Origin of the sequence: Actinoplanes sp. CA-030573, from assembly GCF_050951115.1 — a bacterium.
In the GTDB taxonomy this organism is placed as follows: Bacteria; Actinomycetota; Actinomycetes; order Mycobacteriales; family Micromonosporaceae; genus Actinoplanes.
Genome location: NZ_CP192038.1, coordinates 5146234 through 5255798, shown reverse-complemented (window position 1 = coordinate 5255798; position 109565 = coordinate 5146234). Strand labels below are relative to the sequence as shown.

Sequence of the window (109565 nt, the reverse complement as noted above, 5' to 3'; positions counted from 1 at the left end):
GTGTCGCTGGTGATCACCGCCCTGATGCCGGACACGCCGCCGGGCGCGGCCGAGACCGACCGCGGCACCGATCCCGACCGGCGCCGCTACCGCCTGCTGGTCGTCACCGTCGCGGTCCTGGTCACCGGCGCGTTCACCGCCTTCACCTGCATCAACCCGTTCCTGACCGAGGTGACCGGCGTGGGCGAGGGCGCGATCGGGCCGATCCTGCTGGTGCGCGGCATCGCCGGGCTGGCCGGCGTCTTCGCGGTCGGGTTCATCGCCACCGGGCGCCTGTGGCCGGCGACGGCCGTGCTGGTCGCCGGCCAGGCCGTGGCGCTGGGCGTGCTGTTCGTGGGCGGCGGGTCGCCGGTGGTCGCCGTGCTGGCGTTCTCGGTCGCCGGGTTCGCGCTCTCCGGGATGACCGCCGTGCTGGGCCGCCGGATCCTGGTGGTCGCGCCGGGCGACACCGACATGGCGTCGGCCGGCACCTCGACGGCGTTCAACGTGGGCATCACCGCCGGCGCGTTCCTCGGCAGCCGGCTGCTCGACGGCGGCGACCTGCGGGCCTCGGCGCTGGTGGCCGCGGTGATCTCGGGCCTGGCGCTGGTCAGCGTGTTTTCGGAGCGAAAAGGTTCATCCGATCGGGTCGATGCCGCGTACTCCATGCCGACACGCTGAGGGAGGGGTTCGCATGCACGCCGACGTTCCCGGCCGACTGTGGCGCCGACTCTGGGGCCCGGCGATCGCCACGCTCGCCCTGCTGGTGTTCGACCCGGAGGCGGCCCGGGCCGAGCCGGCCGTGCCGTCGCCGCCGAACGGGCTGCTCGCCGACACCGGCAAGGGCACGCTCTCGGCCGCCGACCGCGACTTCGTGGTGAAGGTGCGCCTGGCCGGGCTGTGGGAGATCCCGGCCGGCGAGATGGCCCAGGAGCGGTCGGCGGACCCGCGGATCCGCGAGATCGGCAAGGCGATCGCCGGCCAGCACGTGGCGCTGGACGCGCTGACCCGCGCCGCGGCCAGGAAGCTGAAGATCCAGCTGCCCGGCAAGCCCAACGCCGACCAGCAGAAGTGGCTGGGCGAGATGCGCGACGCCACCGGCGCCGACTTCGACCAGATCTACATCGACCGGCTCCGGGCGGCGCACGGCAAGATCTTCCCGGCGATCGCGACGATCCGGGCGAGTACCCGCAACGACACCGTGCGTAAGCTGGCCCAGCAGGCGAACCAGTTCGTGATGACCCACCTGACGCTGCTCGAGTCCAGCGGCATCGTCGACTTCCGGGCGCTGCCCACGGCGCCGGCTCCCGATGCGTCGCCGAGCAGGACGGCCGCGGTGGTGCCGGCCGCCGAGTCGACCCGGACGGCCCCCGGCGTGTCGACGCCCCTGCTGGCGCTGGCGCTGGTCGGCGGCCTGGTCGTCGGCGTGCTGGCGACGATGCGCTTCGCGGGCGGCGGCCGCGGCCGGTCGCGAGCACGCTACCGCGGCTGGTGACCGGGACGCTCCGGCTCTGATCGGCGGCGCGGGGAGGGGGACGCGTGAGGCAGGTCGGGGAGCGCTTCGGGCTGGGCGCGCCGGTGGCCGAGCCGGTGCCGGTGGCGGGTGGGCTGTCCAACGAGCTGTGGCGGGTGGCGACCGCGACCGGCGTATACGCGGTGAAGCGGATGATCGTCAACGCCGGCCGGCCGGACTTCCGGGACAACGTCGAGGCCTCCTATGCGATCGAGCGCCGCGCCTGGGCCGCGGGGGTGCCGATGCCGGAGCCGGTGCCCGACCCGGAGACGGGCACCGCGCTGGCCGAAGTGGACGGTTCGCTCTATCGCGTGCATCGGTGGGTCGAGGGCACGCCGGCGGCGGGGTCCGGCGACGAGGCGGCGGCTCTGCTGCGGGCCATCCATGCCGCCGGCCACCCGCGGGTGGAGCCCGCACCCGTGCGCGCATGGGCCGGCGGGAACGGGGCGGGCGGGAACGGGGCGGCCGGGACGTGGGGACTCGGCCGGCTCGGCGGGATCACCGGCGGCGGACCGGCGCGACTGGTCGTCGTGGACAGTCACCGCGACCTCGATCGCAAGAACATGCTGCGGACCGTGGACGGGGTGCTGATGGCGCTCGACTGGGATGCCGCCGGGCCGGTCGCGGCCGTGTACGAGGCGGCGGCGCTGGCCTTCGACTGGTCGGACGGCGATCCGGAGGTCTTCGCCGCGACCGCGCGGGCCTACGGGGACGTCCCGGCCGAGCCGTGGATCTTCGCGGGGCTGGTGGCGGGGGAGGGCGGCTGGCTCGACTACAACCTCGCGCACGGGCGGGCGGACGAGGTGGAACGGTCGGTGGCCACGCTGCGGCGGCTGCTGGCCGGCTGGGAGGAGCTGCTCGCGGCGCTCAGCCGGTGAGGACGGACTTGAGCGCGCCGGTCAGCTCGGCGCTGCTGAACGGCTTGGCCAGGATCGTGCGGCCCGGCTCCAGCGACCGGCCGTCGTCGTCGATCAGCGCCTCGGCGTACCCCGAGATGAAAATGACCTTGGTCTCGGGGCGCATGGTCAGGAACCGGTGCGCGAGCTGGCGGCCGTCCATGCCCGGCATCACCACGTCGGTGACCAGGCAGTGGATCGGGTCGCCGTGCTCCTCGGCGACCTTCAGGGCCTCGGCGCCGCCGGCGGCGGTCAGCACCCGGTAGCCGGCCTTGGCGATGAACCGGGCGGTGACCTCGCGCAGGTCCCGCTCGTCGTCGACCAGCAGCACGGTGAGGTTGCCGCTCGGCTCGGGGGCGGGGCGCGGCGGCGCCTGCTGGGGGGCGATCGGCGTCGCGGCGGCGGGCAGGCTGATCAGCACGGTGGTGCCCGCGCCGGGCGACGAGGTGAGCGTGAGCTCGCCGCCGGCCTGGGTCACCACGCCGTGGGCGGTGGCCAGGCCGAGCCCGGCGGTGCGGCTGCCGGCCTTGGTCGAGAAGAACGGCTCGAACGCGCGGGCCAGGACCTCGGGCGGCATGCCGCGGCCGTCGTCGGTCACGCTGATCGTGGCGCGGCCTTCGGGCGAGCGGCCGGTGGTCACCGTGATCGTTCCGCCGTCGGGCATGGCGTCGCGCGCGTTGCGTACGAGCGTGAGCAGCAACCGTTCGAGCAGGCGCGGGTCGATCGTGACCGCCGGGATCCCGCCCGGCCGCACGTCGAGCTCGATCCCGGGGCCGGCCGCCTCGGTCAGGGCCGCGGCCGCCTCGGTCAGGAAGGCGTCGACGTCGACGGTCGCCGGCTGGCTGATCTCGCGCCGGCCGAAGGCGAGCAGCTGCTCGGTCAGCTTGGTCGCCCGCTCCCCGCCCTTGGTCACCTGGCCCAGGTCGTCCAGCAGCGCCGCCCCGACGCCGGGCGCCAGCCGGCCGGCGTCCATCTCCTCGGTGATCTGCTCGATCGCCAGGGTCAGGAAGCCCAGCATCGCCCCGAGCAGGTTGTTGAAGTCGTGGGCCATGCCGCCGGCCATCCGGCGCAGGCTGTCCAGCCGCTCGGCGTCGCGCCGGCGGGCCTCGGCCTGCCGCTGCCGCACCTCGCGGCCGGCCCGCTTCTCGGCCGCCACCACGTCGGTCACGTCGTCGACCATCACCACCGCGCCGGCCAGCTCGGCCTCGGGATCGCGGATCGGCCGCAGGTGCACACGCAGCCAGCGCTCGTCGCCGCCGGCGCGCATCAGGCAGTGCCGGTACCGGCGCTCGACCGTCTCGTCGGGGCCGGCCCGCACGACGTCCAGGGCCTCGGCGTGCTTCTCCGGGTCGAGGCAGGTGAGCCAGCCGCGCTCGAGGAGCCGGTCGGCGTCCAGGCCGGTGATCTCGGAAAGGCGGGGATTGACGTACGTCGCATAGCCGTCGGCGTCGAGCAGAACGATCCCGACCGGGGAGGACGCCGCCATCGCCTCGAACCGCCGCTCGGTGTGCCGCAGCGCCCGCACCTTCTCGACGAGCTTGGCGTTGATGGCTCGCGCGTGCACGGTGGCGAACTCGTCGGCCGGCCTCGGGGTGATCTCGACCGGCCCGTTGCGCAGCGCCACGTCCACCGCGTCGAGCAGCTCGCGCGGGTCGGCGCTGCGCAGCACGACCTGGGAGACCCCCCACGCCTCGGCGATCGGCCGGGTCTCGGGCTCGAGGTAGTTGGCGGTGTAGAAGATCACCGGGGCGTGCGCGGCCCGCTCGTCGGGCGCCGAGCGCAGCCGGTGGACGAGCTCCAGCCCGTCGATGCCCGGCATCAGCACGTCGGAGACGACCACGTCGGGGTGGCGGCTCTGGGCGAGCGCGAGCGCGTCGGCGCCGTCGCAGGCCTCGATCACCTCATGCCCGCGATAGCCGAGCAGCATGGCCATGAGCTCCCGGTTGGCCGCCACGTCGTCCACGACGAGCACCGTCGCCACCCGCATCCCTCCTCATGCTCGGCCCCTGTCAAAATTACCGCCACGAATACCCGTTGAAGGTGATATTCCGGATATATGTCGTCGTCGCCCGCGGCCGGGGAGCGGCCCGCGTACCGGGTCGTCTCGGTCCTCGCGCAGGTACTCGGGGTGCTGACCGCGGCGGCCGGCGCCGCGCTGCTGCCGACCGCCCTGACGATCACCGCCGCGCTGCTGATCGTGCTCGGCGCCGGGCTCGTCCTGGCCGCCCGGCTGCGACCCCGGCTGCGGCGGCGGATGGCCCTGCTGCCGGGGGTGGCGGCGCCGCTCGCGGTCGCCTCGCTCTTCGGCGCGCGCCTCGGACCGGGGCTGGCGCCGGGCGTCCTGATCGCGTTGCTGGCCGCCGCCGACGCCGGCGCCGTCGTGCTGGTCGGCCTGGCCGCCGGGCGGCAGGCGCTGCGGCACGCGCAGATGGAGACGATCCTCCGGAACACACCGACCGCGTTCTCGATCAAGGGACCGGACGGCCGCTACCGGATGGCGAGCGCGGCCTTCGAGCAGCTGTACGGCATCGAGCCCGGCACCGCCGCCGGCCGGTTCGACCGCGACGTGCACACCCCGGACCGGCTGACCGAGATCGCCCGGCGGGACCGGCTCGTGGTCGCGGCCGGCGAGCCGCTGGTGTTCGAGGACGAGATGACCGGCGAGCACGGTGTCCGGACGTTCGTGACCACGATGTTCGCGCTGCGGGAGGGCGGCGGTGACGCGTACGCCGTCTGCTCGGTGACCAACGAGATCACCCAGTTGCGGATCGCCGAGAGCAAGTTCGAGGCCCTGCTCGACGCCTCGCCGGAGGCGATGCTCGGCGTCGACGCGGACGGCATCATCCGGCTCGCCAACGCCCGCGCCGCGCAGGTCTTCCGCTACGGCCGCGACGAGCTGGTCGGCATGCCGGTGGAGGCGCTGGTGCCGGCGCCGCTGCGGGAGGGGCACGTCCGGCACCGCGCGAACTACCTGGCCGCCCCGGCGCCGCGGCCGATGGGCGAGGGTCTGCAGCTGACCGCGCTGTGCGGGGACGGCACCGAGACCCCGGTCGAGATCAAGCTCTCGGCCGTGGACGGTGAGGGCGGCACGGTCGTCTTCGCCACCGTGCAGGACGTCACCGACCGGCTGGCCCAGGCCCAGTCGGACGCCCAGCTCGCCGGGATCGTGGCCGCCTCCAGCGACGCGATCGTGAGCAAGACGCTCGACGGCACGATCCTGACCTGGAACCCGGGCGCCGCCCGGCTCTACGGCTACACGGCCCCGGAGATGATCGGCCGGGACGTCACCGTGATCCTGCCGCCCGACCGGCCGGACGAGGAGAAGCGGCTGCTGGCCCGGGTCCGCTCGGGCGAGCTGATCAAGCACCACGAGACCCGCCGGGTGCGGCAGGACGGCACCACCATCTACGTCTCGCTGAGCATGGCGCCGATCCGCGACCCGGACGGCACGATCGTGGGCGCCTCGACGATCTCGCACGACATCACGGCCGAGGTCGAGGCCGAGCGGCGGCTGCGCTTCGAGCGCGAGCAGTTCCAGATGATCATGACGGCGGCCAGCGACCCGTTCATCAGCATGGACTACCGGGGGCTGATCACCGAGTGGAACCGGCAGGCGGCGCAGGTCTTCGGCTGGACCCGGGAGCAGGTGCTCGGGCAGCACGTGGTCGACACGATCCTGCCCCGCCGGTACGCGGCCGCGCTCGACCGGGTCCTCGAAGGACGGTGGGACTGGTTGCTGGACCGCCCGACCGAGATGGCGGCGGTCCGCGCCGACGGCACCGAGCTGCCGATCGAGCTGACCATGTGGCGGATCCGGCGCGACGGCCCGTCCACCTTCCACGCCTTCGCGCGCGACATCACCGTACGGCGGCAGACCGAGCAGGCCCTGGCCCAGGCGCGGGACCAGGCGGTCGAGACCGCGCGCCTGAAGTCGCAGTTCCTGGCCTCGATGAGCCACGAGATCCGCACCCCGATGAACGGCGTGATCGGCCTCAGCGGGCTGCTGCTCAACACCGAGATGGGCGAGACGCAGCGGCGGTACGCCCAGGGGATCAACAACGCGGGCGTGGCGCTGCTCGGCGTCATCAACGACGTGCTCGACTTCTCCAAGCTGGAGGCCGGCAAGGTCCTGGTCGAGCGGGCCGACTTCGAGATCTGGCGGCTGCTCGACGAGGTGGTGGGGCTGGTCGCCGACGTGTCCGGGGTCAAGGAGCTGACCGTCTCGTCCCGTTGCGACCCGCGGCTGACCGCCCCGGTCAGCGGCGACCCCGGCAAGCTGCGCCAGGTGCTGCTCAACCTGGCCGGCAACGCGGTCAAGTTCACCGCCCGCGGCACCGTGGCGGTCACCGCCCGGCCGGCGGCCGGCGACTTCCCGCCCGGCAGCGTGCCGGTCCGGTTCGAGGTCTCCGACACCGGCATCGGCATCGAACCCGAGCAGCAGGCCAGCCTGTTCGAGCCGTTCACCCAGGCCGACGCCGGCACCACCCGGCGGTTCGGCGGCACCGGCCTCGGCCTCGCGATCAGCCGGGAGCTGGTCGGCGTGCTCGGCGGCGAGATCGGCCTGACCAGCGCGGCCGGCAAGGGCAGCACGTTCTGGTTCACCGTGCCCCTGTGGCCGGCCGTCGGCGGCGCCGAGTCCGCGCCCCGGAGCCCGCTCGACCGGCTGCGGGTGCTGGTTGTCGCGGGCGACGAGGCCGGGCCGCTCACCGACCAGATGGGATCCTGGGTGGCCGGGGTGACCGTGGCGCCGGACGGGCGAGCCGCGGCCGGGGAGCTGTTCCGCGCCGCGGCGGCCGGCCGGCCGTACGACGTGGCGGTCGTGGACGATGCCGGCCTCGCCGGCATCGGCGGCGACCCCGCTGTCAAGAAGGTCCTGGTCACCGCGCCCGGCCGCCCGAGACCGGCCGGGTTCGACGCGATCCTCACCCGGCCGGTCCGGCAGTCGCAGCTCTACGACGCAATGGTCCGCCTGGTCGCCGGGCCGGCCGAGGACCGCGCCCGCACCGTCCGCGCCGGGACGCCGCCGGCCCGCGGCCACGTGCTGCTGGTCGAGGACAACGACATCAACCAGACGGTGGCGCTGGGCATCCTGGCCAACCTCGGCTACAGCGCCGACGTCGCGGCCAGCGGGCGGGAGGCGGTCGAGCGGGCCGCGGCCCGGACCTACCAGGCGATCTTCATGGACTGCCTGATGCCGGAGATGGACGGGTACGAGGCGACGGCCGCGATCCGCCGTGCCGAACGGGGCGGCCGGCACGTCCCGATCATCGCGATGACCGCCGGGGCGATGCCCGAGGACCGCGAGCGGTGCCTGTCGGCCGGGATGGACGACCACCTGGCCAAGCCGCTGATGCCGGTCGATGTGGGCGCGGCCCTCGACAAGTGGGTGCCGGCCCCGGCGGCGACCGTGCGTGACCAGATCAAGGAGCGTCTCGACCTGCTGCGCGGTGCCGGCCCGGCGCTGAGCCCGGCCGCGCTGGCCGGACTGCTGCGGCGGCTGAGCGCGCACGCGCCCGGCCACGTCGAGCAGATCAGCCAGGCGGTGGCGATGGACGACGCCGACCGGCTGCGCGAGGAGGCCCACCAGCTCAAGGGGGTGGCGGCCAATCTGGGCGTACGCGATCTGGCCGCGCTCTGCGAACGCCTGGAGGACGCGGCCCGGGCCGGCGACATGGACGCCGCCGTCGAGCCGCTGTCCGAGCTCGGGCCCCGCACCCGCGAGATGCTGGCGGCCGTCGACACGATCCTCGGCGGCCTGCCCCTCTCCGTCGGCTAGACGCTTTGTCCTAGACCGTCACGTCCACGAGGTGACGAGGGTAGACGATGTCCCGCCGGCTCTCGCGCAACGCTTCCTTGTCGGCGGCGATCGTCCGTTCGTCGGCGCCGGCCTGGACGTCGGCGGCCAGCCGCCCGGAATCGATCTTCAGGTGGATGCCGGCGATGTGCTTGGCCCACCGGGCGCCGTCCTCCCCACCGATTCGCATGCTCATCGTGGTGCTCCCTTCACTCCTCACCTGCAACCGCCTGAATCGGTTGCGGTCCGGGTGTGGTTGAGAAGAACGGGAGTGACCTGGACCACATGCCCTCTACAACCCGAGGGTATATACGCGGTGTATACCTCGGGCGTAGGGTGTCGGCATGAGTGTTCCGCTGACCCTGCTGGGCCTGCTCGAGCGGCAGCCCAGCCACGGGTACGACCTGAAGCGCGACTACGACCTCTACTTCGGCCACGGCCGCTCGCTGCCGTTCGGCCAGGTGTACGCCACGCTCGCCCGCCTCGCCCGGGACGGCAAGGTGGTGATGGACGAGGTGACCCCGGGCGAGGGGCCGGAGCGCAAGCGCTACGTGATCACTGAGCTCGGCGCCACCGAGGTCGGCGCCTGGATCGCCGAGCCGGTCGCCCCCGAGCCGCACCAGCAGACCGTGCTGTTCGCCAAGGTCGTGCTCGCCCTGATGCTCGACCGCCCGGCCGAGGAGTACCTGGACGCCCAGCGCACCGCCCACCTGGCCCGGATGCGGGAGCTGACCGAGGTCAAGCGCTCCGGTGACCTGGTCGAGGGGCTGCTGGCCGACCACGGCCTGTTCCACCTGGAGGCCGACCTGCGCTGGATCGACACCACGGCGGTGCGGCTCGACCAGCTCCGGGCCAGGGTGAGGTCATGAGCCCGGCACTGGAGGCGCGCGGGGTCGCGCTGTCCTTCGGCGAGACCCCGGCGCTGCGCGGGGCCGACGTCACGATCGACACGGGGGAGATCGTGGCGGTGATGGGACCGAGCGGCTCCGGCAAGTCGACGCTGCTGCACTGCCTGGCAGGCATCCTCACGCCGGACGCCGGTGAGGTCCACGCCCTCGGCCGGCGGATCGACGAGCTGAGCGAGGCCGACCGCAGCGAGCTGCGCCGCGACAAGTTCGGGTTCGTCTTCCAGTTCGGCCAGCTCGTGCCCGAGCTGACCGCCGAGGAGAACGTCGCGCTGCCGCTGCTGCTGGCCGGGGTGCGCCGCGACCCGGCCCTCGCCCGCGCCCGCGCCTGGTTCGAGCGGCTCGGCCTCGACGGGCTCGGCAAGCGGCGCTCGGGCGAGCTGTCCGGCGGGCAGGCCCAGCGGGTCGCCCTCGCCCGGGCGCTGGTCGGCGAGCCGGCCGTGGTCTTCGCCGACGAGCCGACCGGCGCGCTCGACTCGCTCACCGGCGAGCAGGTGATGGACCTGCTGGTCGACGCGGCCCGGCGGCAGGGCACCACGGTCGTCCTGGTCACCCACGAGGCGCGCATCGCCGCGTACGCCGATCGGGAGGTCATGGTCCGCGACGGCCGGGTCACCACCCCCGCGGTGACGTCGTGATCCGCCTCGGCCTGCGCCTGGCCGTGGCCGGCGGCCGGGAGGCGATCGGCCGGCTCGCGATGATCGGCGGCGCGGTCGCGGTCGGCGTCGCGCTGCTGCTCGCGGTGCTGGCCGGCCTCAACGCCGTCCACCAGCAGAACCTGCGCTACTCCTGGCTGAACAGCGGCATCACCGAAGCCGCCACCGGTCCCGAGGCCGCCGACCCGGCCGTCTGGGCGTTCCGCGAGGACTACGCCGGCGGCCGCCGGATGGGCCGGATCGACCTGGCCGCCACCGGCCCGGCCGCGCCGGTACCGCCCGGGCTGCCCCGGCTGCCGGCGCCCGGCGAGTTCTTCGTCTCCCCGGCCCTGGCCGACCTGCTCACCGAGCTGCCGGCGGACGAGCTGGCCGGCCGCTGGCCCGGTCGCCAGGCCGGCATCATCGCCGACGCGGCGCTGCCCTCGCCCGACTCGCTGATCGTCGTGGTCGGTCGTACCCCCGACGAGGTCCGCCGGATCGGGTACTCCACCGAGATCACCCGCTACGTGAGCGCAGACCCGGCCCGATGCGACAAGTGCTACATCGGTATCGGCAGCGACGGCATCACGCTGGTGCTGGCCGTCGTCGGGGCCGCCCTGCTCTTCCCGCTGCTGATGTTCATCGGCACCGCCACCCGGCTCGCCGCCGCCCGGCGCGAGCAGCGGTTCGCCGCCATGCGCCTGGTCGGGGCCACGCCCCGGCAGATCAGCACGCTGGCCACCGTCGAGTCGGCGCTGGCCGCCGCGGCCGGCACGGCGGCCGGCTTCGCGCTGTTCCCGGCGCTGCGGGCGGCACTCGCCGGCATCACCATCACCGGCGAGCGCTTCTTCCCCGCCGACCTGTCCGTCCATGCGTCCCAGGCGCTGCTGGTCGCGCTCGGCGTGCCGCTCGGCGCGGCGGTCGCGGCCCGGCTGGCGCTGCGCCGGGTGCGGATCTCCCCGCTCGGCGTCGCCCGGCGGGTCACGCCACGGCCGCCGCGCGCCTGGCGGCTGCTGCCGGCCGCCGTCGGCCTGGGCGAGCTGGCGTTCTTCGTCGGCAACCGGCCGCACACCACGAACGGTCAGCTCCTGGCGTACCTGGGCGGCATCTTCCTGACCATGATCGGGCTGGTCGTCGCCGGCCCGTACCTGACCATGGCCGGCTCCCGGCTGCTGGCCCGCCGGGCCCGGCGCCCGGCCACCCTGATCGCCGGCCGGCGGCTGGCCGACGACCCCCGCGCCGGGTTCCGGGCGGTCAGCGGCCTGATGCTGGCGCTGTTCGTCACCAGCGTGGCGACCGGGGTGATCACCTCGATCGTGCACTACCGCGGCGAGGGCTCGACCGGCTCGACCGTGCGCACCAACCTCTCGATGGACTGGTTCCCGGACAACTTGCCGGACGGCGCGCACGCCCCGCCGGTCTCGCAGCTGCCCGCCTCGCTGGCGTCCACACCCGGGGTGCGCAAGGTGCTCGTGGTGCGCTACCAGGGCATCCTCGAGGGCTTCCACGAACCGGGCGTGATCGCCTGCGCCGACCTGGCCGGCTTCCCCGAGCTCGGCACCTGCCCGCCGGGCGTGGCCGTGGCCGAGGTGTTCAACGACCTGAGCTCCCGGGACGGCCGGCCGTCGGTCTGGACCGCGGCCCCGGTCACCGCGGCCCGGCTCGCCACCCTGCCGATGCTGTCGGTCGTGGTCGTCACCGACGGCTCCCGGTCGGCCATCGAGCGGTCCCGCACCCAGCTCGAGGCGGCGTTCCCGAACGACCGCTTCCCGGCGACCGAGGCCGAGTGGCGCAGCGACTTCGCCCGTACGCTCGTGCAGTGGCAGCAGCTGGCCGACGTGGTGGTCGTGGCCAGCCTGGTGATCGCCGGCGGCAGCCTCGCGGTCGCCCTGACCAACGGCATCAACGAGCGGAAACGGCCGTTCGCGCTGCTGCGGCTGACCGGGGTGCGGCTGGCCGAGCTGCGCCGGGTGATCACGCTGGAGAGCACGGTGCCGCTGCTGACGGTGGCGGTGGTGGCGGTCGCCTGCGGTTTCCTCGCGGCCGGGCTCTTCCTGCGCTCCCAGCTCGGGTACGACCTGAAGGCGCCACCCGTGTCGTACTACGTGCTCGTGGCGGCCGGGCTGGCCCTGTCGCTGGCGCTGATCGCCTCGACGATGCCGCTGCTGCGGCGCATCACCGGCCCCGAGACGGCTCGCAACGAGTGACAACCACACCGCACCCGGCGGCTTCCACAAGTCGCCGGGTGCGCGGCCGAAAGAGCCGGGGTGCGTACCGACATGCTCCTCGGCCGGGCCGACGACCTGCTGCACAGCGGCCGGGCCGGACAGGCCGCCACGCTGCTCGCCCCCGTCGTCGGCGAGGAGCCCGGCAACGTCGACGCCTGGCTGCTGCTGGCCCGCGCCCACCTCGCGCTGCGCCGCCCGGCGCACGCCCTCGACGCCGCCCGGCAGGCGCTGCGCCTGGAACCGCGCGGCCTCGAGGCGCTGTACTGGGTGAGCGCGTCCTACACCGCCACCGGCCGGCACGACCTGGCGATCGCGGCCGCGGTGACCGCCGGCGCCGAGGACCCCGGCAACCCCCGCCTGATCGAGCGGCACGGCCGCGCGCTGCTGGCCGCCGGCCGGCTGACCGAGGCCGAGCGGGTCCTCGCGGCCGGCGCCGAGTTCGCCCACTACGACGCCGACCTGCAGGTCGCGCACGGCGTCGCCCTGTTCGCCGCGGGCCGGCCGCTGAGCGCCCGCGAGGCGTACGGCCGCGCGCTCGCCCTCGACCCCGGCCACGAGCGGGCGACGATCGAGCTGCGCCGGCTGACCGCCGCCGAGCAGCGCATCGTCGACGCCGAGTCGCTGGTGCGGGTGACCGACGAGTTCGCCGAGGCGCTGCGCATCCCGGCCGGCGGGCGCGGCGTCACCGAGCCGGACGGGCGCGGCGCGCTCGCCCACGTCACGTCGGTCGGATTTGCCGTCTGCCTGGCCGCCCTGCTGATCCTCGGCGTCCTCGACCGGGTGACGCCGCTCGAGGTACCGCCCCTGCTGACCGTCGCGCTGCTGTGCGCGGGCGGTGCGGCCGCCTGCGCCACCGCGATCCTGCGGGGCCGGCGCCCGCGCCCGTGACCGCCCTCAGTCGCCGGCGCCCGTGACCGCTCTCAGTCGCCGGCGGCCGTGCTGAGCTTGCGCAGCAGCCGCGCCAGATCCTCGCGCTCGGCCTCGGTCAGCGCCGCGAAGAACTGCTCGCCCTCGGCCTGACGGGCGCGCCGGATCGCCTGCGCGGTCTCGGTGCCGGCCTCGGTCAGCGACACCAGCGTGGCCCGGCGATCGTCCGGGTCGGGGTGCCGTGCCGCCAGGCCGCGCGCCGTCAGATCGTCGGCGACCTCGGTGGCCGTACGCGCGGCAATGCGCAAGTGATCCGCGAGAGTGCTCAGCCGCACCGCGCCGTGCCGGGACACCACGTTCAGCGCGCGGGCGAGCGAGGGGGAGAGGTCCCACGGCTCGAGCGCCACCCGGGTGCGGTGCCGCAGCGCGCGGGCCGCCGACCAGAACGCCTCCGACAGCGTCTCCTCATCCACCGGAATACCGTAGCAGGGGTTGCGGTTGTTACCTCATGATGAGGTAACCTCAGCTTTCGTTCTGAACACCGGATCGAGGAGTCGCACTTGGAGCGCCATCCGAAGAAACGCACTCAGGCCGAGAAGGCCCAGGCGCGCGAGGTCTCGCTGCGCCGCATCGGCGGACTGTTCAAGGACCACATCGGGTCGCTGTCCGTCGTCGTACTGATCATCGTGGCCTCGTCGATCATCGGCATGGCCAGCCCCTTCCTGCTGCGCGCCGTCATCGACGACGCGCTGCCGCACGCCGACCTGCGCCTGCTGGTCTGGCTGGTGATCGGCATGGTCGCCGTCGCCGCCGTGACCGCCGCGCTCGGCGTCGCCCAGACCTGGATCTCCACCGCCGTCGGCCAGCGGGTCATGCACCGGCTGCGCACCGACGTCTTCACCCACCTGCAGCGCCAGTCGATCGGCTTCTTCACCCGCACCCGTACGGGCGAGGTGCAGTCCCGCATCACCAACGACATCGGCGGTATGGAGGCCGTGGTCACCTCGACCGCGACGTCGATCGCCGCCAACCTCACCACCGCGATCGCCACGATCGTGGCCATGGCCGCCCTCTCCTGGCAGCTCAGCCTGGTCTCGCTGATCGTGCTGCCGCCCGCGGTCCACCTGTCCCGGCGGGTCGCCCGCATGCGCCGCGAGATCACCGCGCAGCGCCAGCGCGAGCTCGCCGACCTCAACGTCACGATCGAGGAGGGCCTGTCGATCAGCGGCGTCCAGCTGGCCAAGACCATGGGCACGGCGCCGGCACTCATCGACCGCTTCGCCGCGTCGTCGAGCCGCCTCATCGACCTCGAGCTGCGCTCGGAGCTGGCCGGCCGCTGGCGGATGGCGTCGATGAGCATCGTGTTCGCGGCCATTCCCGCGATCATCTACCTGGCCGCGGGCCTTCCCTTCACCGCCGGCCGGCTGAGCATCGGCACGCTGGTGGCGTTCACCGCGCTGCAGGCGGGCCTGTTCCGGCCGTTGCTCGGCCTGCTCAACGTCGGGGTCCAGCTGACCAGCTCGCTCGCCCTGTTCGCGCGCATCTTCGAGTACCTCGACCTCCCGGTGGAGATCGAGGAGCCGGCGACGCCCGTGCGCATCAAGGCGCCGCGCGGCCACCTGCGCTTCGAGGAGGTGACTTTCGCGTACGCCGGAAGCCCGTCGGCCGCCGTGGCCGGGGTGACGCTGGACGTGCCCGCCGGGACGTCCCTGGCGCTGGTCGGCGAGACCGGCTCGGGCAAGAGCACGATCGCCGCCCTCATCTCCCGCCTCTACGACCCGACCGCCGGCCGCATCACCATCGACGGCGTCGACCTGCGCGACCTGTCGCTGGCCGACCTGTCCGCCATCGTCGGCGTGGTCAGCCAGGAGACGTACCTGCTGCACACGACCGTCCGCGAGAACCTGCGCTACGCTCGCCCCGACGCCACCGACGAGCAGATCGAGGCCGCGGCCCGAGCCGCCCAGATCCACGACGTGATCGCCGCCCTGCCCGACGGCTACGACACCATGGTCGGCTCCCGGGGCCACCGCTTCTCCGGCGGCGAGAAGCAGCGCATGGCCATCGCCCGCACCCTCCTGCGCGACCCCCGCATCCTCGTCCTGGACGAGGCCACAAGCGCTCTGGACAACGAAACCGAGCGCGCGGTGCAGCGAGCGTTCGACGAGCTGTCCCGCGGCCGCACGACGGTGACGATCGCCCACCGCCTGTCCACGATCCGCGACGCCGACCAGATCGTGGTCGTCGACCACGGCCGGGTCCTGGAGTCCGGCACACACGAGGCCTTGGTCGGCGCCGGCGGCCGCTACGCAGCCCTGTCCGCGTAGCGCCGGCTGCGCCCAGCCCCCCGCCGGCTGCGCTCGGCCTCCCGACGGGCGCGCTCCGGCACCGCCAGCCGCGCTCCGCCCCGCCGGCTGCGCCCGGCCCCCCGTCTGCTGCGCCCGACACCGCCAGCCTCGCTCGGCCGCGCCCGCCGGCTCGCACCGGCTGCGCTTGGCCCCCCGGCCGGCTGGCGCCCCGCGGCGCCGTCGACCGGAGCGCGCCATCCGTATCCGTTGACCGACGCCCGGACGGTCCCGGCATTTGATCCTCGCGTCTGAGCAACTTTCGGCGCCCTTTGCTCTGCTCACCAATACGCGCCACGAGTGGATCAGCCGCTCGACTGCCCGCCGGAATACCCGCTCGACTGCCGGATCGCGGTCACGCGGTCGCCTGGTCGCCTGGTCGCCCGGTCCTCCACCCGGCCCAACCTGCTGCCCTGATGAATTGCCGTGCCCCGGGTCGCTCGACGCCATCAAGATTGACCGGTCGTCGCAGGCGAAACTGACAGACGCCGGGCAGCGTGATGACTTGGCGCGCTGCGGGGACGGCAGATCATCAAGGTCGACGGGTCAGGGCGTGGGCTCACGATGGGCGGGTAGGGTGACGACTTTCTGCGCTGGCAGAACACCCAGTCATCACCATCCGCCGGCGCGCGTGGGCAGCGGCGCGCGCGTGGGCAGCGGCGCGCGTGGGCAGCGGCACCCGGAGGGCAACGGCGCGGACGCCGAGCGCCGGGAGAGCAACGGCGGGGAGGCAGCAGCGCGGCAGGGCAACGGCGCCCAAGCAGCGGGCGAGCAACGCAATCACCGCTGTGGACAACGGCCCGAATTTGTCGTAGGCGAGCCGTAAGGTCACCCCACCCAGTGAACGGGGTGGGGAGGAGCACGGGGAAGAGCAGGGCAAGAGCAGGGCAAGCGAACAGGAAAACGCGCCCGCTTATCTCTCATCCCGGCGCGGCGCCGGCCGATACCGCTGGGCGTCCCCTCCAAGCGAAAGGACGCCACGGATGGCACAGTCCGCGCGTGAAATGCCCGTCCGGGCCGATGGGTGGCGGCCCACCGACCCGGTGCTCGAGGCGATCATCAAGCGCTGCGTGGCCGACGCCGAGGCGGGCGCCGCGCGTGACGGCACCCGCGAGTACATGGCCGGCGCGATGATTCTCGGCGTTCTCGCCGTGGTGCTGCTCATGGCCGGCAAGTCGGCCCAGGTCGCGATCATCGTGCCCGGCCTGCTCTTCGCCGCCGGCGCGCTCTACATGGTGCTGAAGTCCAAGCCGGAGCCGGTCGAGCGGTCCGAGGCCCTCGCGCCGATGGGCGGCGCCGGCGGTCTGCCCGCCGGCTATCTGGTGCATCCGGGCGCGTGGGCCGGCGGCATGCGCGAGCACGTCGCCTTCATCCCCGAGTCGCAGCTGCGCGCGGCCGCCGACATGTGCCGCACGTTCCCCGGCTCGGTCAACGACCTGCTCCAGTTCACCGGCACGATCGCCGCCCAGTTCCCGGTGCCGCGGCACATGACGCCCGCCGACGTCCAGCACCGCAGCCGCGACCTCGTCCGGGTCGGCCTCCCGGTGATCGAGAGCTTCAACCAGAAGTACCCGCGGGCGGCCATCGAGGCGCCGAAGAAAAAGGCAAGAAGAAATAGCGCCCGTACGAGAGGGGCCGGCACCCACCGCGGATGCCGGCCCTTCTCACGTCTCGACGCAGAACTCGTTGCCCTCCGGGTCCTGCATCACCACCAGGTCACCCTGGTCGTCGAAGACCGTCGCCCCGAGCCCCCGCAGCCGCTCGACCTCGGCCGCCACCCCGTCCGGCGCGCGCAGGTCGAAGTGCATCCGCAGTTTGGCGGTCCGCGGCTCGGGCACCCGCTGGAACCACAGGTTGGGGCCGCCCCACCCCGGCGCCTCCACGAACGCCTTGTCGGAGGTCGAGTCCTCCTCGACCTCGCCGCCCAGCGCCGCGGCCCAGAACCGGGCGACCACCAGAGCGTCGGCGCAGTCGAAGGTGACCGATTTGATGTACGTCACCGGGCCAGAATATGGGCGGCGTGTCGATTCCGCCGCCGGGCTGTTCGTCGGTGCGGTGAGAGCCAACGAGGAAAGGTGTACGACATGGCGAAGTACATGCTGCTCATCTACGGCGACGACAAGCAGTGGGAGGCGATGACACCGGAGGAGTGGGCCGCTCACGGCCGGGCCCATGCCGGCTTCAACGAGACCGGCGGCGCCCGCGTCCTCGGCGGGGAGCAGCTCGCCGCGGCCCCCGACGCCACCACGCTGCGGGCCGGCTCCGACGGCGGCGTGGTGCTGACCGACGGACCGTTCCTGGAGACTAAGGAGGTGCTCGGCGGCTTCTACCTGATCGAGGCGGCCGACCTGGACGAGGCCGTCAAGCTCGCGGCCCAGCTCCCCGAGGTCAAGGCCGCCCACAGCGGCGTCGAGATCCGCCCGGTGGTCGAGCACGAATGACCGACCCCGTCGCGGCGGTGCCGCCGGTCGGCCACTCCGCCGATCCGGTCGTCGCGGCGGTGGCGTCGGCCCATCGCCGCGACTGGGCGCAGGTGCTGGCCACCACCGCCCAGCTCACGCGCGACCTCGACCTGGCCGAGGAGTGCGCGCAGGAGGCGTTCGCCGCCGCCCTCCAGACCTGGCCCGGCACCGGCGTGCCGGCGCGGCCCGGCGCCTGGCTCACCCAGGTGGCCCGCAACAAGGCCCGCGACGAGCTGCGCCGCCGCGCCGCCTTCCGGCGCGCGCTGCCGTTGCTGGTCGTCGAGGACGCCCGCGACCCGGCCACGCCCGCCGGCGCCGCCCGCGACGGCGTGCCCGGCGCCCCGGCCGGCCCCGAGGACGACCGCCTTCGCCTGATCTTCACCTGCTGCCACCCCGCCCTGTCCCGCGAGGCGCAGGCCGCGCTCACCCTGCGCCTGGTCTGCGGCCTGACCACGCCCGAGGTGGCCCGCGCCTTCCTGGTGCCCGAGCCGACCATGGCCGCCCGCATCACCCGCGCCAAGAAGAAGATCGCCGCCGCCCGCATCCCGTACCGCGCGCCGGCCCCCGACGAGCTGGGCGAGCGCCTCGGCGCCGTCCTCGAGGTGGTCCAGCTCATCTTCGCGACCGGCCACACCGCGCCGGCCGGCCCCCACCTGGTCCGTCACGACCTGCTCGACCGCGCGCTCGACCTCGGCCGCCTGCTGCACCGCCTGATGCCGGCCGAGCCCGACGTCGCGGCGCAGCTCGCCCTCATGCTGCTCCACGACGCCCGCTCGGCGACCCGCCAGGCCCCCGACGGCCGCCTGCTGCTGCTCGCCGAGCAGGACCGCAGCCGCTGGGACGCCGCCCAGATCCGCGAGGGCGTCGCCCTGCTCACCGCATCGCTGCGCCGCGGGCGCCCCAGCCGCTACGCGCTGCAGGCCGCGATCGCCGCCCAGCACGCGGAGGCGCCCACCTGGGCGGACACCGACTGGCCGGCGGTCGTCGACCTCTACGACCGCCTGCTCGCCCGGTGGCCCACCGCGGTGGTCCGCCTCAACCGCGCCGCCGCCCTCGGCATGCGCGACGGCCCGCAGGCCGGGCTCGACGCGCTCGCGCCGCTGCTGTCCGAGCCGGCCCTGGCGACCTACCCCTATCTGGCCGCCGCCCGCGCCGACTTCCTGCGCCGCCTCGGCCGCCACACCGAGGCCGCGGAGGCCTACGCCGAGGCGATCGCCCTCACCGACAACGACCCCGAGCGCCGCTTCCTCTCCGACCGCCTGGCCGAGGTGGACGCCCGCGGAGACCGGCCCCCCGACCGCCGATGAAGGGCGCGACCGCGACGAAGGCGCGACGGCGACGAAGGCGCGACGGCGACGAAGGGCGCGACGGCGACGAAGGGCGCGACCGCGACGAAGGCGCGACCGCGCTGGAAACGCCGCCTTAAGAGAGCGAGCGGCGCGGCTAGCGGGCCTCGTACCGGTCGAAGAAGACGACCTCGTCGAGCGGCTTCCGCTTCGGCTGGGCCCACCGCCCCCGGCTCAGGTACCCGAGCGGCACCAGCGCCATCGTCAGCGCGTCCTCCGGGAGGCCGAGCAGCTCGCGCACCTCCTCCTCGTGTCCGGAGTAGAGGGTGGTGATGACCGACCCGACGCCGTAGGCCCGGGCCGCCAGCATCAGCTGCTGCACGGCGCCGTAGATCGAGGCGCCCAGCCGCGGGTTCGCCGACTTCGCCGCGCCGAGCAGCACCGGGAACACCCAGACCGGCGCCTCCTCGAGGTGCGCGGCCAGGTGGTCGCCGGCCCGGAAGTTGGCCGGGCCGGTGCCGTCGGCCGACTCGGGCTGGGTCTGCATGAACTCACGGAGCTTGCCGTAGCTGCCCTCCCAGCCCTCGCGGTAGAAGCCGGCAATGCGTTTCTTCACCTCGGGGTCGCGCAGCACGATCCAGGCCCAGCGCTGCGTGTTGCCGCCGTTGGGGCCGCGGATCGCCGCGTCGAGGATGGCGCGGATGACATCGTCGCCGATCGGCTCGGGCGACAGGTAACGCCGGGCGGGCGTGGAGTGCAGAGCCTCCAGCAGCGGGATCTCCAGTTCGGGCATGGGCATCACCCTATGCGAGCCCGCGCAAGATCATTCAAGCCTGTGGACGAAGGACGAAGCAGGGACAGCACGAGGGCGAGCGGCGGCCACCCGGCCCGCCCGCGCCGCGTCACCGCGTACGCCCGCAGCAGCACCGGCGGCGAGGTGAGCGGCAGCAGCGAGATCGACGGGGGAGCCCCCATGTCCGCGGGCAGCAGCGCCACCCCGAGCCCGGCCTCGATCAGATCCTCGACCAGCGTCAGGCTGTCGCACCGGTGCGCCACCCGCACCGAGCCGCCGTTGAGCGCGGCCAGGGTCCGTGCCACGTCCTCGTCGGCGGTGTTGCGGGAGTTGACGATCCAGTCCGCCGCCCACGCCGACGCGAGCGACATGCCGGCGGGCACCGCGAGACTCCACGGCATCGTCCACAGCGCCCGCGTCTCGTACCGGGCCGGGAACGACAGCGGCGCCAGGTTGTAGTCGTAGATCAGCGCGAGGTCCACGTCGTCGGCGTCGAGCAGCGCGAACGACTCGGCCGGTTCGTGCTCGCGGATCGACAGCCGCACCCCGGCCGGCAGCCCGCGCTGCAGCGGCAGCAGCGCCCGCCGGACGGCCGTGGCGAACCCGGCGACCTTCACCGTGCCCGACGGCTCCGCGGTGGGGGAGAGGTCGAGCCGGGCCGCCTCGACCGCGGCCAGGATCGTGACCCCGTGCGCGGCCAGCCGGCGACCGGCCGGGGTCAGCCGTACCCGTCGTCCGTCCGGCTCCACGAGCGCGGCGCCGACGTCCCGGGCCAGGATCGCCAGCTGCTGCGACACCGTCGAGGTGGTGAGCCCCATCTCCTCGGCGACCTGGCGCATCGACCCCAGCCGGTCGAGCTCGACGAGTAACCGCAGCCTGCGCGTCTCCACCTCGGGATTGTTCGTCAATCCTGAACGGTATGTCCAGCATCGGCACGTGGACGCGAACAATCGGCGCGGCTTGAATGGGCGGCATGCAGCAGGCACGCACCGGAACCGCCATGGCCATCGCCGCCATGCTCACCGTCCAGGCCGGCATCGCCGCGTCGGTCGGGCTGATCGGCTCGATCGGCGCCGAGGGCGCGGCCTGGCTGCGCCTGTCCTGGGCCGGCCTGCTGTTGCTCGTCCTGGTCCGGCCCCGCCTGCGGTCCTTCACCGCCCGGTCGCTGGGCGCGACCGCGCTGCTCGGGGTGGCCACCGCCGGCGCCACGATCCTCTTCATGGCCGCGGTCGGCCGGCTGCCGCTGGGCACGGCCAGCGCCATCGAGTTCCTGGGCCCGCTCGCGGTCGCCGCCGCCCGGGTCCGCCGGCCGCTCTGGCCGGTGCTGGCCGGTCTCGGGGTGGTGCTGCTGACCACGCCGTGGGCGGGCACGGTCGACCCGCTCGGCGTCGTCTTCGCGCTCGGCGCGGCGGTCTGCTGGGGCGCCTACATCGTGCTCACCCAGCGGGTCGGCGACGCCGTCTCCGGGCTGCAGGGCCTGGCCGTCTCGATGCCGGTCGCGGCCCTGGTCGCGACGTGCACGGTGTCGCCGCACGTGTTCGCCGCGCTCACCGGCGGCCAGGTCCTGCTGGGCCTGCTGCTCGGGGTGATGATGATGATCGCGTACGGCGGGGAGATGCTCGCCCTGCGCCGCCTGACCACCGGGGCCTTCGGCACCCTGATGGCCCTCGAGCCCGCCTTCGCCCTGCTGATCGGCGCGATCGGCCTGCACCAGATCCCCGACCTGCTCGGCGTGGCCGGCATCGCCCTGGTGGTCACGGCCGGCATCGGGGCGACCCGCACCGGAGCGCGCACCCCGGTAGCATCCCCGGCGTGAGAAGATCGATCGCCGCGATTGTCCTGCTCCTGGCGCTGAGCGCGTGCTCGGACGGGGGCGGCGCGGCGTCGGCGGCCCCGCAGTGGAAGGCGCCGGCCCCGCGGCCGACGGCCACCGTACTGCCGGCCGGCCTGGTCCTGCTCACGACCAAGGGCGAAAGCGCGAGCTTCGGGTGTACGACGTGAGGTCCGGCGCCGAGCTGCGCCGGATCACCCTGCCCGAGGCCCCCCGAGGGGCTCGTCTTCCGCGAGGACTACGCGACCGCCGCCGCGCTCGACCGGTCGCAGGGACGGCTGGTCCTCTACCGGGCGAGCGGCCGGACCTACGAGGCGACCGGCGAGGTCGACGCCGACGCGCTCGGCGCACGCGGGCTCAGCCTCTCCGGCGCCGGCTTCATCCCCGGCACGACGAGGCTGGCGGTGACCGTGGACGGCGGCGACGGCGGCCCGCACCACACGGTCACGCTCGACCCGGCCGACCCCGGCACGCTCGGCCGGTTCTCCGGCGAGGCCGGCTCCTGGGACTCGACCGGCGACCCCGGGGTCGAGGCCGACGTGGTCGAGCTGCCGGACGTCCCCTGCAGGCCTGGCGCTGACCGGCGGGCTCACGGCTGGTAGCGATAGCCCATCCCGGGCTCGGTCAGCAGATGCCGGGGCCGGGTCGGGTCGTCCTCGAGCTTGCGGCGCAGCCGGGCCATGTACTGCCGCAGGTAGTTCGTCTCGGTCCCGTACTGCGGCCCCCACACGTCCTGCAGCAGCTGGCGCTGGGTGATCAGCTTGCCCGGGTTGCGCAGCAGGTGCTCCAGCAGCTGCCACTCGGTCGGGGTGAGCCGCTGCTCGGGCGTGATCGTGTGGCCGGCGAGGTCGATGGTGTAGCGGCCGACGGTCGCGGTGGCCGAGGCGGCGGCGTCCGGCGGCTGCACCCGCCGGGTCACCGCCCGGATGCGGGCCAGCAGCTCGTCGAGCCCGAACGGCTTGGTCACGTAGTCGTCGGCGCCGGCGTCGAGGGCGGCCACCTTGTCGGTGCCCTCGGCCCGCCCGGAGAGCACGATGATCGGCACGGTGGTCCAGCCGCGCAGGCCGCGGATCACCTCGGCGCCGTCCATGTCCGGCAGCCCGAGGTCGAGCACGACCAGGTCGGGCGGGTGGGCGGCGGCCGCGCGCAGTGCTCCGGCGCCGTCGGGGGCGACGTCGACGTCGTACCGCCGCGCCCGCAGGTTGATCCGCAGCGCCCGGACGATCTGCGGGTCGTCGTCGACGACGAGGATGCGGGTCACCTCTGTGCCTCCGTGGGGGCCGCCGGCAACGACAAGATCATCGTAAGGCCTCCGCCCGGGGTGGCGGCGGGCCGCAGCGTACCGCCCATGGCCTCGGCCAGTCCGCGCGAGAGCGCAAGGCCGAGCCCCGCGCCCTGATGCGCGTCCCGGTCGCCGAGGCGCTGGAAGGGCCGGAAGACCAGGTCCCAGTCGCCCTCGGGGATGCCCGGCCCGTGATCGACCACCCGCAGCTCGACGGTCGTGCCGGCCGCCGTCCCGGAGATCGCGGGCGGCCGGCCGGGCGGGCTGAACCGCAGGGCGTTCGCGACGATGTTGACGATCACGCGCTCGAGCAGGCCGGGGTCGGCCCGGACGGCGGGCAGCTCGCCCGGCAGCCGGACCGCGACCTCGCGTCCGGGCGGGCCGAGCTCGTCGAGGGCGCGCGGCACCACGTCCTCGAGGCCGACGTCGGCCGGCGACATCGCGAGCGCGCCGGCCTGCAGGCGGCTCATGTCGAGCAGGTTGGCGATCAGGGCGGCGAGCCGGTCGAGGGACTCCTCGGCGGTGGCCAGCAGCTCGGCGCGGTCCTTGTCGTCGAGCTCGACGTCGGGGCTGCGCAGGCCGGCGACGGCGGCCTTGGCCGAGGCGAGCGGGGTGCGCAGGTCGTGACCCACCGCCCGGAGCAGTTCGGTCCGCACCCGGTCGCCCTCGGCGGCGATCGCCAGGACGCGCGCCTGGCGGGCCCGGCGGGCGGCGAGGTCGACGACCCACGAGACGGCCAGGGCGACCACGACGAACACGCACAGCGCGACCAGGTTCGACCAGGAGCCGATGGCCAGGGTGCGCAGCGGCGGCACGAAGTAGTAGTTGAGCAGGAAGAACCCGCCGACCGCGGCGAGCAGGGCGGGCCAGCGTCCGCCCACCAGGGCGACCGCGACGACCGCGGCCAGGAACAGCGCGAGGTTGCCGGTGAGGGCCGTGCCGGTCGCGTGCCCGACCACGGTGAGCAGCGGCAGCCCGGCCACCGCGAGGGCGAACCCGGCCAGCCGGCGCCGCCGGGACAGCGGCGGGCCCACTAGCGCGGCCCCACTAACGCCGTCCCACTAGTGCGGCCCCACCGCCGTGACCACGACCGCGGCGGCCCCGGCGTCGTCCGAGGCGGCCAGGTCGACGGTGGCGTCGATGCCCCAGTCGTGGTCGCCGTCCGGGTCGTCGAAGACCTGGCGGACGTGCCACGCCGTGCTCGTCGTCTCGATGTGCAGCAGGGCCGGGCCGCGGGCGGCGGGACCGGTGCCGATCTCGTCGTACTCGTCGAAGTACGGTTCCATCGCGTCCTGCCAGCGGCCGGCGGTCCAGCCCGCGTCGCCGTCCAGCTCGCCCAGCTCGTCCCAGCGGCGCAGCGCGGCCAGCTCGACCCGGCGGAACAGGGCGTTGCGTACCAGCACCCGGAAGGCGCGGGCGTTGCGGGTGACGGCGGGCGGCTTGTCGTCCAGGCGTACCTCCTCCGGCTCGGCGCCGGGGTTGCGCAGCCGCTCCCACTCGTCGAGCAGGCTGGAGTCGACCTGCCGCACGAGCTCGCCGAGCCACTCGATGAGGTCGGTGAGCTCCTCGGTGCGCGCGTCCTCGGGGACGGTCTGGCGCAGCGCCCGGTACGCGTCGGCCAGGTACCGCAGGACGAGTCCCTCCGAGCGGGACAGGCCGTAGAACGACACGTACTCGGTGAAGGTCATCGCCCGCTCGTACATGTCGCGGACCACGCTCTTGGGCTTGAGCTCGTAGTCGGCGACCCACGGGTGGCCCCGCCGGTAGGTCTCGTAGGCGCCCTCGAGCAGCTCCAGCAGCGGCCGCGGGTGGGTCACGTCCTCGAGCAGCTCCATCCGCTGCTCGTACTCGATGCCCTCGGCCTTCATCGCGTTGACCGCCTCGCCGCGGGCCTTGGTGCGCTGCGCCGACAGCACCTGCCGCGGGTCCTCGAGCGTGGCCTCGATGACCGAGACGACGTCGAGCGGGTAGTCCGGCGCCTCCCGGTCGAGCAGCTCCAGGCAGGCCAGCGCGAAGGGGGAGAGGGCCTGGTTCAGCGCGAAGTCGAGCTGCAGGTCCTCGACCAGGCGATAGACCCCTTCGTCGGTACGCTCGATGACGCCCCCGGCCATCAGGGCGCGCGCGATCGCGATCGCCCGCCGGATGTGCCGGCGTTGCGCGGCCGGCTCCTCGTGGTTGTCGGTGAGCAGGTGCCGCATCGCCGCGAACGGGTCGCCGCCGCGCGCGATGACGTTCAGCAGCATCGCGTGCGACACCTGGAACGAGCTGGTCAGCGGCTCGGGGTCGGCGCCGACGAGCCGGTCGAAGGTGGGCTGCCCCCAGCCGATGGTGCCCTCGGGCGGCTTCTTGCGGACCACCTTGCGCCGCTTCTTGGGGTCGTCGCCGGCCTTGGCCAGGGCCCGCTCGTTGTCGATGACGTGCTCGGGCGCCTGCACGATGACCGTGCCGAGGGTGTCGAACCCGGCGCGCCCGGCCCGGCCCGCGATCTGGTGGAACTCGCGGGCCTTGAGCAGCCGGGTCTTCACGCCGTCGTACTTGGACAGCCCGGTGAACAGCACGGTGCGGATCGGCACGTTGATGCCGACGCCGAGCGTGTCGGTGCCGCAGATGACCTTCAGCAGGCCGGCCTGGGCCAGGGTCTCGACCAGCCGCCGGTACTTGGGGAGCATGCCCGCGTGGTGCACGCCGATGCCGTGCCGGACCAGCCGGGACAGGGTGCGGCCGAAGCCGGCGGTGAACCGGAAGTTGCCGATGGCGGCGGCGATCGCGTCCTTCTCGGCCCGGGTCGCCATGTTGACGCTCATCAGGGCCTGGGCGCGTTCGAGGGCCGCCGCCTGGGTGAAGTGCACGATGTAGATCGGCGCCTGGTGGGTCTGCAGGAGCTCCTCGATCGTCTCGTGCAGGGGCGTCATCGCGTACGAGAAGATCAGCGGAACCGGGCGCTCGACGCTGCTCACCACCGCGGTTTGCCGTCCGGTCCGGCGGGAGAGGTCGTCGACGAAGCGGGTGGTGTCGCCGAGCGTCGCCGACATCAGCAGGAACTGGGCCTGCGGCAGCTCGATCAGCGGCACCTGCCAGGCCCAGCCGCGGTCGGGCTCGGCGTAGAAGTGGAACTCGTCCATCACGACCTGGCCGACGTCGGCGTCCGCGCCCTCGCGGAGCGCGAGGTTGGCCAGCACCTCGGCGGTGCAGCAGATGATCGGGGCGTCCGGGTTGACGCTGGCGTCGCCGGTGAGCATGCCGACGTTGTGCGCCCCGAAGATCGCGCAGAGGGCGAAGAACTTCTCGCTGACCAGCGCCTTGATCGGCGCGGTGTAGAAGGTGGTGCGCTCGCTCGCCAGCGCGATGAAGTGCGCGCCGGTGGCGACCAGGCTCTTGCCCGAGCCGGTGGGGGTGTTGAGGATGACGTTGGCCCCGGTGGCCAGCTCGATGAGCGCCTCTTCCTGGTGGGTGTAGAGGGCGAGGCCCTGCTCGGTGGCCCACTTCTGGAAGGCATCGAAGACCGCGTCGGGCTCGTTCGTTCCGGGCAGGCGGTCGGTGAGCGTCACGATTGCTGACCTTATCTTTCCGCCGTACGCGGCCACGCGGCGAGTCTGTCCCGTAATTCGGCGATCTCGGGCGCGTCCAGCCCATAGAGGGCGAAGCGGGCGTCGTCGAGGCGGTCGAGATAGCGTCCCGCGTCGGCCACGTCCTCCGGGTCGATGGCCGGATCGGCGGCCCGGGCCAGCTCGAGGACCCGGCCGAGCGGGTAGCGTTCGAGCGCGGCGGCGACGTCGATGTAGTCGCGGACCTCGCGCCGGTTGACCAGCGCGGCGACCTTCGTGGCGACCAGGTCGTCGAGGTGCATGACCGGCCCCAGCTCCATGACCACGGGCGCGCGGTGCCGGTCGAGGCGGCAGAGGGTCAGGCGCAGCGCCCGGCCGTCCTTGGTGATGAGAAACTCGCGCAGGTCCTCGTCCATGCCTTCGAAGAGCTCGTCGCCTTCCTCCCGGACGACCCGGTAGCCGGCCGCGGTGAGCGCGGAGGTGACCTCGTCGGCCGCGGCGGCCACCCCGCCGGCGGTGTCGGTGAACAGGTCGACGTCCTCGGTGGGCCGGTCGACCAGGCCGTTGACCAGCCACGCGACACCGCCGCCGAGAACGAAGCCGTGCTTCTCGGCCACCGCCAGCGCGACCCGGGCGACCTCGCGGAAGATGTCGTCGGCGGTCACCCTTCGCGCGGCGCTTCGCTCTGCTCACGCATACGCGCGAGCGGCGGCGTGGCGCAGGCGCGGGTGGCGGGTCTCCCACGCCGCGCGCACCGCGCGCGGCAGGTTCAGCTGCGGCCAGACGCGGACCAGAGTGGGACCGTCGAGGTACGCCCGCAGCTCGTCGACCCGGATCGCCTCGCGCAGGACGTTCTCGTACATCCACGCCAGCATCGTCGGCTCGCCCAGGTCGAACGTGCCGCGCGGCCCCCACCACAGCCGCAGCGGCAGCTCGACCAGGCCCTCGGTCGGCCCGGCCAGCTCGGCGAGGGTGCCCACGACCAGGACCGGCCGGTGCGGCCGGGCGAGGGGGACGACGGGAGCGTCGCGCGTCGGGGCGGGCATGTGATCAGCGTAAACCGACAACCCGCCCGAACCCTAAAACCTAGGTTCCTAGGATGCTCTACGCACGGTGCCCGAGCCGGTAACCTTTTTGCAGCATCAGTGACATATTCCACCCGTACGACCGTGGATCTTTTGGGGTTCGACGCATCAAGATGTCCCGATGCCTGGCCGACACCGTCATCTTCCCCGGACCGGTCTCGCCGTCGCCGCCGCCGCGGTCGCCGTGGTGGTGGTCGCCGGTGGGGCATGGGCGGGCTATCACGAGTACTCCGGCAAGAACTGCGCGTCGAGCGTACGGCTGCGGGTCGCCGCCGCCCCCGAGATCGCGCCCGCCGTTCAGGCCGTCGCCGACTCCTGGGCCCGGACCGACGCCGCGCGGATCGGCAGCGCCTGCGTCACGGCCGCGGTGACCGCCGCCGACCCGACCGGCATGGTCGCCGCGATCGGCAAGCAGCACGGCGTCAACCTGGTCGGCGCCGGCTCGAAGGTGGTGGACGCGACCGGCGTCGACGCCTGGATCCCCGACTCGGGCACGTGGCTGCTGCGGCTCGCCTCGGAGGCGTCCGGGTTCCAGCCGACGACCCTCGGCTCGGTGGCGTCGAGCCCGATCGTGCTCGCCGTCCCGTCGGCGGCCGCCGCCCCGCTCGGCAACGCGACCATGAAGGACCTGGTCAAGAGGATCGCCGCCGACAAGTCGCTGAAGCCGGGGATCGTGGACCCGGGCCGGGACGCGACCGGCCTGACCGGCCTGCTGGCGGTGGCCGCGGCGGCCGGCAACGACGCGTCGGCGGCCACGCTCAAGGTCGGTGCGATGCGGGCGCTGTCGGCGAACAGCTCGAGCATCCGCTCCGACCTGCTGCAGAAGTTCCCGACCTCGGCCGGCGACGGCGGCGCGGTCGGCGTGGCGCCGCTGTCCGAGGCGGACGTGATCGCCTACAACGCCGGCCGGCCGGGACTGCCGCTGGCCGCGGTGTACCCGCAGTCGGTGGCGCTGGACTATCCGTTCGCGGTGATGCCCGGCGTCGATCCGCAGAAGGAGCAGGCCGCGGCGGAGCTGCGCAAGGCCCTCGGGACGCCGGCCTTCACCGATCAACTGGCCAGGACGGGCGTACGCGGTCCGGACGGCACGCCGGGAGCGGGTTTCGCGGCACCGGCCGGCGCCCCCGCCAAGGTCGCGCCGCCTCCCGCCGCCGATCCGAAGGCGGTGACCGCGGCGATCGGGCAGCTGCTCGGCAGCTGGACGGCGATCACCCAGCCGGGCCGGATGCTGGCCGTGTTCGACGTGTCGTTCTCGATGAACGCGAAGGTGCCGACCGCGGGCGGCCTGACCCGGGCCGAGGTGACCCGGGCGGTGGCGCGGCAGGGCCTGGCGCTGCTGGACGACCGGTGGTCGGTCGGCAACTGGACGTTCTCGACGAACATGGCCGGCACCAGGCCGTGGGTGGAGAACCTGCCGATCCTGTCCTGCGCCACCTACCGCTCCGACATGCTGAAGGCGATCGACAAGATCCAGCCGAAGAAGGGCGGCGACACCGGCTTGTACGACACCGCGCTCGCCGCCTACCAGCGGGTGCAACAGGGCTGGCAGCCTGGCGTCTCGAACTCGGTGGTGATCTACACCGACGGCAAGAACGACAACCCCGGCGGCCTGACCATCGACCAGCTGGTGTCGAAGATGACCAAGGTACGCGACCCGAAGCGCCCGGTCCGCATGATCATCATCGGCATGGGCACCGCGATCGACCGGGCCGAGCTCGAGGCCATCACCAAGGCCGCGGGCTCGGGCGGCGTCTTCATCGCCACCGACCCGGCGAAGATCGGCGACATCTTCCTGGAGGCGATCGCGAGCCGGAAGGGCGCCTGACCTATCCCAGCGGGCGCGCCAGGATCCGGCGGCCCTCGTCGACGAAGCCCTTCTTCCGGTAGATCTCGAACAGGTGCGTCACGTCCTGGCCGTTGGGGGCGATGACGATCTCGAGGCGGGCCGCGCCGATGGCCGCGGCCCACCGGGCGCTGTCCTCGATGAGCTCCGCGGCGAGACCCCGCCGGCGTGCCCCGGGCGCCACGTAGAGGTCCTCGAGCTCGGCGATCAGGCCGTCCTCCAGCCCGTAGGAAGACGTGGAGATGCCGAACGCCACGATGACGCCGTCCTCCTCGACCACGGCGGCGTGCGCCGCGTCGCTGACCAGCAGGTGCGCGAGGTGGTCGGCCAGCCGGTCCTTCGGGGTCGTGAACCCGTCCTCGGCGTAGAAGTCGACGGCAAGGGCGAGGACCTGGTCGAGGTCGTCGGGTGTCGCGATGCGGACGCTCATAGGTCGAGGACGGTTCCGTCGATCTCGTCCAGCTCCTCGGCGGTCAGCACCAGGTTGTCCAGGGCCGCCACGTTGTTCTCCAGCTGCTCCACGCTGCTCGCGCCGATGATCAGGCTGGTCATGCGCTCGTCGCGCAGGGCCCAGGCCAGCGCCATCTGGGCCAGGGTCTGGCCGCGGCGCTTGGCGATGTCGTCGAGCGCGTGGATCCGGCCCATCGTCTTGCTGTCCAGGTCGCTCTCGTTGAGGAAGACGCTGGTGCGCACCCGCGAGTCGTCGGGGATGCCGCCGAGGTAGCGGTCGGTGAGCAGGCCCTGCTGCAGCGGGCTGAACGCGATGCAGCCGGCGCCGGCCTCCTCGAGCGTGCCGAGCAGGTTGTCGCGCTCGATCCAGCGGTTGAGGATCGAGTACGACGGCTGGTGGATCAGCAGCGGCGTGCCCAGGTCGCGCAGGATCGCGGCGGCGCGCGCGGTCTGCTCGCTGGAGTAGTTGCTGATGCCGACGTAGAGGGCCTTGCCCGCGCGGACCACGGCGTCGAGCGCGCTCATCGTCTCTTCCAGCGGCGTGTCGGGGTCGGGCCGGTGGTGGTAGAAGATGTCGACGTAGTCGAGGCCGAGCCGGCGCAGCGACTGGTCGAGGCTGCTCACCAGGTATTTCCGCGAGCCCCACTCGCCGTACGGGCCCTCCCACATGTGGTATCCGGCCTTGGTCGAAATGATCATTTCGTCGCGGACGGATCGGAAGTCGGCGGCGATGAGGCGGCCGAAGTTGCGCTCCGCGCTGCCCGGCGGCGGCCCGTAGTTGTTGGCCAGGTCGAAGTGGGTGACGCCGAGGTCGAAGGCGCGGCGCACGATGTCGCGCTGCCGGTCGAGCGGGCGGCCGTCGCCGAAGTTGTGCCAGAGGCCGAGCGAGATCGCGGGCAGCTTGAGGCCGCTGCGGCCGGCCCGGCGGTAGGTCATCGAGTCGTAGCGGCTCTGCGCGGGGGTGTAGGTCACATACCCACCCTAGGGTTAGCGGTTTCCGCCAAGGTCACTGGTAGTTTGGTCGGCAGCCATGCGGGAGAGTCCGGCTTCCGAACCGGCGCCGAAGGGGCAAATCCTCCCCGGAACCTCTCAGGCAAACGGACCGCGTGGGCAAGCGACTCTGAAGTACTCACCATGGGTATGACAGAGGGGGAGGCCGCCTTGTCGACCTCCGCTTCCGCTTGGAGCCCGCCATGACGTTCGCATCCCGGCACATCGGTCCCGATCCGGACGAGCAGACTCACATGCTCAAGGCCATCGGCTACTCCTCGCTGGAGGCGCTGATGGACGCGGCGATCCCCGAGGTGATCCGCTGGCACGGGCGGCTCGACCTGCCGCCGGCCGCCTCCGAGGAGGAGACGATCGCCGAGCTGCGGTCGATCGCCGCCAAGAACGTGGTCGCCACCCCGATGATCGGGCTCGGGTACTACGGGACCCACACGCCCGCGGTGATCAAGCGGAACGTGCTGGAGAACCCGGCCTGGTACACCGCCTACACGCCGTACCAGCCGGAGATCAGCCAGGGCCGGCTCGAGGCGCTGCTCAACTTCCAGACCATGGTCACCGACCTCACCGGGCTCACCACGGCCAACGCCTCGATGCTCGACGAGGGCACGGCCGTGGCCGAGGCCATGACGCTGGCGCGGCGCGCTTCCAAGAGCAAGTCTCCGGTGTACGTGGTGGACGCCGACACCCTGCCGCAGACGCTCTCGGTGCTGCGCACCCGGGCCGAACCGCTGGGGATCTCCCTGGTGCTCGTGGACCTCGACGCCGGTGATCAGCTCCCCGCCGAGTATTTCGGGCTTCACCTGCAATATCCGGGTGCCTCCGGTGCCGTGCGGGACCATGCCGCGCTCGTGGCCGATGCGCACGCGGCCGGCGCCCTCGTCACCGTCGCCGCCGACCTGCTCGCGCTGACGCTGCTGCGGCCGCCGGGCGAGATCGGCGCCGACATCGCGGCCGGCACCACCCAGCGCTTCGGGGTGCCGCTCGGCTTCGGCGGGCCGCACGCCGGGTATCTCGCGGTGCGGGCCGGGCTCGAGCGGTCGCTGCCGGGCCGGCTCGTGGGCGTGTCCAAGGACGCGGACGGCGCCCCGGCGTACCGGCTCGCCCTGCAGACGCGCGAGCAGCACATCCGCCGGGAGAAGGCGACCAGCAACATCTGCACCGCGCAGGTGCTGCTGGCGGTGATGGCGAGCATGTACGCGGTCTACCACGGGCCGTCCGGGCTGCGGGAGATCGCGCGCCGGGTCCACGGGCACGCGCTGACGCTGGCCGGGTCGCTGACCGCCGCCGGTATCACCGTCGACCACGACGCCTTCTTCGACACGGTGACCGCCGTGGTGCCGGGGCGGGCGGCCGCGGTCGTCGCCACCGCCGCCGAGTCCGGGATCGACCTGCGCCTCGTCTCGGCCGACCGGGTCTCCGTCGCTTGCGACGAGACGACCACCGACGTACAGGTGGCCGCGGTTCTGTCGGCATTCGGGGCCGACCGTGCGGAGCCGGCCACGTGCGGGGCCGAGCCGCTCGGGCGGACCAGCGAGTTCCTCACCCACCCGGTGTTCCACAGCCACCACTCCGAGACCAGCATGCTGCGCTACCTGCGCAAGCTCGCCGACCGCGACTACGCGCTCGACCGCGGCATGATCCCGCTCGGCTCCTGCACGATGAAGCTCAACGCGACCAGCGAGATGGAGGCGGTCACCTGGCCCGCCTTCGCCGACATCCACCCGTACGCGCCGGAGTCGCAGACGGTCGGCTACGAGCACCTGATCTCGCAGCTGGAGACGTGGCTCGCCGAGATCACCGGGTACGACGCGGTCAGCGTGCAGCCCAACGCCGGCTCCCAGGGTGAGCTGGCCGGCCTGCTGGCGATCCGCGGCTACCACCGCTCACGGGGCGAGGAGCACCGCGACGTCTGCCTGATCCCGTCGAGCGCGCACGGCACCAACGCGGCGAGCGCGGTCATGGCCGGGATGCGGGTCGTGGTCGTGGCGTGCGACGACGCCGGCAACGTCGACCTCGGCGACCTGTCCGCCAAGATCGACGCGCACGCGTCCTCGCTCGCCGCGATCATGGTGACCTACCCGTCGACCCACGGCGTCTACGAGCAGTCGATCGCCGACCTGTGCGCCCGGGTGCACGAGGCGGGCGGCCAGGTCTACGTCGACGGCGCCAACCTCAACGCGCTCGTCGGCTACGCCCGGCCCGGCCAGTTCGGCGCCGACGTCTCCCACCTCAACCTGCACAAGACCTTCTGCATCCCGCACGGCGGCGGGGGGCCGGGCGTGGGCCCGGTGGCCGTACGGCAGCACCTCGCCGAGTTCCTGCCGGGCAACCCGGTGCTCGCCGGCGACCACCACGCGGTGTCGGCGGCTCCGCACGGCTCGGCCGGGATCCTCCCGATCTCGTGGGCCTACCTGCGGATGATGGGCCCCGACGGCCTGGCCGCGGCGACCGGCAACGCGGTGCTGACCGCCAACTACGTGGCGGCCCGGCTGCGCGACCACTTCCCGGTGCTGTACGCCGGCAACAACGGCCTGGTCGCCCACGAGTGCATCCTCGACCTGCGCCCGATCACCAAGGCGACCGGCGTCTCGGTCGACGACGTGGCCAAGCGCCTGATCGACTACGGCTTCCACGCGCCGACGATGTCGTTCCCGGTGGCCGGCACGCTCATGGTCGAGCCGACCGAGAGCGAGGACCTGAGCGAGCTCGACCGCTTCTGCGACGCGATGATCGCGATCAAGGCCGAGATCGACCAGGTGGCGGCCGGTGTCTGGCCGGCCGGCGACAACCCGCTGGCGAACGCGCCGCACACCGCGTCCTCGGTCACCACCGACGAGTGGGCGCACCCGTACTCGCGTACGGTGGCCGCCTTCCCGCCCGGCGTGGACCGCACCGCCAAGTACTGGCCGCCGGTCCGCCGCATCGACGGCGCGTACGGCGACCGCAACCTGGTCTGCTCGTGCCCGTCGCCGGAGGCGTTCGAGTCCTGAGCGGGTCTCGCCCCGCCCGGCCCGGTCCGCCTCTATCGGAGGTGGATCAGGCCGGCCGGGGTGGGCCGGAAGCCGCAAGCTTCGAGGTAGAACGACTCCAGGTGCGGCTCGAAGTCGACGTGCAGCCACTCGCAGCCCGCCCGCCGGGCCTCGTCGGTGGCCGCCTCGACGAGCGCCACCCCGATGCCCCGGCGCTGGTGGTCCGGGTCGACCGCGGTGTCGAGCACGAACGCATGGCTCCCGCCGTCCCAGCACACCTGCACAAATCCCACCAACCGGTCACCGTCGAACGCGCCGATCCAGGTCAGCGCATGGCGCTCGAGGCGCTGCGACCAGGCCGTCGCCGGCGCCTTTGCTCTGCTCACCGATACGCGCCCGCGCGTCTCCGGCGTCTTTGCTCCGCTCACCGATGCGTGCCCGAACGCCCGCGCGTGCAGGTCGCTCAGCTCGGCGTCGTCCACGGCGAAGCGGACCACCAGCTCGATCGTCATGCGAGGTGGCCGGTGTCGTTGAAGGCGACCAGCATCGGCGGCCGGTCGCCGGTCCACTCGACGATGGTCAGGGCGGCGTTCTCCTGGTTCAGCCCGAGCCACCGCCACGCCGGCGCGTCCAGGGCGTGCCGGACGAACCAGCCGATCACGAAGTTGTGGGTGATCAGCAGCTCGTGGCGATCACGGCCGGCGACGACCCCGAAGTGGGCCACGGCCGCCCGCAGGGCCGCGGCGTCCTCGTCCCGCTCGTCCGGCGGGGTCTCGTCGAGCCAGGCGTGCCAGCGGGCCGGGTAGTCGTCGCGCGCTTCCGGCGACGGCACCGGGGTCCGGTCGGCCACGTGGTCGCAGGCGTGGCGGGGAATCGAGGGCAGATGGGCGCCGATGAGGGCGGCGGTCTCGGCCGCCCGGGTCAGCGGGCTGTGATGGATCGCGTCGAACGGGACGCCGGCGAGGCGGCGGCCGGCGCGCTCGGCCTGGTCGCGGCCGAGGGCGGAGAGGCCGCCGGTGGGAGCGCGGCTCGTGGCCGGATCCTGCTCGCCGTGACGGACCAGGTACAACCGGGTGCGAGGCAACGGCTCACCCTTCGACGGCTCGGCGGCGGAAACGCCTGGCGATCGTAGGGGACGGCGTTCGTGACGCGCTGCCCGTTTTGGGGCGGCGCCGAATCGGGACGCACCGCATCGGCATCCGCCGCGGGTCGTCGTCGCTCGCGGGGGTTTCGTGGTTTTTCGTGGTTTCCGCTGACGGTTCGCGGCCGGTCGCCCGGTGCTGAGCGTGGCGTCACGCGGCTACGCTCAGTAGCGACGGAGGCTCGCGCCGGCCAGTGGCCGGCCGCCGTGCGTCAGGCCGCGAGAGCGTGCACGGCCGGTCCGCGGTGCGGCTCGATCATGGTGCCGTCGGGCAGGATCTCGCCGGTGTCCTCGAAGACGATCACGCCGTTGCAGAGCAGGCTCCATCCCTGCTCGGGAAACGCGACGAGGATGCGGGCCGCTTCACGATCGACGGCCTCGGAGCTGGGACAGGGCGTTTGGTGCTGGCACATCGGGGGTCTCCGGTCGGGGGGCTTGTGTGTGACGATTCACAACGACGGTGACGGACGTTACCTCAATCCGAACGACGGCGGATGCCACGGGTGACGACGTCCCATCGAAAGAACCCTCGGTTCACATGGTCCACGGAACAGTGCCTGTCGACCACCCTCGGGCACCTCCTTCCGGTCCGTCGCCGGCTCCACCACCGTCCTGCCAGCGCGTCACCGTGCGTGAACGTCCCACGGGTGCCATCGCTGTGACGGTGCTGACCCCCGGAAGCTTGAAGCCGACCGCCGCCCCGGTGACGGACAGTAAGTGCGAAACAATGGCCGAACGGCCACCCAACTTCGCCCAACCGGCGCTGGCTTTTCCGCGACGCCTGTACGGTGCGTATCCGCCACCACCGCTTGCGTAATGATCGACGGGCGCCTCCGGGCGCCGCGGCGGCGACCCGGCACCCCACCCCCGATCACTCCCGGCGACTCACTCGGCGGGCTTCAACCCGTACGTCAGATAGGCGAACTCGCCCCGCCGCTCGACCGCGGAGAGCGACAACCGCGAAGCCGTGAGCCGGCGCGGCAGCAGCGGCTTGCCCGCGCCGAGCGTGGCCGGTGCCACGCCGAGGATGAGCTCGTCGAGCAGGCCGGCGTCGGCGAACGCCCCGGCCAGCTCCCCGCCGCCGACCACCCACAGGTTCTAGCCCGCGGCCGCCGCCGTCATGGCCTCGTGCACCGGCCGCACGTCGCCGGAGACGAACTGCAAGCGCGCCCCCGGGATCGGCGGCAGCTTGCGGTGCGTGAACACCCATGCGGGCACGTCGCCGTAGTACTGCTTCCACTTCGCGGGATTGCCGAGCAGGTCCTCGTGGTCGAGGACCCACTCGTAGGTCGTGGCGCCCATCGCGAAGGCGCCCACGCCGGCGAAGAAGTCGGCGAACGGGCTGCGGTCGCCCTCCGCGTCGGGCACGGCGAACAGCCAGTCGAGCGAGTTGCCGGGATCGGCGATGTAGCCGTCGATCGTCGTGGCGGTGTAGTACTGCGTCTTCGGCACGAGGTGAGGCTGCCACGAGGGTGTGACAAAAACGGATGTCACCTAACGCCTCGTTCAGACCGTCATTCCGATGAGTACTCGGAGAGGGCCACTGGTGACGGAAGACCTGCGTGCGGTCCTGCGCGCCGAGCTGGGCGCGGAACGGCCGCCGCCGCTCGGCGACGTGGTGGGCGCCGCGATGCGCGATGGCCGAAGAATCCGCCTAATGCGGCGAATCCGCACGATCGGCGCGGGGCTGCTCGCCCTGGCGGCCGTCGTGACCGCCTTCGTGCTCGTCGGTGACTGCGGTGTCGCCGACCGTCGGCAAGAACCTATCGAGGCCGTCGCCGCGTTGACTCCCCAAACCGTGCCACCCGTCGCCGCCGCCCCCATCGCCCCGGCCGAAGCGCGTACGTTGACGATCCGCAGCGGCACAGCGAGTGCCGGAGGAACGCGGAAGAAAGCGACAGCAGCGGCGATGCTTCACCTTCTGCTTCAACTAGTCCCACCCGGACGGACGAGTCACCTCGGCGTCGCGGCCGACGATGATCTCCAGGTGCAGTTGTACCTGGACGCCGGTTCGGGCCCGGGCGCGGTGCGGGTCGAGGTCGATCGGGCTCCGTTCGGCGATGAGCCCCGCGGCGGCACCGCCAGCGTGACAATCACCCACATGCCGGACAATTGCGTGCAGAGCACATCGGTCGGCGCTTCATGGCCGGACGGCACGCTCGTCCGGGTCGACGTGGCGAGCTGCCTCACCGACGGCGCCGGCACGCGACCGGCCCGTCCGGCGCTGACCGTCGACCAGGCCGTGCGCGTCGCCGCCGACCCGCGGTGGGGCGTGACCATGGACGAGCGGCTGGTGACCCTCGGTGCCAAGGAGTTCCCCCGCCTCCCGGTGTTCGCCCGATGACGCCCGACGACGAGTTCGCCGAGTTCGCGCACGCCCACGCCGAGCGCCTGCGCAACACCGCGTTCATGCTCTGCCGGGACTGGCACCTCGCCCAGGACCTCACCCAGACGGCGCTGACCAAGCTGTTCCTGAGCTGGCGCCGGGCCGTGCAAGCCGACAATCTCCTCGCGTACGCGCAAAAGATCCTCCTCCGCGCCTACCTGGACCACCGCCGCCGCCGGTCGTCGACCGAGTCCACCCCCGGGGTGCTGCACGAGCCCGCCTATCGGGAGAGCCCGGAGCTGCGCCTGACCATGCTCGACGCGCTCGGCCGCCTGCCCGCCCGCGACCGCGCCATCGTGATCCTGCGCTACTTCGAGGACCTCAGCGTCGAGCAGGTCGCCGACGCGCTGGAGATCCCGGTCAGCGTGGTGAAGAGCCAGACCCGCCGTTCCCTGGCCAAGCTGCGCGAGCTGCTGTCGGCCGACGAGCTGGCGCTGTTCGCGTAACGACCCGCTACGCTGAGAACCCATGACAGTCCGGCCCATTCGGATCTACGGCGACCCGGTCCTGCGCACCGAGGCCGACCCGGTCACCAGCTTCGACGCCGAGCTGCGCGAGCTGGTCGCCGATCTCGAGGAGACGGTACGGGTGCCGGGCCGCGCCGGGGTCGCCGCCCCGCAGATCGGGGTCAGCCTGCGCGTCTTCTCCTACAACGTGGCCGGCCAGGTCGGTCACCTGGTCAACCCGGTGCTGTCGCAGTTCGACGGCGAGCAGGAGGACGACGAGGCCTGCCTGTCGCTGCCGGGCCTGGGCTTCCCGACCAAGCGGGCGATGTCGGTGACCGCGCGGGGCTTCGACCAGTACGGCGAGCCCATCGAGATCCGCGGCACCGGCTTCCTGGCCCGGGCGCTGCAGCACGAGACCGACCACCTCGCGGGCCGGCTCTACATCGACACGCTCACCGGTGACGTGCGGCGGCAGGCGCTGCGGGAGCTGCGGCGGGTGAGCCCGTCCCCGCGCCGATGACGACGCCGAGCTGATCCTCGAGCGCCGCGATGCCCGCCGGGGTCACCCGCACCGCGCGGTCACTGCCGATCCGCACGATCCATCCCACTTCGAGGGCGTACGCGCACAGCGCCGCCGGCGCCGACCCGGCCAGGTGACTGCGGCGCTCCGTCCAGTCGAGGCACTCCCGCAGCACCGGACGCCGCCCCGGCCGGCCGAGCGGGATGCCCAGCGCGCCGAACCAGCCGACGCCGCGCGGGGTGAGCGCGAGCCCGTGCGCCCGGCTGACGAACCCGTTGGCCACCATGGCGTCCGCGATCGCCACCCCGACGAACCCGGCCAGGTGGTCGTAGCAGGTCCGCGCGAACGCCAGGTTCCGCCGCCGGTGCGCCGCCGACAGCGACGCGACCGGCGGCGCGGGCGCCGGCTTCCCGGCCGCGGCCACCGTCTCGATCAGCTCGGCCACCTGCGGTCCGGCCAGCTGCAGGTACCGATGGCGCCCCTGCCGCCGCTGCACCAGCAGCCCGCCGTCGACGAGCCGGTCGGCGTGCTCGCTGGCCGTGGACATCGCGACTCCCGCGTGCCGGGCCAGCTCCCCGACGGTCCAGGCCCGGCCGTCCAGAAGAGCAAGGCAGAATCCGGCGCGCGTACGGTCGGCAAGCAGCGTGGCCCACGAGGCGAGCGATGCGGCGGCGTCCATGCCCCGATCCTCACCCACCGACGATTCGGCGCGCGCCGAGGGACGCCGGATCGACCGCGATGAGGTCGGGGAAGCGGAGGCTTTCCCAGAACGCGCCGGGGCCGGGTTTAGATTCGAGTTCCGCTTCGGGTTCGGCTTCGGCTTGGGCTTGGGGTTCGGCTTCCGCTTCGGGTTCGGCTTCGGCGGAGCCGAGGCCGAGGCCGGCGAGCCAGAGAGTGCAGGCGAGCCCGTGCGTGCCGACGACCAAGGTGCCGGTCGTCGGGCCGAAGGCCGCGCAGTGGCGCCGGACCGCCGCGTCGAAGCGGGCGACGACCTCGACGTGCGGCTCCCACCCGTCGTGTCCGGCCCCCTCGACGTAGGAGCGGGCGGTCGCCCGGTAGCCCGCACCCCACGCGTCCGGCCGCCGCACCTCGGCGAACCCGGCGTCCGTCGCGATCGGCGCGTCCCCGGCGAGCTCCCGCAGCGTCTCGACGGCCTTCGGCTCGGTGCTGGCGACAAACCGGGCGCCGGCCGGGATGAACGGCCGCAGACGCCGGGCAGCATCCCGACCCGCGTCGCCGAGGTGCCAGAGCGCCGCCGGAACGGCCGGGTCGACCACAGGCATGGCGTGGCGGACCAGCAACAGGCGCGGGTTGTGCGGCAGCCGCTCCGGTGGACGCCGCCGCTCGGTCACCACAGCATCCTTCCCCCGTCCAGTCCCCACCCCGTTCACTGGGTGGGGTGACTCTACGGCCGGCGTACGACATTTTCCGCGGCACAATCCACAGCCTTGACTCGCCCCCTGGGGTAGACGGCAGGCTCATCCGTGCACGGCAGCCGGACCGGACGAGACGGGGGAGCAAGCATGAGCGGGCGCGAGGACACCAGACGGCTGGCCGCCGAGTCGCTGGCCGGTGGTGATGCCACCGGTTGGTTCGAGCGGCTCTACGCCGAGGCCGTCGACGGCAGGGCCGAGGTTCCGTGGGACCGGCCCGACCCGAGCGCCAGCCTGGTCGGCGCCGGGCTGCCCCGCGGCGAGGGCCGGCGCGCGCTGGTGGTGGGGTGCGGACCGGGGCGCGACGCCGAGTTCGTCGCCGGGCTGGGCTATGTGACCACGGCGTTCGACATCTCCGCGACCGCCATCGCCGAGGCCCGGCGGCGGCATCCCCGGACGACGGTCGACTACCGGGTCGCCGACCTGCTCGATCCGCCCGCGGCCTGGTGGCAGGCGTTCGACCTGGTCGTGGAGAGCAACAACGTGCAGGCCCTGCCGCGCGCCTACCGCGAGCGGCTGACCGCGACCGTGGCCGGCTTCGTCGCTGCGGGCGGCACGCTGCTGATGCTGGGCGCGGTCGCCGACGAGCCCGACGAGGACGGTCCGCCCTGGCCGCTGGTGCGGGCGGAGGTGGAGGCGTTCGCCACCGGCGGGCTGACCGAGGAAAAGATCGAGCGTGTCCGGGTCGACGACGCCGAGCGCTGGCGGGCGACCTTCCGGCGGCCGAAGTGAGCGGCGACCGCGCCCGCGACGACGGGTGGGCGGGCGGCCGAACGGTCTGCGGCGGGCGCGACGGTGGGCCGGTTGGCGGCCCGGGCCGGCGGCCCCACTGTCCGCCGCGGGCGCTCAGACGATGAGGAAGGTGGGTGGGTCGTGGCGTAGGAAGTCATGGTGGGAGATGTCCCAGCCGTAGGCGCCGGTGCGGGCGAAGACCAGGATGTCGCCGGCGCGCAAGGACCGCACGTGCTGGCCCCGGGTCAGCACGTCCCGGGGCGTGCAGAGCTCCCCGACGGCGTCGACCTCGACGTCGGTGACGGACGGGCGCGGGTAGGGGTGAGGCCAGGAGTCGACGGGGACGATGGTGAAGGGGTGGCTGTAGCCCCAGGCGGCGGGAAGGCGGAAGTGGTGGGTGCCGCCGCGGAGGACGGCGAAGGTGCGGCCGTGCGTGGTCTTCAGGTCGAGCACCGTGGCCGCGTAGAAGCCGGCGTCGGCGGCCAGGAAGCGGCCGGGTTCGAAGATCAGGTCGATGCCGTCGGGCACGACCACCCGGGAGAGCGTTGACAAGTCCATAGAGTCCGCGGAGCGATAGTCGACTCCGAATCCGCCACCCACGTTGACCACCCGCAGGGCGATGCCGAGCGCGCCGGCCGTCCGGACCGACCACGCCAGCGACGAGGTGACGAAGGCGGCGTGGGCCGGGCCGTCCAGGTTGTTCGAGACGGCGTGCAGGTGGAAGCCGACCACCGTGACGCCCGGCACGGCCATGGCCTCGCCCAGCTGGGCCTCCTCGATGCCGAACGGGGTAGGGGCGCCGGTCATCGCGTGGCTGCCGGTCAGACCGCCGCCGGGCCGGTTGACGCGCAGGCACACCGACGGCGTGGCGTCGCCGGAGAGGGCCGCTATCCGGCGCAGCTCGTGCACGCTCTCCACATTGATCAGGGCGTCCGCCGCCAGGGCCGCCGACAGCTCGGCGTCGGTCTTGCCGGGGCCGCCGAAGACGATCCGCCGGGCGCCGGCCTCGCGGGCCAGCGCCAGCTCGCCGCCCGACGCCACCTCGAGGCCGTCACAGACCGAGGCCAGAGCCGAGACGACGGACGGATGCCCGTTGGCTTTCACGGCGTACAGCAAAGTGGCGGAAGCGGGCAACGCTGCCCGGACCATCGCGGCTCGCGCGCGCAGCGCCGCGGTGTCATAGAGATAGGCGCACGCCGGCGCGGGCAGCGATCGCAGCAGCTCAGCGCGCATGCAGCGGGTTCCGCACCGGGATGTAGATGTCGCCCTCGCCGGCCAGGCGCATCCGCACCAGGGCCTTGTGCGGCACGAGCGGCGCGGTGAAGGCCGCATGGTCGTCGCCGGAGCAGCAGGCGTCGAGCACCGAGCGGATGATCTTCCAGCCGTGGTCCTCGTCGATGTCCAGCCGCAGGACGATCTCGCCGAGGTGGGCCTGGAACAGCGTGTATCCGATCTTCGCCCGGAACACGTCGAGATCGTCGGTGCCGACCACCGAGCCGGGCCAGAGCGCGATGTCGTGGCCGGCCGCCGCCAGCCGGGGCCGGTGCAGCCGCAGACCGGCGAAGTCGCGCAGGGCGAGCCGGTGGGGCCGGCCGCCGACGAAGGTGGGCAGGCAGTTCTGCAGGTGCGCCTCGAGCGCGACGCCCTGCGCGGTCAACTTCATCAACGGCGGGAGGAGCAGTTGCGCGTACGCCCGGAGCCACTCCGCCGGATCGCCGGTGACCAGCTCATCGAGCAGAAACGGGAGCGCCCCGCCCGGAATGACCCGCTCGCCGGGTTCCAGCCGGCCGGCCAGTCCGTCCCGGCGGATCGCCGACAGATCCCGCCCCGAGCCGACCGGGACGGCCGCGCCCGCCGTCTCCGCCATGAGCAGCAGCCGGTCGTCCTCGACCAGACGATGCAGCAGCTGCGACACCGCCGGGCCGTTGCGGGTCGACGCCACGCTGATGCTGCGCCGGGTCGAGGTGACCTGGATGTCCAGCGACACCTTCAGGTACTCGCCGAGCGACGGCAGCCACAACGTCCGCAGGGCCGCGGTCGGCACCGCCGGGATCTCCTCGTCGAGGATCCGCAGCGACCCGTCGGCCAGCAGGTCGCCGTAGCGGGCGGGCAGCACCATGTCCCGCTGCCAGACGTGCACCGGCTGGACGCGGTAGCCGGCCGGCGCCGCCATCGCCGGGAACACGTCGTCGCCCAGGTGCAGCTCGTCGCGTACGGCCACGAAGCCGAGCCGGGTCATCGGCGCCTCGAGATCGTGCTCGAGCACGTCGCCGGTGTCCCAGCCGAGCCGGGTACGGCCGCAGGGGTGCAGGTTGTGCCCGGCCACCGCGAGCCGTTCGAGACCGATCGCCTGCCAGTCCGGCCCGTCGCCGACCGCGGCGGCCGGGCGGGCCATCGCGATCGCCAGGTTGAGCACGGCGTTGCGCAGCTCGGCGGCGAACCCCGGGGCGTCGATGCCGTCGAGCAGCTCCACCGGGTCGCCGACGCCCGAGGAGGCGTACTCGATCCGGCCGAACGCGTGCATCGGACCGGGGCCCATGTCGCGGATGCCCTCGCGCACGAGTGCTCCGCGCAGGCGGCGTCCCACGGTGTCGGCGGCCGCCGGCAGCGCGGTGAGGAACCCGTCGACCAGCTCCGGCGCGTGGACGGCGAGGGCGGCCTCGGTGTGGGCGAGGCGTTCCGGCGAGAGACTGCGCGTCATGCGTGTGCCGCCAGCGGGTTGTCCAGGTGGGCCCAGATGTCGTCGAGCGGGTCGGCGGCCAGGCGCATGGCCGTGGTCGCCTTGACCGGCAGCGGGTCACGCAGCAGGTGGGGCACGTCGCGGGCGCCGGTCTCGCGCAGCGCGGCGGCGACGATGCCCCACAGCCGGGCGGGGTCGGCGCCGCGGCGGGTGAGCGCGGCGATCAGCTCGGCGGCGACGGTGCCGAGCGCGGCGGCGGCGAGCTTGGCGCGCAGCTCGGCCGGGTCGTCGCTGGGCAGGTCGCCGCGCAGCCGGGGCGCGTCGACGCTCGCCTCCCGCAGCCGGCGGGCACTGACCCGTACCCCGCCCAGGTCCCGGTAGAGGATCCGGACCGGCCGGTGGTCGCGCAGCACGACCAGCGTGTTCTGCCCGTGCGCCTCCAGCGCGACGCCGCGGTCCAGCACCCGCACGAGGGGCGCGAACAGCAAACCGCCGAGCAGACCCATCAGCTCGTACGGGTCGGGCACCGTCGCCTGGAGCGCCTCGGACACCCCGTACAGGGCCAGCGGCACCGCGATCTCGTTCGCGGCCAGGCGCGGCGCCTCCCGGACGAGGAAGGCCAGATGCCGCTGCGGCTGCCCGTCGACCAGCACCGCGCCCGCCGCCGTCTCGGCCAGCACGTCGATCGGCAGGTCGGCGGTCAGGTGCCGCAGCAGCGCCGACAGCACCGGCCCGTTCTCGACGGCGGCCGGTGACACTGTCCGCACCGCGGAGGTCATCTGCACGTCGACGGCGGTCTTCACGTGCGGTCCGCCGCCGGCCATCGCGACCGTACGCAGCGACATCAGCGGCAGCGCCGGCCCGGTCTCGCCGTCGTCGGCCAGCCACGGGTAGCGGTCGCGCAGCCGTTCGGCCTGCCACGGGTGGGCGAGCAGCACCGGCTCGGCCGTGCCGTGCCACCTGCCGGCCGGCACCTTGAGCCGGCGCAGGCGGATCACCGGCCGGTGCTCGGGACCGTAGGCCAGCACGTCGGCCACGCTCATCCCGCCCCGGGTCCGGCAGCAGGGGTGCAGCGGATGCCCGTCGACGATGGACTGCTCGGCCCACGCAAGCCCGTCCGGGTCGCCCGGCGCCGGCAGCGGTACGGCGATCGGCTCGCCGACAGCCGACGAGCCGGCCGCGGTGGCCGCTGAGCCGGCTCGGGCCAGGGCCAGGTTCGCGACACTGTTGTCGACCTCGGCGGCCAGATCGCTGCCCGGCCACAGCACCCGCACCAGTGTCCCGGGGTCCATGACGACCGCCCCCGGTTGCGGAGACGTCCCCTCGACCGGCTCGATGGGCCCGCCCGGCCCGGTCGCTCCCGCCTCGTAGCTGCCGGCCCGCACGAAGGCCGCCAGCCCCGCCGCAGCCGGAGCGAACGCCGTGGCGGCGCCGGCCGGATACCGCACCGTCACCCCAGGGAAGGACGCCTCACCCGGCCGGCGCCCGTTCAGCCCCGGCAGCGGCTCCCGGTCGAGCGCGCCCAGCAGCCGCGCCAGCACCGCGGCCTTGGCGCCCGGCAGCTTGGCGTCGTAGCGTCCGACCAGGTCGGGACGCAGCCCCGCCAGGTCGGCGCGGGTCTGCGCCGGGTCGGCGGTGTGCCGGAGCGGCGGAGAACTGGACGGGGGACGCGGCACGCGCCCATTGTGCGCCAATGTTCGCAACCAGCCGGTCCCGGCGGCGCCGCACGTGAGCGACAACGCAGTAACCACCGCGAGGACCGGGCACCATCGTCAACCTAGTATCCTAGGATGCCTAGCGGCTGTGCACGGTGCGACGTCACCGAACCGCTCCACGGTGCATACAAGAGGGGGAGCGCTGCCGAGCCTCGCGAACGGGACTCGCCGCGGCCGGGTCTTCGTCGACGCCCTGACGGTGGCCGCGCAGTCCGGCTCGGGCGCTGAGTGAAACAGTGAAACCCGGACGTGGCTCTCCTGGGCGCTCCGAACCCCGCCGGCCCTCGGCCCGCCCCCGAGCCACCGACCGTCGGCTCTCAAACCTCGGCGGTCAGCCCTCGACCTTCGGGGGTTAGTCGTCGCCACTTGACCCCACCGCGGCTGCCGCGGGGCATCAACATATCCGAGCCGACCCCGTACCATCCTAGGATGCCTTACGCGCGGTGCGCCCTCTCACGGCGCACCAAAAGCAAAGGTCAAGAGCAAAAAGGAATCAACGGCAGCCACCAACCAAATTTGGTTGCGGCCGATCACCGTGCGGGGCAGGGTGGGAGCAACCCAGTCCGGCGGAACAGAGGAGCGGCCTTCTCCATGTGATCTCAACTCCGACCTGCTCATCGTGGCCTCGTTCATGCGGCGGGCCACGTCGGTGTTGACCATTGGAGGCCTTCTTGCTGAAAGCTGTTTCGCTCGCTGCGACGTACGACGGTGAGCTGCTCTTCTCCGGCTTCGACCTGGTGCTCGGCGACGGTGACCGGATCGGGGTGGTGGGTCCTAATGGCGCCGGGAAGACCACCCTGCTGCGGGTGCTCGCGGGGGAGCTGCGGCCGGCCGGTGGGGCGGTGACCTACGGTCCGGGCACGCGGGTGGGTTATGTCCCCCAGCAGATGCCCGACCCGGACGGGACGGTGGGCGCGTTCCTGGCCGGCGGCCTGGGTGAGCTCGCCACGGTGACGGCCGAGTTGCGGGTGCTCGAGGCGCGGCTGGCCGGCGATGAGGCCGGGTTCGAGACGCCGCCGGCCGGCGGTGCGGATCTGCTTGCGGAGTTCGGCCGGGTGCAGGAGCGCTGGACGGCTCTGGAGGGCTGGACGGCGGAGACGCGGCTGGCGGAGGTTCGGCAGCGGCTCGATATCGCGGGGCTGCCCGATGATCTGCCGCTCGCAAGTGTGTCGGGCGGGGAGCAGGCGCGGTTGCTGCTGGCGCGGGCTTTGCTGAGCGAGCCGGATCTGTTGCTGCTGGATGAGCCGACGAATCATCTGGATGCGGAGGGCGCGGCCTGGTTGCAGGAGTGGCTGCGGGCGTTTCCGGGTGGGGTGCTGGTGGTGAGCCACGATCGGGCGTTTCTCGATGCGACGGTCGGGCGGGTGGTCGAGCTGGACGGGATTCACGACGAGCCGCAGGATTTTCCGGGGGGCGGCTTCAGCGCGAACCGGACGGAGAAGCAGCGGCGGTGGGAGCGGTTGCTGCTGGATTTCGAGGCGCAGGAGAAGGATCGCCGCCGGTGGGAGGCGGATATCGAGCGGACGAAGCAGCAGGCCCGGGGTGTGGAGACGATGTCGGGTCTGGGGGTGGCGGCGCCGCATCTGAAGCGGGTGGCGCAGTTGGTGGCGCGCAAGGCGAAGGTGCGGGAGCGGCGGTTGCGGCGGCGGATGGAGTCGACGGCGTGGGTCGCGCGGCCGCAGGCGCGGCCGCCGTTGACGCTGGCGTTTCCGGCGGATGAGGCGGAGGCGGGGGAGGTGGTGCTGAAGCTGCGGGGGTTGTCGGTGCGTTTCGGTGACCGGGTGTTGCTGGACGACGTCGATCTGGATGTACGGCGGGGGGATCGCATCCTGGTGACCGGGCGTAACGGGGCGGGGAAGACGACGTTGTTGCGGGCGCTGGCCGAGGTGGGTGGCGATGAGGTGGCGGTGTTGCCGCAGACGTCGGACGGGCTGCGGTCGGATGCGACGGTGATGGAGTTCTTCCGGTCGCGGGTGCCGGTGTATGTGGATGATGCGGAGCGGTTGCTGGCGGGTCATCAGTTCGGGCCGGATCAGTGGGAGGTGCGGACGCGGAGTTTGTCGGCGGGGGAGTTGCGGCGGTTGGTGTTGGCGGTTCTGGTGAACGGTCCGGCGCGGGTTTTGGTGCTGGATGAGCCGACGAACTTTCTGGATTTCGACGCGCTGGAGGTGGTGGAGGAGGCGTTGCGGCGGTTCCGGGGGACGTTGGTGGCGGTGACGCATGACCGGTATTTCGCCGATGCGGTGGGGTTTGGGCGTCGCTGGCATGTCGCGGCGGGTGGTGTGTCGTCGAGCTGAGACGATGGCGGCATGCAGGTGGTGCCGAGGCAGGGTGGCGGCGCGGTCGCGGGGTTGGGTGCGGCGGAGCGGGTGACCGAGGCGTGGCTGGCGAATCGGCGGTTGTCGGAGCACACGCGGGCGGCGTATCGGCGGGATGTGGCGGGGTGGCTGGCGTGGTGTGGGGCGCAGGAGAAGGATCCGCTGCGGGCGTCGTTTCTGGATGTGAACGCGTATGCGCGCGGGTTGGAGGCGCGGAAGCTGGCGGCGACCACGGTCGCGCGTAAGTTGTCGGGTTTGTCGAGCTGGTACGACTTCCTGGTGAAGATTCGCGCGGTGGAGGCGAATCCGGTGGGCGGGGCGGATCGGCCGTACGTGTCCCGGGACCATTCGGCGACGGTGGGTCTGACGCCGGGGGAGGTGGATGCGCTGCTGGTGGCGGCGGCTCGGGCGGGGGAGCGCAGCCGGGCGGTGATCACTGTGCTGGCGGATCTGGGTTTGCGGGTGGGGGAGTTGGTCGGCCTGGATTTGTCCGACGTGGGCTGGGAGCGTGGTCATCGGACGGTCCGGTTCGTCGGGAAGGGTGGCCGGCCGCGGCGGCGGGTGCTGACCGCGGATGCGGCCGAGGCGCTTGACCGTTACCTGGCCGTCCGGACGAGCGGTGATGGCCGGACGAGCGGTGATGGCCGGACGAGCGGTGATGGGCCGTTGTTCGTGACCTCCAGCGGCGGGCGCCTGGATCGGCATGCGGTGTTCCGGCTCGTACGGCGTCTGGCGTCGGAGGCCGGTATTCCCGCGGCCGATCGTCTGTCGCCGCATTCGTTGCGGCATGCTTTTGCCACCGCGGCCCGGTCGGAGGGTGTGCCGTTGGAGGATGTGCAGGATGCGATGGGTCATGCCGATCCGCGGACGACGCGGCGCTATGACCGGGACCGGCACAACCTGGATCGTGATCCGGCGTACATGATCGCGGCGGCGCGTGCCCGCCGCGCCGGGCCGTGACGGGTCCCCCTATGCTCATCCGCGGTCAGCGGTCCGGGACAAGAGGCGGTCGGTTGTGAACATCTTCGAGGCGGTGCTGCTGGGTGCGGTGGAGGGGGTCACCGAGTTCCTGCCGATCTCGAGTACCGGCCATCTGACCATTGCCGAGAAGCTGCTGGGTTATCAGATCGACTCGCCGGACATCACGGCGTTCACGGCGATCATCCAGTCGGGCGCGGTGCTGGCGACGGTGTGGTTCCTGCGCAAGGACATTCTGCGGATCGTGCCGGCGTGGGTGCGGGGGTTGTTGAGCGCGGAGGCGCGCAAGGATCCGGACTGGCGGTTCGGGTGGGCGGTGATCCTGGGGTCGATCCCGATCGGCATCATCGGGCTGGCGTTCCAGGACACGATCGAGACGACGTTGCGGAGTCTGTGGTTCGTGGCGGGTGCGCTGATCCTGTGGTCGGGGGTGATGGCGTTCGCGGATCATGCGGCGACGCAGGTGCGGCACGAGGACGACACGACCTGGAAGGACACGCTGATCATCGGTACGGCGCAGTGTCTGGCGCTGATTCCGGGGGTGTCGCGGTCGGGGGCGACGATGTCGGCCGGCCTGTTGCGGGACTTCGACCGGGTGACGGTGACGAAGCTGTCGTTCTTCCTGTCGATCCCGGCGCTGCTGGGTGCGACGGTGCTGCAGGTGCACGACGAGGCGGGGAACATCGCCGAGGGTGTGGGCTGGGTGAACACGCTGACGGCGACGGCGGTGAGTTTCGTGGTGGCGTTGTTCGCGGTGACGTGGTTGTTGCGGTACATCGCGAAGCACTCGTATGCGATCTTCATCGCGTACCGGGTGGTGGTGGGTCTTTTGTTGATCGTGCTGTTGGCGACGGACACGATCGCGGCGAAGTGAGCGCGGCCGAGCGGGCGCTGGCGCATGTGCGCGGTTTGTGTCCGCAGCCGGGTCCGGTGGTGGCGGCGCCGATCACGGTGAACTTCCATCCGGACCGGTTGCTGGCGGACGGCGCGACGGTGGCCGAGCATCTGGCGGCGGAGGGGATGTACCGGTCGCAGTTCGAGACGGGGATCTCGAACGGTGGGCTGGGTGGTCCGCGCCGGGCGTGGGAGGAGCGGATGTTTCCCGGGGTGTATGCGGGCAGCGCCGGCCGGCCGGTCTACGGTGCGCTGAATCTGGCCGGTTTCCCGGATGGGGCGTCGCCGCGGTTCGGGTCGTGTCATCTGGTGTTGCGGGCGGAGGTGGCGCGGCGGGCGACGTTCAGTCACGGCGACAGTGTCACGTTGCCGTCGGTGGTGGGGACGGCGGAGACGTTCGGTGCGGTGTGGGCGGCGTTGCTGGCGGAGGTGGCGTCGACCGGCCGGGCGCTGAATGTGGCCGCGGGTTCGCCGCGGGAGTGGGTGGATGCGCTGGCGCGGCCGCGGACGGCGGCGGGCCGGGCGATGGATCATTACGTGGAGGCCCAGGTCCACGGTGGTGTCGCGGTGGGTGAGGATGTCGCGGCCGTGGTGGCGGACCCGTCCTTCGCCGGTACGCGGTTCGAGCCGCTCCTGCGGTCGTTGTGCGGGACTTTGACGTGGTCGCCGGGGTTCCGGCTGGCCCCGGCGGGCTTTCCGGTGGAGTTGCGCGGTCCGGAGGTTCCGCCGTTGGCGGCGCGGGTGGCGGCCCGCTACGGGGTGGCGGAGCTGACCGCGGAGGTGGTGGGGCGGGCGGCCCGGGAGCCGGGCGCCGACCCGCAGTTGGTCAAGTATCTGTGGCACGTCCTGGTGCTGCGGGGCCGGCCGGCGTGAACACCGACCGGCTGTCGTTGCGGCCGCCCGGGGAGGCGGACGCGGATGCGATCCTGCGGATCCACGCCGATCCGGTCGCGTGTGAGCACAACCCGTCCGACATGATCACGGTGCGGGCGGAGGCGGTGGACCGGTGCCGGCGGTGGATGGCGCATTGGCAGCGGCACGGCTACGGCTATTACGTGCTGCGGCGGCATGGCAGCGAGCATGTGGTGGGTTTCTGCGGGGTGAAGCTGATGCGTCTGCATGAGCGGCCGGTGCTGAACCTGTTCTACCGGTTGGAGCCGGCCGCGTGGGGTGCCGGTCTGGCGTCGGAGGCGGCGTCGGCGGTGGTCGCGTCGGTGGCCGGGGTCGGGTTGCCGGTGATCGCCCGGGTGCGGCCGGGTAATGCCGCGTCGGCGCGGGTGGCGGTGCGGGCGGGTCTGCGGCGGGCGGAGCATCTGGACACGGCCGGCGCGGACGGCCTGGACTGGATTTTCGCGGACCGGCCGGTTGCGGGCCCGGCCTAGGCTGCCGATCATGCCGGTTCCGGAGTATGTCACCGCCCTGCGCGCCCACATCGGTCACGATCTGCTGCTGTTGCCGGGGGTGTCGGCGATCGTGCGCGACGAGCGGGGCCGGGTGTTGTTCGTGCGGCGCGGGGACAACGGCAGGTGGTCGCTGCCGGCCGGGATGGTGGAGCCGGGGGAGCAGCCGTCGGAGGCGGTGGTGCGGGAGGTGTGGGAGGAGACCGGCGTCCGGGTCGAGATCGAGTCGATGGCGGGGGTCGCCACGCATCCGGTGCAGTATCCGAACGGGGACCGCTGCGAGTACCTGAATGTGTGGTTCCGGTGCCGGGCGGTCGGTGGTGTGCCGGCCGCCGACGGTGACGAGTCGCTGGAGGTCGCCTGGCGGGAGTCGCCGCCGGAGGGTCTGGACGAGTGGGCGAAGCTGCGGCTGTCGACGGCGGCGGGCGAGGGCACCTGGTTCGCGGCGGCGGGCGCCGACCGGCATCCGGGTCTGTCGCGCCCGGACGCTCTTTAGAGGATGACGGCCGGGGCGTCCGGCGCCGCGGTGGTCTCGATGCGCATCAGGTCCCGCTGGTCGAGGCCCGGCGGCAGGGTGTCCGGGGTGAACCAGCCGACCTCCAGGGACTCGTCGCCGTCGGGCCGGGCGGTGCCGCCGACGGCCCGGCACCGGAACCAGACCGACAGGTACTGGCAGCGGTCGCCGTTGGGGTAGAGCGACTGGTGGGTGGCGATGCCGGCGACCCGTTGCACTTCGGCGTCGACGCCGGTCTCCTCCCGGATCTCGCGCACGATCGCGTCGGCGGGCTGCTCGCCGGGCTCGATCATGCCGGCCGGGATCGACCATTTGCCGTTGTCGCCGCGGCGCAGCAGCAGGATCCGGCCGTGGTCGTCGCGGACGACGGCGCTGGCGCCGGGCAGCAGCAGCAGGTCGTGGCCGATGTGGGCGCGCAGCCGGGTCACGTAGGGGGAGGCGGGCATGCCGCCCACCCTAGTGGGGCGCCGCGACCCGGCCGCCGGCCCGGGATGCGGCGCGCGTTGACGGCGGTTACAGGCCGAGCGCGGCGCGCACCAGCGCCAGGGCGGTTTCCGGTGGCACCCCCCACGCCTTGACGTTCTCGGCGTAGGCGGCGGCGGCCTGCTGCGCCCGCGCCGAGGTGCCGGCGGCCCGGGCGGTGATCACGGTGCCGAGCCGGCCGCGGGTCTCGACCAGGCCGGCCTGCTCGAGCTCCCGGTAGGCGCGGGCGACCGTGTTCGCGGCCAGGCCGAGGTCGGCGGCCAGGGTGCGTACCGGCGGCAGCTTCGCCCCGGCGGGGAGCGTGCCGTCGGCGGCGAGCGCGGCGATGCGCAGCCGGACCTGCTCGTACGGGGGGACGGCCGAGCCGGGGTCGACGGTGATGTCCATCAGATCAGTCTGGGGGGTGTGTTGCCGGCGGCGGTGATGGCGCGGCGCATCGGCACCAGGGCGAGCAGGATCCCGCCGACCAGGAAGAAGATCACCAGGGAGATGATGCCGAACCGGTAGCTGTTGGTGATCTGGAAGACCAGGCCGAACAGCAGCGGCCCGAGCCAGCTGGTGCCCTTGTCGCTGATCTCGTAGAAGCCGTAGTACTCGCCTTCGCGGCCGGCCGGGATCAGCTGCGAGAACAGGGACCGGCTCAGTGCCTGGCTGCCGCCCAGCACCAGGCCGATGGCGACGCCGAGCAGCATGAACGGCAGCGGCTCGCCGGCCGGCAGCCAGTAGGCGGCGACCACGACGGCCAGCCATAGCGCCAGCGAGAACAGCACCGTCTTGCGGGCGCCGACCTTCGCGGCCATGGCGCCGAGCAGCAGGGCGCCGCCGAAGGCCAGGAACTGCACGAGCAGGATCGTGATGATCAGGGTGGATTGGCCGAGGTCGAGCTCCTCGGTGCCGTACTGGGAGGCCAGCGCGATGACGGTCTGGATGCCGTCGTTGTAGATCAGGTAGGCGAGCAGGAAGAATAGGGTGAGCGGGTACGCGCGGACGTTGCGGATGGTGCGGCCCAGTTGCCGGAACCCGTCGACGAGCACGTTGCCGCGGGCGGCCGACGCCTCCGCGCCCGGGTGCTCCTTGAGCCAGGCGAGCGGGATGAGGGTGAACAGCGCCCACCACACGCCGGCCGAGACGATGCACCAGCGGGCGATGTCGAGGGTGCGCTGGTCGTCGCCGTCGACCGACAGGATCGTCACGGCGACGAGGTTGAACGCCAGCAGCAGCCCGCCGCCGAGGTAGCCCAGCGCCCAGCCGCGGCTGGAGACCTTGTCGCGTTCGTCGGGGCCGGCCAGCTGGGGCAGGAAGGAGTTGTAGACGACGATCGACGCGCCGCCGGAGATGTTCGCGACCAGGAACAGCAGCCCGCCCAGCAGGTACCGGTCGCCGGTGACGAAGACGAAGCCGATCGTCGCCGCCGACGCCAGGAACGCGGTCACGGCCAGCAGCAGCTTCTTGCGCGGGGTCCGGTCGGCGACCGCGCCCATCACCGGAAGAACGAAAACCGTCAGGAGAACCGAGAGGGAGACGACGTACGGGTAGAAGGAGCCCGGCGCCACCGCGATGCCCAGCGGATGCACCCGGCCGGTGCAGTCGTCGACGTCGGTGCTGAGCTGGCAGCCGGCGGCGACCTTGGTGATGCTGGTCAGGAACGGTCCGAGGAAGACGGTCAGGACCGTGGTGGCAAACGCCGAGTTGGCCCAGTCGTAGAAGTACCAGCCGGTGCGTTCCCGGCGGCCGGCCGCGGGGACGTCGGTGGGGGTGCCGGTGGTTGCGGCCATCGTGGCTCCAGGTCGTCGATCGGTGCGCGGGTCACTATGCCATCCGCGGGCCGCCGTCGAACAGGAGGCGCGTACTCAGTTCCGCGACCACCATTTCGCCAGGGCGGCGGTGGCCGGGTCGTCGGAGTCGGCGAGCACTGCCCACGGTTCGGCGCCGGGCGGCAGGTCGGTGGCGGCGTACTCGGCGAGCTCGGCCGGCGGCGGTGTCTGCTGCTCGCCGTCGGCCGGCGCCGCGGCGATCTCGTGGGTGCCGAGGCTGCCGGTGTCGATCCACGGGAAGCCGTCCACCGGCTCCGGCAGGTCCCCGACGTCCACCGGCGGCGGGAATACCGACTCCTGCGAAACATCCGACATGTCGGGTTGATGGGTGTCGGCCGGCGGTTCGGTGACATCGGCGTGATCGGCCGGCTCGTCGGCCACGGGTTCCTCGTGCACGCCGGCCTCGTGCACGGCGGCCTCGTGCACGCCGGCGTCGTGCACGGCGGCCGGGTCGTGGTGCGGGCCGTCGTCCCAGGCCAGGTGGTCGTCGGGTGGCTCGTAGGGCGGCGTCTCGTGCTCGAGCGGATCGTGCAGCGGGTCGTGCTGCGCGTCGTACCCGAAATCGTGATCGCCGAAATCGTGGTGATCCGTCATCGGTTCTCCTCGTCGTACGGGACGGGCGTCAGGGCCCGCGCCCGGATCAGCACGTCGTCAACAGCGCGGAGCTTCGCCCGTACGGCGTCGAGGTCGCTCTGCGCCGCGGCCCGCCGCTTGGCCCGCCCCGCCGCATCCTCGGCCGCCGCCGCGTCCAGCTCGGCGAGGTGCGCGTCCAGGTCGCGCAGCCGCCGCTCGACCGCGTCGTCCACCGCCACCGACAGCGCGTACTGCAGGTCGGTGAACCGGTTCGCGATCTCGTCGGCCAGCGCCGCGCGGGCCTCGCCGAGCACGTCGCGCAGCCAGACCCGGGCCTGCTGCCGGTCGGTCTGCACCCGGCGCCGCCACAGCACGTACCCGCCGGCCGCCAGCCCGAGGCCGATGCCGGCGACCGGCACCAGCAGGCCGCCCAGCGCGAACACCGACGCGCCCAGGATCGCCCCGCGGCCGGCCATGAAGGCGATGCCGCCGGCCGACAGGGCGATCAGCGCGTTCTCCCCGGACCCGTCGCGCGGCGGGGCGGCGGCCAGCGCGTGCCGGAGGGTGGCGTTGAGCCGGCCGAGCATCGCGGCGCGTTCCTGCTCGTCGAACACCGACGCCAGCACCTTCTCGCCGACCTCGTGGAAGGTGACCTCCAGCTGGGTGGACAGCGTCGCCGCGAGAGCCTGCAGGGCGGTGTCGACGGCGTCGGGCAGCCCGGTCAGCGCCTCGCCGCGGCCGGTGTCGATGCGTTCGGAGAACTGCTGCTGCAGGGTGGCGATGCTGGTGCGCAGCTGCCCGACGGTCTCGATGCGGGCCCGCTGCGTCTCGGTGCTCAGCAGCAGCGTCCACTGCCGGGACTCGGTGCGTTTGCGGGCGGCCAGGGCGGCCCGTTCGGCGCGCAGCTCGGCGTGGCGGGCCGGGTCGGCGCCGGCCGCCTCGACCCGGGCCGCGGCCGCGGCGGCCAGCCGGGTCAGCTCGCCGCGGGCGGCGCGCAGCACGTTGGCCAGCTGCAGCTGGTGGCCGCGGCCGGCCAGGTCGACCAGGGCGTGCTGCAGGCCGGCGATGCGGGAGGCGTCGACGAGGGCGGCCTGCTCGCCGGCCGGGGCGGCCACGGCCAGCTCGGCGAGGGTGGCCGAGACCGGGAACCAGGGTGCGTCGGCGAAGCGGGGCGCGTGCGCGCGCAGCAGGGCCCGGTTGTCGTCGGCGATGCGCCGCCACCCGGCAAACACGTCGATCTTGGTGAGGGCGAAGACGACGACGTCGACGCGTTCGCTGGCCGCGGCCAGGAACTCCAGCTCGGGCGCGGACAGCGGAGCGGACGCGTCGGCGGTGAACAGCAGCGCGGTGGCCTTCTCCACGGCGGCGAGCGCGACGGTGGCGTGCGCCGGGTCGAGGCCGCCGACGCCGGGGGTGTCGAGCAGGCTCAGATAGCGCAGCAGCGGCGCCGGATGCGACACCTCGATGCGGCGGGCCTTCTGCTCGCCGGTCGCCCACCGGCGCAGGTCGTCGATCTCGACCGGGCCGGCGGCGCCCGGCGTCCAGGCCCGCATGCCCGGCTCACCCGGCACGAACTGCAGGTAGGTGGCGGTGGCGACGGCGGCGTCCACCGGGGACAGGCCGGGCACGCCGAGCAGCGCGTTGATCAGCGAGCTCTTGCCGCGTTTCGTCTCGCCGACGACCACGATCGAGGGACGGACGAGCTGGCGGCGGCGCAGCTCGGCGAGGTCGGCGCCGGCATCGGCGTCCACGGTGCGCACGTACGCGAGGGTGTCGCGCACGGCGGCATCCAGGACGGGCGTGAGATCACCGGCGGTCGTCGGCGTGGTCATCGGCGCACCTGCTGGGCCAGGAGGTGGAAGCCGCGGTGGGCGACCTGCGCGACCCGCGACTGGGCCGGCCCGGCGCCGGCGACCGCGTAGACCCGCCACCGGTTGGCGGCCTCGACCGCGGCGGCGGCCAGCTCGTCGGCGCTCGCGCCGGGCCGGCGCAGGATCCACCCCGGGTCGTCGGAGGTGGCCAGGCGGGTCAGCTCCGCCTCCCAGGCGGCCGGCAGCGGCACCGTGCCGGTCGCCACCCGCTGGGCGGCGTCCAGCAGCCGCAGCCGGTGGTAGGCGGGGTCGCGCAGCAGCCGCTCGACCGCGTCGCGCAGCGTCTCCCGGTCGGACTCGTCGCGGGTGTGCCCGGCCATCCGCTCCACCCGGCCCAGCGCCCAGCCGGCCTTGATCGCGTCGGAGCGCCACCGGAACGTCTCCTCGAGCGTCTCCCGCAGTCTCGGGAAACCGGAGGCGGCGACCAGGCGGCGCACCAGCTCGCCGGTGCCCAGCTGCGGTTCGGCCGCCAGCTGGGCCAGGGCGAAGCCGATCCCGTACAGGTCGAGCAGGCTCAGCAGCCGCTCGCGCCGCTCGGCCGGCACCGGCGCGGGCCGGCTGCGGAACAGGTCGACCGAGGCCAGCATCAGCCGCAGCTCGGCCGCCGGCAGCCCGGCCAGCCGGCGCAGGGCCTGCCCGTCGGCGGCGGTCAGCCGGCCTGCCTCCGCCGTCTCGGCCAGCAGGCCGATCACCGGAACCACATCCGACACCGTACGGGCCAGCAGCCCCGCCTGCTGAGCGGCGAGCGGCTCGGCCACCGGCCACGGGTCGCCGGCCCCACCGACCAGGGTGTCGACCTTCGCGAACACGCCCAGCGCGTTGATCGGCGACGACGCCAGCCGGGCCGAGGCGTCCCGGAACGCCTCCAGCGCGCGCACGTCGTCGGCCCGTACCGCCTGGGTGAAGACGTAGACGACGGCCTCGGCCGCGGCGACCTCGTGGGCCGACGCCGCGTCGATGTCGGCGTCGAACGGGGCCGTCGACACGCCGACCGCCTCCTCGGCCCGCGCCGACACCATCGTGTCGGTCGACGCCAGCCCGGGCGTGTCGACCACGGTCAGGTCGCGCAGCTTCTCGCTGGTCAGCGTCACATCCACGTAGGCGACCCGGCCCAGCGGCACGCCCAGCCGCTGCGGGATCATCCCGTCGTCGTCCAGCGGCAGGCTGCGGCGCTGCCCGTCGCGGCACACCACGTCGACCCGGTCGGCCGGCCCGTACCGGAACCGGGTCACCACCCGGGTGCACTCACCGACCGCCGTCGGGGCCACCCGCCGCCCGATCAGGGCGTTGACGAGTGTCGACTTTCCGGCTTTCAGGCGACCCGCGATCGCAACCCGTAACGGCTCGCCGAGCCTGTCGCTGATCTGTCTGAGCTGGCCACCGGCCTCCGGGCCGATCCGCCCGGCGACCTCGTCACACAGCGTCGCTACGCTGGCGCTCAGCGGACCGCTCACAACGACTCGTCAGCCAGGCACACTGTCGGCGAGAATGAGGCGACCACGGCCGTCGGCACCTTGACCCTCCCAGCGCGGGGCGGGCCGGGTGCCCGCCGCAGCACAGCCTACGGACAGCCGCGCGTCACGGGATCCCGTGTTCGTGCCATGAGGACAGGGGAGGGCACCGGTGGCGGATGTGAAGGAGCCGGCCGGCGACGCTGCTGCCCTGCTCCGCCGCCCCGCCCTGGTCGTGCTGGCCGGCCCGCCCGGCTGCGGCCGCACCACCCTGCTGCGCCGCATCACCGAGCAGCTGCCCGGCCCCGTGCACGCCGGCGGCGGCCTGGCCATGCTGCGCACCACCCCCGCCCTCGCCCTGTCCCGGGCGGTGCGGGCCCGGCTGCCCGCCCACGACGTGCACCTGCTCGCCGAGGCCGTCCGGTCCCGGGTCCGCGGTGGCCTGCTGGTCCTCGACGACATCCAGTACGCGGACGCCGCCACCCTGGCCGCGCTGCCGCTGCTGGCCGCGCACTGCCGGGTGCTGGTCGCCGTGCGCACCCCGCACCGGCTGAGCGCCGAGACCACCGCCGCCCTGCACGAGGCGGCCACCCTGTGGGCCGACGTGCCGCCGCTCAGCCGGGAGGCCGCCCTCGACCTGGCCCGCCGCACGGCCGCGCAGCTGGGCGACGCGACCCTGCGGGCGGTGGTCGACCGGGCCGGCGGCAACCCCCTGGCGATCACCGCGCTGGCCCGGCAGGCCGCGGCCGGTCGCGCCCCCGGCCACCAGGGCATCGACCAGGTGGCGTACGCGATCGCCACCGCCCTGGCCGACCTGCCCCGCCCGGCCCGCACCGCCCTGGCCGCGCTCGGGCTGCTCGGCCGCCCCGCCCCCGCCGCGCTGCTCGGCCCCGGCGCCGCCGACCTGCGGGCCGCCGGCCTGATCACCACCGCACCCACCGGCGACCTGATCCCGACCTCCACCTACGTGGCCGAGACCGCCGCCGGCCTGCTCGACGAGACCGGCCGCACCGAGCTGCACACCCGGCTGGCCCAGCTCACCCCGCCCGCCGAGGCCGCACGCCACCTCGCCGCCGCCGGCGACGCGGCCGCCGCCCACCGCATGGCGCTGACCGCCGCCGACCGGTCCACCGGCGGCGACCGTGCCGCCCTGCTGCAGTTCGCCTGCGAGCTGAACACCCCCATCGACCCGCGCGTGCGCCTGGCCGCCGCCGACGCGCTGCTGGCCGCCGGCCGCCCCGCCGCGGCCGCACAGATCCTGACTTTCCCCACCGGTGCTCCCGCCGCCACCTCCTCCTCAGCCGGCGCTCCCGCCGGTGCCACCTCCTCTTCACCCGCCGCTCCCGCCGGCTCCACCTCCTCCCCGGCCACCGCACCCGCCGGCCCGGACGGCATCGCCGCGGGCTCGGCGCTCGCCGCCGAGGCCGACGTCCTGCGCGGCGAAGCCCTCCTGCAAGCCGGCCGGCCCGCCGCCGCCCGCGCCGCGGTCGCGCGCGTCCCCGACGCCGCCCCCGCACCGGTGGTCGCCGCCCGCGACCGGGTCCTGCTGCTCGCCGAGCTGGCCGCCGACCCCGTCGCCGCCCAGGACCTGGCCGGGAAGATCAGCGCCCGCCACCCCAGCCCGCCGCCGGGCGTCGCCGCCGCGCTGGCCGCCGTCCAGGCCCGCCACCGCACCGCCGGCTGGGACACCGCCCTCGCCGCGGCCGCCGCCACCGCCGACCCGCAGATCGCCCGCTGGAGCGCCTGGCTGCTTGTCGAGGAACTGGTCGCCGACGGCCGCCTCACCGAAGCCGCCACCACCGCCCGGCGCGCCGCCCGCGACTGCGCCGACGCGCTGGCCTACGGCTGGCAGACCCGCTTCGCCGCCGCCGCCGACTGGGCCATCGCCCTGCACGGCGCCGCCCTGCCGCCACCCCCGGACGCCGCCCCGACATCCCACGCCGCCGGGCCATCATCGGAGACCGACGGGCCTTCACCACACACCGCGGGGCCATCATCGGAGACCGACGGGCCTTCACCGCACGCCGCTGCACGGTCATCGCAAGCTGACGAGATGGCGTCCCACGCCGCAGCACCGCTATTCCCGCCGGCCGCAACGTCGCCGTCATCGGCCGCCCCCGAAACGCCCTCCACCGGCGCCCTTCCGGCCGGAACCGCGTCCTCCGGGGCCGCTCCTTTCTGGGCCGGCGGCTCCGCTGTGACCGGGCCGGCACCCGACGCCCCCGCACCGACCAGCATCGGCGTTCCCGCATTCGGCGTTCCCGGACTCGGCGGTGCCGCAGCGAGCGCCGCCGCGCCCGGCGGCTTCTCGGCGAGCGCGTCCTCCGCTCCCGACCACGACCGCACCGGCGACCACGGGGACGCCGACGGCGTACTGCTGCGCGCCGGGAATCTCGCCGACCGGGCCATCCCCGACGAAGCCCGCGGCTACGCCACCGCCGCCACCGCCCTCATCGAAGCCGACACCGGCCTGCTCGGCGCCGCCCGCGCCCACCTCGACGCCGCGCCGGCGCACCCGGCCACCGCGTGGGTGGCGCAGGAGACCGCATGGCTCGACGGGCAACCCGACCGGGCCATGACCGGACCCGGCGGCGACACCCACGGACTGCTCGCCGGGTTGCGGGCCATCACCGCCCGGTGGGCGGCCCACGATCTCGGCGCCACCGGCGCCCCGGCCATCCCGGCCGGGCTGCCCGCACCGGCCCGGCGGACCTTGACCGCGTGGGCCACCGGCACCGGATTCACCGCCGCGGCCGACGGGTGGCGGCCCGTCGCGCTGCGGGAACAGGTCCGCTGCCTGCTCGCCGCCGGGCTCACCGACAGTGACCCGGCCCGCGCGGTCGCCGCGCTGCTCGACGCGGAACGGCTCGCCGACGCGGCGGGCCTGACCGTCCTCGCCGGGCGGGCCCGGCGCGGGCTGCGCCGGCACCACGTGCACCGCGACACCCGCAGTCCCCGGTCGGGTGACCAGCTCACCCGCCGGGAGACCGACGTGTTACGTCTGGTCGCCGCGGGGGAACCCACCCGGCGCATCGCCGGGCAGCTCGGCATCTCGGCCGAGACCGTCGACACCCACATCCGCGCCGGCATGCGCAAGCTCGGCGCCCGCACCAGAACGGAAGCCGCCGCCCTCGCCTTCGCCACCTTCCCCTCTGACGCATCCAAGGATGGCCGGTGACCAGACAGCCCGACGCCCCTCGCCACGTCGTCGCCACGCCCGGTGACGCCGACACCGTCCTACGCCGCCTGATCCGTGACGGCTGGGTCGCCCGCGACGGCTTCGCCCTGCCCGATCCGGCCTGGGACGTGACCGGCAACCGGCTGGTGCTGCACGGCCGCATCACCGACCCCGAGTCGCTGCAACTGGCCGTGCTCGCGGCCGCCCGCGGCGCCGGCATCGTGGCCATCTGCGACGCCGACTCGCCGCTGGGCCGGGCGCTGATCGACGACCTGAACCGGCTCGGACCCGTACGGCAAGGTCCCGCGCCGGAACCGGGCGACGGCGGCAACGCGGTCGCCGACCTGGTGCCCGAGCAGCGGGCGCTGCTCGACCGGCTCGCCGCCGGGGACACCATCGCCGCCGCCGCGGCCGCCGAGTTCCTGTCGCTGCGCACCGCCAACCGGCGCATCGCCGAGGCGCGGGCGTTGTTCGGGGTGCGCACCACCCGCGAGGCCGTCCTGGCCTACCTGCGTCAGCGGGGGCCGCAGGCCTGACCTCGATCGACTAGGGTTGCGGGTCTGTCAGCCGACACTCCTACCCGGCCGTAGCCGCTACGGTCGTGGTCGGACGTCGATCGCCGTCACCGGTTCGGGGGGCCGTCGTGACCTATCCCGGGCAGCGCCCGTGACTACCGAGGCGTGGCCGCGCGTGGCCCGCCTCGACGCTCCGCGCGTCCTGGAGCGCATCGCCGAGATCACCGGGGTGCGTCTGATCCTGGAAGGACCGGCGCCCGGCGGTGAGGTCGGCGCCGCGTTCGTGCGCTGGCCGGACGGGCGGCGTTCGGTGCTCACCGCGGGACGCACCCGGAGCGGCGCGCTGGCCGACCGGGCGCGGGAGGCGGGTGTGCCGACGGCCCGGCACGAGTTGACCGCCCGCGTCGACGGGGTGCGGGTCATCGTGCAACAACGGCTTCCCGGCGCGCCGCCGGCCATCGTGGACGCTTCCCTCGTACGGCAGATGCTGCGCGTGAATGACCAGCTTGCCGGGGTGTTGTCCGCCGCGCCCGACCCGCGCCCGGCGGAGCTGTACCTGACCGGCGACGGGCCCGGGTTCTGCCTGCACGACCCGATGCGCGGGCACAGCGAGCGGACCGCCCGGCTGCTCGACTGGGTGCACGAGGTCGGCGCCGACGGCACCCACATGGTCGGCGACGACCTGACCCACATGGACTTCCACCCCGGCAACGTGCTGGTCGACGCCGGCCGGCTCAGCGGCGTCGTCGACTGGGACGGCGCGGTCCGCGGCGACCGCCACTTCGACCTGGTCACCCTGCGGTTCTTCCTCGCCGGCACCGCACCGGCCCTGCTGCCGCTGGTCGACGACCGCCTGGCCCTGGTCTCGGCGCGCCGGCGCCGCGCCTACTGGGCGCACATGAGCCTGCGCATGGTCGACTGGTCGATCCGCCACCACGACGAGGCGACCGTCGACCGGTGGCTGACGGTCGCCGAGCGCGGCCGGGCCGCCCTAAGCGCCGCCCGGTGACCAGGGTCCTGGTCGTCGGCGGCGGCATCGTCGGCGCGTCGATCGCCTACCACCTGGCCGACGCCGGCGCCGCCGTCACCGTCCTGTTCCGCGACGCCGGCGTCACCGCGTCCTCGTTCGCGTGGATCGGCGGCACCGGCACCGGCTGGCCCGGCGGCGCCGCCGACCTGCGCGACTGCGTGCTGCCCGACTGGCGGCGCCTGGCCGAGGCCGTGCCCGGCGTCGGCGTACGCTGGCCGGGTTCGCTGAGCTGGCCCGCTCCCGCCACCGTCGCACCCGGCCAGCACCTGATCGGCGCGGCCGAGACCGCCGCCCGGGAACCCGCCCTGCGCACCGTCCCCGACACGGCCGTGCACATCCCCGGCGACGGCGCGGTCGACGCCGCCGCGGCCGCGAGAGCGTTGCTGCTGGCCGCCCGGGATCGGGGCGCCCGCCTCGTCTCGGGTGCGGAGACTCCCGCGGTGACCACCCCGCCGAATGAGATCACCGTGCTGGCCGCGGGCACCGGGGTGACCGAGCTGAGCGGCGGCCGGGTCACGGTGCCCGCGTCCCCGGCGTTCCTGATCCGGCTGCGCGGCCCGGCGGGCCTGGTGCGCTCGGTGGTGGCGACACCCCATTTCGAGGTACGCGAGGACCACGCCGGTCATCTGCTGGCCACCGCCCCGCTCGGCCGCGACCGCACCTGGCCCGGGCTGCGCGCCCTGGCCGGCGACACGATGCAACGGCTGCGCGCGGCGTTCGGCGCCGACCTGCGCCTGACCGGCTGGTCGGTCGGGGAGCGCCCGATGCCCGAGGGCGGCCCGGTCATCGGCTTCCTCGACCCGTCGACGTATGTGGCCGTCATGCACTCCGCCGTCTGCCTCGCCCCCGCGGTCGGCCGGCTGGCCGCCGGGGAGATCCTCACCGGCCGCCCCGCACCCGAGCTCGCCGGCTGCCGTCGCTAGCCGGCGAGCAGCGCCGCCATCCGCTCGGTGGACAGGCACGACACCAGGCAGCGTTCCTTCGCGTCGCCCAGCAGCTGCGCCGTCCAGGTCGTGAAACCACCGTCCCCGAGCTCCACCGCGCCTCCACCCCGCTCCGCCGCGTCGTTGCCGCCGTGCGGAGCGCCGGCCGCGCCACCCCGCTCGAGCCCGCCGCCGGCCGTCATCAGCAGCGCCGCCCCCGTGTAGTAGCCGCGGCCGCGCTGCCGCCCCGGATCCTCCGGCAGCATGCCGGCCAGCCGCTCCCGCAGCACCGGATCGTCGAAGACGGTGTGCACCACCGTTCCGCCCACCTCCGGCAGGATCTGCCGCCAGAACGCCAGATGCCGGGCCAGCAGCCGCGCCTCGGTGCGCCCCGACCCGGTGTCGCGGGCGCTGGAGACCAGCGAGAACAGCCGGAAATGCGATCCCCGCCCCGGCCCGAAATGCTGCGCCCGCAGGATCTGATGGGTGGCGGCCAGATGCACCTCGCCGCCCGCACCCTGCCGGGAACGCCGGTCCGCCGCCTCCACCGCCAGCGCGTTCGTCGGGTCGCTGAGCACCTCGACCGGCCGGGTGGTGGTGACGATCCGGTTCGGGCTCTGCGGCGCCACCGACGTACACGTGCCCAGCGGCACCACCGGCGACAGGAACACCCCGTCGACGTCGGCGGGCAGCATCGCCCACAGCCGCGCCTCGAGCGCCGCCACCGCCCGCGGATCGGCGGCCGCCGGACGCACCAGCCGATCCTGCCGCCACCGTCGCAACACCTGCGCCGGCCGTACGCGATGCGCCCGCTCCCGCGCGATGCCCATCATCAGCACCTGCAGGTCGCTGCCGGACAGCCCGCCGATCGCCGCCGCCGCACCCGCCGGCAGCCGCGCCCAGACCCGCCGCTCGGCGTCCGTGATCTCGTTCACGGACGTCACCATCGCCGACACCCGGGCCAGCGGTCCACCGCATTTCGGTAGATCATGCTGGCATGCCGTTCCCGATCACCACGCTGCGAACCGCCCGCCTGACCCTGCGCCCCTTCGCCGAGCCGGACGCCCCCGACGTGCACACGGTCTGGAACGACGACGACTACGTACGCTGGGCCCCCGCCGGCTTTGCGCTGGCCGGGGCGACCGCCGAGCAGGCCCGGGCCTGGTGCGCCGAGCCGTCCCCGGCCAGCTTCGCGGTCGTACCGGCCGACGGCGGCCGCCTGCTCGGCCACGTGTCACTGTTCGACGCCGACTGGACCGCGATGACCTGCGAGATCCACTACTGGACGGCGCCGTGGGCGCGCGGCCACGGCTACGCCCCCGAGGCCGCCCGGGCGACTGCCGCGTGGGCGTTGCACGACCAGGACTTCGCCCGCGTGACCCTCAACGCCGTCGTCCCGAACACCGCCTCCCGCAAGGTGGCGACCGCCGCCGGTTTCCAGTTCGAGGGCATCCTGCGCAACGCCGCCCTGACCCGCTCCGGCCGCCACGACCTGGCCGCCTACAGCCTCATCCCCGCCGACGTGCAGGAGGAGCCGGCCCCGCGCGCATAGGTGAGCAGGGCAAAGGGGGCACGCACGCGCACCGCTGTGGACGGCCCGCGGAAAGTGTCATACCCGGGCCCTAACCTGGCCCCACCCAGTCGAGGGTGGGGTGGAGTCACCGTTACCGGCGGACCAGCCGCACACAGCCGGATTAGCGGCGCTCATCGCCGGGCTCACCGGCACACGCCCCCGGGTCAGCCGCGCGCGCACGAAGCCGGCCGTGGCCGCACCCGGGAACGGTCATCGGGACGGGTCACGTCCACAAAACGCGGCATCTCCATCTCACCCACGCGCAGCGGGGCCAGGGCCTGATCGATGCCGTCCATGATGAGCCGCGTCGCCTTCATCGCGCGCGCTCCCGGCGTGCCGGTCACCCCGCTCAGGTCGACCGGAGCGTCACCGAACCGGACGTGCACCACCGGCCGTCGCCACAACGCCCGCAGCAGCGAGCGCACGATGCCCTCCGGCGTCGTGTACGGCAGAACCGCGTGCGTGCCCCACTGCGCGACCGGCAGCACCGGCGCCCCGCTCGCCTCGGCCATCCGCGCCACCCCGGTCTTGCCGCGCTCCGGCCACATCCACGGGTCGAGCCCGATCCGCCCCTCCGGGTAGACCAGCACCATCGACCCCTCGGCCAGCGCCTTCGCGGCGGCAGGCAACGCGTCGGCGACCCGGGCCGTGTTCCGGTCGACCCGGATGTGCCCAGCCGCCCGCATCGCCGCCCCCGCCACCGGCGCGTCGAAGATCCCGCCGGTGGCCAGGAACCGCGGCGTGATCCCGACCCGGTGACAGGCCGCGGTCATCACCACCGGGTCGAACGGGCTGATGTGGTTGGCGGCCAGGATCAGCGGCCCGCGCCGCAGCGACGCCGGCACGGCCCCGCTGACCCGCAGCCGGCACAACGGCCACACCGCCACGCGCGCCAACGCGAGCATGAACCGCCACATCAGCGGCGCCCGCCAGGTGTCACTCCCCATAAGGCCGCCAATGATCGCACGCCGGCCACATCCCCGGTGACCCACGACCCACGCCGTCGCCGCACCACCCGGGCGCACCACCGGGCCGAACCACCCGGCCGCACCACCGGGCCGAACCACCCGGCTGCACCACCCGGCCGCACCACCGGGCCGAACCACCCGGCCGCACCACACGGCTGCGCCCAGGGCGGCGCCGAACCTCAGCTGCCGCCGCCCGCCTCCCCGAGCTCGGCCAGCCGCGCCTCCACCTCGGCCAGCTCGGCCCGCAACCGCTGCGCCTGCCGCTCGGCCTCGGCCCGCTCGGCGGCCAGAATGTGCTCGACCGCCTCCTGCACGCCCGGCACGTCGACCAGCGACACCATCCGCAGCGCCTCGGCCGGGCGCACCACGTACGGCTTGGCCAGCACCTTCGTCCCCTGCGCGGCCGACACCGTCCACTCGCCCTCACCGTACGCCAGCGTCATGGTCAGCGACGGCGCCGGTTTCGCCTTCGCCGGCCGGGCCGCCCTGCGCGGCGCTGCCTCTGCCACGTCGTCCCCACCCTTCCGCGGCGCAGGCGCGCCCGGCCTATCCTCGCGCGCCACCCCGTCGCCGGCCCGCACCGGCGCGGCTTTCGCCGGCTCGGTCTTCGGCGGCGCGTGTTCCACCGGCCCGGCTTCGACCGGCCCGGCTTCGACCGGCCCGGCTTCGACCGGCCCGGCTTCGACCGGCCCGGCTTCGACCGGCCCGGCTTTGACCGGCCCGGCTTTGACCGCCCCCGCCTTGACCGGCCCCGCCTTCGCCGGCACCGGTTTGTCGATCACGAACTCGGGCATCGGCGGCGCCGGCGGCGGGGGAGCGGGCGCCGCTTTCCGGGCGGCCGCGCCCCGCGGCGCGACCCGCAGATCGGCCGGGGCGAACGGCAGCTCGTCGCGGCCGAACCGCACCACCACCCACTCGTCGCCGGCGGCCGGGTCCTGCAGGGCCACCACCTGGCCGATCTGCCCGGCGATCTGCCCGGCCGACTCGGTGAACTGCACCTTGGGCCGGCGGCCCGCCGCGAGGGTGTCGCGGATCGTCGTCAGCTCCTGCGTGCTCAAGCCCGCGGCCGCCATCGCTACCCTCCCACATCGTTCGAACGCTTGTGCTAGATGTTCTACCAGGTGCCTACGACAAAACCGGCGGCCGCCCGGTCACGCAGTACTCGCGCCCGGCCGGATCCCGCAACGTCGTCCATTCCCCGGCCACCCGCCGCACCACAGTGGCACCGAGCGCCACATGACGATCAACTTCCAGGTCGACACCATCACAAGCCAGATCCAGATGTACGCCCGGAGCACCGTCACCGAGCCGTTGCAGGAGCAGCCGCAACGGCATCGCCGGCCCGCCGGACAGGAAACCGAACTCGGGATGGTCCGACCGGACGGGCGCCCACCCGGTCAACGATGCCCAGAACGCGACCTCCCCCTCGTACGCCCGCCCGGGAATGTCGAGGCTCAGCTGGTCGACCGTGCTGCTCTGCCCGCCCGCCCAGGTCACCGGCGCCGGGCGGACCGCCTCACCGTGCCACGGCACCAGGCAGAACGCGATGCCCGCCGGCGAGCGCAGCACCACCAGGTCCGCGGTGTCGACGACGACCGTGGCGCCGAACCGGACCGCCTCGGACGCCGCCGCCGGCACCTGGTCCACATGCAGATCCAGATGCGCGCCCGGCCTACCCGCCCCGGTCACCTGCACCCGCAGGCAGGCGTCACCGGCCGCCGGCACCAGCGTCGCGAACACACCGCCGTCGCGGCGCGCCGACAATGTCGTCCCGGTCACCGCCAGCCAGAACGGCTCGGCCACCCGCGACGGCGTATCCAGGAATCCGGTGATCCAACGAATCCGCACCCGCCGAACCTACCGAGAAACCTCAGATCGAAGCGCCGCCCCGCCGATCAGGCCAGCACTGATGTACGAAAGGCGGGAGTTGGGGTTCATGACGTACGGGATGCTGCGGCGAAACGCGCCCGTCGCCGCCGCAATGGGCGTGGCGGCGTTCGCGGTCGTCGTGTTCGCCGTCAACCTCGCCGCCCCGCACGGACCGGCCGCCCTGCTGTGGATCGCCGCGCCCGTCGCCGCCGCCATCCCCGCTGTCACCGCCACCCGGTTCGCCCGCATGCCGGCCCTGACGCCGGCCAGCCGCCGCTTCTGGCGGCACCTGGCCGCGACCTGCGCCCTGATGTGCCTCGGCGCCACCCTCAACGCCCGCGACGCACTGCTCGCCGACACGCCCACCCAGGACATGTCGCTGCCGACCGTCCTCGCGTACGCCGCCGCGGTCCTGGTGTTGCTCTGGAGTCTGGGCCGCCTGCCACTCGGCGTCACCGGACGGCGCGACCTGCTGCGCGTCAGCCTCGACGCCGGCACCGTGCTGGTCGGCGTCGCCGTGTTCATGTGGCACTTCCAGGCCCACCCCATGCTCGACAAGACCGGCTACCACACCACGCCGCTCCTGATGGTCACCATCACCGGCCTGCTCGAGCAGCTGACCGTCTTCGCCATCGTCAAGGTCACCCTCGCCGGCCGCGCCCACATCGCCCGCCGCTCCCTGCAACTGTTCGCCGTGGGGCTGCTCGCCGGCGGCTGCAGCAGCATCGTCCAGCAGTTCATCATCGGCCGCCCCGACCTGAACATCGCCCAGGTCGTCATCCCGGTCGTGATGATCAGCGCCACCGCCGGCATCGAACACCAGCGCCGCGTCACCGCCGCCGGCGAACCCCCGCGCATCGCCACCAACCGACCGTTCAGCCGCATGCCGTACCTGGCCATCGCCGGCATCGACACCCTGCTGCTGATCTGCATCCGCACCGGCGACCGCGACACCCTCGTCGTCGCCGTCGCCGCCGTCGCCCTCACCGGCCTGGTCGTCTGGCGGCAGGTCGCCGCGTTCCGGGAGAACGCCCACCTGCTCGACCGGCTCGACCACTCCGCCACCCACGACGCGCTCACCGGCCTGCCCAACCGGGCCCTGTTCCACGACCGGCTCGCCGCCGCCCTCGACCCGGCCCGCCCCGGCCGCCCGGTCAGCGTCGCCCTCATCGACCTCGACGACTTCAAGACCGTCAACGACACCCTCGGCCACGGCGCCGGCGACGCGCTGCTCATCGCGGTGGCCGCCCGCCTGTCCGCCGCCGTACGCCCCGGCGACACCGTCGCCCGCCTCGGCGGCGACGAGTTCGTCGTCCTGCTCGACAACGTCACCGGCGCCGACGCCGAGAACACCGCCCGCCGCATGATCGCCGCCCTCGCCGAACCCGTCCTCGCCGACGGCCACGACCTGCTCGTGCGGGCCAGCATCGGCATCGCCACCGGCCGAGGCGGCGACCACGGCGCCGACCTGCTGCGCCGCGCCGACATCGCCATGTACGCCGCCAAGAACGTCAGCGGCAGCGCCTACCAGCACTACCGGGCCGGCATGGCCAACGCCGTCGCCGACACCGCCGCCACCGGCGCCCAGCTGCAACGCGCCCTCGCCGACGAGCAGCTCTACCTGGAATACCAGCCGATCGTGCACCTCGCCGACGGCCGCCTGCGCGGCGTCGAGGCCCTGGTCCGCTGGGCCCACCCCACCCGCGGCGTCATCCCGCCCGCCGACTTCATCCCGGTCGCCGAACGCACCGGCCTGATCGTCCCGCTCGGCGACTGGGTGCTGCGCACCGCCTGCGCCCAGCTGACCGACTGGACCCTGCGGTACGGCACCGACGCACCCGGCATCCTCAACGTCAACGTGACCGCCCGCCAGCTGTCCGACCCCGGCTTCGCCGACCGTGTCGCCGCCACCCTGAGCGAGACCGGCGTCGCGGCCACCCGCCTCACCCTGGAGATCACCGAAACCACCGCCGTCGAGCTCAACGCCGGCTCCGCGGTCGCCACCCTGCACACCCTGCGAGAGATGGGCGTACGGATCGCCCTCGACGACTTCGGCACCGGCCAGTCGACCCTCACCCTGCTGCACGAGCTACCCGTCGACCAGCTCAAGCTCGACCGCTCCTTCACCCAGGGCACCACCAGCGGCCAGCGCGACACCATGCCCGCCGCGGTGATCGCCCTGGCCCGCGCGGTCGACCTCGACATCGTCGCCGAGGGCGTGGAGACCGCCGACCAGGCCACCCGCCTCACCGCGCTCGGTTACCACCACGCCCAGGGCTACCACTTCGCCCGGCCGCTGAGCGCCGACCAGCTCACCGGAATGCTCGCCACCCCCGCCCTGCAGACCTGAACGGGAGCGCCCGCCCGGTCGCCGCCCGGCTCTGCTCACCCATACGCGCCACGGACCGCTCGCCTCGCGAACCCGGGGGAGCGGCCGGCGCGCGGGCTTGACTCTCCTCCTGGGGGAGAGTCAAGCATGGACCCCAGCCGAACGGAGGGGAAGAAGGCAGTGACCGACGTACGCCTGCGAGACGTCGAGGACGGCGACCTCGACGCGTTCTACCGCCACCAGGCCGATCCCGAGGCCGCCCAGATGGCCGCCTTTCCCGCCCGCGACCGCGACACCTTCGACGCCCACTGGTCCAAGATCCGCGCCGACGGCAGCGTCACCATCCGCACCGTCGAAGCCGACGGCCAGGTCGCCGGCAACATCGGCAGCTGGACCGCCGACGGCCGCCGCCTGGTCGGCTACAGCTTCGGCCGCGAGCACTGGGGGAGAGGCATAGCCACCGCGGCCCTGACCCAGCTCCTCACCGAGATCCCGGCCCGCCCGATCTACGCCTACGTCGCCGCCCACAACGCCGGCTCCATCCGCGTGCTCAGCAAATGCGGGTTCCGCCCCGAGACGAAACAGACCGGCCCCGACGGAGTGGAGGAATACGTATACGTCCTCACCTGAACCCGGCGACCGCCCACCACACATGTCCGGCAGCCGACGAGATGATTGCGGTGACCGTCAGCGCAGGGTACGCAGCATCGCCGCCGAGATGCCGCACCGGCGGGCATCCGCGTCGGCGCGCAGCGGAGACAACCCGTCCGGCCCGGCCGTGTCCAGCGCCGTCACCAGTGCCGGATTGTTCGCTACGAGCCGTCGGTACCTGTCGATCACGTCCGTGCACGGCGCACCCACCGGCGACGACGCCGACGAAGCGGCCACCGGTGTGGCGGAGACCGACGCTGCCGGCGCCCGCGCGGCATCGCCCGCGTCCGGCTTCCCGGCGGTCGCGAGCACCCCGAACAGGCCCAGCATCGCCGCCAGCAACTGGGCGATTCCGGCGATCACCCCGACCCGCACCTCGGTGCTCATCTCCCCGCCTCGACCGTTTCCGCCTCGACAACGCTCAGCGCCTCGTCGAGCCGGGCGGCAACCGGGCCGAGATCGTTGTCGAGGGCCACCGACCGCAGCCGCTGCGCCGCCGCGATCAGCTCGGAGCCCGCCGGGGAGCCGCCCTCCGCCCCGCCGTCGTCCAGCCGCTGCGCGATCGACTCGGCGGTGGCCGCGAACGTCCACCGCCGCACCATCAACCGAGCCACGACGATCGTCGCCGCGACCCCGGACACCACGGCGACCCCGGTCGCCACCCACCACCCGGCGGCGGCGTCGCCGACCCTCAGCAGCACCACGATCGCGGTGACGGTGACCGCGATCCCGATCGCATCGAGCGCGGCCACCGTGGCGACCTGTTCGGGCCGGGCCGGGGCCGACGGGGACGAGCGGCGACCGCGCGACGCCGCCTTCCGTACCGTCGCCTGCTGCACGGGCGACTGCCTTTGGGTGGTGTCGCCGTTCACGGGTGAGGAATTACCGGCCATGGCTATCGTCCTCCCACCGCCGAGGATGCGACCAAGCCCGTGACTCCAGAACCCACCAGGCGAAGATCTGACACCGCCTACTTCGACGCCGCCTCCAGAACCGCCAGGTCCCGCTCGGCGAACGTCCGATGCCACCACTCCTCGTTGCACACGATCTCTAGACACTTACGCACCGGGAAACTCTTCGCCGGCGGCCAGCCCGGCCCCGCCACCGGCGTCGTCATCCCGTTCAGCTCGTCGTCGGTCAGCGTCGACAGATAGGCACGCACCCGCTCGAACCGGTCGGACCGCAACGCCAGCGCCTGCGCCAACGACGGCCGCGCCGACCGGTCGCGGGGGACACCCGGCGTGTCCTCCATCTCGTCCCACGGCAGGCTCAGCGCATCCCACGGCGCCGGGTCGCCCTGGATCGCCCGCAACACCCACGACTCCGTCGCGAACGACAGGTGCCGCAACGTCTCGATGAACGACCACTCGCCGTCCACCGACTCGTGCAACAACGCCGGATCCAGCCGCGACGCCCGCTCCACCGTGCCCGCCCACAGCCGGCCGAGCGTCGCCCACGCCTCCCGGAACCCGGCCGCATCCGCCGGTTTCATCTTCACCAGATCGGGATGCCGGCGCTCCAGCTCCGCCCGGATCAGCGGACCCACCTCGATCCCGTTGATCGTCACCCGGCCGACCTCGCCGCTGATGTCGACGTCATCGAGCATCCCGCCGCGCAGCCGCACGCCGACCAGGTCGACGCCGCGCATGTCGGCGTCCTTGAACTCCACGTTGCGGAATTGGGCCCCGGTGATCTCGACCCGCTCGAACACCGGGGCGGACAGTGTGGTCCGCTCGAAGCGGGCCCCGACGATGTCATCAGCCATGCCGGGACCCTAGCGACCACCTACGACAATTTTTCAGTGCCAGTCGCTGATCTGCACGTCCCGCGGATCCGGCGACCCCGCACCCGTCTCGACCAGCTCCTTGAGACTCATCAGATAGGTCGCCCACTTCGTCGAGCAGTGGTACATGAACTCCACCGGCTCCCGCCAGCCCTCATGCCGGAACAGCACGATCGTCCACTCACCCTCGCGACGCAGCTCCCACCGCACGAACGTGCCGATCCACTCCTCGGGACCGTCCACCACCTCCCAGCGCACCAGCCGCCCCGGCTCCAGCTCGACCACCTTCATGTCGAACCCGCCCGGCCGGAACCGGAACTCGATCACCCCGCCCGGCGCGACCGAACCACTGGTCTTCTCCGTCCACCAGCCGGACAACCCGTCCAGCGTCGTCAACGCCTCGTACACACGCTCCGGCTCGGCGACGACACCGATCCGATGAAGAATGTCGGCCATGACCCGTACCCCCTAGGAATTGGTCTTGCGCTCGATCGCCTCGGCGATCCGCCTGATCCGCTGAAGCCGCGCGTCCCACGCCGCCCCCACGTCCGCCATCTGCGTCACCGCCCGCTCCAGTTGTGCGAGATCGACGCGATACTGCTTCTCCCGGCCGGCCGGCGTCGCGTGCACCAGACCCACCCGGTCCAGCACCACCAGATGCTTGGTCACCGCCTGCCGCGTCACCGGCAGATGCTCCGACAGGCTCGTCGCCGTCCCACCGCCGTCGCTCAGCAGCAGGTCGAGCATCCGCCGCCGGGTCGGATCACCGACCGCCGACCACAAGTCGTCGTCGACCATCACGCGTTGCGCACCTTCACCGCATAGGCCGGCAGCCGCGGAATGAACACGTCCCAGCCGGACACGTGGTCCATGTACTCGGCCGCGACCTTCGCCTCGTCCCAGCCGCGCTCCCGGAAACCGGACTCCGTCATCTTCAGCCGCGTCCCCCCGGCGAACGGCTCGAGCTCGAACACCACCAGGAACGAGTTGCCCTCGGCGGCCTGCTCACCCTCCGCGTGCGTCCAGCGAAACGAAAACCGCTCAGGAGGTACGGCATCCACGACCGTGAACCGGACCCAGTTGCCCCCGAACGCGATCCGCCCGTCACCACCGGCCACCACCGGGTACTCGGCCTCGTCGGGCCACCACTCGCGCAGATGCTCCGGACTGCTGACCACATCGAAGACGACCTCGGGGGAGGCCGCGATGTGAATTTCCCGCTCCAGCGTGCCGAACTCCATGCCCTGCCACCTTTCGCAACCATCGGTTGCACATCAAGGTAGTCCGGCACTCAGCAATACGCAACCATTAGTTGCACGACGGTGCGGGGAGGACGCCGGAGTCACCAGTCCAGACCCACCCGCCACTCGCTGCGGGGGATCACCGCATACCGCTCACCGTCCCGCGGTGCCCGGCCCAGCGCATCCTCGACGGCCTGCGCCCGGCCACGGCGAGCGGGCAGACCGGGCCGCCGGGCCACCTCGCCGATAAGTTGCCAGGTGCCGGCGGCCGTCTCCTGGAACACGACGTACGCCGCACGCGAACTCGGCTCGGACATGCCCACATCCTCGCGCGTCCAGCCGAGAATTTCTCAGGTCGATAATTTACATTATGTAAAGTTGCCGGTGGCGTCCGGCCGGAAGAGGAGCGGCAAGCCCGCAGAGGCCCCTGCAGCCATGCGCGAATTCCTGAGAGGTACCCGCTCACCGAATCGGCGTCCCGCAGGAGCCGGCGTCGCACGGGATCACTCGCGAGAGACCCGATCTGCACCGGCGCACGCGACCGGGCGGCAGCGCCGCAGCACGCCTCAGCACGCCTCAGGCGGCCACGATCAACATCTTCGCCCCTGCGGAACCCGCCACCGCCCAACCCGCCCAAAAACCCCTAAATGCTGCATAATATTCCTTATGCAGGACGAACAGGACGTACGCGTGGCGGGGCTGGTCGAGGAGTTCCTGGCGGCGCGGGCGACGCGCAAGCCGTCCGTGCACACGCTGCAGGCCTACCGGCGGGACCTCGGCGCCGTCCTCGCGCTGATCGGCGACGGCGACGGCGACGATGTTGTCACTCTGGGTGACCTCTCCCCTCGCTCGCTGCGGGCGGCGTTCGCGCGGTTCGCGGCAAGCCGGGCCCCGGCGTCGGTGGCGCGGGCCTGGTCGTCGTGGAACGCGTTCTTCACGTTTCTGGTGACCGAGCGGGTGCTGCCGGGCAATCCGATGTCGGGGGTCGACAAGCCGCGGCCGGCGCCGTACTCCCCCAAGCCGTTGCGGGGTGAGGACACGCCGGAGCAGTTGCTGTCGGCGGTGCGCAGCGCCGATGAGCGGCAGCGTGATCCGTGGCCGGAGCGGGATGTGGCGGTGCTGGCGCTGGCGTTGTGTGCGGGGTTGCGGCTGTCGGAGATGCTGGCGCTGCGGGTCGGGGATGTGCAGGGGCGGCCGGGTGAGCGGCGGGTGGAGGTGGCCGGTAAGGGTGGGCGGCCGCGGACGGTGCCGATCGAGCCGGAGCTGGATGGGGTGATCGAGCGGTATCAGGACAGCCGGCGGGTGCGGTTCGGGCGGGCGGGTCCGCGGGATGCGCTGCTGGTGGATCGGCGGGGTGCTCCGCTGCGCCGGGGTGGGCTGCAGTATCTGGTGGAGTCGTGTTACCGGCGGGCGGGGGTGACCGATCGGGTGCCGCGGGGTGCGCAGTTGCATGCGTTGCGGCATACGTTCGCGACGCGGCTGGCGGAGGACGGCGCGAACGCGTCGGAGATCATGCGGTTGCTGGGGCATGCGTCGTTGACGACGTCGCAGGGGTATATCGAGGTGACGGCGGAGCAGCAGCGCGCGGCGGTGCGGGCGAACCGCACCAACCGCGCGTTGCGAGGGCTGTAACTCACGCGAGAGCTCAGGCGAGGGTGAGGGTGACCTCGATGTTGCCGCGGGTGGCGTTGGAGTACGGGCAGAGCTGGTGTGCCTGCTCGAGCAGCCGGCGGGCGGTGGCTTGGTCGACGCTGGGGATCTCGGCTTCGATGGTGGCCTGCAGCTGGTAGCCGCCCTGGTCGTTGGGGCCGACGCCGATGTCGATGGTGACGGCGGTGTCGGTGAGGGTGATCTTGGAGAGCCGGGCGGCGGCCTTGAGGGCGCTGTGGAAGCAGGCGGCGTAGCCGGCGGCGAAGAGCTCTTCGGGGTTGGTGAGGGCTCCCCCGGGTCCGCCCATCTCCTTGGGTACGGCGAGGTCGAAGTCGAGGACGCCGTCGGCGGAGCGGACGTGGCCGTTGCGGCCGTCTCCGGTGGCGGTGGCGGAGGCGGTGTAGAGGGCTTCCATGGTGGCCTTTCAGTCGGAGCCGGCGCGGATGCGGCCGAGCAGGGTGTGCAGCTGGTGGAACTCGTCGAGGGTGAGGCCGGCGGCGCAGGCGATCTGTGCCGGTACGCCGGCGAGGTCTTCTTCGAGGTGGCGGCCGGCGGGGGTCAGGTGGATGACGACGGTGCGCTCGTCGGTGGTGCCGCGTTCGCGGCGCAGGTGGCCGGCCGTTTCGAGGCGTTTGAGCAGGGGTGAGAGGGTGCCGGAGTCGAGCCGGAGCGCGGCGCCGAGGTCACGGACGGTGATGGGGCTGCGGTGCCAGAGGACGCGCATGACGAGGTATTGGGGATAGGTGAGGCCGGCCTCGTCGAGTAACGGCCGGTAAAGGGCGGTCATGGCGCGGCTGGCGGCGTAGAGCTCGAAGCAGATCATCTGTTCGAGTCCGGTGGTGGCCTCCATGCCGTGAATCATTGCGCACAATTGAGTTGTGCACAACCAACGTGGCGATGATCACCACTCTGTGTGATCATGCCTGGCGTGCCGGAGATTCGTTTTGTGAAGCTCTCCCCCGCGGCGTTGTCGGCCCTGATCGACGGTGATCTGGCGGCGGCGAGCGCGGCGGCGGGCGTGGCCCTGACGCCCTACCTGGTGGACGAGCGCTGGCTGTGGGAGATCCGTCTCGAGCAGATCCAGCGGGACCCGCAGAGCGCCGACTGGATCGCGCGGGCAGCGGTGGCCGAGCCCGAGGGGGTGGTGGTCGGGCACGGCGGCTTCCACGGGCCGCCGGACGCGGACGGGATCGTCGAGGTGGCCTACTCGGTGGATCCGCGGCACCGGCGCCACGGCTACGCGAAGGCGATGCTGCGGGCGCTGCTCGCGCGCGCCGACGCCGATCCGGCGGTGTCGGCGGTACGCGCGAGCATCCGCCCCGACAACGTGGGCTCGCGGGCGACGATCGCCGGGTTCGGGTTCAGGAAGATCGGTGAGCAGTGGGACCCGGAGGACGGCCTGGAGGACGTCTATCTGCGTCCAGCTGCACGATGAGCGGCCGGTGGTCGGAGACGGCCGGGTGCGGGGTGGCGACCTGGACGACCCGGCCGACGTCGAAGCGGGGGTCCGTCAGGATGTGGTCGAGCTGGGCGCGCGGTGACGGGCTGGGGAACGTGGGTGCCTTGGCCAGCGACCGCCAGCCGGTGACGGCGCGGACCGGTCCGGCCGGCATGTTCAGGTCGCCGAGCAGGATGCGGGGGCCGGGCAGGGCGCGCAGGGCCCGTACGGCGTGGCGCAGCTGCCGCAGGTTCCAGCCGGGCACGAAGGACAGGTGGGTGGTGGCGACCGTCAGCGGGCCGCCCGGGGTGTCGAGGACGGCGGCGAGCAGCACCCGGGGCTCGTCCTTGAGCATGCGCAGCCCGTCGCCGGTGTAGACCGGTGAGCGGATCGGCGCGGCGGGCAGGGCGGTGATCTGCCAGCGGATCACCGGGTAGCGGCTGACCAGGGCGATGCCGTAGAGCGGATGGGCGTTGTCGTCGGCCGAGCGCCACGGGTGCCAGGTCTCGCCCGGCGTGCCGACAACGGCGGCCGCGAACCGGTGGGTGGGCGCGCCGAGGGCCTCGGCGGCGATGGCGGTGAGGTCGAGCAGGCCGCTGCGGGGCTGGGCCCGGTCGACCTCCTGCAGGCCGAGGATGTCGGCGTCGAGGTCGGCGACGGCGTCACGGACGCGGTCGGCGTGTACCGTGCCGTCGGACAGTGACCGGCCGTGCAGCAGGTTGAAGGTGGCCAGGCGCACGAGTACCGACCCTAGCGGAAGGGGTGATCCGGCGATGGTCGCCAAGTTGCTGTGCTGCTCGGCGTTGATCTTCGTGGCGGGGGCGATGCTGGGGCTCTGGCTGCAGAAGGTCCGCAAGCCCAGGGAATGATGGGCCGATGGATCTGATCAACGAGCTGGAGCGTCAGGAGCAGGACCTCGTCCTCGACCGCTTCGACAACCAGGACGCGTGGCGGCTGGGCTCGCTGCTGTGGGAGCTGGCCGGCGACCGGCCGGTCGCGATCGACATCCGCCGGGGCACGCAGCAGGTGTTCCACGCGGCCAAGAACGGCGCGGTGGCCGACAACGACCGGTGGATCGAGCGCAAGGTGCGGGTGGTCGAGCGGTTCGGCGCGTCGTCGTATCTGGTCGGGCGGCGGCTGGCGGCGAAGAACCAGGAGCTGAACGCGGGGATGGGACTGGACCCGGCCGGCTATGCCGCCCACGGTGGTGCCTTCCCGATCAGGATCCGGAATGTCGGAGTAGTCGCCGTCGCGACGGTGTCCGGACTGCCGCAGGCCGACGACCACGCCCTCGTCGTCGAGGCCCTCACGAGGTTCTGCTCTGAGCAATAAAACCTTCCGCCGCGGCAACGCATCGGGCATCCTCGATCGCCATGAAACTGCTGATTCTGGGCGGCTCGGGATTCGTCGGGCGGGCGGTCGCCGAGGAGGCGGTCGCCCGCGGCGACGACGTCACGGTGCTCAACCGCGGCCGGCGCGACGCGGTGCCGGGAGTGCGGGTGCTGATCGGCGACCGGCTCGCCCCCGACGGACTGGCCGCGCTGGGCACGGGCGAGAGCTGGGACGCGGTCGTCGACACCTGGTCGGCCGGCGCGGGGGCGGTGAGCCGGGCGGCGCGCTCGCTGTCGGGCCGGGCGGGGCATCTCACGTACGTCTCGAGCCGCTCGGTCTATCGCTGGCACACGCCGCCGCCGCTCACCGAGAGCGCACCGCTGGCCGACCCGAAGGAACCGGGCTACGCCGGCGACAAGGTCCGCGGCGAGCTGGCGGCGGCCACCTTCGACGGGCCGGTGCTGATGGCCCGCGCCGGGCTGATCCTCGGCCCCGGCGAGGACGTGGGCCGGCTGCCGTGGTGGCTCAACCGGCTCGCCCGCGGCGGGCCGACCCTGGCGCCGGGACCGCGGATCCTGCCGCTGCAGTACATCGACGCCCGCGACCTGGCGATCTTCATCCGGAACGCGGCGGTGGCGGGCCGGACCGGGCCGTTCAACGTGGTCAGCGAGTCCGGGCACACCACCATGGGCGAGCTGCTCGACATCGCCACCGAGGTCACCGGCCGGCGCGCCGAGCTGCGCTGGATCGCGCCGGCGGTGATCGAGGCGGCCGGCATCCAGCCGTGGGTCCAGCTGCCGATCTGGCTGCCGCCCGGCCCCGACCACGACTTCCTGCACCGCGGCGACGTGTCGAAGGCCCTCGCCGCCGGGCTGCGCTGCCGGCCGGTGTGGGACACGGTCGCCGACACCTGGGCCTGGCTGCGGTCGCGGGGCGGTCAGGCACCGCAGCGCACCGACCGCGACCAGGTCGGCCTCGACCCGGCCGTCGAGGCGAAGGTGCTCAGCGACCAGATGTAGGTGAGCGGGACAGTCGGCGTGGGACGGGCGGCGGGCCGGCTCAGGCGGCGAGCAGCGAGGCGAGCCGGGCGGCGCCCACGTTCCCGCCGGAGAGGATCACGCCGATCCGGGCCGGGACCGGGCTGAGCTTGCCGGCGAGCAGCGCGGCCAGCCCGGAGGCGCCGGACGGTTCGAGGACGGTCTTGAGCCGGTCGACGGCGAAGCGCAGCGCGTCGCGGATCTCGTCGTCGGTGACCAGCACGATGTCGTCGACCAGGCGCCGGTTGACCGAGAAGGTGAGCTCGCCGGGGGTCGGGGCGGCCTGCCCGTCGGCGATGGTGCGCGGCACCGGGATGGTGACCCGCTCCCCCGCGGCCAGCGAGCGCCGGGTGTCGTCGCCGGCGGCCGGCTCGACACCGATGACCGTGATGTGCGGCTGCAGGCCCTTGGCGGCGGTGGCGCTCCCGGCGATCAGCCCGCCGCCGCCGACGGGCACGACCAGCGCGTCCAGGTCGCCGGCGTCCTCCAGCAGCTCGAGCGCGGCGGTGCCCTGCCCGGCGATCACGTCCGGGTGCTCGTACGGCGGGATCAGCGCCAGGCCGCGCTCGGCGGCCAGCGCCTGACCGATCTGCTCCCGGTTCTCGGTGTACCGGTCGTAGGTGATGATCTCGGCGCCGTAGCCGGCGACCGCGTCGAGTTTGGCGGCCGGGGTGTCGGCCGGCATCACGATCACCGCGGTGCTGCCCACCTCGCGGGCGGCCAGCGCGACCGCCTGGGCGTGGTTGCCCGAGGAGTAGGCGGCGATGCCGCGGGCCAGCTGGTCGGGGGTGAGCCGGGCGATCGCGTTGTAGGCGCCGCGGAACTTGAACGCCCCGACCCGCTGCAGGTTCTCCGCCTTCAGGTACACCCGGGCGCCGACGAGGGCGTCGAGGGTGCGGGAGCGGAGCACGGGGGTGCGATGTGCCGCCCCCGCGATCCGCTGCGCCGCGTCCCGGATGTCCTGCAGTTCCACCACGCTCACCGAAGAGGTCACGCCGCGATATTAGGCAGCCTTGCGCAAGCCCTGCGCGTCGGTGGCCGACAGCCGGGTCGCCATGGTGCTGCGGGCGGCGATCTGCGCGGCGTAGACGGCGCGGCGGCGGGCGACGCAGCCGTCCTTGGCGGTGCCGGTCTCCTGCTGCTCCATGTGGGTGGCCAGGCCGTCCTTGAGCAGGGCGAGGGCCTCGGTGCGCAGCTGCGACACGCGGGACTCGGTGACGCCCAGCTCGGCGGCGACCTCGGCGAGCGGCCGCTCCTGCAGGAAGGAGGCCTCGACGACGAACCGCAGCCGCTCGGGCAGCACGGCGACCGCGTCGTGCAGGTAGCCGATGCGCTCGCGGTGCAGCAGCATCTCCTCCGGGTTCAGCGAGGACTCGGTGACCATGTCCTCGGCGGTGCCGGCGGCGAAGCCCTGCAGCGACAGCACGGCGGCGCGCTGCACGTCCTCGTCGACGGTGGCCAGCTCGCTGACCGCGACGCCGAGCAGCTCGGCCAGCTCGGTCGGGGTCGGGGTGCGGCCGAGCTTGGTGGTCAGCTCCTGCCGGGCGGTGTCGGCGCGGCGGGCGCGGGAGCGCACCGAGCGGGTGGCCCAGTCCATGCTGCGCAGCTCGTCGAGCAGGGCGCCGCGGACCCGGACGGCGGCGAACCGGCCGAACGGGATGCCGCGGGAGGAGTCGTACGCCCGGGCGGCCGTCACCAGCGCGGTGTAGCCGGCCGAGGCGAGGTCGTCGCGGTGCACGTGCGGCGGAACCTTGAACAGCATCTCGCGGACCATGTGGCCGACCAGAGCCATGTTCTCCCGGATGAGCGTCTCCTGCTCGACGGTGACGGAACGGGTGACGGTCTTCGTAGCGGCGCTCATGTGCGGTTCCCCCCTGTGTGGTTGCGGGGAGAACTTTTCGCGTCGCCGGGTGCAACGAACGGTCACTCACGGTTGCGGCCCGGTTGCATCGGGCCCGGTTATCTCAAGACAGCAGCCAGCCGTTGTCCAGGGCCAGCCGGACCGCCTCGGCCCGGGTGCGGGCCCCGGTCTTGCCGATCGCCGAGGACAGGTGGTTACGCACGGTGCCCTCGGACAGGCGCAGGTCGCGGGCGATGTCGGCGACCGTGCCGCCGTCGCGGGCGGCCCGCAGCACGTCGGTCTCACGTTCGGTCAGCGGCGACTCGCCCTGAGCCAGCGACTGGGCGGCCAGCTCGGGGTCGACCACCCGCAGCCCCTCGTGCACCCGGCGGACCGCGTCGGCCAGCTGCCGGGCCGGGGTGTCCTTGACGATGAACCCGGACGCGCCGGCCGCCATCGCCTGGCGCAGGTAGCCGGCCCGGCCGAACGTGGTGACCATCAGCACCTTCGTCTTGGGCAGGTGTTTGTGCAGCTCACGGGCGGCGGCGACGCCGTCGAGGCCGGGCATCTCGACATCGAGCAGGGCGACGTCGACGTCGTGGTCGCGGGCGGCGGCCAGCACCTCGTCGCCGCGGCCGACCTCGGCGACGACCTTCAGGTCGGCCTCCATGTCGAGCAGGGCGGCCATCGCGCCGCGGACCAGGGCCTGGTCGTCGGCGAGCAGCAGCTTGATCATGTGGGGACCTCCACCCGTACCCGGAATCCCGGCTGGTCGTCGCGGCGACCCACCGTCAGTTTCGCGCCCAGCGCCTCGGCCCGCCGGCGCAGCCCGGCCAGGCCCTGCCCGTCGTGCCCGCGCGCGGCCGCGGGACCCACCCCGTCGTCGACGATCTCCACACAGCCGGGGGTGATCACGACCGAGGCGTGCCGGGCCCGGCTGTGCCGCACGATGTTGGTGACCGCCTCCCGGATCGTCCAGGCGAACAGCTCCCGGTTGCGGCTGGGCACCTCGTCGGCCGCGCCCGGCAGGGTCGCCTCCACGTTCGCGGCGGCCAGAGCCGCCCGGGCGGCGGCGATCTCACCGGGCAGCGAGATGCCGCGCACCCCCATGGCGGTGGACCGCACATCGGCCAGCGCGTCGCGGGCCAGCCCCTCCAGATCGGCCAGCTCCTTGCGGGCCCGGTCGAGGTCGACGTCGAGCAGCCGCTGGGCGAGCTCGGCCTTGACGGTGACCACGGTCAGCGAGTGGCCGAGGATGTCGTGCAGGTCGGCGGCGATGCGGGCCCGCTCGTTCTGCACGGCCAGGTCGGCCAGCTCCTGCTGGGTGGCGGTGAGCCGGCGCTGCCGCTCGGCGGCGAGCCGGAAGCCCAGGGTGGCCAGCGAGCCGAGCAGCACGGCCAGGCCGTAGCCGTTGTCGTGCCAGCCCGGCACCAGCGCCGGCAGCGTCTCGGCGAAGGTGGTCAGGAACACCGCCAGCGCGATGCCCACCGGCAGCGGCAGCGCCACCATGCCGAACGCGGCGATGTACACCAGGCAGGACAGCGCGTGCGCTCCGGCGCCGGGGACGGTCAGCCCGAACAGGGCGAGCATGACCAGGATCCCGGCGGCGGCGCGCAGCACGTACCGGCGGGGCCGCACCGGCGAGTGCCGCACCGAGCTGGCCAGCCGCACCATCATCAGGTAGAAGATCCCGAACGCGACCAGGGCGACGATCCCGGCCGTGCGCCACAGCAGGTCCCGGTGCCCGGCCAGCGCCTGCAGCGGCTCGGCCAGGTAGAACAGCCACACGGCGGCGAACAGCCAGCCGAAGCGCCGGCCCCAGTCGCGCTCGGGGGTCTCCTCCATGGCCATGGACGCTATACCGGCTCAGACGCGGGCGGTGTCGCGGCGGAACCGCCACATCGCGCCGACCGAGAAGACCGTCGTCCAGACCACCACGTTCAGCACGGCGAGCCCCAGGTTGCCGTCCTGGGTGAGCGGGTAGCGGGCGATCTCGCCGACCCCGTAGACCGGGGTGAACTTGGCGATGGTGGCGAAGGTGTGGCCGAAGGTGTCCAGCGGGGCGAACAGGCCCCCGGCGAACGACAGCACCGCCAGCACCGGCCCGAGGATCTGCATGACGTTCTCGCTCGGCAGCAGGTAGCCCATGAACAGGCCGAACGCGGCGAACACCAGCGCGCACACCCAGGCCAGCACGCCGCAGGCGATCCAGGCGTGAGCCGGCAGCTGGGCCCCCGATACCGACCCGACGAGGAAGGCCACGGCCACCGACACCAACCCGATGATCATCGCGAGGACGAGCTTCACGGCGATGTAGGCGACCGGCTTCAACGGGGTCAGCCGCAGCTGCCGGCTCCACCCGGCGGCCCGCTCGATGCTGACCATCGCGCCGCCGCTGGTGGTGGCCAGCATCGCGCCATAGACGGCCATGCTGACCAGGATGTAGCCGGTGACGTTGCCGCCGCCGACCGCTTCGTGCCTGGACGCGGAGTTGGTGCCGAAGAGCAGGAAGAACGCGGCGGGCATGATGAGCGTGAAGATGACGGTGCGCCGGTTGCGCATCATCCGCCGCAACTCCAGCTTGATCATCCCGAAGGTGAAGCCGCCCAGGCGGGGCAGGTTGCGCGGCTCGGCGGACAGGGTGGTCATTTCGGCTCCTCGGAGTCGGCGGTGAGCGTGAGGAAGGCTTCTTCGAGGTTCCGGGAGGTGATCTCCAGGTCGCGGGCCGCGGTCGCGGTCAGCAGGTGCCGGGCGATCGCGTCGGTGTCGCGGCCGTGCAGGTAGATCGTGTCGCCGCGCACCTCGGCCGTCTCCACGCCCTCGATGCGGGCCAGCTCGGTCTCGGCCGCGCCGGGCAGCGTGGCCCGCACGGTGCGGCCGGACGCGAGGGCCTTGACCTCGGAGGCGGTGCCGTCGGCGACGATCCGGCCGCGGCGCACGAAGACCACCCGGTCGGCGTACGCGTCGGCCTCCTCCAGGTAGTGGGTGGCGAAGATGACCGTACGGCCACCCTGGGCGTCCCGGCGGATCGCCTGCCAGAAGTCGTGCCGGCCGCCGACGTCCATGCCGGTGGTCGGCTCGTCGAGGATCAGCAGCTCGGGGTCGGGCAGCAACGCCATCGCGAACCGCAGCCGCTGCTGCTGGCCGCCCGAGCACTTGCCGACCAGCCGTTTGCCGATGTCGGCGATCCCGGCCCGCTCCAGGGCCTCGCCGACGGCCGAGGGCGGCTTGCCGAACAGCACCGCGGTCAGCTTGACCGTCTCCTCGACGGTGTAGTCCTTGAGCAGGCCGCCGGTCTGCATGACGGCCGAGACCAGGCCCAGCGCCACGGCGTCGTGCGGCTTGCGGCCGTACACCCGCACCGATCCCTCGGTCGGCTGGGCCAGGCCGAGCAGCATGTCGACGGTGGTGGTCTTGCCGGCGCCGTTCGGGCCGAGCAGGGCCACCACCTCGCCCGGGCGGATCTTCAGGCTGATGCCGTCGACGGCGGTGACCGGGCCGAAGCGCTTGACCACGCCGTCGAGGTCGACGGCCGGATCGGCGATGCCGCGGTCTCGGGTGCCAGGTGTGGCGGTGAGCGTCATGACCACATCGTGTCCCGGCCGCCGGCGCCGGGCGGGGGCCGCGCGTCATCTCGCCGCCATGACATCCGTCAGGGGCGGCAGATATCGATAATCGATAGCCGGGGCCGCGACAATGCACACATGGACGCCACCCGCAGCGCGCTGATCGTGCCGATACCCGAGGCCGAGCCGGCCGTCGCCAAGCACCGCGACCGCCTCGACCTGGCCGCCGCGTGGGGGGTGCCCGCCCACGTGACGGTGCTGTACCCGTTCCTGCCGGCCGCCGAGCTGGACGAGCACGTGCTGGCCACCCTCAAACGGATCGTGGCCGGGGTGCCCGCGTTCTTCCTGACGCTCGACGGCATCGACTGGTTCGGCGACCGCACGGTGTGGCTGTCGCCGAACCCGGCCGAGCCGTTCCGCCGGCTCACCGCCGAGGTCGTCGCCCACTTCCCCGGCTACCTGCCGTACGGCGGCGCGTTCGACGAGGTCGTCCCGCACCTGACGATCGGCGAGGGCCACCCGGTCGAGGAGCTGACCGCGGCCGGCGAGGCGATCCTGCCGTACCTGCCGATCCACGCCCGGGTCGACGCCGTCCGGCTGATCACCGGCCGCGAGGAGCCGGGCGGCTCATGGCTGACCCGGGCCGTCTTCCCCCTGGGCTGACGGCTCCTGCGGCGCATCCCGCAGGAACGCGTCGACGCCGTCCTTGGTCACCCCGGCCACCGTGACGCCCTCCTCCAGCAGCGCGAGCAGCAGGTGCCCGGTGCCGACACGCTGCTGGTCCAGCCGCAGCGCCTCCCGGAAGGTCAGCTCGAGCACCTTGCGCGACCGGGCGTCGTAGGGCACCAGGCCGGGTGCGTCCCCGGCCGGCGCGGGCAGGGCCGCCACCGCCGCCTGCCGCACGGCGCCGGAATCGGCCCCGAGCGCGGCCAGCGCCCGCGAGCCCAGACCGTCCGGCACTTCCAGCACGCCGAGCAGCAGGTGCTCCGGGCGGATCTCGCCGTACCCGCCCGCCTTCGCCACGTTCATCGACGCGACCACCGCCGCCCGGGCCGGCGCCGAGAACCGCTCGAAGCCCTGGTCGCCCTTGGCCACGAACCGCTTCTGCGCCGCCTGCTTGGTGACACCCATGCTGCGCCCGATCTCCGTCCATGACGCCCCCGACCGGCGCGCCTGGTCCACGAAATGCCCGATCAGGTGGTCGGCGAGCTCGCCCAGATGATCGCCGAGCAGCACCGCGTCCTGCAGGCGCAGCAGCACGTCGTCGGGCCGGGCCCGGTGGATGGCGGTGATGAGGTCGTCGAGCCACACCGGCGGCATGATCTGCGTCACGCGGTCAACTCTAGGTTGACGCTATCAGGGCGTCAACGTCTGGTTGACCGTGCGTCGCCCCAGGGCCGCGAAGTCCGGTTTCCGCCGCCGGTAGTAGTGCCAGGCGCCGAGCCCGAAGACCAGCGCCCACGCGCGGCCCCGCTCCCAGGTGTCGTCGTCGACGTCGCCCACCGCGTCGCGGAAGATCGGCCGGCTGGCGGCGTCGAAGACCGTCCAGGCCGCCATCAGGTCCGCCGCCGGGTCGCCGACCCCGGCACACCCGAAGTCGATCACCGCGGCGAGCGCGCCGCCGCGGCCGAGCAGGTTGGGCGGCAGCAGGTCGCTGTGCAGCCACACCGGGGGCCCGTCCCAGGCGGGCAGCCGCAGCGCCGCCTCCCACCGCGCCGCCGCGGCCGCGAGGTCGACGCCGCCGCACGCCCCGCCGGCCAAATCCCGCAGCTCGGCGCGGACCTCGCCGTCCCGGGTGACGTACGACCCGCCGCGGTAGGCCGCCGGCGCCCCGGCCGGGTCGGCCTTGTGCAGCGCCGCGACGAAACCGCCCAGCGCCGCGGCCGCCGCCGGCAGATCGGTGATGTCGTGCCGGCCGGGCAGCCAGCGGTAGATCGCCCAGGGCAGCGGAAAGTCCGGGCCCGGCGACCCCAGCCCCAGCGGAACCGGGACCTCGAGCGGCACCCGCGGCGCCAGGAACGGCAGCCACCGATGCTCCTTGCGGATCGCGGTCACCGCCCCCGGCATCCGCGGCAGCCGCACCACCATGTCCTCGCCGAGCCGGATCATGAGGTTCTCGGTGCCGCTGGCGACCGGGGTGAGCGGCAGACCGGCCCAGGCCGGGAACTGCGCCGCCAGCAGGCGCCGCACCAGGTCGCCGGTGATGTCCAGCTCGCCGTGATGCAGCTTCACCGGCCGGCCTCGCGGCGCCCGCGCTTGCCCAGCGGCACCTCGGACATGTCGACCGTCTGCGACGTCAGGTTCTTCACCGGGTAGCCGCGGGCGGCCATCCACGCCGCCGCCTTCTCCTCGGCCTCCAGCGCGAGCAGCGGGATCTCGTCCTCGCCGGTGGCCTGCGCCAGGAACCGGAACGTGAAGAACGGGCGGGCGGGCAGGTCGTACGCGAGATAGCCCTCCGGCGTGTACTCGGTGTGCAGGAAACTGTGCCGGTCCTGCTCGGCGACCAGTTCGGCCAGCTGCCCGGCGCTCAGCCCGTCGAACGACCCCTTCACCGTGACCCGCACCGTCCGGCTCATCCCACTCCACCTCACTCATGCGTGCCTGACCCGGCGGCCAGTATCGGGCCCGTGCGCGGCGTCACGACAGCGAATTACCGGACCACCGGCCAAGATCGATGCCGCTATATTCGCGGCGTGACCACCGCCAACGGGCTGCTCGGCGACGCCGCGGCCGGATACCGCCTCGCCTGGACCCACCGCCGCCCGCTGCTGACCGTGCTGCTGCCCGTGCTCGCCGCCGCCCTGATCACGCTGACCGCGCTGGACCTGCTGCTCGGCCGCGACCACGCGGTCATCATCAACGGACTGCCGGTCGTGCCGGACGACGACGCCACCGGCCGGGCCTGGGCCAAGCTGCTGGCGGTGCCGGTGTTCTGGCTGATCGGGCTGGCCGCCGCCGCGGTCACCGCCGCCGGCGCCCGGCACGGCCTGGCCGTCCGGCCGCGCCGGGCGCTCACGCTGGCGGTCACCCGGCTGCCGATCCTCGCCGGGGCCGCGCTGCTGGCCGGCTACGGCGCCTACCTGCTGCTGCGGCTGGCCGCGCCGGGCGGCCCCTACCTGGTGGTGGCGGTCCTCGCCGGCACCGCGGTGGCGGCGGCCCGGCTGCTGCTGATTCTGCTGCCGATGCTGCTCGGGCGCTCCGATCGCCCGGCCGGCGTCGCCGCCGTCCTGCTCGGCGGCCTCGCCGTCCCGCTGCTGGTGCTCGTGCTGCTCGACGAGACGCGGATCCCGTACGTGGGGCAGGCCGCCGCCGGCGCGCTCGGCACCGTGGTGGTCGCCGTCCAGGCCGGCCTGCTCGCCCACCGCTACCCGGTCACCGCCGAAGCCGCCGCCCGTCTCGGCCTGCTCGCCGGCCCGGCCGCCCGCCCGCCGTGGACCGCCCTGGCCGGCGTCGTGCTGGCGCTGCTCGCCCCGGCCGGGGTCGCCGCCGCCAACCCGTTCGCCGCCCCCACCGTCCGCTCGCACACCGACGTGCCGGGCATGACCGCCGCGCTCGCCTGGCCGGCCGGTGGCCACCCGGTCCTGGCCACCCTGGACGGCGCCCGGTTCTGCGACAACGACCCGTGCGACCGCTACGTCGACGTCTCCGGCTCGGCCACGGTCTTCGACGGGCAGGGCAGCGCCGGCATCGCCGCCGACGGCAGCGCCGTGGTCGCCGCCGTCACCTCCGGCGGCATGGGCGACGGCGGCCCGTTCCTCGACTACGGGCTGTGCACCCGGGCCGGCTGCCGGCACGCCTACCTGCCGGCCCGCGCCTCCGCCCGGGAACCGTTCGGCTGGCCCGAGTACGCCGCCGCGGTCGGCCCCGACCACGCGATCTGGTTCGCTCTCGCCTGGCCGGCCGCCACCACGTACCGGCTGGTGCTGATCCGCTGCGCCCAGGTCGGCTGCACCAAGCCCGAACGCCGCGAAGCCGGCACCGTCGAGAAGCTCAAGGACGACGGCGCCGACGACCGCAACCGGCTGCGCCTGACGATCGGCGCCGACGGCCGGCCGCAGATCACCGTCCGCACCGGCCTGGAGGCCGTCACCCCCACCGGCTCGACGCTGATCGGCGAGCCCGGCAGCGTCTGGACCACCACCCCCGCCGGCACGGCCGTCTCCTACCGGCCCGGCACCATCCGCGTCGGCGACCGGCTGCAGAACCTGCCCGGCGGCGCCGTCCCCGGCGACTCCGGCGCGGTGGCCGCGGCCGGCGGCCACGCCTACGCCACCGCCGCCGAACAGGCGCCCGCCCCCGGCTTCCACGTCACCCTCGGCGCCGCCGCCGGGCCGGCCTACTGGCGGCAGGTCCTGTGGCGCTGCGACCCCGCCGGCTGCCGCCGCCAGACCCTCGACGGCTTCCCCACCCGCCACGGCCGCGAGCTCATGGCCGCCAACCCCGACGGGCGGGTGCTCATCGTGCGCCAGGACCGCATCCTGCTGGTGTCGGCCCCGGCGTGACCCGCATGTCGTCGCCGCCGGCGCCGACGCTAGCGTGCACGGATGCAGCTTCACGTCGGTTGCGCCATGTGGTCGCTGCGGTCCTGGCAGGGCCGGTTCGTCGCCGCGTCGTTGCCGGCCGCCGAACGCCTGCGGGCGTACGCCGAGTGGTGCAACGCGGTCGAGGGCAACACCACCTTCTACGCCACCCCCGGCCGCGACACCGTGGCCGGCTGGGCCGCGCAGACCGGCCCCGGCTTCCGGTTCCTGCCGAAGCTGCCCCGCACGGTCACCCACGAGCACCGGCTGGCCGGAGCCGGCCCCGACCTCGGCGCCTTCTTCGACGCCATGGAACCGCTGGGCCCCCGGGCGCACGCGTTCTGGATCCAGCTGCCCGGCTCGTTCACCCCCGCCGACCTGCCGGCCCTGGAGACCTTCCTGCGGAGGCTTCCGCAGCAGCACCGGTACGCGGTGGAGGTCCGCCACCCGGGGTTCTTCGCCGAGCCGGACGCCTTGGAGGCCGTCCTCGGCCGGGCCGGCGCGGAATGGGTGCCGTTCGACACCACCGCCTTCTTCGCCAAGCCCCCGACCAGCGACGCCGAGCGCGACGCGTGGACCAGCAAGCCCCGCATGCCGCTGCGCACCCAGGCGCTGACCGCCCGCCCGGTGATCCGCTACCTGGGCCGCGACGACACCGCCGAGACCGTCGACGGCTGGCAGCGCTGGGTCGAGACCACCGCCGGGTGGCTGCGCGAGGGCCGCACCCCGACCGTCTTCGTGCACACCCCCGACAACGCGGACGCGCCCGCCCTGGCCCGCCGCTTCCACGACCAGGTACGCGCCCGCGTCCCGGCGCTCGAGCCGCTGCCCGAAGCCGCCCCGATGACCCTGTTCTGACCGGCGGCACGGCTGTGGGAGACTCGCGGCCGTGGGTGACGACGAGGGTGGGCTGCATGCCCAGGATCTCGTGCCCGCCGCGGGCGGCGAGTGGCACGGGCTGCTGTTCGACAACCAGGCCGTCGGGCTGCCGCCGGCGCTGACCTGGACGTTCCGGATCCCGTTCGAGCGGGCCGAGCTCACGGTCGACTGGGTGCCGCTCGACGCCGCCGGCTGGCGTCGGATGGCCGGGCTGTCCGCGGTCAGCGAGGCGTTCGCCGAGCCGGCCGAGTCCAGCGTGTACCACGAGGGCGTGCACCACCGCTACGAGCGGGTCGAGCTGCGCATCATCGAGCAGGACGGCGACCGCATCCGGGTGGCCGTCACCGTCGGCGGCGACATCGACCGGCTCGGCCCGGCCACCATCAGCGCCGAGGTGTGGCTGACCTTCACCGGCATCAGCGTGCAGCTCTCCGGCGCCGGCAGCGCCGAGGCCGCCCGGTCCCGGCTGGCCGAGTTCACCGACACCGACGGTCTCGTGGCCCGGCCGGACGCGCCCGGCGTGGCCGTCCAATTCGGACCGTCGGCCTGACGTGCTTTAGGCTCGGGTGATGGCCGACGCCGTCGTCATCCCCGGCCGCAGCGGCGGACCGTGGTCGCCGCTGCCCTGCTACACCGGTGACCTGGCCGAGCTGCGCGGCGCCCGCGTACACCGCCACCAGTGGACCGAGACGCCGCCCGGCCGGCCCGAGATCCTCGAGCCGCCGGCCCAGCGGTGGGTGTGCGACCAGGTCACCCCGCTGCTGGACACGCTGGAGCGCCCGCTGCTGATCGGCAAGTCGCTGGGCACGTACGCGTGCGGGCTCGCCGCCGAGCGTGACCTGCCCGCCGTGTGGCTCACCCCGCTGCTGCATGCCGGGCACGAGGTCGCCGCGCTGCGCCGGGCCACCGCGCCGTTCCTGCTGGTCGGCGGCACCGCCGACCCGCACTGGGACCCGCAGGTGGCGCGGCGGCTGACCCCGCACGTGTTCGAGGTCGCCGGCGCCGACCACGGCATGTACGTGCCCGGCCCGCTGACCGCGTCGATCGGTGTGCTGACCCAGGTCGTGCAGGCCATGGCCGAGTTCCTCGACGAGACCGGCCTGTCACTGGCCGGGACGAGCCCGGCGCCGCCATGACCCGCGGGCCGCGCGGCCGCATCAGGCCGGCGCCACCCAGCCGTGGTTACGCGGCCGGCAATGAGGCAGCGCCGCTCGGCGGTGGTCGCCCGGCCCGCATTGAGGCAGCATCGCTGAGCCGGTGATCGCCCGGCCCGCATTGAGGCAGCGCCGCTCAGCCGGTGGTCGCGGTCCGCGGCCGGGGCGGCGGGTCGGCCCGCTCGGCCCGGCGCGTGAGCTCCGGCCGCCGGTGCCACGCGGTGCCGTACCAGGCGGTCCCGCAGATCAGTTCCCGTTTCTCGCTCGGCATGACGTGGTTCTCCCTTCAACCAAAACGGGTGCCCGGCGCGGGGCCGCTCAAACCGGGTTTCCGGCGCCGGCCGCGGGGCATCCGCACGGCATGGACCTTCTCGTACGCTGCGCGCTGCTCGGCGCCGCAACCGGCGGACGCAGCCTGACCCCGCTGGCCGCGCTCGCCCTGCGCCATCGCAGCCGGTACGCGGCCGCGGTCGCGGCGGCCGCCCTCGGCGAGCTGGTCGCCGACAAGCTGCCCGGCATCCCGAGCCGGGTCGCGCCGGCCCCGCTGGCCGCCCGGATCGTGCTGGGCGCGCTGTCCGGCGCCGCCTACGCCCGCGGCCGCGGCGCCGGTCCGGCCCTGCCGGCGATGCTCGGCGCCGGCGGCGCAGCGGCGGCCAGCTACGCCGGCGCGTGGTGGCGGGCGCACGCCACCGGGGTGCCGGCCGCGGTGGCCGAGGATGCCGCGACGCTGGCCGTGGCCTACGCGGCAACGGCCGGCCCCCGCCGCCCGAACGGCCGGTGACCGCGCCGGTCGCGCAGCCGTCGTCCGCAACGATCGCGCGGCCGTCGTCCGCAACGGTCGCGCGGCCGTCGTCTGCAACGGTCGCGCGGCCGTCGTCTGCAACGGTCGCGCGGCCGTCGTCTGCAACGGTCGCGCGGCCGTCGTCTGCAACGATCGCGCGCCGGTCGTCCGCCACGATTGGGCGGCTGGCGTCCGCAGCGATTGCGCGGCCGTCGTCCGCAACGATCGCGCGCCCGTCGTCGCCGCGGTCGGGCGCAGCCGTCACCCCAGCACGGCCCGCACGATCTCCGGCCGGTTCAGCGCCTCCGCGCACCAGGCGAAATGCCCGTCGCGGCCCCGCGGGTCGTAGGCGGTGGCCGTGATCAGGCTGTAGGCGGCCCGGTACACCAGCAGCGTCGTGCGGTCGTAGGGCATCCGGTCCAGCAGCGCCTCCTCGGTGGCGCGCGCCCGCGGCCCGTACATGTCGAAGATCGCCGCGGTGACGGCGGCGTCGAACGCCGGGTCGCCCTCGGCGGTGAGGAAACCCCAGTCCAGCACGGCGATGCCGCTCTCGCCGGCCAGCACGTTGCCCGGGATGAGATCGCCGTGGATCACCGACCGCACCCCGGTGTCGACCTCCCGCAGCCGGGCCGGCAGCGCCGCCATCAGCGCGTCCAGCCGCCCGACCGCCGCGCCGAGCACGGGCGTCACCCGCCGGGCGGCCAGCCGGGCCAGAGCTTGCGGAAAGTCCCCGCCGCGCGCGAGCGGCTCGTCGCCGCCGAGCACCGGCAGCACCCGCGCCTCGGGCAGCGGCCCGAGGCCGGCCAGCTCGGCCACCAGCGCCACGATCAGATCCTGGGCCTCTTGATCCTGGACCTCCCGATCTTGGGCCTCGTCGCCGAGCCGGCCGGCACCGGGCCGCAGGGGCTGGCCGGGAAAACGCCGCTCGACGGTCACCACCTGCCCGTCGACGACGTCGATCGACTCGATCCGGGGCACGGCGAACGACAGCCCGAGACCGGACAGCGCGTCGTAGAAAGCCGCAATGCGGCGCAGACCCGGAACGTTTCCGGTGAACCAGCGCTTGGCCACCCGCGTCTCGTCGATCGCGTAGACCGCGCCTTCCATGCCCTCGCCAAGAAGACGGGCGCCGTGAAGATGGGCACCGAGAAGGCTCTCGCCAGGGGAAACACTTCCCTCCACTTTCAAGGTATAGCGGACCCCCGGGCTTGCGGCAAGACCCCCGTGAGCGCGCACAATCGCCGTCCTAGGTGTTCGAAAGCGACGCAAAATGGGGGCTGCCGCGTGCAGAGGACCGGAACTGACAGCGTGTTCGCGCTTCCCGAGCGGCTGTCGGCCAAGGCCGACCCGGCGCTGATCGCCGGGGACGAGGAGCACTTCGCCGACATCGCCGCCGGCCTGGCCCGGTCGATCGCCGACCTGTCCGAGCGGCTGGACGCGGCGCGGCGGGCGCCGGGCGGGATCGGCCGGCGGGCGCTGGACCGCGACCAGGAGGTGCGCCGGCTGTCCGGCCGGCTGCGGGCGCTGCGCCGGTTCGGGCTCGACCTGTGCCTCGGGCACATGGTTCCGGCCGACGGCGGCGACCCCGTGTATGTCGGCCGGTTGGGGCTGACCGACGACCGGGGGCGGCGGCTGCTGCTGGACTGGCGGTCGCCGGCCGCCGAGCCGTTCTTCGCCGCCACCCACGCCCACCCGGTGGGCCTGGCCAGCCGCCGCCGCTACCGGTGGACGGGCGGGCGGGTCACCGACTACTGGGACGAGGTGTTCACCGCGGACGGCCTCGACGGGCACCGGGCGTCGCTGGACGACCAGTCGGCGTTCATCGCCAGTCTCGGCGGGAACCGGTCGGCCCGGATGCGTGACGTGCTGGGCACGATCCAGGCCGACCAGGACGCGATCATCCGGGCCTCCTCGGCCGGGGCTCTGGTGGTCGACGGCGGGCCGGGCACCGGCAAGACGGTGGTGGCGCTGCACCGTTCGGCGTACCTGCTGTACGCCGATCCGCGGCTGGGTCACCGGCACGGCGGGCTGCTGTTCGTCGGCCCGCACGAGCCGTACCTGGCCTATGTGGCGGACGTGCTGCCCAGCCTCGGCGAGGAGGGGGTGCAGACGTGCACGCTGCGCGATCTGGTCGCCGAGGGGGCGGCCGCCGCGCCGGAGACCGACCCCGCGGTGTCCGGGCTGAAGGCGTCGGCCCGGATGGTGACGGCGGTCGAGGCGGCCGTGCGGTTCTACGAGGAGCCGCCGGTCACGCCGACGACGGTGGAGGCCGGCGACGAGCAGCTGCGGCTGACGGCGGACGACTGGGCCGAGGCGTTCGCGGCGCCCGGTCCGGGCACCCCGCACAACGAGGCCCGCGACGAGGTGTGGGAGCAGCTGCTGACCATCCTGGTGGCGAAATACCAGGGCGAGGAGACCGAGGCTTCCGTACGCCGGCAGCTCGCCCGCGACCGTGCGCTGAGCGCCGCGCTGAACCGGTCGTGGCCGCTGCTGGAGGCGGCCGACATCGTCGCCGACCTCTGGTCGGTGCCCGCCTACCTGCGCCGGTGCGCGCCGTGGCTGTCGGTCGAGCAGATCCGGCTGCTGCAGCGGCCCTACCCGCGGGCGTGGACGGTGGCGGACCTGCCGCTGCTGGACGCGGCCCGGCAGCGGCTGGGCGACCCGGAGACGTCGCGGCGCCGGCGGCGGGAGGAGGCGCTGCTGGCGGCCCAGCGGGAGAACATGAGCCGGGTCGTCGACGACCTGCTCGACGCGGTCGCGTTCGACGACGGCGAGGGCGTGTGGACCATGCTGACGGGCCGGGACATGCGCGAGTCGCTGGTCGACGAGGCGGTGCTTCCGCGGGCCGAGCCGGACCGGCTGGCCGGCCCGTTCGCGCACATCGTCGTCGACGAGGCGCAGGAGCTGACCGACGCCGAGTGGCAGATGCTGCTGCTGCGCTGCCCGTCGCGCAGCTTCACCATCGTCGGCGACCGGGCGCAGGCCCGGCACGGCTTCCCCGAGTCGTGGGAGCAGCGCCTGGCCCGGATCGGCCTGCCCCACGTGTCGATGGCGTCGTTGACGGTCAACTACCGCACCCCGCGGGAGGTGATGGAGGCGGCCGAACCGGTGATCCGGGCGGTGCTGCCGGACGCGAACGTGCCCACCTCGATCCGCGGCGGCGTGCCGGTCCGCTACGGCACCTACGCCGAGCGGGACGCGGTCCTCGCGGGCTGGCTGGAGGCGCACGCCGAGGGTGAGGGCATCGCCTGCGTCATCGGCGACCCGTCGTTCCGCGGCTCGGCCCGGGTGCGGTCGCTGACCCCGGCGCTGTCCAAGGGCCTGGAGTTCGACCTGGTGGTGCTGGTCGACCCGGCGTCGTCCGGCGAGGAAGTGGAGGGCGTCGAGGGTGCGGTCGACCGGTACGTGGCGATGACCCGCGCCACCCAGGAGCTGGTGATCCTGACTCAGGCCTGACCGCGCGCCCGCTGCCTGACCCGGGCCGCCTCCCGGGTCAGGTGGTCGCGTTCGCCGATGCTGGCCGCGGCGCGGGCCGCCGCCGCGTACCGGTCGGCGGCCCGGTCGAGGTCGCCGGCCCGCTCGAGCAGGTAGGCGGTCACCGCCGTGTACCGCGGCAGCTGCGGGTCGACGCCGTCGAGGGCGGCCAGGCCGGCCTGCGGCCCGTCCGCCTCGGCCACCGCCACCGCCCGGTTCAGCCGCACCACCGGGCTGCCGGTCAGCGCAAGCAGCTCGTCGTACCACTCGACGATCTGCACCCAGTCGGTCTCGGCGGCGCTGGGCGCGTCGGCGTGCAGGGCGGCGATGGCGGCCTGCGCCTGGTACTCGCCGAGCCGGTCGCGGGCCAGCGCCGCCTGCAGCACGGTCACGCCCTCGGCGATCAGCGCCGTGTCCCAGCGGGACCGGTCCTGCGCGGCCAGCGGGATCAGCCGGCCGCCGGGGCCGGTGCGGGACTCGCGGCGCGCGTGGTGCAGCAGCATCAGCGCCAGCAGCCCGGCCACCTCCGGTTCGCCGCCGGTCAGCGCGGCCAGCTGCCGGGTGATCCGGATCGCCTCCGCCGCCAGGTCGAGGTCCCCGCCGTACCCCTCGTTGAACACCAGATACAGCACCCGCAACACCGTGGGAAGATCGCCGGGCTGGTCCAGCGGCACCCCGTCGAGCTTGCGCTTGGCCCGGCTGATCCGCTGCGCCATGGTCGCCTCCGGCACCAGGTAGGCGGCCGCGATCTGCCGGGTGGTGAGCCCGCCCACCGCCCGCAGCGTCAGCGCGACCGCCGCGCTGGACGGCAGCGAGGGATGCGCGCACAGGAAGTACAGCCGCAGCGTGTCGTCGGTGGCCGGGACCGGCGCGTCGACCGCGGCGGCGGTGACGGCCAGCTCCCGGCCGCGGCGCGACGCGTCGGCGCGGGCGGCGTCGACGAACTTGCGCCAGGCCACCGCGACCAGCCACGCCTTGGGGTCGCGGGGCGGGTCGGCGGGCCACGTCTCCAGCGCCCGGATCAGGGCTTCCTGCACGGCGTCCTCGGCCGACGCGAAGTCCGCGCCGCGCCGGACGAGGACGCCGATGACCGCGGGCACCAGCTCCCGCACCAGCGCGTCGTTCACGGCGCGCCGGTCATTCGGTGACGGTCGGCAGGGTGCCCAGCAGCGGCCGCACCTCGAGCCATTCGAGGATCGGCTGGCCGCCGGCGCCGGGCGCCGCGGACAGCTCGGCGGCCAGTTCGACGGCCCGGTCCCAGGACTCCACGTCGATGATCATCCAGCCGGCGATGAGGTCCTTCGTCTCGGCGAACGGCCCGTCGACCACCGGCGGCCGGCCCTCGCCGCCGGCGCGTACCCACGCCCCGTCCGGGGCCAGGGCCCGCTCGTCGACGAACTCGCCGCTCTCGCGCAGCCGGTCGGCGAAGCCGGCCATGTACCGCACGTGCGCGTCGACCTCGGCCGGCGTCCACCGGTCGATCGGTGCCGCCGCGCCGCCCGCTTCGGGAGCGCCCTGGTAGTGCTTGAGCAGCAGGTACTTCATGCCGTCACGCCTTTCTCGGCCCGCCGCCGGGCCAGTTCCTCCACCGCGGTGGGCAGTGTCTGCTCGAAGTCGATCAGTTTCGCCCAGGTCGGGGTCACCACGATGCGCACCATGCTCTCGTACAGCGAACGCACCTCCCGCTCCCAGGCGACGCGCTGCTCGGCGGTCATCTGGTAGGTGCCGTTCATCTGCAGGTACTCCTGCGGGATGCCGTCGACGGTGTCGAGCTCGGCGGTGCCGCGGATGAGCAGGATCTTCGGCGGGTGCACCTCGGTGTCGATGGTCAGCGCGACGGCCGGGTTGCGGCGCAGCGACGCCAGCTTCGGGGCGTTGGTGCTGGTGCACATGACGATCTCGGTGCCGTTCCAGGTGAACGCGATCGGGATGGTACGCGGGGTGCCGTCCTTGGCGACGTAGGCCAGGCGGGTCAGGTCCCGGGCCAGCAGCTGCCGGCTGTAGGGGCGGTCGAGGACCTCGGCGACTTCGTTCGGCTGCACGGTGTGACTCCTCGTCGTTCGGTGGGTCGCCCTGGGACGGAGCCGCCACCGGCTTCTCGACACCTTCTCAGGAAAATTCCCGGAGGTACGCGTCGAGCGCCGCCGCGCCGGACAGCAAGGCCCGCCCGCGGGCGGTCAGCCGGGCCTGCCAGTCGGCGAGCATCCCGGCCAGGGGTGCGACCCCGCCGGCCGCCCGCACCTGGGCGATCACCGGCGCGATCGCGGCGAGCCGGTAGCCGCCGCGGCGCAGCTGGTGCACGAGCCGGGCGTCGCGCACGTCGGCGGCCGCGTACACCCGGTAGCCGGTCCGCCGGTCCCGGCGCGGCGTGACGAGGCCGGCCGCCTCCCATTTGCGCAGCGTGGCCGGCCGGACCCCGAGCCGTCCGGCCAGCGGACCGACGAACATCTCCCCCCGCCCACCCGCCGCCGTCATGTCCCCCGCCGTCATGTCCCCCGCCGTCATGTCCCCCGCCGTCATGTCCCCCGCCGTCATGTCCCCCGCCGTCATGTCCCCTGCCGTCATGTCCCCCGCGGCCGGAACTGTCGCTGACGTCCGTCCGGCCGGCGCCGCCATGATCCCTGCCGCCGGAACCGTCGGAACCGCCGGCACCGCCGGCACCGCGGCGAGGTCGGTGAGGGCGGCCTCGACCGCCCGCAGGGTCCGCCGGTCGCCGGCCAGCACCGTGTGGCCCTCGTCGACCAGCCGCAGCGCCTCCTCGACCATGCCGCCGTGGACCGCCCGCATGATCGCCGTCGCGGCGTGGTGGCCGTGCCCCGGCACCAGCGCCCGGAACGTGCCGAGCGCCCGCGCGTGCCGCGGCGTGTAGGTGCGGTAGCCGGAGGCGGTGCGCCCGGCCGGCGGCAGGATGCCGTCGGCCTCGTAGTTGCGGACCGCCTGCGCCGACAGGCCGTGCGCTCGCGCCAGGTCGATCGGCCTCAGCCGTACCGCCGCTTGAGGGTTTTGAGGCATGTTACCGTCGTCTGTTGCGAAAAAGTCTCCACCGAAAGTTCAAGGATATCGTTGACGGGTATGACCAGCGTCCTCGACCTGTTTCCGGCCCGGCCCACCCTGCTCGCCGTGGGCGAGCCCACCCACGGCGCGCCCGGCGTCCTGCGCGCGCGCAATGAGCTGTTCCGGGAGCTCGTCACCGACGCCGGCTACCGCACGATCACCCTGGAGACCGACTGTCTGGCCGGCCTGCTCGTCGACGACTACGTGACCGGCGGCGACGGCACCCTCGACGACGTGCTGGCCCGCGGCCTCAGTCACGAGTGGGGCGCGTTCGGCGGCAACCGCGACCTCGTCGAGTGGATGCGCGGCTTCAACACCGGCCGTCCCGCCGCCGACCGGGTCCGCTTCGCCGGCTTCGACGGCCCGCTGGAGATCACCGGCGCCGCCAGTCCCCGCGCCGCGCTCACCGCGCTGCACGGCTTCCTCACCGCCCGCCTCGACCCCGCCCTGCTGCCGTGCACCGCCGCCGCCCTCGACGAGCTGCTCGGCGACGACGCCGCCTGGCCGGACGAGGCCGCCATGCTGGACCCGGCCCGGTCCATCGGCCGCACCCCCGCCGCCGACCGGCTGCGCATCCTGGCCGCCGACCTGTCCGCGCTGCTCGACGAGCACGGCCCGCACCTGATCGCGGTGTCGTCGCCGGACGAGTGGTTCCGCGCGCTGCTGTTCGCGCGTACCGCCACCGGCCTGCTGCGCTACCACTACTGGATGGCCGACCCCGGCGCCGGCCGGCTGTCGCGGCTGCTGGGCATCCGCGACGCGATGATGGCCGCCAACCTGCGCGCGCTGGCCGGCCGCGGCCCGACCCTGGCCAACGCCCAGAACGCCCACCTGCAACGCGACAAGAGCACGATGCGGATGGGCCCGCACCTTTGCGCCTGGTGGAGCGCCGGCGCGCAGGTTTCCACCACCCTGGGCGCCGGCTACGCGTTCGTGGCCACCGCGCTGGGCACCTACCGGGCGCAGGGCGTGGACGTTCCGCCGCCGGACACCATCGAGGGCATCCTGTACGCCGGCCCGGCCGCCACCACCGTCGTCGACCCCCGCGACTTGGACGCCGGCGCCCCGGCGCGGGTGTCGCCCTGGTTCGGCTACGCCCCGCTCGACCCGGCCCACCTGCCCCGCCTGGACGGCCTGCTGTTCGTCCGTGACGCCTAGCGCCGTCGGTCACTCGGGGCGGGTCGGCGCCGGGTCCCGGCGGAGGTTGGGCACCTCGGCGGTGAGGTGGAGAAGGTCGAGGAGATGGGCCAGGCCGGCCTGCACGTTCGTGAGCCGAAGCTGCGCTTCGCCGATCCGCCGGGCGGCCGCCACCAGCACCGAGATTCCGGAGGCGTCGATGAACTCCAGCCGGGCGCAGTCGACGATGAGGTCGCGGCCCGGGGATGCCGCCTCGTCGAGGGCGGCCGCGAGCAGATCACGGGTGCACAGGTCCACCTCACCGATGAGGTGCACGGTGTGCGGGTGGGCGCCGTCGCGGTGCGCCTCAAACGGGGCTGCGGGGCGTGGTGATGGTGATGCCATCGTGGGTGATCTCGAAGTTGTGGGGCTGCGGGACGTGCCGGCTCGCCCGGGTCTTCAGGACGGTGAGCGCCCGCCCGAAATGGTCGTGGTCGCGGACGTACTGGAGCAGGATCACGTTGTCGGACAGGTGGGACACGCCGTGTTCGGACAGTGTGGTGTGGCCGTACAGCTCGGCCGATTCGAACGTCAGCAGGACGCTGATGCCGGCCCGGGAGCAATGGTTGAGCAGCGCGTAGACGAACTCGCGGAATCGTTTCTCGTCGGGGCAGGCGGCGGCGAGGTCACCGAGGCTGTCGATGACCACCCGGCACGCCCCGGCCGATCTGATGGTGTCCAGCAGGTCGTAGTACCACTGGTCGATGTAGATGTCGTTGGGTGAGTCGCAGCGCAGCACCGCGTCCGGCGCGCCGGTGCCCCAGCCGAATCCGCTGATCATCCGTTCGAGCTGGACCTGGTTCTCCTGCATCGAGGCGAAGATGCCGGGCTCCCCGAGGGCGGCCCCGCCGTAGATGAACTGCAGTCCCATCACCGTCTTGCCGGACCCCGACGGGCCGATCACCAGCGTGGCGGAGCCGGGCCAGTAGCCGTCGCCGACCAGCAGGTCCAGCGCGGCGATGCCCGTCGTCGCCCGTCGCTGGCCCAGCTCGTACGTGCCGGAGTCGATGTCGCTGAGCCGGGGGAACACCCGGATACCGGCGCTTTCGATGCGGTAGGCGTGCGCGCCGGAGAGGAAGTCGCTGCCGCGCAGCTTCAGCACCCGAAGGTCGCGGCTGCCGCGCTGCCCGGAGTCCTCGGTGGCGAGCAGCACCGCGGCGTCGGCGACGGCGAACTCCGGGCAGCCCTCCAGCTCGTCGCGCCGGTATTCGCCGAGCCACAGCGCCATCGTGCCGGTGGCGGCCAGCCGGCCGGCCAGCTGGTGGACGAAGCTTTCGAACTCCCGCTCGCCGACCGCCCGGTAGCGCAGCGCCCGGAAGCTGTCGATGATCAGAAGCGAGCAGGGCCGCCGCTCGACCAGGCCGGTGATGCGGCTGAGGATCCCGGTCAGCCCGTCGCTCTCGAGCTCGCCGCCGAGGTCCTCGAACAACACCGACCGGCCGACGCGGCCGGGTTCGAAGAACGAGAGGGCTTCCCCGAAGTACAGGATCTTGCTCAGGGGTTCGGCGACGGTGCTGAGGTAGACGGCGGGCAGTTGGTCGGTGCCGTTCGCGAACGCGTACTGCTGCGCCAGCACGGTCTTGCCGCTGCCGGGCAGACCGGCGATGAGGGCGATGGACGGGTTGATCAGGCCGCCGCCCAGGATCGCGTCCAGCCTCGGCCGCCCGCTGCCCAGCCGATGCTCAGCCACGCGGTACCTCCGAGGCAGCGCCGCTGGCCGACGGCGCGGTCAGCTGCCGCACGGCGGCCAGCACCTGCAGGGGATGCACCGGCTTGCGCAGGAACCGGCTCGCCCGCAGGTGGCCCGGCGGCGCGAGGATCGACATGGCCAGGACCGGGATGCCCGCTCGGGTGAGGTCCTCGCAGAGCGGGACGGTGTGCCCGTGGGAGGTCGTCAGGTCGACGATCGCCACCCGCGGCGGGCTCGCCGACGCGGCGCGGCCGGCCTCTTCCGATCCCGTCACCACCGTCGGGAAGCCTTCGGCGTCCAGGAACGAGGACAGCGACCGGCCGGCGAACCGGTCGCCGTCGACGATGAGCACCGCGGGCGGCGCCTCGTCACCGGCTGCCCCGCTTGCGCGCCGGGCGCGGACGGGCACCCGCATCCGGACCACCGTGCCCTGCTCGGTGTGCCGGCCCGGCTTGATGGTGACCTCGTCGGCCAGGGCGAGCACGATCCGCAGGCCGCGCCCGCGGTCGCCGCTGCTCCCACCGACTTCGAAGACTCCCTGGTCGGACACGGTGATCCAGACCCCCTGGTCGGTGTCCTGCCAGCGCACGCAGACCACGTCGGTGGCACTGTGCTCGACCGCGTTGGCCGACAGTTCGTGCGTGACCAGTACGACCCGCTCGCGTTCCTCGTCGGCGAATCCAGCCTCGTGGGCCAGGCCGGTGACGAAGGCGCGGATGTCGCGTAACACCTCGGGACTTGCCGGGAACAGGTACTCGATCGGCTCGCGGGGCTCCGAGCCCGGTGACAATGCCATGATGCGGGCCTCCTTCCGGCCCTTGCGCCCACGGTAGTCCGGCCGGCGGTCATCGCGCGAGGGGCGCAACCCGACCGGGGAGCTTCCGGTGGGGCCGGTCAGGCGGCCTCGTCGCGCACGGGGTCGGCGGTGACCAGCCGGACGTGCGGGTGGGGGAACACCCACTTGCGGTACGCCCACAGCCGGAACGCCATCGCCACCAGCGTGCCCGCGATGATCCCGAAGCCGAAGTCGCTGACCTCCTGCACCACCCGGCTCACGTCCGGCACCCGCAGGTCCAGCACGTAGCGGGCGAACCACAGCGGGATGTCGTTGACCAGGATCGCGGCCGCGTTGATGCCGAAGAACAGCGCCGCCTCGTGGTGCCGCTCGCGACCGCCGCGCGCGTTGAACGCCCACTCCCGGTTCAGCACATAGGACAGGACGGTGCTGACCAGCGTCGCGATGCTCAGCGCGGTCAGCGGCTTGCCGTCGAGCACGGTCAGCTTCAGCGCGTAGTTGATCGCCACCGTCACGACGAAGCAGGTGCCGCCGACGATCAGGAACTTCAGCAGCTCGCGGTGCTTGAGCAGCCGGACCCGCACGGGCGCGGGCAGCATGCGCAGCACGGCACGCACCGCCGCGCCGGGTCGGCCCCGGAGGCCGAGGGGTTCCTGCATCCGGCGAAGGGTACTCGCCCCCGCCCAATGTTAAGCAGTGCTGAAACTTCCCACTACCAAAACTAACTGGACCTTATCCGTACGCACGGGGCACCGTGATCGGCATGCCGCTTTCCGGACTGTTCATCCCCGTCATCACCCCGTTCGCCGCCGACGGCACCGTCGCCTGGCCGGCGTTGGAGGCGCTGGCCGTGGACCTGTTGCGCCAGGGCGCCGACGGCCTGGTGGCGCTGGGCACCACCGCCGAGCCGTCCGCGTTGTCGGCGGCCGAGCGCCGTGACGTGCTCGACCTGCTGGCCGCCGTCTGCCGCGACCACGACGCCCCCCTGATCGCCGCCGCCAACGACCCCGGCGAGCTGCGGATGCTGGCCGACCGCCCGGCGGTGACGGCCGCCCTGACGCTGGTCCCGCCGTTCGTGCGCCCCGGCCCGGCCGGCGTGCTCGCCCACTTCGCCGCCCTGGCCGCCGCGTCGCCGGTGCCGCTGGTCGTCTACCACGTGCCGTACCGCACCGCCCAGCCGCTGACCGCCGCCACGCTGCGCGAGCTGGCCGCCCTGCCCGGCGTGGCCGGCATCAAGCTGGCCACCGGCGCGATCGACCCGGAGGTGATCGACCTGCTGGCCGGCCCGCCGCCCGGCTTCGCCGTCCTCGGCGGCGACGACGTGGTGATCTCCCCGCTGCTGGCGCTGGGCGCCCCCGGCGCGATCCTGGCGTCCGCGCACGTGGCCACCGCCGACTTCGCCGCGCTGATCGCCGCCTGGCGCGACGGGAACCCGGTGAAGGCGCGCCCGCTGGGCCACCGCCTGGCCCGGCTGTCGGCCGCCTTGTTCGCCGAGCCCAACCCGGCGGTGGTCAAGGCCGTGCTGCACGCGCGGGGCCGTATCCCGTCCGCCGGTGTGCGGCTGCCCTTGGTGCCGGCCGCTGCCGCGTCCCGCGACGCGGCCCTGGCGCTGCTGCGGTGACGCACGCGCCGTCGTCCGCCCGGCGCGTAGGGCAGCGCCGCATGACCGCTTCATCTCGAGCTCGCCGGCGGCGGCGCCGGTGACAGACCCCCGCCCGACGCCTCAGGCCCGCGCATCACCTGCCCCCGGGCGCCGGAGAGCGCTCCTGCAGCCGCCCGGTCGGTGCCGCTTCACCCATCCCGCCTCCCACGGAGCCCACGCCTTAATTATCGAATTACTGTTACCGACAATCCGTTAATACCAGAAACAGACAAAACGCCGAGACACCATAATGACAGTTATGTTGTAACGAGCTGTCGCGACCGGAACCGCCGGCGGCCACAGGCCGGGCGGAGTCGAGCCCCGCCCGGCGTAGACCGTCAGTCGGCGGCCAGCACCGTGAACGCGAACCCGCTCGTCGCCCGCTTCAACGCGATGTCGGCCTTGACCCGCCGCGCGACCTCCCCCCGGCTCATCCCCAGGCCGTGCGCGATGAGCCGGTCGGGCCGGACCGGCACCGGATCCGCGAAGACGACCTCGACCCGGATCGGCCACGGCCCGTCCAGGACGACCGGCGCCGCATCCAGCCGCCAGGCGCCGGTCCAATCGAGAGCGAACCGGCCCCGCCGGGCCAGGGCCGGATCCAGCAGCCGGGACGCGACCAGCGCCGGATCGTTGACGTGAAAGCCGTGCAGCTCGGCCGGATCCAGGGCACCGACCGGGACCCGCTCGTACACCGGCAGTTTGCTCGTCCGGTCGCAGCCGGTGCAGCGGACCAGCAGCCACACGTCGAGCAGTTTGTGGTTGGCGTTGACGCGGAACCGTCCGTCGCCGCTGGTGGCCCGTTCGCCGCGGCAGTCCACGCAGCGCAGCGCCAGCAGCGGAAGCCTGGTCCGGCGCACGTACCAGGGCAGCACGATATGAAGTGGTGAAGACATGAGTGGTCGACCTGATCTCTTGAAGACCTGACACGAGGCCGGTTACGCGCGGCCTCGGACGCTGGATGACCGGGCGCACGCGGGCAGCCCGGCGGAGCCGGCGGGAAAGCCGGCTACCGGTAAGCGGTGAGCGCTGTCAGGTCTAGAGAGCAGGCGGGGTCATACAGGTGATGTCCTCGGTCTTCGGGGCCAACAAGCCACAGGCAACTTAGGGGTACGCCGACCCGCCGCTCAACCGGTTTTCGACGCCGGCCGGGCCCGGCGAGGCGAGATCAGCGGCCCGGGCCGAGAACGCAGAACTCGTTGCCGGCCGGGTCGGCCAGCACCACCCACGACACGTCGCCCTGGCCGAGGTCGACCGGGGTGGCGCCCAGCTCCCGCAGCCGCGCCGCCTCGGCGGCCGGGTCGTCGCCGCGGTAGGGCAGCAGGTCCAGATGCACCCGGTTCGGGACGATCCGCTGCTCGGGGGTGCGGCGGAACTCCAGGTACGGCCCGACGCCCCGCGACGACCGCAGCAGCGCCCGCTCGTCGGTGACCTCGTGGACAGTCCAGTCGATCGCCTCGCCCCAGAAGCCGACCAGCGCCCGCGGGTCGGCACAGTCCACGACGATCGCGGCGATCGGCCCGGTGTCCCGATAGAGCTCGCTCGGCTCGAGCACCCGGAAGACGTTGCCCTCGGGGTCGGCCAGCACCGTCCACGGCCCATCGTCCGGCCCCGCGTCGACATGCGTCGCGCCCAGCTCGACCAGCTTCTCGACCAGCTCCGCCCGATGCTCGGCCGAGGTGCTGGCCAGCTCCAGGTGCACCCGGTACTTCACCGTCTCCGGGTCGGGCACCACGACGACGTCGATGCCAGGCGCGGCCGGGTCGGGCCAGGTGGTACCGGGCGCTTCGACGTTGATCACCCCGGGCCCTTCGCTGCTGAGGTCCCAGCCGAGCGCGTCCGCCCAGAACCGGCCGAGCGCCACCTCGTCGCGGGCCTTGTAGTTGACCTGAACCAATCGCAGCGCCATGCCGGACACCCTAAACGAATCTTGCGAACCACCCGCGGGCGGCGCCGCTTCGGGCTTTCATGGGAGGAGCCGACCGTACGGGAGACGCCGTGACCATCGAACACACCGGCCTCACCGCGCCGGTTCCCGCCGCGCCCACGGTCATCGAGCTGTCGCGGCGTGCCCGGCTCGCCGTCACCGACGCGGCCGCCCTGATCGAGGCGGCGGCCGACGCCGGCTGGCAGAACCCGGACGGCTTCCCGGCCGACGACCCGCACGCCGCCGTCGACGCCGCCCTCTGGCTGTGGACGCTGCACTCCTCCGCCCTGCCCGGCGTGAACGTCCTCTCCGACGGCGGCGAGGCCGGCTTCGCCGCGCAGTAGTCGCGCCCCGCATCAGTCGCGCCCCGCATCAGTCGCGCTCCGCCCCGCCCGCTCCGCCGGCCCCGCCCGCCCCCGCCCCCACCCGTTGTGGGTGGGCCGCACTCAACCACCCGGCACCGACATTTTTCGCGGCTCATCCACAGGCACGAGACTCGGACCCCACCCGTTGTGGGTGGGGCGCACTCAACCACCTGCGACCGACATTTTCCGCGGCTTATCCACAGACGACCGGCGGGAACAGCACCGCGGCGGGAACAGCACGGCGGCGCGCTACCGGCGGATCAGATCCGCCTCCGCCGGCTCCGGCTGCGCCGGATCGGCCGGCCGCCATCGCCGCTCGCGGCCGCGGCGGACGATCAGCGCCGCGGCGACCATCAGCAGGACCAGGCCGGCGCCGACGGCGGCGATCCACAATGCCATGTCCTGGGAGTGGGCGCGCCGCGACGCCAGGGCCTCGGCGGCCGGGTCGTTCGGGTGCATCACCTCGGGGGTGACCGGCGGGCGGTTGCCGGCCACGAGCGTCTCGGTGACGGCCCGGTACGGGTTCAGCAGCCCCGCGCCGTACTCGGTGCCGCCCCCCGGCGCCGGGTCGGCCGTCGCCTTCAAGCGGCGCTCGACGTCGGCGGGGGTGGACCGCGGGAAACGCTCCAGGATCAGCGCCGCGGTCGCCGCGACCAGCGGCGTCGAGAAGCTCGTGCCGTCCTCGGCGGTGTGGCCCGCGCCGAGGGCGGCCATCGTCACGCCCTTGCCGATCGCCACCAGGTCGACATAGCGGCCCTGCTGGGAGAAAGCCGCCCGGGTGCCGTCGGCCTGCACCGCGCCGACGCCGATCACCCCGTCGTAGGCGGCGGGGAACGGCAGCGGCCCGCCGCCGGCCTGGTCGCCGTGGTTGCCGGCGGCCGCGACCACCACGACGCCCTTGGCGATGGCGCGCCGCACCGCCGCCGCGACCAGGCTGTTGTCGCCGGTCATCACCAGCGACAGGTTGATCACCTGGGCCCGGCCGGGGCCGGCCGCCCAGTCGATGGCCTGCGCGAACTGGGCCGGCGACCCGTTGTCGCCGACCGCCTTGCCGTCGATCTCCTGCTGCTCGCTGATCCGCACCGGGACGATCACCGCGCCCGGCGCCAGGCCCTGGAAGCCGGTGTCGGGCTCGGGCTTCGCGGCGATCAGGCTGGCCACGCCGGTGCCGTGGCCGATGCAGTCCTGCAGCCCGTCGGCGTCGCCGTGCAGGAAGTCCTTGCCCCGCTCAACCCGGCCGCGCAGCTGCGGGTGCTTGCCGTCGACCCCGGAGTCGATGACCGCGACCCGCACACCCCGGCCGGTCGCCAGCGGCGCCAGCCGCTTCGGCGCGTACACCTGGTCCTCGACGGGTGTGCCCTTGAAGACCGGACTCGGCTGCACCGGCTGGCGGCAGGGCTCGGCGGCCCGGGCGGCGGCCCGGGCGGCGGCGCCGGCGGGGGCGGGCACCACCAGCAGGGCGGCGCACAACGTCGCCGCGGTGGCCGCCAGTCGACGCCAGCTCATCCCGACAACACCCCCGGTTCGAACGATTCGCATGGATGGTACCGAGGGGGCGCGACCGGACGGCGGCCTACCGGACGGCGGTGATCAGCACCGTGTGCTTGCGGACCCGGAAGACCCCGTCGGCGGCGATCCGGGCCTGCACGATGTCCTGGACCGCCGAGCGTTCCGGCGCCGACAGCGGCCCGGCCGCCATGCTCTCCAGGTAGGCCAGCACCGGCGCCGCGGCCGGCACCCGCAGATCGCACGGATACCGCTCGACCCGTACGTCCCTGAACACCTGCCCGACCAGCCCCGGCCCGGTCTCGGCGCTGAAGTCGTTCTGGAACCGCCACTGGCCCAGGTCGCCCCGGCCGATCGCGGCGCCCACCTCGTCCAGCTCGGCCAGATGGTGGCGCCCGTTGGTCGCCACCGCCACCCGGCCGCCGGGCCGCAGCACCCGGGCGAACTCGCGCAGCGCGGCGAGCGGATCGTCCACGTGGTAGAGCATGTGGTTGGCGATCACCGTGTCGAAGCCGGCCTCCGCGAACGGCAGCCCCGACGCGTCGCAGCGCACCACCCGGGCGCCCGGCACCGTGGCCAGCTGCGCGCACATGGCCGGCGAGAAGTCGGTGAGGGTCAGCCGCAGCCGATCGTGTGCGACCTGGGTCCACAGCTTGCCCGTCCCGGCGCCGGCCTCCAGCACCTCACCGGCCGCGGGCAGGCGGGCGGCCAGCCACGCGAACCAGTCCTGCGGGTTGGTGCCGTAGCTGTGCAGGGCGATGCGGGCGGTCAGGTTCCCGGTGGTGCCCGCGTACTGCTGGACGGCGCGGGCGGACGGCGTCGAGGTCACGGCAGCGACCCTACCGAGATCACGCCACTAGCCCAGAGCCTCGTCCGCCCACCGGGCGACCACCCGCAGCACCGGCGCCCGTCCCGCGAACGTGTCGGCGATCCCGCGCCGGTCGTAGGCGGCCACCCCGGACGGCGGGCGCATGGCCGCCATCACCATCCGCGGCGCCAGCCAGAAGTACTTCGCCGCGCCGGTCACCGTGACCGCCCGCCGCACGGTCGCCGGATCCACCGCACCGGCCATGCCGCGCACGTACCCGTCGATCACCGCGTCCAGCACCGCCGGCAGCAGGCCGACGTCGATCAGCCCGTCGAAGAACGTGTCGAGCGCCAGGTTCGCCGCGTCCTCGCCGACCGCACCCGGCCCGGTGAACGCCCAGTCGAACAACACCGGCCCACCGGCCGTCACGATCAGGTTCATCGGCCACACATCGTGGTGGCACAACGTACGCGGTAGATCGTCGGCCAGCGCCAGCAGATCGTGCCGCCGCTCCCACAGCCGCCGCAGCCCGTCCCGCAGCGCCGCCGGCCACGCCGCCACCACCAGCGGATGATCCCAGTCCAGGCCGTCGGCGACCGGCTGGGCGAGCGTGTAGTCGCGCAGGAAGTCCGCCGCCAGCCACGGGTACGCCGGCGGCGCACCCACCCAGCGCGCCTGCCCCCGGCCCAGCGCGAACCCGAACGCGCCCAGCTCCCGCGGCCCGCACGACGCGCCGGGCCGGCCCCGCACGTCGGCCAGCCACAGCGCCACCGAACCGTCCGGACGCGGGTCGACGGACTCCAGCGCGGGGGCGGCGATCCCGGCGTACGCGCTGCCCGCCAGCCCGCCCTCGTAGGCGCAGATCTCACGCCGCCAGTAGTTGAAGTGCGAGGGCGAGTCACTCGCCGCAAGGTGCGCGGCAGCGCCCGCGCGACGCGGCGTGACCAGCTTGAGGATCACCGAGTCCCGCTCCCGCCGCACCCGCCAGACACCGCCGGTGACCTCGTTGGCGCTGCTGTGGGTCAGCTCCGTGGCCACCCACCCCGGCCGTAGAAGATCCTCCACGGCCACACCCTAACCGAACACGAAAACGGCCTGGACAACTTTTGTTTTCGGTGGGAGAGTCGGCCCATGCACGACGTAGCCGTCATCGAAGACCCCGCCGCCGCCGAGATCTCCCTCGACCCCATCCGCAGCCGGCTCCTCGCCGAACTCGCCCGCCCCGGCAGCGCCACCATGCTCGCCGGCAAGATCGGCCTCCCCCGGCAAAAGGTCAACTACCACCTGCGCACCCTCGAACAACACGGCCTCATCGAACTCGTCGAGGAACGCCGCAAAGGCAACGTCACCGAACGCATGATGCAGGCCACCGCCGCCTCCTACGTCATCTCCCCCGCCGCCATGGCCGCCGTCGCCCCCGACCCCGGCCGCGCCCCCGACCGCCTCTCCGCCCGCTGGCTGCTCGCCCTCGCCGCCCGCCTCGTCCGCGACGTCGGCACCCTCATCACCGGCGCCACCCAGACCCGCCAGCGCGTCGCCACCTACGCCCTCGACGGCGAGATCCGCTTCGCCGGCCCCGACGACCGCGCCGCCTTCGCCGCCGAACTCACCGACACCGTCACCCACCTGCTCGCCAAATACCACAGCGAAACCGGCCGCAAGCACCGCCTCGTCCTCGCCGTCCACCCCGCCACCGACTCCCTCGCACCGGAGAAATGACCATGGGCAAAGAGTTCGAGACCCACTTCGAGACCACCGTCCACGCCACCCCCGACCAGATCTGGGACGCCATCGCCACCGGCCCC

The 109565-nt window shown here is 73.6% G+C and carries 114 protein-coding genes, 2 pseudogenes and 1 riboswitch (1 of these 117 running past the window's edge); of the genes and pseudogenes, 48 read left to right on the top strand and 68 right to left on the bottom strand.

The window, feature by feature from the left end; genetic code table 11:
* The 3 genes in view from ACQP2F_RS24410 to ACQP2F_RS24400 are tightly spaced (at most 44 nt apart) and all read left to right on the top strand, a layout consistent with a single transcriptional unit that may run on beyond the window.
* Positions 1–660: the 3' portion of an MFS transporter gene (locus tag ACQP2F_RS24410; protein ID WP_433291019.1), read on the top strand. 513 nt of this gene lie to the left of the window's left edge; the window shows 660 of its 1173 coding nt (coding positions 514–1173); its start codon lies off the left edge, out of view; it ends in the stop codon at positions 658–660.
* Between the two features lie 13 nt (positions 661–673).
* Positions 674–1474, top strand: a complete 801-nt coding sequence (locus ACQP2F_RS24405) for a DUF4142 domain-containing protein (RefSeq protein ID WP_433291017.1) — start codon at positions 674–676, stop codon at positions 1472–1474.
* 44 nt (positions 1475–1518) lie between these two features.
* Complete coding sequence (locus ACQP2F_RS24400; RefSeq protein WP_433291015.1) at positions 1519–2370, top strand: phosphotransferase; 852 nt, start codon at positions 1519–1521, stop codon at positions 2368–2370.
* Here the strand turns inward: ACQP2F_RS24400 and ACQP2F_RS24395 are convergent.
* Positions 2360–4375, bottom strand: a complete 2016-nt coding sequence (locus ACQP2F_RS24395; protein ID WP_433291013.1) for a response regulator — start codon at positions 4373–4375, stop codon at positions 2360–2362. The genes ACQP2F_RS24400 and ACQP2F_RS24395 overlap by 11 nt on opposite strands.
* Positions 4376–4444: 69 nt before the next feature.
* Between ACQP2F_RS24395 and ACQP2F_RS24390 the strand changes: the two genes are divergently transcribed.
* Positions 4445–8164 carry a PAS domain S-box protein gene (locus tag ACQP2F_RS24390; protein ID WP_433291011.1) on the top strand — a complete coding sequence of 1240 codons (3720 nt, stop codon included), beginning with the start codon at positions 4445–4447 and terminating at the stop codon, positions 8162–8164.
* Between the two features lie 10 nt (positions 8165–8174).
* Here ACQP2F_RS24390 and ACQP2F_RS24385 read toward each other — a convergent pair whose 3' ends face one another.
* Complete coding sequence (locus ACQP2F_RS24385) at positions 8175–8378, bottom strand: hypothetical protein (RefSeq protein ID WP_433291009.1); 204 nt, start codon at positions 8376–8378, stop codon at positions 8175–8177.
* 148 nt (positions 8379–8526) lie between these two features.
* Here ACQP2F_RS24385 and ACQP2F_RS24380 point away from each other — a divergent pair, with 148 nt between their 5' ends.
* From ACQP2F_RS24380 to ACQP2F_RS24365, 4 genes are read left to right on the top strand one after another with little or no spacing between them, the layout of a single operon-like run.
* Positions 8527–9051 (top strand): PadR family transcriptional regulator, encoded by a 525-nt coding sequence (locus tag ACQP2F_RS24380; RefSeq protein WP_433291007.1) that lies wholly within the window; start codon positions 8527–8529, stop codon positions 9049–9051.
* Positions 9048–9725, top strand: coding sequence for an ABC transporter ATP-binding protein (locus tag ACQP2F_RS24375; protein ID WP_433291005.1), 678 nt, complete (start codon positions 9048–9050; stop codon positions 9723–9725). Before ACQP2F_RS24380 ends, ACQP2F_RS24375 begins: the two co-directional genes overlap by 4 nt.
* Positions 9722–11929: an FtsX-like permease family protein gene (locus tag ACQP2F_RS24370; protein ID WP_433291003.1), complete on the top strand. Its 2208-nt coding sequence runs from the start codon at positions 9722–9724 to the stop codon at positions 11927–11929. Before ACQP2F_RS24375 ends, ACQP2F_RS24370 begins: the two co-directional genes overlap by 4 nt.
* A 60-nt stretch (positions 11930–11989) precedes the next feature.
* Entirely contained in the window at positions 11990–12838 is an 849-nt protein-coding gene (locus tag ACQP2F_RS24365; protein ID WP_433291001.1) for a tetratricopeptide repeat protein, read from the top strand.
* 32 nt (positions 12839–12870) lie between these two features.
* Here ACQP2F_RS24365 and ACQP2F_RS24360 read toward each other — a convergent pair whose 3' ends face one another.
* Positions 12871–13290: a MarR family winged helix-turn-helix transcriptional regulator gene (locus ACQP2F_RS24360; RefSeq protein ID WP_433291000.1), complete on the bottom strand. Its 420-nt coding sequence runs from the start codon at positions 13288–13290 to the stop codon at positions 12871–12873.
* Positions 13291–13377: 87 nt separating this feature from the next.
* Here ACQP2F_RS24360 and ACQP2F_RS24355 point away from each other — a divergent pair, with 87 nt between their 5' ends.
* On the top strand, positions 13378–15144 hold the full coding sequence (locus ACQP2F_RS24355; protein WP_433290998.1) for an ABC transporter ATP-binding protein: 1767 nt from the start codon (positions 13378–13380) through the stop codon (positions 15142–15144).
* 938 nt (positions 15145–16082) lie between these two features.
* On the opposite strand, the gene ACQP2F_RS24350 is transcribed toward ACQP2F_RS24355, so the two are convergent.
* Entirely contained in the window at positions 16083–16673 is a 591-nt protein-coding gene (locus ACQP2F_RS24350) for a hypothetical protein (protein WP_433290996.1), read from the bottom strand.
* Between the two features lie 153 nt (positions 16674–16826).
* Entirely contained in the window at positions 16827–17162 is a 336-nt protein-coding gene (locus tag ACQP2F_RS24345; protein WP_433290994.1) for a VOC family protein, read from the bottom strand.
* A gap of 84 nt (positions 17163–17246) precedes the next feature.
* Between ACQP2F_RS24345 and ACQP2F_RS24340 the strand changes: the two genes are divergently transcribed.
* Together ACQP2F_RS24340 and ACQP2F_RS24335 are read left to right on the top strand one after the other, a co-directional pair.
* Entirely contained in the window at positions 17247–17603 is a 357-nt protein-coding gene (locus ACQP2F_RS24340) for a YciI family protein (RefSeq protein WP_433290992.1), read from the top strand.
* 92 nt (positions 17604–17695) lie between these two features.
* Positions 17696–18931: an RNA polymerase sigma factor gene (locus ACQP2F_RS24335; protein ID WP_433307601.1), complete on the top strand. Its 1236-nt coding sequence runs from the start codon at positions 17696–17698 to the stop codon at positions 18929–18931.
* A 136-nt stretch (positions 18932–19067) separates the two neighbouring features.
* Here the strand turns inward: ACQP2F_RS24335 and ACQP2F_RS24330 are convergent, their stop codons facing one another.
* Together ACQP2F_RS24330 and ACQP2F_RS24325 are read right to left on the bottom strand one after the other, a co-directional pair.
* A complete protein-coding gene (locus tag ACQP2F_RS24330) occupies positions 19068–19703 on the bottom strand; it encodes a nitroreductase family protein (protein ID WP_433290990.1) in 636 nt (211 codons plus the stop codon).
* Between the two features lie 5 nt (positions 19704–19708).
* Entirely contained in the window at positions 19709–20593 is an 885-nt protein-coding gene (locus tag ACQP2F_RS24325) for a LysR family transcriptional regulator (RefSeq protein WP_433290988.1), read from the bottom strand.
* Positions 20594–20676: 83 nt separating this feature from the next.
* On the opposite strand from ACQP2F_RS24325, the gene ACQP2F_RS24320 reads away from it, so the two are divergent.
* The 3 genes from ACQP2F_RS24320 to ACQP2F_RS24310 all read left to right on the top strand — a co-directional run bounded on the left by ACQP2F_RS24320 (position 20677) and on the right by ACQP2F_RS24310 (position 22136).
* The gene (locus ACQP2F_RS24320) at positions 20677–21519 is read left to right on the top strand and encodes an EamA family transporter (protein WP_433290986.1); all 843 of its coding nucleotides are present in this window, start codon (positions 20677–20679) and stop codon (positions 21517–21519) included.
* Positions 21516–21704 carry a lipoprotein gene (locus tag ACQP2F_RS24315; RefSeq protein WP_433290984.1) on the top strand — a complete coding sequence of 63 codons (189 nt, stop codon included), beginning with the start codon at positions 21516–21518 and terminating at the stop codon, positions 21702–21704. Before ACQP2F_RS24320 ends, ACQP2F_RS24315 begins: the two co-directional genes overlap by 4 nt.
* Positions 21705–21938: 234 nt before the next feature.
* Positions 21939–22136: a hypothetical protein gene (locus ACQP2F_RS24310; protein WP_433290982.1), complete on the top strand. Its 198-nt coding sequence runs from the start codon at positions 21939–21941 to the stop codon at positions 22134–22136.
* Here the strand turns inward: ACQP2F_RS24310 and ACQP2F_RS24305 are convergent.
* The 5 genes and pseudogenes from ACQP2F_RS24305 to ACQP2F_RS24285 all read right to left on the bottom strand — a co-directional run bounded on the left by ACQP2F_RS24305 (position 22124) and on the right by ACQP2F_RS24285 (position 27407).
* Complete coding sequence (locus ACQP2F_RS24305) at positions 22124–22795, bottom strand: response regulator (RefSeq protein WP_433290980.1); 672 nt, start codon at positions 22793–22795, stop codon at positions 22124–22126. The two genes, ACQP2F_RS24310 and ACQP2F_RS24305, sit on opposite strands and share 13 nt — an antisense overlap.
* A pseudogene (locus ACQP2F_RS24300) lies at positions 22792–23838 on the bottom strand (sensor histidine kinase); the annotation flags it as partial. The gene ACQP2F_RS24305 and the pseudogene ACQP2F_RS24300, both read right to left, overlap by 4 nt.
* A 39-nt stretch (positions 23839–23877) precedes the next feature.
* Positions 23878–26364: a DEAD/DEAH box helicase gene (locus tag ACQP2F_RS24295; protein WP_433290978.1), complete on the bottom strand. Its 2487-nt coding sequence runs from the start codon at positions 26362–26364 to the stop codon at positions 23878–23880.
* An 11-nt stretch (positions 26365–26375) separates the two neighbouring features.
* Entirely contained in the window at positions 26376–27026 is a 651-nt protein-coding gene (locus ACQP2F_RS24290; protein ID WP_433290976.1) for a nucleotidyl transferase AbiEii/AbiGii toxin family protein, read from the bottom strand.
* A 24-nt stretch (positions 27027–27050) separates the two neighbouring features.
* Positions 27051–27407, bottom strand: a complete 357-nt coding sequence (locus ACQP2F_RS24285) for a hypothetical protein (protein ID WP_433290974.1) — start codon at positions 27405–27407, stop codon at positions 27051–27053.
* A gap of 160 nt (positions 27408–27567) precedes the next feature.
* On the opposite strand from ACQP2F_RS24285, the gene ACQP2F_RS24280 reads away from it, so the two are divergent.
* Entirely contained in the window at positions 27568–29271 is a 1704-nt protein-coding gene (locus tag ACQP2F_RS24280; protein ID WP_433290972.1) for a VWA domain-containing protein, read from the top strand.
* Position 29272: 1 nt separating this feature from the next.
* Here the strand turns inward: ACQP2F_RS24280 and ACQP2F_RS24275 are convergent, their stop codons facing one another.
* On the bottom strand, positions 29273–29719 hold the full coding sequence (locus ACQP2F_RS24275; RefSeq protein ID WP_433290970.1) for a GNAT family N-acetyltransferase: 447 nt from the start codon (positions 29717–29719) through the stop codon (positions 29273–29275).
* Positions 29716–30675, bottom strand: a complete 960-nt coding sequence (gene mgrA, locus ACQP2F_RS24270; RefSeq protein WP_433307599.1) for an L-glyceraldehyde 3-phosphate reductase — start codon at positions 30673–30675, stop codon at positions 29716–29718. Before mgrA ends, ACQP2F_RS24275 begins: the two co-directional genes overlap by 4 nt.
* 87 nt (positions 30676–30762) lie before the next feature.
* A riboswitch (glycine riboswitch) is annotated at positions 30763–30854 on the top strand.
* A gap of 78 nt (positions 30855–30932) precedes the next feature.
* On the opposite strand from mgrA, the gene gcvP reads away from it, so the two are divergent.
* Entirely contained in the window at positions 30933–33737 is a 2805-nt protein-coding gene (gene gcvP, locus ACQP2F_RS24265) for an aminomethyl-transferring glycine dehydrogenase (RefSeq protein WP_433290968.1), read from the top strand.
* A 32-nt stretch (positions 33738–33769) separates the two neighbouring features.
* On the opposite strand, the gene ACQP2F_RS24260 is transcribed toward gcvP, so the two are convergent.
* The 4 genes and pseudogenes from ACQP2F_RS24260 to ACQP2F_RS24245 form a co-directional block, all read right to left on the bottom strand.
* Positions 33770–34228 carry a GNAT family N-acetyltransferase gene (locus ACQP2F_RS24260; protein WP_433290966.1) on the bottom strand — a complete coding sequence of 153 codons (459 nt, stop codon included), beginning with the start codon at positions 34226–34228 and terminating at the stop codon, positions 33770–33772.
* On the bottom strand, positions 34225–34800 hold the full coding sequence (locus ACQP2F_RS24255) for a histidine phosphatase family protein (protein ID WP_433290964.1): 576 nt from the start codon (positions 34798–34800) through the stop codon (positions 34225–34227). The genes ACQP2F_RS24260 and ACQP2F_RS24255 overlap by 4 nt, the downstream gene beginning before the upstream one ends.
* Positions 34801–35069: 269 nt before the next feature.
* Positions 35070–35270 carry a DUF5999 family protein gene (locus tag ACQP2F_RS24250; protein WP_433290962.1) on the bottom strand — a complete coding sequence of 67 codons (201 nt, stop codon included), beginning with the start codon at positions 35268–35270 and terminating at the stop codon, positions 35070–35072.
* Positions 35271–35742: 472 nt separating this feature from the next.
* Positions 35743–36309, bottom strand: a pseudogene (locus tag ACQP2F_RS24245) (dihydrofolate reductase family protein).
* Positions 36310–36379: 70 nt separating this feature from the next.
* On the opposite strand from ACQP2F_RS24245, the gene ACQP2F_RS24240 reads away from it, so the two are divergent.
* Genes ACQP2F_RS24240 through ACQP2F_RS24230 form a run of 3 tightly spaced genes read left to right on the top strand, consistent with a single transcriptional unit; the run spans position 36380 to position 38209 of the window.
* Complete coding sequence (locus tag ACQP2F_RS24240; RefSeq protein ID WP_433290960.1) at positions 36380–37201, top strand: hypothetical protein; 822 nt, start codon at positions 36380–36382, stop codon at positions 37199–37201.
* Positions 37198–37689 carry a SigE family RNA polymerase sigma factor gene (locus tag ACQP2F_RS24235; protein WP_433290958.1) on the top strand — a complete coding sequence of 164 codons (492 nt, stop codon included), beginning with the start codon at positions 37198–37200 and terminating at the stop codon, positions 37687–37689. Before ACQP2F_RS24240 ends, ACQP2F_RS24235 begins: the two co-directional genes overlap by 4 nt.
* Before the next feature lie 22 nt (positions 37690–37711).
* Positions 37712–38209 carry a peptide deformylase gene (locus tag ACQP2F_RS24230; RefSeq protein ID WP_433290956.1) on the top strand — a complete coding sequence of 166 codons (498 nt, stop codon included), beginning with the start codon at positions 37712–37714 and terminating at the stop codon, positions 38207–38209.
* Here the strand turns inward: ACQP2F_RS24230 and ACQP2F_RS24225 are convergent.
* Entirely contained in the window at positions 38142–38888 is a 747-nt protein-coding gene (locus tag ACQP2F_RS24225) for an ArsR/SmtB family transcription factor (RefSeq protein WP_433290954.1), read from the bottom strand. The two genes, ACQP2F_RS24230 and ACQP2F_RS24225, sit on opposite strands and share 68 nt — an antisense overlap.
* Before the next feature lie 10 nt (positions 38889–38898).
* Positions 38899–39561: a histidine phosphatase family protein gene (locus tag ACQP2F_RS24220; RefSeq protein WP_433290952.1), complete on the bottom strand. Its 663-nt coding sequence runs from the start codon at positions 39559–39561 to the stop codon at positions 38899–38901.
* Positions 39562–39732: 171 nt separating this feature from the next.
* On the opposite strand from ACQP2F_RS24220, the gene ACQP2F_RS24215 reads away from it, so the two are divergent.
* On the top strand, positions 39733–40374 hold the full coding sequence (locus ACQP2F_RS24215) for a class I SAM-dependent methyltransferase (RefSeq protein ID WP_433290950.1): 642 nt from the start codon (positions 39733–39735) through the stop codon (positions 40372–40374).
* Between the two features lie 114 nt (positions 40375–40488).
* Here the strand turns inward: ACQP2F_RS24215 and ACQP2F_RS24210 are convergent, their stop codons facing one another.
* The 4 genes from ACQP2F_RS24210 to ACQP2F_RS24195 all read right to left on the bottom strand — a co-directional run bounded on the left by ACQP2F_RS24210 (position 40489) and on the right by ACQP2F_RS24195 (position 45429).
* Positions 40489–41607 (bottom strand): alanine racemase, encoded by a 1119-nt coding sequence (locus ACQP2F_RS24210; protein ID WP_433290948.1) that lies wholly within the window; start codon positions 41605–41607, stop codon positions 40489–40491.
* Complete coding sequence (locus tag ACQP2F_RS24205) at positions 41597–43075, bottom strand: IucA/IucC family protein (RefSeq protein WP_433290946.1); 1479 nt, start codon at positions 43073–43075, stop codon at positions 41597–41599. Before ACQP2F_RS24205 ends, ACQP2F_RS24210 begins: the two co-directional genes overlap by 11 nt.
* The gene (locus tag ACQP2F_RS24200) at positions 43072–44730 is read right to left on the bottom strand and encodes an IucA/IucC family protein (RefSeq protein WP_433290944.1); all 1659 of its coding nucleotides are present in this window, start codon (positions 44728–44730) and stop codon (positions 43072–43074) included. Before ACQP2F_RS24200 ends, ACQP2F_RS24205 begins: the two co-directional genes overlap by 4 nt.
* 492 nt (positions 44731–45222) lie before the next feature.
* Positions 45223–45429 carry a hypothetical protein gene (locus ACQP2F_RS24195; protein ID WP_433290942.1) on the bottom strand — a complete coding sequence of 69 codons (207 nt, stop codon included), beginning with the start codon at positions 45427–45429 and terminating at the stop codon, positions 45223–45225.
* A gap of 11 nt (positions 45430–45440) precedes the next feature.
* On the opposite strand from ACQP2F_RS24195, the gene ACQP2F_RS24190 reads away from it, so the two are divergent.
* The 6 genes from ACQP2F_RS24190 to ACQP2F_RS24165 are packed head-to-tail and all read left to right on the top strand — an operon-like array spanning position 45441 to position 50855.
* Positions 45441–47066, top strand: coding sequence for an ABC-F family ATP-binding cassette domain-containing protein (locus ACQP2F_RS24190; protein ID WP_433290940.1), 1626 nt, complete (start codon positions 45441–45443; stop codon positions 47064–47066).
* A gap of 12 nt (positions 47067–47078) precedes the next feature.
* Positions 47079–48047 (top strand): tyrosine-type recombinase/integrase, encoded by a 969-nt coding sequence (locus ACQP2F_RS24185; protein ID WP_433290938.1) that lies wholly within the window; start codon positions 47079–47081, stop codon positions 48045–48047.
* Between the two features lie 55 nt (positions 48048–48102).
* Positions 48103–48939, top strand: coding sequence for an undecaprenyl-diphosphate phosphatase (locus tag ACQP2F_RS24180; RefSeq protein ID WP_433290936.1), 837 nt, complete (start codon positions 48103–48105; stop codon positions 48937–48939).
* Entirely contained in the window at positions 48936–49832 is an 897-nt protein-coding gene (locus tag ACQP2F_RS24175) for a DUF3626 domain-containing protein (protein ID WP_433290934.1), read from the top strand. The genes ACQP2F_RS24180 and ACQP2F_RS24175 overlap by 4 nt, the downstream gene beginning before the upstream one ends.
* Positions 49829–50341, top strand: a complete 513-nt coding sequence (locus tag ACQP2F_RS24170; protein WP_433290932.1) for a GNAT family N-acetyltransferase — start codon at positions 49829–49831, stop codon at positions 50339–50341. The genes ACQP2F_RS24175 and ACQP2F_RS24170 overlap by 4 nt, the downstream gene beginning before the upstream one ends.
* 10 nt (positions 50342–50351) lie before the next feature.
* Complete coding sequence (locus ACQP2F_RS24165; protein ID WP_433290930.1) at positions 50352–50855, top strand: NUDIX hydrolase; 504 nt, start codon at positions 50352–50354, stop codon at positions 50853–50855.
* Here ACQP2F_RS24165 and ACQP2F_RS24160 read toward each other — a convergent pair.
* The 6 genes from ACQP2F_RS24160 to ACQP2F_RS24135 all read right to left on the bottom strand — a co-directional run bounded on the left by ACQP2F_RS24160 (position 50852) and on the right by ACQP2F_RS24135 (position 57068).
* On the bottom strand, positions 50852–51319 hold the full coding sequence (locus ACQP2F_RS24160) for an NUDIX hydrolase (RefSeq protein WP_433290928.1): 468 nt from the start codon (positions 51317–51319) through the stop codon (positions 50852–50854). The genes ACQP2F_RS24165 and ACQP2F_RS24160 overlap by 4 nt on opposite strands.
* Positions 51320–51386: 67 nt before the next feature.
* A complete protein-coding gene (locus tag ACQP2F_RS24155) occupies positions 51387–51743 on the bottom strand; it encodes a GntR family transcriptional regulator (protein ID WP_433290926.1) in 357 nt (118 codons plus the stop codon).
* The gene (locus tag ACQP2F_RS24150) at positions 51743–53131 is read right to left on the bottom strand and encodes an MFS transporter (RefSeq protein WP_433290924.1); all 1389 of its coding nucleotides are present in this window, start codon (positions 53129–53131) and stop codon (positions 51743–51745) included. The genes ACQP2F_RS24155 and ACQP2F_RS24150 overlap by 1 nt, the downstream gene beginning before the upstream one ends.
* A 75-nt stretch (positions 53132–53206) precedes the next feature.
* The gene (locus ACQP2F_RS24145; RefSeq protein ID WP_433290922.1) at positions 53207–53764 is read right to left on the bottom strand and encodes a hypothetical protein; all 558 of its coding nucleotides are present in this window, start codon (positions 53762–53764) and stop codon (positions 53207–53209) included.
* Positions 53761–55575, bottom strand: a complete 1815-nt coding sequence (locus ACQP2F_RS24140; RefSeq protein ID WP_433290920.1) for a dynamin family protein — start codon at positions 55573–55575, stop codon at positions 53761–53763. Before ACQP2F_RS24140 ends, ACQP2F_RS24145 begins: the two co-directional genes overlap by 4 nt.
* Positions 55572–57068 carry a dynamin family protein gene (locus ACQP2F_RS24135; RefSeq protein WP_433290918.1) on the bottom strand — a complete coding sequence of 499 codons (1497 nt, stop codon included), beginning with the start codon at positions 57066–57068 and terminating at the stop codon, positions 55572–55574. Before ACQP2F_RS24135 ends, ACQP2F_RS24140 begins: the two co-directional genes overlap by 4 nt.
* Positions 57069–57237: 169 nt before the next feature.
* Between ACQP2F_RS24135 and ACQP2F_RS24130 the strand changes: the two genes are divergently transcribed.
* The 4 genes from ACQP2F_RS24130 (at position 57238) to ACQP2F_RS24115 (ending at position 62711) form a co-directional block, all read left to right on the top strand.
* Positions 57238–60243 (top strand): LuxR C-terminal-related transcriptional regulator, encoded by a 3006-nt coding sequence (locus ACQP2F_RS24130; RefSeq protein WP_433290916.1) that lies wholly within the window; start codon positions 57238–57240, stop codon positions 60241–60243.
* The gene (locus ACQP2F_RS24125) at positions 60240–60779 is read left to right on the top strand and encodes a LuxR family transcriptional regulator (RefSeq protein WP_433290911.1); all 540 of its coding nucleotides are present in this window, start codon (positions 60240–60242) and stop codon (positions 60777–60779) included. The genes ACQP2F_RS24130 and ACQP2F_RS24125 overlap by 4 nt, the downstream gene beginning before the upstream one ends.
* A 130-nt stretch (positions 60780–60909) precedes the next feature.
* A complete protein-coding gene (locus ACQP2F_RS24120) occupies positions 60910–61767 on the top strand; it encodes a phosphotransferase (protein WP_433290909.1) in 858 nt (285 codons plus the stop codon).
* Positions 61764–62711, top strand: coding sequence for an FAD-dependent oxidoreductase (locus ACQP2F_RS24115; protein ID WP_433290907.1), 948 nt, complete (start codon positions 61764–61766; stop codon positions 62709–62711). Before ACQP2F_RS24120 ends, ACQP2F_RS24115 begins: the two co-directional genes overlap by 4 nt.
* Here the strand turns inward: ACQP2F_RS24115 and ACQP2F_RS24110 are convergent.
* Positions 62708–63646 carry a hypothetical protein gene (locus ACQP2F_RS24110; protein ID WP_433290905.1) on the bottom strand — a complete coding sequence of 313 codons (939 nt, stop codon included), beginning with the start codon at positions 63644–63646 and terminating at the stop codon, positions 62708–62710. The genes ACQP2F_RS24115 and ACQP2F_RS24110 overlap by 4 nt on opposite strands.
* A gap of 62 nt (positions 63647–63708) precedes the next feature.
* On the opposite strand from ACQP2F_RS24110, the gene ACQP2F_RS24105 reads away from it, so the two are divergent.
* On the top strand, positions 63709–64263 hold the full coding sequence (locus ACQP2F_RS24105) for a GNAT family N-acetyltransferase (RefSeq protein WP_433290904.1): 555 nt from the start codon (positions 63709–63711) through the stop codon (positions 64261–64263).
* A gap of 185 nt (positions 64264–64448) precedes the next feature.
* Here ACQP2F_RS24105 and ACQP2F_RS24100 read toward each other — a convergent pair whose 3' ends face one another.
* From ACQP2F_RS24100 to ACQP2F_RS24090, 3 genes are all read right to left on the bottom strand, one after another.
* The gene (locus tag ACQP2F_RS24100; RefSeq protein ID WP_433290902.1) at positions 64449–65231 is read right to left on the bottom strand and encodes a lysophospholipid acyltransferase family protein; all 783 of its coding nucleotides are present in this window, start codon (positions 65229–65231) and stop codon (positions 64449–64451) included.
* A gap of 200 nt (positions 65232–65431) precedes the next feature.
* Positions 65432–66325, bottom strand: a complete 894-nt coding sequence (locus ACQP2F_RS24095) for a hypothetical protein (protein WP_433290900.1) — start codon at positions 66323–66325, stop codon at positions 65432–65434.
* 52 nt (positions 66326–66377) lie between these two features.
* The gene (locus ACQP2F_RS24090; RefSeq protein ID WP_433290898.1) at positions 66378–67100 is read right to left on the bottom strand and encodes a VOC family protein; all 723 of its coding nucleotides are present in this window, start codon (positions 67098–67100) and stop codon (positions 66378–66380) included.
* A gap of 88 nt (positions 67101–67188) precedes the next feature.
* Between ACQP2F_RS24090 and ACQP2F_RS24085 the strand changes: the two genes are divergently transcribed.
* Together ACQP2F_RS24085 and ACQP2F_RS24080 are read left to right on the top strand one after the other, a co-directional pair.
* On the top strand, positions 67189–69471 hold the full coding sequence (locus ACQP2F_RS24085; RefSeq protein WP_433290896.1) for a putative bifunctional diguanylate cyclase/phosphodiesterase: 2283 nt from the start codon (positions 67189–67191) through the stop codon (positions 69469–69471).
* Positions 69472–69630: 159 nt separating this feature from the next.
* Entirely contained in the window at positions 69631–70080 is a 450-nt protein-coding gene (locus tag ACQP2F_RS24080) for a GNAT family N-acetyltransferase (RefSeq protein WP_433290894.1), read from the top strand.
* A gap of 57 nt (positions 70081–70137) precedes the next feature.
* On the opposite strand, the gene ACQP2F_RS24075 is transcribed toward ACQP2F_RS24080, so the two are convergent.
* The 7 genes from ACQP2F_RS24075 to ACQP2F_RS24045 form a co-directional block, all read right to left on the bottom strand.
* Positions 70138–70488 (bottom strand): hypothetical protein, encoded by a 351-nt coding sequence (locus ACQP2F_RS24075; protein ID WP_433290892.1) that lies wholly within the window; start codon positions 70486–70488, stop codon positions 70138–70140.
* The gene (locus tag ACQP2F_RS24070) at positions 70485–70940 is read right to left on the bottom strand and encodes a hypothetical protein (RefSeq protein WP_433290890.1); all 456 of its coding nucleotides are present in this window, start codon (positions 70938–70940) and stop codon (positions 70485–70487) included. Before ACQP2F_RS24070 ends, ACQP2F_RS24075 begins: the two co-directional genes overlap by 4 nt.
* Before the next feature lie 131 nt (positions 70941–71071).
* Positions 71072–71866, bottom strand: a complete 795-nt coding sequence (locus ACQP2F_RS24065; RefSeq protein WP_433290888.1) for a DinB family protein — start codon at positions 71864–71866, stop codon at positions 71072–71074.
* 33 nt (positions 71867–71899) lie between these two features.
* A complete protein-coding gene (locus ACQP2F_RS24060; RefSeq protein WP_433290886.1) occupies positions 71900–72340 on the bottom strand; it encodes an SRPBCC family protein in 441 nt (146 codons plus the stop codon).
* Between the two features lie 12 nt (positions 72341–72352).
* On the bottom strand, positions 72353–72682 hold the full coding sequence (locus ACQP2F_RS24055; RefSeq protein ID WP_433290884.1) for an ArsR/SmtB family transcription factor: 330 nt from the start codon (positions 72680–72682) through the stop codon (positions 72353–72355).
* The gene (locus tag ACQP2F_RS24050; protein WP_433290882.1) at positions 72682–73125 is read right to left on the bottom strand and encodes an SRPBCC domain-containing protein; all 444 of its coding nucleotides are present in this window, start codon (positions 73123–73125) and stop codon (positions 72682–72684) included. The genes ACQP2F_RS24055 and ACQP2F_RS24050 overlap by 1 nt, the downstream gene beginning before the upstream one ends.
* A gap of 101 nt (positions 73126–73226) precedes the next feature.
* The gene (locus tag ACQP2F_RS24045) at positions 73227–73442 is read right to left on the bottom strand and encodes a hypothetical protein (RefSeq protein ID WP_433290880.1); all 216 of its coding nucleotides are present in this window, start codon (positions 73440–73442) and stop codon (positions 73227–73229) included.
* 349 nt (positions 73443–73791) lie between these two features.
* On the opposite strand from ACQP2F_RS24045, the gene ACQP2F_RS24040 reads away from it, so the two are divergent.
* A complete protein-coding gene (locus ACQP2F_RS24040) occupies positions 73792–74757 on the top strand; it encodes a tyrosine-type recombinase/integrase (protein WP_433290878.1) in 966 nt (321 codons plus the stop codon).
* Positions 74758–74770: 13 nt separating this feature from the next.
* Here ACQP2F_RS24040 and ACQP2F_RS24035 read toward each other — a convergent pair whose 3' ends face one another.
* Positions 74771–75190 (bottom strand): organic hydroperoxide resistance protein, encoded by a 420-nt coding sequence (locus ACQP2F_RS24035; RefSeq protein ID WP_433290876.1) that lies wholly within the window; start codon positions 75188–75190, stop codon positions 74771–74773.
* A 9-nt stretch (positions 75191–75199) separates the two neighbouring features.
* Entirely contained in the window at positions 75200–75625 is a 426-nt protein-coding gene (locus tag ACQP2F_RS24030; RefSeq protein ID WP_433290874.1) for a MarR family winged helix-turn-helix transcriptional regulator, read from the bottom strand.
* 69 nt (positions 75626–75694) lie between these two features.
* On the opposite strand from ACQP2F_RS24030, the gene ACQP2F_RS24025 reads away from it, so the two are divergent.
* Positions 75695–76210 (top strand): GNAT family N-acetyltransferase, encoded by a 516-nt coding sequence (locus ACQP2F_RS24025; protein ID WP_433290872.1) that lies wholly within the window; start codon positions 75695–75697, stop codon positions 76208–76210.
* Here ACQP2F_RS24025 and ACQP2F_RS24020 read toward each other — a convergent pair.
* Entirely contained in the window at positions 76137–76952 is an 816-nt protein-coding gene (locus ACQP2F_RS24020; RefSeq protein WP_433290870.1) for an endonuclease/exonuclease/phosphatase family protein, read from the bottom strand. The genes ACQP2F_RS24025 and ACQP2F_RS24020 overlap by 74 nt on opposite strands.
* A gap of 137 nt (positions 76953–77089) precedes the next feature.
* Between ACQP2F_RS24020 and ACQP2F_RS24015 the strand changes: the two genes are divergently transcribed.
* A complete protein-coding gene (locus tag ACQP2F_RS24015; protein ID WP_433290868.1) occupies positions 77090–77545 on the top strand; it encodes a heme-degrading domain-containing protein in 456 nt (151 codons plus the stop codon).
* A gap of 41 nt (positions 77546–77586) precedes the next feature.
* Positions 77587–78564: an NAD-dependent epimerase/dehydratase family protein gene (locus tag ACQP2F_RS24010; RefSeq protein WP_433290866.1), complete on the top strand. Its 978-nt coding sequence runs from the start codon at positions 77587–77589 to the stop codon at positions 78562–78564.
* Positions 78565–78604: 40 nt separating this feature from the next.
* Here ACQP2F_RS24010 and ACQP2F_RS24005 read toward each other — a convergent pair whose 3' ends face one another.
* The 6 genes from ACQP2F_RS24005 to ACQP2F_RS23980 all read right to left on the bottom strand — a co-directional run bounded on the left by ACQP2F_RS24005 (position 78605) and on the right by ACQP2F_RS23980 (position 84006).
* Positions 78605–79576, bottom strand: coding sequence for a threonine/serine dehydratase (locus tag ACQP2F_RS24005; RefSeq protein WP_433290864.1), 972 nt, complete (start codon positions 79574–79576; stop codon positions 78605–78607).
* Between the two features lie 9 nt (positions 79577–79585).
* Entirely contained in the window at positions 79586–80443 is an 858-nt protein-coding gene (locus ACQP2F_RS24000; protein WP_433290862.1) for a sigma-70 family RNA polymerase sigma factor, read from the bottom strand.
* Positions 80444–80546: 103 nt separating this feature from the next.
* On the bottom strand, positions 80547–81158 hold the full coding sequence (locus tag ACQP2F_RS23995; protein WP_433290860.1) for a response regulator: 612 nt from the start codon (positions 81156–81158) through the stop codon (positions 80547–80549).
* Positions 81155–82267 carry a histidine kinase gene (locus ACQP2F_RS23990; RefSeq protein ID WP_433290858.1) on the bottom strand — a complete coding sequence of 371 codons (1113 nt, stop codon included), beginning with the start codon at positions 82265–82267 and terminating at the stop codon, positions 81155–81157. The genes ACQP2F_RS23995 and ACQP2F_RS23990 overlap by 4 nt, the downstream gene beginning before the upstream one ends.
* Positions 82268–82288: 21 nt before the next feature.
* Entirely contained in the window at positions 82289–83071 is a 783-nt protein-coding gene (locus ACQP2F_RS23985) for an ABC transporter permease (RefSeq protein WP_433290856.1), read from the bottom strand.
* On the bottom strand, positions 83068–84006 hold the full coding sequence (locus tag ACQP2F_RS23980; protein ID WP_433290854.1) for an ABC transporter ATP-binding protein: 939 nt from the start codon (positions 84004–84006) through the stop codon (positions 83068–83070). The genes ACQP2F_RS23985 and ACQP2F_RS23980 overlap by 4 nt, the downstream gene beginning before the upstream one ends.
* 120 nt (positions 84007–84126) lie before the next feature.
* On the opposite strand from ACQP2F_RS23980, the gene ACQP2F_RS23975 reads away from it, so the two are divergent.
* Positions 84127–84651, top strand: a complete 525-nt coding sequence (locus tag ACQP2F_RS23975; RefSeq protein WP_433290852.1) for a 2'-5' RNA ligase family protein — start codon at positions 84127–84129, stop codon at positions 84649–84651.
* Here ACQP2F_RS23975 and ACQP2F_RS23970 read toward each other — a convergent pair.
* Genes ACQP2F_RS23970 through ACQP2F_RS23960 form a run of 3 tightly spaced genes read right to left on the bottom strand, consistent with a single transcriptional unit; the run spans position 84616 to position 86564 of the window.
* A complete protein-coding gene (locus ACQP2F_RS23970; RefSeq protein ID WP_433307597.1) occupies positions 84616–85308 on the bottom strand; it encodes a Clp protease N-terminal domain-containing protein in 693 nt (230 codons plus the stop codon). The genes ACQP2F_RS23975 and ACQP2F_RS23970 overlap by 36 nt on opposite strands.
* 36 nt (positions 85309–85344) lie before the next feature.
* On the bottom strand, positions 85345–86220 hold the full coding sequence (locus tag ACQP2F_RS23965) for an aminoglycoside phosphotransferase family protein (protein ID WP_433290850.1): 876 nt from the start codon (positions 86218–86220) through the stop codon (positions 85345–85347).
* Entirely contained in the window at positions 86217–86564 is a 348-nt protein-coding gene (locus tag ACQP2F_RS23960) for a DUF6204 family protein (RefSeq protein ID WP_433290848.1), read from the bottom strand. Before ACQP2F_RS23960 ends, ACQP2F_RS23965 begins: the two co-directional genes overlap by 4 nt.
* Before the next feature lie 117 nt (positions 86565–86681).
* Between ACQP2F_RS23960 and ACQP2F_RS23955 the strand changes: the two genes are divergently transcribed.
* The 4 genes from ACQP2F_RS23955 to ACQP2F_RS23940 all read left to right on the top strand — a co-directional run bounded on the left by ACQP2F_RS23955 (position 86682) and on the right by ACQP2F_RS23940 (position 90523).
* Positions 86682–88490, top strand: coding sequence for a hypothetical protein (locus ACQP2F_RS23955; protein WP_433290846.1), 1809 nt, complete (start codon positions 86682–86684; stop codon positions 88488–88490).
* 66 nt (positions 88491–88556) lie between these two features.
* Entirely contained in the window at positions 88557–89366 is an 810-nt protein-coding gene (locus ACQP2F_RS23950; RefSeq protein WP_433307596.1) for a DUF72 domain-containing protein, read from the top strand.
* A 31-nt stretch (positions 89367–89397) separates the two neighbouring features.
* The gene (locus ACQP2F_RS23945) at positions 89398–89937 is read left to right on the top strand and encodes a hypothetical protein (RefSeq protein ID WP_433290844.1); all 540 of its coding nucleotides are present in this window, start codon (positions 89398–89400) and stop codon (positions 89935–89937) included.
* A 19-nt stretch (positions 89938–89956) separates the two neighbouring features.
* Entirely contained in the window at positions 89957–90523 is a 567-nt protein-coding gene (locus ACQP2F_RS23940; RefSeq protein ID WP_433290842.1) for an alpha/beta hydrolase, read from the top strand.
* A gap of 154 nt (positions 90524–90677) precedes the next feature.
* On the opposite strand, the gene ACQP2F_RS23935 is transcribed toward ACQP2F_RS23940, so the two are convergent.
* Positions 90678–90812, bottom strand: a complete 135-nt coding sequence (locus ACQP2F_RS23935; protein WP_433290840.1) for a hypothetical protein — start codon at positions 90810–90812, stop codon at positions 90678–90680.
* Positions 90813–90902: 90 nt separating this feature from the next.
* On the opposite strand from ACQP2F_RS23935, the gene ACQP2F_RS23930 reads away from it, so the two are divergent.
* Entirely contained in the window at positions 90903–91322 is a 420-nt protein-coding gene (locus tag ACQP2F_RS23930) for a hypothetical protein (protein ID WP_433290839.1), read from the top strand.
* Between the two features lie 261 nt (positions 91323–91583).
* Here ACQP2F_RS23930 and ACQP2F_RS23925 read toward each other — a convergent pair whose 3' ends face one another.
* Complete coding sequence (locus ACQP2F_RS23925) at positions 91584–92429, bottom strand: phosphotransferase family protein (protein ID WP_433290837.1); 846 nt, start codon at positions 92427–92429, stop codon at positions 91584–91586.
* A gap of 201 nt (positions 92430–92630) precedes the next feature.
* Here ACQP2F_RS23925 and helR point away from each other — a divergent pair, with 201 nt between their 5' ends.
* Entirely contained in the window at positions 92631–94778 is a 2148-nt protein-coding gene (gene helR / locus ACQP2F_RS23920) for an RNA polymerase recycling motor ATPase HelR (protein ID WP_433290835.1), read from the top strand.
* Here the strand turns inward: helR and ACQP2F_RS23915 are convergent.
* The 4 genes from ACQP2F_RS23915 to ACQP2F_RS23900 form a co-directional block, all read right to left on the bottom strand.
* Entirely contained in the window at positions 94769–95923 is a 1155-nt protein-coding gene (locus tag ACQP2F_RS23915) for an RNA polymerase sigma factor (RefSeq protein ID WP_433290833.1), read from the bottom strand. The genes helR and ACQP2F_RS23915 overlap by 10 nt on opposite strands.
* Positions 95924–95933: 10 nt before the next feature.
* Positions 95934–96341, bottom strand: a complete 408-nt coding sequence (locus tag ACQP2F_RS23910) for a YciI family protein (RefSeq protein ID WP_433290831.1) — start codon at positions 96339–96341, stop codon at positions 95934–95936.
* The gene (locus ACQP2F_RS23905) at positions 96338–96838 is read right to left on the bottom strand and encodes a pyridoxamine 5'-phosphate oxidase family protein (RefSeq protein WP_433290829.1); all 501 of its coding nucleotides are present in this window, start codon (positions 96836–96838) and stop codon (positions 96338–96340) included. The genes ACQP2F_RS23910 and ACQP2F_RS23905 overlap by 4 nt, the downstream gene beginning before the upstream one ends.
* A gap of 67 nt (positions 96839–96905) precedes the next feature.
* Positions 96906–97808: a TioE family transcriptional regulator gene (locus ACQP2F_RS23900; protein ID WP_433290827.1), complete on the bottom strand. Its 903-nt coding sequence runs from the start codon at positions 97806–97808 to the stop codon at positions 96906–96908.
* A gap of 60 nt (positions 97809–97868) precedes the next feature.
* Between ACQP2F_RS23900 and ACQP2F_RS23895 the strand changes: the two genes are divergently transcribed.
* Positions 97869–99008, top strand: a complete 1140-nt coding sequence (locus ACQP2F_RS23895) for an erythromycin esterase family protein (RefSeq protein WP_433290825.1) — start codon at positions 97869–97871, stop codon at positions 99006–99008.
* 9 nt (positions 99009–99017) lie between these two features.
* Here ACQP2F_RS23895 and ACQP2F_RS23890 read toward each other — a convergent pair whose 3' ends face one another.
* The 4 genes from ACQP2F_RS23890 to ACQP2F_RS23875 all read right to left on the bottom strand — a co-directional run bounded on the left by ACQP2F_RS23890 (position 99018) and on the right by ACQP2F_RS23875 (position 102171).
* Complete coding sequence (locus ACQP2F_RS23890) at positions 99018–99302, bottom strand: STAS domain-containing protein (protein WP_433290823.1); 285 nt, start codon at positions 99300–99302, stop codon at positions 99018–99020.
* Between the two features lie 31 nt (positions 99303–99333).
* Positions 99334–100716, bottom strand: coding sequence for an RAD55 family ATPase (locus tag ACQP2F_RS23885; protein WP_433290821.1), 1383 nt, complete (start codon positions 100714–100716; stop codon positions 99334–99336).
* Entirely contained in the window at positions 100709–101512 is an 804-nt protein-coding gene (locus ACQP2F_RS23880; protein ID WP_433290819.1) for an ATP-binding protein, read from the bottom strand. Before ACQP2F_RS23880 ends, ACQP2F_RS23885 begins: the two co-directional genes overlap by 8 nt.
* A gap of 98 nt (positions 101513–101610) precedes the next feature.
* A complete protein-coding gene (locus ACQP2F_RS23875; RefSeq protein WP_433290817.1) occupies positions 101611–102171 on the bottom strand; it encodes a GtrA family protein in 561 nt (186 codons plus the stop codon).
* A 104-nt stretch (positions 102172–102275) separates the two neighbouring features.
* On the opposite strand from ACQP2F_RS23875, the gene ACQP2F_RS23870 reads away from it, so the two are divergent.
* A complete protein-coding gene (locus ACQP2F_RS23870) occupies positions 102276–103133 on the top strand; it encodes a dihydrodipicolinate synthase family protein (protein ID WP_433290815.1) in 858 nt (285 codons plus the stop codon).
* 359 nt (positions 103134–103492) lie between these two features.
* Here the strand turns inward: ACQP2F_RS23870 and ACQP2F_RS23865 are convergent, their stop codons facing one another.
* Positions 103493–104050 (bottom strand): DUF1062 domain-containing protein, encoded by a 558-nt coding sequence (locus ACQP2F_RS23865; protein WP_433290813.1) that lies wholly within the window; start codon positions 104048–104050, stop codon positions 103493–103495.
* A gap of 272 nt (positions 104051–104322) precedes the next feature.
* Entirely contained in the window at positions 104323–105063 is a 741-nt protein-coding gene (locus ACQP2F_RS23860; RefSeq protein WP_433290811.1) for a VOC family protein, read from the bottom strand.
* Between the two features lie 89 nt (positions 105064–105152).
* Here ACQP2F_RS23860 and ACQP2F_RS23855 point away from each other — a divergent pair, with 89 nt between their 5' ends.
* Positions 105153–105425 carry a hypothetical protein gene (locus ACQP2F_RS23855; protein WP_433290809.1) on the top strand — a complete coding sequence of 91 codons (273 nt, stop codon included), beginning with the start codon at positions 105153–105155 and terminating at the stop codon, positions 105423–105425.
* 270 nt (positions 105426–105695) lie between these two features.
* On the opposite strand, the gene mycP is transcribed toward ACQP2F_RS23855, so the two are convergent.
* The 3 genes from mycP to ACQP2F_RS23840 all read right to left on the bottom strand — a co-directional run bounded on the left by mycP (position 105696) and on the right by ACQP2F_RS23840 (position 108825).
* Positions 105696–106952, bottom strand: a complete 1257-nt coding sequence (gene mycP, locus ACQP2F_RS23850; RefSeq protein WP_433290807.1) for a type VII secretion-associated serine protease mycosin — start codon at positions 106950–106952, stop codon at positions 105696–105698.
* Positions 106953–107019: 67 nt separating this feature from the next.
* A complete protein-coding gene (locus ACQP2F_RS23845; RefSeq protein ID WP_433290805.1) occupies positions 107020–107781 on the bottom strand; it encodes a class I SAM-dependent methyltransferase in 762 nt (253 codons plus the stop codon).
* Between the two features lie 27 nt (positions 107782–107808).
* Positions 107809–108825, bottom strand: coding sequence for a phosphotransferase (locus ACQP2F_RS23840; protein WP_433290803.1), 1017 nt, complete (start codon positions 108823–108825; stop codon positions 107809–107811).
* Positions 108826–108891: 66 nt separating this feature from the next.
* Here ACQP2F_RS23840 and ACQP2F_RS23835 point away from each other — a divergent pair, with 66 nt between their 5' ends.
* Entirely contained in the window at positions 108892–109479 is a 588-nt protein-coding gene (locus tag ACQP2F_RS23835) for an ArsR/SmtB family transcription factor (RefSeq protein WP_433290801.1), read from the top strand.
* Positions 109480–109565: the final 86 nt, after the last annotated feature.

Excerpts from the sequence above, each read along its gene's own strand:
- ACQP2F_RS24405 (WP_433291017.1), top strand. The coding sequence starts at position 674 with ATGCACGCCGACGTTCCCGGCCGACTGTGGCGCCGACTCTGGGGCCCG.
- ACQP2F_RS24395 (WP_433291013.1), bottom strand. The coding sequence starts at position 4,375 with ATGCGGGTGGCGACGGTGCTCGTCGTGGACGACGTGGCGGCCAACCGG.
- ACQP2F_RS24390 (WP_433291011.1), top strand. The coding sequence starts at position 4,445 with ATGTCGTCGTCGCCCGCGGCCGGGGAGCGGCCCGCGTACCGGGTCGTC.
- ACQP2F_RS24385 (WP_433291009.1), bottom strand. The coding sequence starts at position 8,378 with ATGAGCATGCGAATCGGTGGGGAGGACGGCGCCCGGTGGGCCAAGCAC.
- ACQP2F_RS24380 (WP_433291007.1), top strand. The coding sequence starts at position 8,527 with ATGAGTGTTCCGCTGACCCTGCTGGGCCTGCTCGAGCGGCAGCCCAGC.
- ACQP2F_RS24375 (WP_433291005.1), top strand. The coding sequence starts at position 9,048 with ATGAGCCCGGCACTGGAGGCGCGCGGGGTCGCGCTGTCCTTCGGCGAG.
- ACQP2F_RS24340 (WP_433290992.1), top strand. The coding sequence starts at position 17,247 with ATGGCGAAGTACATGCTGCTCATCTACGGCGACGACAAGCAGTGGGAG.
- ACQP2F_RS24330 (WP_433290990.1), bottom strand. The coding sequence starts at position 19,703 with ATGCCCGAACTGGAGATCCCGCTGCTGGAGGCTCTGCACTCCACGCCC.
- ACQP2F_RS24320 (WP_433290986.1), top strand. The coding sequence starts at position 20,677 with ATGCAGCAGGCACGCACCGGAACCGCCATGGCCATCGCCGCCATGCTC.
- ACQP2F_RS24285 (WP_433290974.1), bottom strand. The coding sequence starts at position 27,407 with ATGCCCGCCCCGACGCGCGACGCTCCCGTCGTCCCCCTCGCCCGGCCG.
- ACQP2F_RS24280 (WP_433290972.1), top strand. The coding sequence starts at position 27,568 with ATGCCTGGCCGACACCGTCATCTTCCCCGGACCGGTCTCGCCGTCGCC.
- ACQP2F_RS24275 (WP_433290970.1), bottom strand. The coding sequence starts at position 29,719 with ATGAGCGTCCGCATCGCGACACCCGACGACCTCGACCAGGTCCTCGCC.
- mgrA (WP_433307599.1), bottom strand. The coding sequence starts at position 30,675 with ATGACCTACCGCCGGGCCGGCCGCAGCGGCCTCAAGCTGCCCGCGATC.
- gcvP (WP_433290968.1), top strand. The coding sequence starts at position 30,933 with ATGACGTTCGCATCCCGGCACATCGGTCCCGATCCGGACGAGCAGACT.
- ACQP2F_RS24260 (WP_433290966.1), bottom strand. The coding sequence starts at position 34,228 with ATGACGATCGAGCTGGTGGTCCGCTTCGCCGTGGACGACGCCGAGCTG.
- ACQP2F_RS24250 (WP_433290962.1), bottom strand. The coding sequence starts at position 35,270 with ATGTGCCAGCACCAAACGCCCTGTCCCAGCTCCGAGGCCGTCGATCGT.
- ACQP2F_RS24240 (WP_433290960.1), top strand. The coding sequence starts at position 36,380 with ATGAGTACTCGGAGAGGGCCACTGGTGACGGAAGACCTGCGTGCGGTC.
- ACQP2F_RS24235 (WP_433290958.1), top strand. The coding sequence starts at position 37,198 with ATGACGCCCGACGACGAGTTCGCCGAGTTCGCGCACGCCCACGCCGAG.
- ACQP2F_RS24230 (WP_433290956.1), top strand. The coding sequence starts at position 37,712 with ATGACAGTCCGGCCCATTCGGATCTACGGCGACCCGGTCCTGCGCACC.
- ACQP2F_RS24225 (WP_433290954.1), bottom strand. The coding sequence starts at position 38,888 with ATGGACGCCGCCGCATCGCTCGCCTCGTGGGCCACGCTGCTTGCCGAC.
- ACQP2F_RS24215 (WP_433290950.1), top strand. The coding sequence starts at position 39,733 with ATGAGCGGGCGCGAGGACACCAGACGGCTGGCCGCCGAGTCGCTGGCC.
- ACQP2F_RS24210 (WP_433290948.1), bottom strand. The coding sequence starts at position 41,607 with ATGCGCGCTGAGCTGCTGCGATCGCTGCCCGCGCCGGCGTGCGCCTAT.
- ACQP2F_RS24205 (WP_433290946.1), bottom strand. The coding sequence starts at position 43,075 with ATGACGCGCAGTCTCTCGCCGGAACGCCTCGCCCACACCGAGGCCGCC.
- ACQP2F_RS24195 (WP_433290942.1), bottom strand. The coding sequence starts at position 45,429 with ATGGTCAACACCGACGTGGCCCGCCGCATGAACGAGGCCACGATGAGC.
- ACQP2F_RS24185 (WP_433290938.1), top strand. The coding sequence starts at position 47,079 with ATGCAGGTGGTGCCGAGGCAGGGTGGCGGCGCGGTCGCGGGGTTGGGT.
- ACQP2F_RS24165 (WP_433290930.1), top strand. The coding sequence starts at position 50,352 with ATGCCGGTTCCGGAGTATGTCACCGCCCTGCGCGCCCACATCGGTCAC.
- ACQP2F_RS24160 (WP_433290928.1), bottom strand. The coding sequence starts at position 51,319 with ATGCCCGCCTCCCCCTACGTGACCCGGCTGCGCGCCCACATCGGCCAC.
- ACQP2F_RS24155 (WP_433290926.1), bottom strand. The coding sequence starts at position 51,743 with ATGGACATCACCGTCGACCCCGGCTCGGCCGTCCCCCCGTACGAGCAG.
- ACQP2F_RS24150 (WP_433290924.1), bottom strand. The coding sequence starts at position 53,131 with ATGGCCGCAACCACCGGCACCCCCACCGACGTCCCCGCGGCCGGCCGC.
- ACQP2F_RS24145 (WP_433290922.1), bottom strand. The coding sequence starts at position 53,764 with ATGACGGATCACCACGATTTCGGCGATCACGATTTCGGGTACGACGCG.
- ACQP2F_RS24140 (WP_433290920.1), bottom strand. The coding sequence starts at position 55,575 with ATGACCACGCCGACGACCGCCGGTGATCTCACGCCCGTCCTGGATGCC.
- ACQP2F_RS24105 (WP_433290904.1), top strand. The coding sequence starts at position 63,709 with ATGCCGTTCCCGATCACCACGCTGCGAACCGCCCGCCTGACCCTGCGC.
- ACQP2F_RS24100 (WP_433290902.1), bottom strand. The coding sequence starts at position 65,231 with ATGGGGAGTGACACCTGGCGGGCGCCGCTGATGTGGCGGTTCATGCTC.
- ACQP2F_RS24095 (WP_433290900.1), bottom strand. The coding sequence starts at position 66,325 with ATGGCGGCCGCGGGCTTGAGCACGCAGGAGCTGACGACGATCCGCGAC.
- ACQP2F_RS24085 (WP_433290896.1), top strand. The coding sequence starts at position 67,189 with ATGACGTACGGGATGCTGCGGCGAAACGCGCCCGTCGCCGCCGCAATG.
- ACQP2F_RS24075 (WP_433290892.1), bottom strand. The coding sequence starts at position 70,488 with ATGAGCACCGAGGTGCGGGTCGGGGTGATCGCCGGAATCGCCCAGTTG.
- ACQP2F_RS24065 (WP_433290888.1), bottom strand. The coding sequence starts at position 71,866 with ATGGCTGATGACATCGTCGGGGCCCGCTTCGAGCGGACCACACTGTCC.
- ACQP2F_RS24060 (WP_433290886.1), bottom strand. The coding sequence starts at position 72,340 with ATGGCCGACATTCTTCATCGGATCGGTGTCGTCGCCGAGCCGGAGCGT.
- ACQP2F_RS24055 (WP_433290884.1), bottom strand. The coding sequence starts at position 72,682 with ATGGTCGACGACGACTTGTGGTCGGCGGTCGGTGATCCGACCCGGCGG.
- ACQP2F_RS24050 (WP_433290882.1), bottom strand. The coding sequence starts at position 73,125 with ATGGAGTTCGGCACGCTGGAGCGGGAAATTCACATCGCGGCCTCCCCC.
- ACQP2F_RS24045 (WP_433290880.1), bottom strand. The coding sequence starts at position 73,442 with ATGTCCGAGCCGAGTTCGCGTGCGGCGTACGTCGTGTTCCAGGAGACG.
- ACQP2F_RS24040 (WP_433290878.1), top strand. The coding sequence starts at position 73,792 with ATGCAGGACGAACAGGACGTACGCGTGGCGGGGCTGGTCGAGGAGTTC.
- ACQP2F_RS24035 (WP_433290876.1), bottom strand. The coding sequence starts at position 75,190 with ATGGAAGCCCTCTACACCGCCTCCGCCACCGCCACCGGAGACGGCCGC.
- ACQP2F_RS24030 (WP_433290874.1), bottom strand. The coding sequence starts at position 75,625 with ATGGAGGCCACCACCGGACTCGAACAGATGATCTGCTTCGAGCTCTAC.
- ACQP2F_RS24025 (WP_433290872.1), top strand. The coding sequence starts at position 75,695 with ATGCCTGGCGTGCCGGAGATTCGTTTTGTGAAGCTCTCCCCCGCGGCG.
- ACQP2F_RS24015 (WP_433290868.1), top strand. The coding sequence starts at position 77,090 with ATGGATCTGATCAACGAGCTGGAGCGTCAGGAGCAGGACCTCGTCCTC.
- ACQP2F_RS24010 (WP_433290866.1), top strand. The coding sequence starts at position 77,587 with ATGAAACTGCTGATTCTGGGCGGCTCGGGATTCGTCGGGCGGGCGGTC.
- ACQP2F_RS24000 (WP_433290862.1), bottom strand. The coding sequence starts at position 80,443 with ATGAGCGCCGCTACGAAGACCGTCACCCGTTCCGTCACCGTCGAGCAG.
- ACQP2F_RS23995 (WP_433290860.1), bottom strand. The coding sequence starts at position 81,158 with ATGATCAAGCTGCTGCTCGCCGACGACCAGGCCCTGGTCCGCGGCGCG.
- ACQP2F_RS23990 (WP_433290858.1), bottom strand. The coding sequence starts at position 82,267 with ATGGAGGAGACCCCCGAGCGCGACTGGGGCCGGCGCTTCGGCTGGCTG.
- ACQP2F_RS23985 (WP_433290856.1), bottom strand. The coding sequence starts at position 83,071 with ATGACCACCCTGTCCGCCGAGCCGCGCAACCTGCCCCGCCTGGGCGGC.
- ACQP2F_RS23980 (WP_433290854.1), bottom strand. The coding sequence starts at position 84,006 with ATGACGCTCACCGCCACACCTGGCACCCGAGACCGCGGCATCGCCGAT.
- ACQP2F_RS23975 (WP_433290852.1), top strand. The coding sequence starts at position 84,127 with ATGGACGCCACCCGCAGCGCGCTGATCGTGCCGATACCCGAGGCCGAG.
- ACQP2F_RS23970 (WP_433307597.1), bottom strand. The coding sequence starts at position 85,308 with ATGCCGCCGGTGTGGCTCGACGACCTCATCACCGCCATCCACCGGGCC.
- ACQP2F_RS23960 (WP_433290848.1), bottom strand. The coding sequence starts at position 86,564 with ATGAGCCGGACGGTGCGGGTCACGGTGAAGGGGTCGTTCGACGGGCTG.
- ACQP2F_RS23950 (WP_433307596.1), top strand. The coding sequence starts at position 88,557 with ATGTGGTCGCTGCGGTCCTGGCAGGGCCGGTTCGTCGCCGCGTCGTTG.
- ACQP2F_RS23940 (WP_433290842.1), top strand. The coding sequence starts at position 89,957 with ATGGCCGACGCCGTCGTCATCCCCGGCCGCAGCGGCGGACCGTGGTCG.
- ACQP2F_RS23935 (WP_433290840.1), bottom strand. The coding sequence starts at position 90,812 with ATGCCGAGCGAGAAACGGGAACTGATCTGCGGGACCGCCTGGTACGGC.
- ACQP2F_RS23930 (WP_433290839.1), top strand. The coding sequence starts at position 90,903 with ATGGACCTTCTCGTACGCTGCGCGCTGCTCGGCGCCGCAACCGGCGGA.
- ACQP2F_RS23925 (WP_433290837.1), bottom strand. The coding sequence starts at position 92,429 with ATGGAAGGCGCGGTCTACGCGATCGACGAGACGCGGGTGGCCAAGCGC.
- ACQP2F_RS23910 (WP_433290831.1), bottom strand. The coding sequence starts at position 96,341 with ATGAAGTACCTGCTGCTCAAGCACTACCAGGGCGCTCCCGAAGCGGGC.
- ACQP2F_RS23900 (WP_433290827.1), bottom strand. The coding sequence starts at position 97,808 with ATGCCTCAAAACCCTCAAGCGGCGGTACGGCTGAGGCCGATCGACCTG.
- ACQP2F_RS23895 (WP_433290825.1), top strand. The coding sequence starts at position 97,869 with ATGACCAGCGTCCTCGACCTGTTTCCGGCCCGGCCCACCCTGCTCGCC.
- ACQP2F_RS23880 (WP_433290819.1), bottom strand. The coding sequence starts at position 101,512 with ATGGCATTGTCACCGGGCTCGGAGCCCCGCGAGCCGATCGAGTACCTG.
- ACQP2F_RS23875 (WP_433290817.1), bottom strand. The coding sequence starts at position 102,171 with ATGCAGGAACCCCTCGGCCTCCGGGGCCGACCCGGCGCGGCGGTGCGT.
- ACQP2F_RS23870 (WP_433290815.1), top strand. The coding sequence starts at position 102,276 with ATGCCGCTTTCCGGACTGTTCATCCCCGTCATCACCCCGTTCGCCGCC.
- ACQP2F_RS23865 (WP_433290813.1), bottom strand. The coding sequence starts at position 104,050 with ATGTCTTCACCACTTCATATCGTGCTGCCCTGGTACGTGCGCCGGACC.
- ACQP2F_RS23860 (WP_433290811.1), bottom strand. The coding sequence starts at position 105,063 with ATGGCGCTGCGATTGGTTCAGGTCAACTACAAGGCCCGCGACGAGGTG.
- mycP (WP_433290807.1), bottom strand. The coding sequence starts at position 106,952 with ATGAGCTGGCGTCGACTGGCGGCCACCGCGGCGACGTTGTGCGCCGCC.
- ACQP2F_RS23835 (WP_433290801.1), top strand. The coding sequence starts at position 108,892 with ATGCACGACGTAGCCGTCATCGAAGACCCCGCCGCCGCCGAGATCTCC.